The organism is Planctellipticum variicoloris (genome assembly GCF_030622045.1).
GTDB lineage: Bacteria > Planctomycetota > Planctomycetia > Planctomycetales > Planctomycetaceae > Planctellipticum > Planctellipticum variicoloris.
The window spans coordinates 2,364,532-2,479,874 of the sequence record NZ_CP130886.1 but is presented as its reverse complement, the minus strand read 5'-3'; the positions used below and the strand labels follow the sequence as shown (position 1 = coordinate 2,479,874).

Genomic DNA, 115,343 nt, shown 5'->3' with positions numbered 1-115,343 from the left:
TACACGGAGCCGGAGATCGCCAGCGTCGGAAAAACGGAAGAAGAGCTGAAAGCGGCCGGCATGCCGTACCGGAAGGGCTCGTTCCCGTTCATGGCGAACGCCCGGGCCAAGGCCCTCGGCCACACCGGCGGACGGGTCAAGATTCTGGCGCACACGGAGACCGATCGGATTCTGGGCGTGCACATCATCGGTCCGCGGGCCGGCGACATGATTGCGGAAGCCGTCGTGGCGATCGAATTCGGCGCCACGAGCGAGGACATCGCCCGCAGCTCGCACGCTCATCCGACGCTCGCCGAAGTGATGAAGGAAGCGGCCTTGGCGGTCGACGGCAGAACCATTCATATGTGAGAGCCGCGGCCCGACTTTTCATTCACACAGACAGGAATGTCTGTGCCACGGGGCCGAATTGGCTCGGCAAGTTAACGGGGGAGCGGATTGCGATGGAACCGGACGTCGCACCGCTCTGGCCCTCCTCCGTACGCGGGCTGGATGCAACCTGTGGATCACCGCAGGCGGATCTGGCCCTCGACGAGTGGCTGCTGCACGCCGTCGACGCCGATCCGGCCCAGGCCACGTTGCGGATCTGGGAGACGACTACGTACTGCGTCGTGCTGGGGCGTTCAAACAAGGCGGCCGTGGAAGTCGATCTGGAGGCCTGCCGGCGCGACGACGTGCCGGTACTGCGACGCATGAGCGGCGGCGGGGCGGTGGTCATCGGGCCGGGCTGCCTCTGCTACACGCTGGCGCTGCCGATTCACGCCGAGCATCAGCGGCTGGGGATCACCGGAACGACGGCCGCGCTCCTGGGACGGATGGCGGAATCGCTGCGGTCGTCGCTGCCCGAGGCCGCGGTTCGCGGCATCAGCGATCTGACAGTGGGCGAGCAGAAATTCTCCGGGAACGCCCAGCGCTGGCAGCGGCAGGCGTTTCTGCATCACGGCACGCTGCTCTACGACTTCGATCTGCCGCGCGTGAGCCGCTATCTACGGGCGCCGAGCCGGCAGCCGGACTACCGGGCGGATCGCCGCCACGCGGAATTCATCCGCAATCTGCCGCTGAACCGGGGCCAGCTCGCCGAGTGGCTTGCCGAAACCTGGAGGGCGACGTGGCAGAGCGACTGCGAAGTGGCGGAAGCGTCGCTCGCGGAACTGCTCGCGTCCCGCTATTCCCGGCCCGAGTGGCATCTGGAACGGTAGCCGAGACTACTGAATGAGTTCCGACAAGTCGGCCACGCGAACAGTATCAAGCGGCTCAATCAAATTTGAACACATTGATCATGGGATGACACAGCCGACTCCACACCAATCAACGACTTCTCATGCGTCGCCGGTTCTGGTAATTTTAATGCTATGAAACGGATCTCGAAGTTCGCCGCGGTGCTTGGTCTGCTTGCGCTGGTCGCCTTTGCGCAAGAGGTCCGTGCCGCCGAACCGATGACCTTCGAAGATCAGATTCGCCCGATCCTGAAAGCCCATTGCTTTGCCTGCCACGGCGAAGATGGCAAACAGGAAGGAAAGCTGGATCTCCGCCTCGTCCGTTTCATGCACTCCGGGGGAGAGTCCGGGGCTGCGATCGTCGCCGGAAAGCGGGCCGAAAGCCCCCTGTTCGAGCGAATCGCCGCTCACGAAATGCCTCCCGAAGGTGGCAAGCCGCTCAGCACCGACCAGATCGAGCTGATCGGCCGCTGGATCGATGCCGGTGCGAGAACGCTGCGACCGGAACCGGACAAGATCGATGACTTCGCCATCGCCGAGGAGGATCGGAATTTCTGGTCGTTTCGACCAGTGCAGCGGCCAGCCATCCCGGACGTAGGCCAGTCCGACTGGCCGGCCGGCCCGCTGGATCGCTTCGTACTCGCTCGCCTCGAAGCGGAAGGTCTCAAACCATCGCCACGGGCGGAGCCCCGCATCCTGGCCCGACGGCTTTCGTTTGCACTGACAGGTCTTCCACCTCGTCCGGAAGGGGTGGCCGAGTTCGCCGCCGATTCATCACCAACGGCATTCGCGGCGCTCGCCGATCGCAAGTTGAATTCGCCGCAGTACGGCGAACGCTGGGCGCGGTTCTGGCTCGACCTGGTCCGGTATGTCGACCAGACGCCCGACTACCTGACCAACGCCGACCGGGCCTGGCTCTACCGGGACTGGGTCGTCCGCAGTTTCAACGAAGATCGGCCTTACGACGACTTCGTTTGCCTGCAGTTGGCCGCCGATCAATGGGAGCAGACTCCCCCCGCAGATCTGGCCGCGCTCGGCCTGTTGGGACTCAGCCCGACCTACTGGAAAGAACTGAAGCTCGCGCCGGACGTCATCAAGACCGTCGTGGCGGAGGAGTGGGACGAGCGGATCGACGCCGTCACGCGGACATTCCTCGGACTGACGGTTTCCTGCGCTCGCTGCCACAATCACAAATTCGATCCCGTGACCGTGAAAGATTACTACGCCCTGGCCGGCGTCTTCGCCAGCACGCAGCTTGCGGAGCGCCCGCTGCTCCCGCCGGCCGAGGCCGGGGTGGTTCGCACGGCCCGCAAACGCGTCGCCGAACTCGAAGCCGAGCTGAAAGCGAAGAAAGATCCCAAGCCGGACGAAACGGCTCCGTTGACCGCTGAGATCGAACGCATTAAGTCCACGACGCCGCACTACGCCGAGCCGTGGGCGCACGTCGTCGAGGACTCCAGCATCTTTATCGAGCCAGAGGGCGAAGATCAGACCCGACTGGAGTTCCGCCCCGGCCAGCCGCGCGATCTGGGGATCTTCCGACGGGGGAATGCCAGCGATCCCGGGGAAGTCGTTCCGCGACGATTCCTCGCCGTCCTGTGTGACGAAGAACCGCAGCCGTTCCAGCACGGCAGCGGTCGACGGGATCTGGCCGCTGCGATTCTGAGCGATGGCGAAGGACTCGCCGCCCGCGTCCTCGTCAATCGCCTCTGGGCGCAACTGTTCGGCCACGGCTTGGTCCGCACCACCAGCGACTTCGGCCGGCAGGGCGAACGACCGACGCACCCGGAACTGCTGGAGTACCTCGCCGCCCGACTCATCGAAGAACAATGGGCCATCAAGCCGCTGATCCGCGAAATCGTCCTCTCGGAGACCTTCCAGCAAGCGAGTGCGCCGCGCAGCGACGGCGACGCGATCGATCCGGATAACAATCTCCTCTGGCGGTCTCCGCGCCGGCGGCTCGACGTCGAACCCTGGCGCGACGCCGTCCTGGCCGCAACGGGCGCCCTGGACGACCGCATGGACGGCCCCGCTCTGCCGCTCGAAGACGCCGCCAATCTGCGTCGAACGCTCTACGGCAAAGTCGTGAGGGAAGAGCAGAACGCCATGCTCCGCCTGTTCGATTTCCCCGAACCCTCGTCGCACAGCCCATCCCGCGAACCGACGACCACGCCGCTGCAGCAGCTCTTTGTGCTTAACGGACCGCTGTTTCAGCAGCAGGCGAAGACGCTGGCGACCGTGGTCGCGGAGGCCATTCCGGCAGACAGCCCCGAGGAACGGATCCGGCGTTGCTATTCCCGACTGTTTCAGCGGGAACCGACCGTCGGTGAGCTGCAACGCGGAGCGACGTTTCTGCAGGAACTGACCGCCAGCGGCACACCTGCCGCCGAGGCGTGGCAGACGTATTGCCATGCCCTCCTGAGTCTCAACGAAATGTTGCTGATCGACTGACGGAGCTGTTCGATGCGTTCTGAATTGACTCTTCCGTCGTCGGAGATTTCCCGCCGGGCGCTGCTCGGGCGACTGGGGGGCGGGCTGGGGACGCTCGGTCTGGCGCAACTCCTGGCGGAGCCGGCGCGGGCCGGTCAGGTCGCCCATGCCCCGCCGCGGGCCAAGCGCGTGATCCAGCTTTTCATGAACGGCGGCCCCTTCGGCCCCGACTTTCTCGACCCCAAACCCGATCTGCTCAAGTACGAAGGCCAGCGGCCGGACGCCGTCAACCTCCGGACCGAACGCAAGACCGCCGGGCTGCTGCCCTCTCCGTTCAAGTTCTCACCTGCCGGCGAAAGCGGCGTCCCGGTCAGCGAGTTACTCCCCCGCTTCGCCGGCTGCATTGACGACGTCTGTGTCCTGCGGTCCGTCTACACCGACAATCCCAACCACGGCCCCGCCCTGCAGCTCATCAATAACGGGACCATCGTCCCGACTCGCCCCAGCATGGGCTCCTGGATGCTCTATGGCCTGGGGGCCGAGAACGAAAGCCTGCCTGGCTATATCGTCCTCTGCCCCGGCCGCCCGGTCCGGTTCTCGATTCTCTGGTCGAGCTCCTTCCTGCCGGGCGAGTACCAGGGGACCTACATCAACCACGCGGACCTCTCCCCCGAAAAGCTGATTCCGTTCCTCAAGCCGGCCCAGCCGGATTCGATCCAGCGCAAGGAGCTCGACCTGCTGCGGGCGCTCAACGGGGAGCACGCGGTCCAGCGCGGGGGCGACGGCCAGCTCGAGGCCCGCATCCGCTCGATGGAGGTCGCCTTCCGGATGCAGACCTCTGCGACCGAGGCGTTTGATCTGTCGAGCGAGCCCGAGGCGATCCGCGAAGAATACGGCAAGGGGCATTTCGCCAACTCCTGCCTGCTGGCCCGGCGGCTGGCCGAGCGCGGCGTGCGCTTCACGCAGATCTACTATGGCAACGGCCAGCCCTGGGACACGCACAGCGACCACAGTAACCAGGTCCGCAAACTCGCAGAAGACATTGACCGCCCGATGGCCGCCCTGTTGACCGACCTCAAACGCCGCGGCCTGCTGGAGGAAACCCTGGTCCTCTGGGGGGGCGAATTCGGCCGGACCCCCACCACCGAAAACGGCACCGGCCGCGACCACAATCACTACGGCTTCACCATGTGGATGGCGGGCGGTGGCGTGAAGGGGGGGATGACCTACGGCGAGACGGACGAGTTCGGCTTCAAGGCCGCCGAGAAACCGGTCCACATCCACGACCTGCACGCCACCATCTTGCATTTGATGGGGCTCGATCACACAAAGCTCACCTACCGCTACGCCGGGCGGGATTTCCGCCTGACCGACGTCGCCGGCCACATCCTCCATGAGACAATTGCGTGAGGTATTGAGGCTCCGCCGGTGCGATGCGGACTCGTTTCACCTCGTAAATCCGAGGAGGGCTCCCCGATGAATTCACACATGCTCCTGATCGCACTGTCGGGGCTGCTCTGCACATCGGCCAGAGCCGCCGATCTGCGCTACGAGCTTCTCGTGGCAGGTCGCGACAGCGACAACGTCGTTCGCTTTGACCTCTCCACCGGCGCGGACAGCGCGTTGGCCGAATTCTCGAGCGGCTCGAAGCCGTCGTTTCTGGCGGCAAGCGACGTCGGACGATTGTTTGTCGGTCTCCGTGGAAATCAGAAGAACGTGGTCGAATTGATCTCCAGGCTGGATCAGCGGCCAGATGGACTGCTCGAACCAATCAACGTCACGCCCACCATCGGCCGCTTCGGACCGGGAATGATGGCGTTCGACCCACGCGGCCGGCTCTACGTCGCCGCCGACACCGAACGGGCCGTGCAGTGCTACGACGTGACGAATCGTGAGCTGGTGGAAACGATCACAATCGAACGGCGTGCGAACCTGATCGGGCTCGCCGTCCGCGACGACTCTCTGTATATCGCAGAGTATTTTCAGCGCGGGGTCGTACGAGTCAACCTGGCGGCCGATCCACATGCTTCCGTGCCATTGATTTCGCAATCCGACCGGCTGGATCGACCCCGTGGTCTGGTCGTCGGTCACAACCAGCACTTGCTGGTATCGAATGCCGAAAACGATCTGATTCAGGAGTTTGAGGTCGACTCCGGTCGGTTCATCCGGACCTTTCGCGACATGCAAACGCTCGGAGCAAACCATGTCCACGACATCTACTATCACCGGGCCGGGAATTGCTACTTCGTCTCCTCGGGCAACACTGTCTTCGAATTGAACACCGATGGCGGCCTGATCGCCCGTTACAACAGTCCGCTGCTGACCGACGCGCAAGGCGTCGTCTGCCGCCCCGTCAGGAACTGACGCCCACCGTCTCCCGCTTCTCCAGCGGGTTTACGGGAGCGTTGTACGCCCCGAAGTCGCTGAAGAACCAGCGTTTGGCGAGGCGGTAGGCCCAGCTCTTTTCCGGGATCTCGTCGCCGCGCAGATCCTGGGATGACCGGTTCTGCATGGCTTGCAGCTCGGCGTGAGCCGTCTTCCGGACGGTCTGATCCTCGGCGCCATGCACGACCATCAGTTCGTGAAGCAGGTCGGGCCGCTCCAGCACGATGCAGCCTCGCGACGTCGACGCCGCGAGCTGCCGAAAGTCCTTCAGAAACGCCGACTGGCTGATGACTTCATTGATCGGCCGGGGATCGTGGATCGATTCCTTGGCGAACTGCACGATCGGGCAGGGTTCGATTCCCCCCCACGGATTGATATGGTGGGTGATCCCCGTCGCCGCCGGACAAAGGGCCTGGCCTTCGCCGTCGTAGTAGGCGTCGACGATCCCGATCGGCTTCCTGGTCCGCATCTCGACGACGAACCGACGGATGCGGAGCTGCTGTTCGCGAGTGAGCGCCAGGGCGGGTTCGGGCTTGGGCCCCATCGGGCGGTAGACGTGGAACCAGGTATAGAGGACTCCCATTTTGATCAGGCGGTCGATCCAGGCTTCGTTGAGCATGTCGTCGATGTTGGTCTGGCAGACGCTGGTGCAGACCCCCGTCAGCAGCTTGTGCTTCAGGCAGTTTTCGATGCCCTGCATCGATTTCGAGTAGACGTTGGACCGGCCGCGGCGCTCGTCGCTGACCAGTTCGGTCCCCTCGATGCTGATCAGCGGCGTCACGTTCCCCATCTTCCGGAGTTCGCGGGCCACTTCGTCGGTGATGAAGTGCCCGTTGGTGAAGACCTGGAAATAGCAGTCAGGATGCTTTGCCAGGATTTCCAGGAGCTGCGGGTGCATGAAGGGTTCTCCCCCCACGATCCCGAAGAAGCTGTTCCCCGCGGCTTTCGCGTCATTGATCAGCCGGGTCATGGCGGCGACGTCGATCGTCTGCTGCTTGGCGGAAACGTCGACCCAGCAGCCCTGGCAGCGCAGATTGCAGCTATTGATCACGGAGATGTAGAGAAACGGCGGGAAGTACTCCCCCTTCTTCAGCCGCCGCTTGAACTTCTGGACGGAGAGCGCCCCTTTGAAGCCGAAGTTGTAGGCGAGCTTCCAGAGCAGCCGCTTATCGGTCTCCAGAAGAATCCGCTTGGCCATCCGCAGGTACATGCCGCGCTCCGCAGTCGTTGAAAATCCAGCAGCGCAGGGTCAGCCGCGCCGTCCGGGAAATTCTACCAGCGCGCGAGGCGAACCCAAAAGGGGGGCGGCGGAATGACCGGCAAGTCCGAAGAGAACTTGACCACGGAAGCGCGGCTAAGAGAGGGGGAGAAAGCTAGCAACACTCGTTCCCAGGCTCTGCCTGGGAACCCCTTCTTGCGAGGCTCTGCCTCGCACTTTGTCATCTTACGGGCGCGAAGCGAAGGAGGACGCGGAGCGTCCGAAGAAGCATTCCCAGGCGGGAGCCTGGGAACGAGATCAATCCTGTTCCCCGCGGGCCTCAAGCCGGCTGGAGGCGGTGCGTTGGCATCGGGCGGCCGGGGCGGAACGATTGCGTCTGGCCTTCTGTCACCGTGGCGCCGCGGGCGGCGGCGACCTCCCGGACCGCCTGATCCACCAGCGCCTTCAGCCAGTCCGGATCGCAGGCGACGCGGGCGTTGACCACCAGGTCGACCTCGCGGACCTGGCAACGGGAGGGGAGCGACAGCTCGGGCTGCAGGCTGCTGCTGACCAGATTAGCCACGCCGAAGAAGCCTTCCCACAGGCCGATCGCCTTCAAATGGGCAGCCTCGAATCCGCCGGAGGTCAGCGAAGCCTTCAGCCGACCGATCAGATCGACGAGCAACTGATCGAGGTCGAACGGCTGCACCGCGTTCAGCCGCACAGAGCTGTTCAGCCAGCCGAGCTCCGCTTCCCCTTCGGCGTAGATGTCGTAGTCGATGTCCAGCACTCGACGGCCGAAATCCCCTTCCTGACTGAGAAACTCGCTGAAGGCTTCAAATCCCTGCCCGCTCTTCGCCGAGACCCGCAGGCGGGGGGTGTCCGGATATTTTGCGGCGAGGAGTTGCTCCAGTTCCTGCAATTCGGCGGCGGAGAGTTCGTCGATCCGGTTGATAAGAATCGCGTCGGCCTCTTCGAGCTGCTTTTCCAGGATGTAAGCGGCCTTGGGGGAGAATCCCGTCCCCGCTTCGTTCTTGAGGATCTTGCGCCCCTGGCTCGGCTTGAGAATCACCGCATAAGGGGCGATGCTGAAGCGGGCCTGATAGAGCTGCTTGAGCGGCTGAATCACCGTCGCGACGAGGTCCGTGCAGCTCCCGACCGGCTCGGCGAGAATCACATCCGGCGTCTTCGTCGTATCGAGCGAATCCATCGTCCCGATCAGGTCATTGAACTTGCAGCAGAAGCAGGCCCCGGCGACTTCGCCAACGTCGAAGCCCTGCGAGCGCAGATTGTTCGTGTCGACCAGATCCTGGGCCTGGTCGTTGGTCACGATCCCGACCTTGAGTCCCTGATCCATATAGCGCCGAGCCAGCCGGGCGAGCGTCGTGGTCTTGCCGGCGCCGAGAAATCCCCCGACCATGATGAAGCGAATCTGTTGCGCCACGAAATCTGCTCCCTGCAGGAAAGTCCCCGTTCGACGAACTCCGCTTATTATTCTGACATCTGTCAGAGAATGCGAGCCTCAAACTCCAGATCGCTCTGATTTCCCGAACGGTCCGTCAGCGGGATTTGACATCGGTGCGGCACTGTCGCATCGTACGGAGCGTGATGGCAATTGGTCTTCCGGGAGGCTCTGTCCGTGACGTCCAGCGATCTGCCGGCCATTCTCGGAGGAACGCCGCTCCGGACCGCGGGGCCTCCCGGCTGGCCGCGACCGCTGCCGGAGGTCCTCGAAGTCCTGACCCAGGCCATGCAGGATGGCCGTTGGGGGCACTACGAAGGCCCTCACGGAGAGCAGCTTCGCGCGCGGCTGGCGGAACTGCACGGCGTCGAGCATGCGTGGCTCTGCAGCAGCGGCACCGCGGCGGTCGAACTGGGCCTGCGCGGCGTGGGGGTCCAGCCGGGCGACGAAGTCATTCTGGCCGCGTATGACTTCAAGGCCAATTTTCAGGACGTGCTGGCCATCGGTGCGATTCCCGTGCTGGTCGACATCAATGTCTCGGGGCAACTCGACACGGATCAACTGGAGGCCGCCCGGACGCCGCAGACAAAAGCGGTGTTGGCGTCCCATCTGCACGGCGCCATGGTCGACATGCCCGCGGTCCGGGTCTGGGCCGACAAACATACGATTGCCGTCGTCGAAGACGTCTGCCAGATGCCGGGCGCCCGCGTCGGCGGACGGGTGGCGGGAACCTGGGGCGACGCAGGCATTCTAAGTTTCGGCGGCAGCAAGCTGCTGACCGCGGGACGCGGCGGGGCGGTCGTCTGCCGCAGTCCGCAGGTGCTGGAACGGATTCGTCGATTTGTGCTCCGGGGGAACGACGTTTCTCCGTTGACGGAACTGCAGGCAGCCATCCTGCTGCCGCAAATTGCCCGGTTGTCGGATGACAACCGGCAAAGGACCGAAACTGTCTCATTGCTGCGGGGACACCTGACGGCGATTCCGGGACTGGTTCCGCTCCGGACAGATGTCACGGATGCAGAGCCCGGCTATTACAAACTGGGCTGCTGGTATGACCCGCAGGATTGGCAGGGTCTGTCGCGCGAACACTGGTGCGCGGCCCTGCAGCACGAGGGGATTGCCTTCTTTCCCGGTTTCCGGGCGCTGCACAAGATTCACGCTCCCCGGCGGTTTCGAGCAGTGGGAACATTGCCGCAGGCGACGCGGGCCGATGAACGGCTCGTTGTCCTGCACCATCCGATTCTGCTGGAGGGAGAGCCGGGGGTCTTGCAGATCTGCCGCGGGCTGCAAAGAATTCAACGCCACGCGGCCGAAGTGCGCGACCAGTGCGCGCGACGCCCCCCTGGCCTGCCCGCCGAGTCGCTCTGACGGAGAATGTGGACGTCGATGTCCGAGGAATTGTCCCCCGCTGAAGCGGTTGCACGGTGCCAGATCATCCTGGCGCATGCGTGGATGGTGCGGACGTTCGTCAAGCACAGCGACGTGACCGAAGACTTTCCCGAGCTGATGGGGATTGTCCGGAGCGTCTTCGATACCGCCCGGTCGCTGGAATCGCGGGTTGAGGATCCGAAAGCGTACATCCATCAGCTTCGCAAGAAGATCGGCAAGCTAAGGGCGGCGGCGGCGAAATTCCGTCACGATGCCCCGCACGCGTCAGACCATACGAATTTCAAGCAGGCGGTGATTTCGATGGACGGCTGCGTGGCAGAGCTGGAGGGCATCCTGGCTCTGTTTCCTCCGCCGGCACCGCCTCCCCTCCCCAGAAGCTTCCGGCCGGCCGCCGTCTCCGGTACTCTGGAGGGTTCGTCGGACTCGGACGGCGCCGAACAGACCGCCGAATCGGACGAGTAGCGTTTGCCCTCTGCACGATCCACGCCTGCCAGACCCTCCATGACTGACGACCTGGTATTCCTGATGGGCAAGTACGAGGCCCGGCTGCCGACCGATCGGCGGTACGCGGAGTCTCACGTCTGGTTCAAGGAGGAAGGCGGCGGGTATCGAGTCGGCTTGACTTCCTATGCGGTGCGACTGCTGCAGGACGTCTATTTTCTGGACTGGGGCATCGAGCCGCATACGCCGGTGAAGAAGAAACAGGAAATCGGTCAGGTCGAGAGTTCCAAAGCGGTCTCCGCGCTGTACGCTCCGGTCGAAGGGATCGTCGGAGAGTTCAATCCGGCCCTGATGAACGATCCCTCGCTGATCAACGTCGAGAACTACGACGGGGGCTGGCTGTACGAAATGCAGACGACCGCCAGGTTGCTGACCGCGGCCGAATATGTCAGCCATCTCGAATCCACCTGGGACGCGACGCAACGCATGCTCAAGAATCAGCACAACGAGTAAACAAGCCCGAAATCCGAAACTCGAAATCCGAAACGAGAGCCGATTCTCAAAAAACAGCTTCCGTCGGATTCCAGGCGGAATTCGGTCCAACCTTTGAGACGAGTCGTGTCATGGCCGGTCGCAAACTGACAGTCGTCATTTCGCAGGCGCCGGGGAAGAACCCGACCAAGCGCCAGCTCGAAGAAGACATCGCCACGCAACTCATGCTGCAGGGAGTGGCGGAGGTCTCGCTGATTCCCCACCTCTACGATCTCGCCGCCGACCACACCGGGATGGTCTGGCTGAAGGGGATCCGCGGGGACATGGTCGTTCTGGGCTGGTCGTACGGCCGGGCGATCCGCTGGGTGCTCGACCGCAACGGGATTCGCGGCCAGGAGGGACTCTCCCTGCTGAAGTCCTCCGACGAAGTCGAGGAAGACGATGAGCCCGAGGAGGCCGCCGCCGAGCTGAAGGGGATCGGGTCGCTGAATGTCCCGAAGCGCAAGATCTACGCGATCGACCTCCGGGACCAGACCGATCCCAACGTCTATATCGAAGAGATCCGCCGGATCGCATCGGAAGCGGCCGTGGAAGTCGTTTCGCTGGGCGGTCTGCTGGGAAGTTCTTCGGGACCGGGAAATGGCCACGGGAACGGACACACTCCCCTGGAGCCGGTGAATCGCCTGACTACGCCCGCTGCGCCTCCCGCGTCTCTGACACCCCTCGTTCTGGAAGGGACGGAGCCGGTTCGCCGGCGGTGGTATCCGGTTATCGATTACAGCCGCTGCACGAACTGCATGGAATGCATCGATTTCTGCCTGTTCGGCGTCTACGGCGTCGACAATGCGGATCGCATCCTGGTCGAGCAGCAGGACAACTGCAAAAAGGGCTGTCCCGCCTGCAGCCGGGTCTGCCCCGAGAATGCGATCATTTTCCCCGAGCACAAGACACCCTCAATCGCCGGTGCGGCGGTCGCGGGAGCCGGGGACTTCAAGATCGACCTGTCGAAACTGTTCGGCGCGACCGACGCGCTGGAGATCGCCGTCCTCGAACGCGATCGCGAACTGGTCGCCGACGGACGCGACGCGGTCGGAACGGCGGTCGGATTGCCCAAACGCCAGGAGCATCAGAAAGACCAGCCGCGCGATTCCCTCGACGATCTCATGGACGGCCTCGACGCCCTCGACCTGTAGCCGGGTTGCGGAGCCGACAAGAATGTCCAGACGCCTCGGAGTTGAGTCGCATCCCCAACCTGTTCCCGCCGAGTTGATCCCCGCCCGATGACGCATGGCCCCGCCAATCTGCAGCAACGACTCGACGCCGGCTGTCGCCGGGCGGTCGAGGTTCTGCTGCAGGAGGCGACACCCGCCGGGCACTGGGTCGGCGAACTTTCGACATCAGCTCTGTCGACGGCGACCGCGGTCACTGCACTGTCCGTCATCCTGCTGCGGGAACCACAGCGGACGCCGGAGCTGCAACCGTTGATCGACGGCGGCCTGAACTGGTTGGCGGAACAGCAGAACGCAGACGGCGGTTGGGGCGATACGACGCTCAGCTTCAGCAACATTTCGACGACGATGCTGGCTCACGCGGCGTTTCACGCTGCGGGAGCGACAGCGCGTCATTCGCCATTGCTGGTGCGTTCCCAGGCGTACATCGACGCCGCGGGTGGTGCGGAGGCTGTGCGGAAACGGTACGGCAAAGACAAGACGTTTTCGGTCCCGATTCTGACGCAGTGCGCGATCGCCGGCCTGATCGACTGGCGCGAGATTCCGTCGCTGCCATTTGAACTGGGCGTGCTGCCGCACAAGTTCTATCAGTGGATCCAGTTGCCGGTCGTGAGCTACGCGCTGCCGGCGCTGATCGCTATCGGGCAGGTCCGGCACATGCGCGGTCCGTCCTGGAATCCATTGACCTGGTGGTTGCGCCAGGCCGCCGGACCGTCGACGTTGAAACTGCTGACGGCCATTCAGCCGGCCAGCGGCGGCTTCCTCGAAGCGGCGCCTCTGACGAGTTTTGTGACGATGAGCCTGGCGTCGATGGGCCGCGCCGATCATCCCGTCGCACGGAAGGGGCTGCAGTTTTTGATCGAGTCCGTCCGTCCGGATGGAAGCTGGCCGATCGACACGAATCTGGCCACCTGGGTCACCACGCTGGCGGTGAATGCGCTTCCCGAGGGGGAGTTGCCGGCCGAGCAGGGGGGCGCCATTGCCGACTGGCTGCTGGGCCAGCAGTACCGGACGGTCCATCCCTACACGCAGGCGGCGCCGGGAGGCTGGGCCTGGACGAATCTGACGGGGGGCGTCCCCGATGCGGATGATACGCCCGGTGCGATCCTGGCAGTCCTGAAATTGTGCCGGGGCGAGCGGATGACGCCCGCCGTCGCCGAATCACTGGCGGCTGCGGTGACTTGGCTGGTCGACCTGCAGAATCGGGACGGCGGCTGGCCGACCTTCTGCCGCGGCTGGGGGGCTCTGCCGTTCGATCGCAGTTCGAACGACATCTCCGCCCACGCGATGCGGGCGCTGCTGGCCTGGCTGAAGGCGGTGAAGTCGAGACAGGACGATCTCGCCCGGCGCGTCGAACGAGCCCTCGCGGCCGGCTGGCGATTTCTCGAAAAGCATCAGCGGGCCGACGGGAGCTGGCTGCCCCTCTGGTTCGGGAATCAATACGTCGCCGACGACGAGAATCCGCTGTACGGGACCGCCAAGGTGCTGCTGGCCTGGCGCGACGCGGGACGCCTCGGCGAACCCGCCGCCCGGCGGGCGCTGGACTGGCTGAAATCGAGCCAGTCTGCCGATGGCGGCTGGGGGGGTGCAGCCGGCGCACCCAGCAGCGTGGAAGAGACCGCTCTCGCCCTGGAAGCCCTGCTGGCGGAAAAAACGGCGTCTGCGGGGTGTCTGGCGGGGTTAGATTGGTTGCTGGCTCGGGTTGAAGACGGAAGTTTTGTCCAGACCGCGCCAATCGGGTTCTATTTTGCCAAGCTGTGGTATTTTGAACGACTTTATCCGATCATCTTTACGGTCGGGGCGTTGTCCCGGGCACGGGCGGTGCTGCAGTCTGACTGCTCAGCGCCAGAGCCAATGGGGACTGGCCGCCGGACCGAGGAAGTGATCGCTGCGTTTTCAGCGTAACAGGGAGTCCTGTCTCGATGATTGCCCCGACGACCAGTCTGCCGCATGACACTGCGACCCACGACGCCGTCTCGACCGTCGAGAGTCACCCCGCCGCCAAGCCGGCAAAACGCGATAAGAGCGGTCGGAGCACCTCTCATCTGAAGCTCGTTCCCGAGACGCTGGAACTGCGAGAACGGGTCAAGGCCGCCGCTGAGCAGTACGCCGCCGGGCTCGACCGGAGTCGTCCCTTCACCAAGAACGAACTGGAATCGCACGGGCGCAAACTGCTCGAGCAACTGGAGTTGCCGGAAAAGTTTCTCGGCTTCGCCATGGTGCTCGTGGGCAACTTCTTCTGGAAGCGGCAGTTCCTGTCGATTCCCTTCAACCGGCGGATGCTGCTGCTGCCCCACTGCCTGAAGCACGCCGACGGCTGCCCGGCCGACTACGACGAATTCGGCCTCGACTGCGAAAAGTGCGGCGCCTGTTCGATCGCCGACTACAAAGTGAAGGCGGAACAGCTCGGCTACAAGGTGCTCGTCGCTGAAGGCTCGCCGGTCGTCCTCAAAATCATTGTCTCCGGACACATCGACGGCATTCTGGGCGTCGCCTGCCTCAACGTGCTGGAGAAGGCGATCGACAAGGTCCTGATCGCCGGCGTCCCGTCCTACGCAGTGCCGCTCCACTCGGGCGACTGCAAGAATACGACGCTCGACGAAGCCTGGGTCTGGGACTGCCTGGACCGCTATGAGCCGCTCGAGGAGCCGGCGACGACCGGCTACCTGCCGCTGATGCGCGGCGCGAACAAGATCTTCGACGAGCAGTTCGACCAGCTTGTCCCCGCCACGCGTGGACCGCGGAACGATGCCGCCAAGCGCGCGCCGCTCTCCTGCACCGAAGCCATCGGCCTCGACTGGCTGCAGCACGGCGGCAAGCGACTCCGCCCGTTCATCACACTCGCGGCCTACGACGCCGTTACCGGAGCCAAAGGCCTGAACTGCAGCGTCGACGCCGAATTGCCCGAATATCCGGCTGCCGTCAAACGCGTGGCGCTGGCCATGGAGGCGTTCCACAAGGCCTCGCTCGTCCACGACGACATCGAAGACGATGACCCATATCGCTACGGCCAGGAGACGCTGCATAAGCAGTTCGACCTGGGGACCGCGATCAACGTGGGCGACTACCTGATCGGCCTCGGTTATCGGCTCATCAGTCTGGGCCGGAGCGAAGTCGGAGCTGAAGCCGCCGCCGACGTCATCGACCGGCTGGCCACGGCCCATATGAAGCTCTGCGAAGGGCAAGGGGCCGAGCTGCAGTGGCATACCGCGCGCACGCAGCTCACCGCCCTCGATGCGATGAAAATCTACGCTCTGAAGACTTCGCCGGCGTTCGAAGCAGCCCTCTACGCCGGCCTGCGACTCGCCGGTCCGACGGACGCGTACGACCAGATGATTCCCGCCTTCAGCCGGCACGTGGGGGTCGGATTCCAGATCCTCAACGATCTGAAGGACTGGGGCGACGACCACGACAACAAACGAGTCGCCGGCCGCGATGCGGAGACGGCCAAGCCGACGCTGCTGCTGGCGCTGGCGCTGGAAGCCGCCAGTCCCGCCCAGCGACTGGAACTGGATCGCGTCCTGCACGGCGAGATGCACCCCTCCCTCCGCATGGACAGGCTGAAGCAGCTCTACATGCAGCTCGGCGTGTTCGAGAAGGCGGAGGCTCTCGTTGACAAATGCCGGACCCGGGCCGAAGCGCTGGCGGACGACACCCAGCCGGAGGAACTGCGTCAGTTGCTGTACTTCGTGATCGACACGGTTCTGGCGCCCGAGGCCCAGGGCAAGCCGGTCCCGACGGTCGCGCTGTCGCTCCCGGTCATCGCAGCTCCCGCACGAAAGTAGCCCTGGAATTCGTGGTCGTCGCCATTCCCTCCGCCTCCCCGATGGGGCATGATGGAGGACTGCGCCATCCTCCCGAATTCCCGCCCGAGCCGACAGACTTCGTATGAGCCAGCCGCCGTACCTGTTTCGCCTGGGCGACCGACTGGCGCGTGGGCTGACCGACTGGGACGCCGGGCAACGCGACCGGCAGCGGCAGTTTCTGCTGAGGTGGCAAACCCCCGACGGCGGCTTCAGCGGTCGCGACCTGCCGGACGAGGCTGCCCCGGAATCCTCCGCCGAGCGGGACTCCGACCTCTACTACACCGCCTTTGCTATCCGGGGTCTGGCGGCGCTGGGCCAGTTCACGGCGGACGACGGACAGCGAATTGCAGTCTATCTCCGTCAGACGGCGCAGCGGCAGGCGAGCGTGATCGACGTGACGAGCTGGCTTTACAGCGCGCTGATGGTACAGACCGCCAGCGGCATCGACGTGCTGGAGCAAGCACCCGCCGACTGGCCCGATCAGCTTTCCAGAGTGCTGGAGAGCTTTCGAACGGCAGACGGCGGATATGCGAAGACGCACGAAGGAGCCTCGGGAAGCACCTACCACACGTTCCTCGTCGCCCTGTGCTACGAGCTGATCGGCCGGCAGGCCCCGGAGCCGGCCCGGATCGTGGAATTCGTCCACCAGCGGCAGCGAGACGACGGTGGCTTTGTGGAAATCGCCCCCATGCGACGCAGCGGTACGAATCCAACCGCGGCGGCGGTCGCCCTGCTGACGATGTTTGATGCCGTCGACGACGTGATTCGCGAAGACGTCGCAGACTTTCTGACGGAAGTCCGCAGTTCCGAAGGGGGCTTCCAGGCCAACACCCGCGTCCCCTTCGCCGATTCTCTCTCCACTTTCACCGGCTACCTGACCTGCCTCGATCTCGGACTGACGGACATTCTGGACCCCGCCCGGATCCGGAAATTCGTCACCGAACTGGAAATGCCTGGCGGCGGCTACCGCGCCGCGGCCTGGGACCAGGTCGCCGACGTGGAGTACACGTTCTACGCGCTGGGCCTGCAGGCCCTGATAGGGACTAGCGAATAGCCAGAGAAGAGGGCTGATCGCTCATCGCCGATCGCTCATCGCCAGACAGACGAACCCAGCCAGTCTTTTCTGGCGATCAGCGATTCGCGATAGGCGATCAGCCATTCTTGCAGGCTATTCGCTATTCCCTTCTCGCTATTCGCTCCTACTTTCGCCACAGCCAGCGCAGCGAGTCCGGCAGGATGGCTCCGCCGTGTTCGCCGTTGTGTGCTCCGCCCCCTCCGACGAACTGTTCGTCGTACTTCTGGAACTTGAGGGCGGCGTCCATTTCCAGATTCGACAGCCACCAGTTCCCGTGCGGGTTGTCGAGATCGTGATCGCCGTCCTGCAGGAAGATTCGCAACGGCTTGCGTTCCGTCTTACGGATCAGGGCCGGGTAGACGTGCCCGCCCCGGATGTTGGTAAAGCTGCCGATGTGGCTCAGCACCTTGCGGAAGGCGTCGGGGCGCTCCCAGGCGACCGTGAAGGCGCAGATGCCGCCGGACGAGATCCCGCAGATCGCCCGCTGGTCCGGGTCGGTCGTCAGATTCCACGTTTTGCCGACTTCCGGAAGCAACTCTTCCAGCAGAAACCGGGCGTAAGCGTCGCTCAGCGTATCGTACTCGACGCTCCGGTTATTCGCCCGCCACGCGGAGTCGATCTTCTGATCGCCCCGATGGCCGGGATTGACGAATACGCCGATGACCGGAGGCATTTCGCCTGCGTGAATCAGATTGTCGAACACGACCGGGACGCGGAACTGCCCCTTCTCGTCGACATAGGCGTGGCCGTCCTGAAAAACCATCACGGCGGTCGGCTTCGCGGCGTCGTACTGCGCGGGGACGTAGACCCAGTAGTCCCGCGTCGTCCCTTCGAACACCTTGCTGCTGGCAAACGTGAATTTCTCGACCTTTCCCTGCGGAACGCCCTCCTTCCGCTGCGAGTCCGGCCCCAGTGCATACTTGGTCGGCTCATCGGCGGCCCGGACGGAACCGGCCAGGACGGTCAGCAGCAGGCAGAGTCGGAGCAACATGGAAGATTCCTCATGGGAGTGGAAATCGAATTGATCAGCGGCGAGTGCGAGGAGCCCCCTTGCGGAACTTCCCGTCAGCACCGCATGATGCGACAGCCGCGGGTTGCAAGTCCAGCTCGTTGAGCCGTCCCAGAATACCGGGACTACCAGCGTCCTTCGAGTCCTCTACCGAGGTGCCCAATGTCGCTCCTGAAAGCCGTGGTATTCGCGGTCGTGCTGGCTGGCCTTCCGTGGACCGGGTTTTCGCAGGATGCCAGAACGCTGTTCGACAAGCGAATCGTTCCGATTCTCAAATCGCCGAATCCGTCGAGCTGCGCCGAGTGCCACCTGAGTGGAGTCGATCTCAAGGACTACATTCGCGAAACGCAGACCGAGACGTTCGCCGCTCTCGTCAAGGGGGGGCTCGTCGATCTCAAGAAACCGGAGGCTTCGAAGCTGCTGGAGTTCATCCGCCGGGCGCCGCAGCAGCCGACACCGTTCTCCGAGCGGGTCCGCAAGGAAGAACTGCAGGCGTTCTCTGCCTGGATTCGGGCCGCGGTTAACGATCCGGAGCTGTTGAAGGTCCCGCTGCCGGAACAGGCCGCCGGTTCGACCCTGCCCGTCGAAGTCATCCGCCACGCCCGGCAGGATCAGATGCTGGTCTCGTTCGTGGAAAACATCTGGAACGAAGTCAACCGCTGCGCCGCCTGCCACTCGCCTGACCAGAACGCGAAGCAGGTGAAGGAACACGGCGAACGCGTCTCGTGGATCCGTCCCCGCGATCCCGCAGCGACGTTGCGTGCGCTGGTCGACGCCAGCCTGATCGACACTGAAGATCCCGCTCAGAGCCTCCTGCTCCTCAAGCCGACGAACACTGTCAAGCACGGCGGCGGCGTCAAGATGGTCGTCGGCGACCGCTCCTACCGCCAGTTCCGTCGATTCATTGATGACTATGCCGCCACCGCGAACGGCAAGTACAAGACCCCGGAAGAATTGCCGCAGCCTGCCGATGAAGTGTCCCTGGCGACGGAGATCTGGTTCAAACTGACCGATGTGCCGGAAGCCTTCGATCAGAAGGTGCTGCAGGTCGACGTATACCGTGCAGATCCTTCGCAGCCGGACAGATGGTCTGCCGATCGCTGGGCAAGTTCGGACCGGCAGGTCTACGGCAAGGGCAGACTCTGGCAGCACTCGCTGAGCCTGACGGCCCCGCGGAACGCCGCACGAGTCGCCGACTGGAAAACGAGGCCCGCGCTGCCGCCGGGTGAATATCTCGTCCGAATTCGAGTCGACCAGACGGGGAAGTATCCGAATCCCGCCGCGAAACCGCTCGATGATTCCGACCTCGTCGGCGAAGTCGTCGTCGACAGTCGCTGGCCAACCGGTTACGGTGCGATGACCGCCGCCAAGTATCCGCGGAAGTGAGCGGCTCAGTCCCGATGAGTTTGAGTCGATCGATTTGAGGTTCGTTGCATGCAGCTCGCCGGACGAACTGTCCTGATCACTGGCGGCAGGCGGCTCGGCGCACATCTCGCCGAACTACTGGCAGCTCGCGGGGCCAACATTGCGCTGAGCTGCCACACGAGCTGGGATCGGACCGTCGCGGTTGCCGCGAAGTGCCGGACTCTCGGCGCTCAGGCGGACGTTTTTACGGCCGATCTCCGCGAACCTGACCAGGCGGAGGGCCTGATCCGAAACGTCGTCGAACGATTCGGGGCCGTCGACGTGCTGGTAAATCTGACGAGCATTTATACGCGGACCCCATTCCGGGATCTGCGCCCCGAGCAGTACTTCGACATGCTCGGCTCGAACCTGACCGCTCCGTATCTGACGGCCGTCGCCGCTGCTCAGCAGATGCTCCGCCAGCCGGTCGTGGATGGCCTGCAGGGCAAAATTCTCCACTTCACCGACTGGGCCGTGCAGCGGCCGTACCGCGATTTCCTCCCCTACATGGTCGCCAAGGGGGCCCTCGAAACACTCACCAGGACGCTGGCGGTCGAGCTGGCTCCCACGATCAACGTCAACGCGATCGCCCCCGGCACGGTCCTCCCGCCCCCCGAGCTGTCAGAGGAACGCCTCGAAACCATCCGACAGTCCGCGGCCCTGCAGAGAATCGGCTCTCCCGAAGACGTCAACCGACTGGTCCTCTACCTGCTGGAAGGGACCGACTTCGTCACCGGCGAAATTTTCCGCGTCGACGGCGGCCGGTTCCTGGGGAATCCGGAACGGCAACTCGGGGATCTGGACGAGTAACAGCCGACGCTCGATCAGGAATCACTCCACTCGCGGGGCTATCGCGAGTCCGCGCTTGCGCAGTTGCCCGTGGATCATCATTTCCGAGACATGCAGCGCGTGTGCCCATTCCACAATCTGCTCTTCGCTCACGAAGGCTTCCTCTTTTCGAGGAATTGCGAGCTGGGATGACGAACAGGCTCGGCCGATTCAAGAGCAAGTAATCGCCGATTGCGCAGATGAAAGAGCTGACCGCCATCGAAGGCCGCCGGGAGGACACGGCGTTGTTCGTGCTGCTCTGGGAGCTGACGCAGCGTTATCCGCGGGCGAAGCAGATCCGCGTGATTCTCGGCAACTTCGCGAATCTCACGACTAAACTGTTGCAGAGCAGTCTGGCGACGCCGCTGGGGCGCAAGCTGCGACTGCACTTCCTGCCGCCACACTGTCCCGACCACAACCGGATCGAACGGACGTGGGAGGATCAGCACGCCAACGTGACGCGGAAGCACCAATGCGCGACGATGCCGCAACTGATGCGAAACATCAGCTCCTGCATCCGCCAGCACAACCACCGAAGATCGGCGGCGGCGGCGTAGGAGGAATTCTCAAAGTGTCTCAGAATCATGGCCGGTGATTGAGGCTCGGCGGCAGGCGGCGGCGTAGGAGGGCGATGAACAGAGCGGCGAGTGGAGCGACGGTGTGTGGCATGGAGCGGCATTCCAAAGTCGGGCATTCAGAGAGTGCAAAGTGAAAAATGCAACATGAAAAGTGCAAAGCGTAAAGATGAGTGAAAGCGATTGGTTTTCGATGATGACTGTCGCGCCGCAGGAATTCTACGAAATGCTGCGATTCTCCGCTTGACCGCCCGCGCGCCGATTGTATTATTGAGTTAATACAAGACGGTCCGCCCGCATGCGGGGCTGCCGTTCGGGAGACTTGCTCATGCAGATTCACATCTCCTCCGCCAACGGCGTGCCGATTTACCTGCAGGTCGTCAATCAGATCAAGTATCTCGTTGCGTCGGGACGGTTGACCGCCGGGGAAGAACTCCCCCCGATCCGCGTGCTGGCCGAGAAGCTGCTGATCAATCCCAACACCGTCGCCCGGGCGTATCGGGAGCTGGAAACGGCGGGGATTGTCGAGAAGCGCCGGACCGCGGGGACGTACGTCTCCGACCAGGGCTCGCCGCTGGCGCGGCGGGAACGAATGCGGATTCTCGCCGAACGGGTCGACGGCCTGCTCGCCGAGGCCCGGCAGATGGATGTTTCACTTGCTGAGGTCGTCAAGCTGATCGAACAGCGGGACGCAGTGCTCCAGTCCGGTCACTCTGAGGAATGACGCCATGACTGATTTTCCGTCCGCCAGCCCCCCCGTGATCGAGATTCAGCGCGTGACCCGGCAGTTCGGCCCCAAACGGGCGCTGGACGACGTGTCGCTGACCGTCCCCCGCGGGGGCGTGTTCGGCCTGATCGGCGGGAACGGAGCCGGCAAGACGACGCTGATTCGTCACATCCTGGGGCTGCTGAAGGCCCAGACGGGAAGCGTTCGAGTCTTCGGGCTTGATCCGGTCGAGAACCCGGTGGGGACGCTGGGGCGGATCGGGTATCTCTCCGAGGACCGCGACCTGCCCGACTGGATGCGGGTCGCCGAGTTGTTGCGCTATACGCAGGCCTTCTTCCCGAACTGGGACGAGGCGTACGCCGAGGAGCTGCGGGAGACATTCGATCTCGATCCGCGGACGAAGGTCAAACACCTGTCGCGCGGACAGCGGGCGCGGGCGGGGCTGCTGCTGGCTCTCGCGCATCGGCCGGAACTGCTGGTGCTGGATGAACCGTCGTCGGGACTGGATCCGGTGGTCCGGCGGGACATTCTGGGGGCGATCATCCGGACGATCGCCGAGGAAGGCCGGACGGTGCTGTTTTCGTCGCATCTGCTGGACGAAGTCGAGCGGGTGGCGGATCGGGTAGCGATCATTCACCAGGGACGGATTCTGCTGACGGCGGCGATGGACGACATCAAGGAAACGCACCGGCGGCTGACGCTGCGGTTTGCCGAAGCCGTGAGCGAGCCGCCGTCGCTGGTCGGGGCGCTGTCGTGCAGCGGAGAGGGAGCCGAGTGGACGTATCTGTGCAGCGGCGACCGGACGCAGTTGCGAAGGGCGGCGGAGTCGCTGGGGGCGACGATCGTCGATGACGATGCGTTGTCGCTGGATGATATTTTTGTGACGCGGGTTTCGGGGTGACGTCGTTTCGAAGGAGGAAGAAGAGTTCACCGCGGAGCGGCTGTGTTGTTGGTCAAGGTGGATTTGTGAGATTTACGCATTTTGGAGTCCGTGGTTCCAGGCGGTGTCGGATTTGATCATCGCGTTGAGGATGGTCAGGAGTTTGCGGATGCAGGCGGTGAGGCAGACCTTGCTTGGCTTACCGGCGTCTTTGAGTCTGCGATAGAACGGTCTGATGACGGGGTTGCAGCGTGAGGCGGTGAGTGCCGCCATGTAGAGAGCGGAACGGACGGAGGCTCTGCCGCCGCGGATGGATCTGAGTTTGGAGGACTTGCCGCTGTCGCGGTTGTAGGGGGCGACGCCGACGAGCGCTCCGACCTGCTGGCGGTTGGCGTCGCCGAGTTCGGGGAGTTCTCCGAGGAGCACGGCGGCTGTCCGTTTGGCGATGCCTGGGACGGAGGTCATGAGTTCGACGCGGCGTTTGGCATCGGGGTCGGAGTCGCAGAGATCGTCGATCTGTTTTTCGATGGCAGTGATGCGTATTTTGAGCATGTTTCGGGTTTGCTCGATGTCGTCTTTGACGGCCTTGTCGCGAGCGGCTTCGAAGTGATTGGACTCCTGGACGTGGAGGTCGACGAGCTGCCGTCGGCGAGTGACGAGTGCGTGGAGTTTGAGCTGGCAATCGGAGGGTTTTTCGGTGATCTGGAGTTCGGCGACCTTGGAGTAACGAACGAGGACGCGTGCGTCGATGGCGTCGGTTTTGGCGATCCATCCGGCCCCTGTGGCAAAGGCGCGGACGCGGATGGGGGGCACGACGGCGACGTGATACCCGTGATCGTTGAGACAGAGGAAGGCGTCGAAGTGATAGGTGCCGGTGGCCTCCATGACGACCTGGCAGCGGTCGGGTGGGGGGAGCTGCTTGAGGAGTTTCAGGAAGCCCTTGAGGTCGTTGTCGACGGCCAGGAGGGAAGAGGAGTCGGACATGGCGACATCGAGTCGCGCCTTGGAGACGTCGATGCCGATGTGGATGCGGGGGTCGATGGCGTGTTCCCAATCTCGTAAATGCGAGCTCGGAGAGTTTCGAGAACGCTTCCGGCTCAAACGGCTGTTCGGGCTGGTACGACCATGCCGACGACGATCCAGCTCAGCGGCGGGCTCTGAGGCCCCAGACGCGATCGATCTGTCGGCGGCCGCGGCGGGGGCCGCTTCGTCGCTACGCTCCGAAGCGGCCCCCGCCGCGTGTCCCATGACACCACACGGGGTAGATGGATTCAACATACGAGACGCGGAGGACGCGGAGAAGAGATGGAGAAGAGATGGAGAAGGCGCAGGACAGTGAAAAGTGGGTATTGAGTCGCGTGAGTGCAGCGTGAATGAGAGCAAATGCCAGGCGGGCGAGGCCACGGTGGGAGGCGAGTGACATGCGATCTGTTCCGTATGCGATGACGTGGGAGCTGCTGTTCTGCAATCGCTGGTGGATGCTGGCGGGGGCTCTGTGGGCCTTTGCGTTTCCGGCGTTCGTCTTCCATGCACTGCAGCGATCCGGAGGAATTGACCATTCGGTCGAAGCCGGGTTTCTGACGATTCACGTGACGTTCGTGCTGATCAGCATGTTCGCCTTCGGCGCCGCGATTTTCGGCACGCAGGCGCCGATGTCCCGGCTGTATCCGCTGCCGGTGCGGACGGGGGAACTGGTCGTCTGGCGGCTGGCCCCGGCCATGGCGGCGATGGTGATCCAGTCAGCCCTCTCGACGACGGCGCTGAATGCGGCGTTCGAGTTGGGTTGGCCGGTCTGGGGGCCCGCGTGGTTTTCCGCGGTGGCGTTCGGTGGCGTGATGGTTACGTTCTGGCTGCTGGAGAACCAGGTCTGGATGCCGCTGGGAATCGGCGCGGTCGGGGCCGTGCTGGGTTTGTGGTTCAAATCGCGGTACGGCGGGATGTTCTCGATGCCTTCGCACCTGTGGACGGAGATGTCGCCGTGGGATGTTGTGACACTCGCCCTCGGCGGCCTGGGGACTTATGCGGCTGGCGTGTTCGCCGTCGCACGGAATCGCCGGGGGGACTCGATCCCGTCGTCCCGCGGCACGAGCGGGGTGGAGTGGTCGAGCCGGGGGAGCATGCCCGCACGGCGGCCGTTCAAGTCCGCGGCGACAGCCCAGTTCTGGTATGACTGGCGGCGGGCGGGCTGGGTCTATCCAGGAGTTGTTGCAGCGGGGCAGGTGGCGGGGCTGCTGATCTGGTGCATTTTCGTGCGCGACCTCAATGATCTGGATGTCGGATACATCGGTGGCGGGATGATGTTGCCGGCCGCCGCCGTCATCACCGGACTGGCGCTCGGGAGTCCAGGAACGCGCTCACAAATCGGCGAGATGGGCAACTTTGCGGCGACTCGGCCGGTCCCATCGTCGGAACTGGCGAATGGGGGCTTGCGGGTGACAGCCGCCAGCGTGCTGGCCGGTTGGCTGGTCTGGTTCGTGCCGTTTGTGATTCTGCGGGGAGTGCTCTACGCGTCTGGACATGTTGCGCAGTCCGTCACGGTCTCCGAGTTCTGGCTGACAGCCGGCGGGCTGCTTGCCGGCGCGTGGACGCTGGCGAGCCTGTCTGCCGCCCTACAACTGACGGGACGTACGGTCTGGTTCGCGATCGGGTTGATCGGGTTCTTTGCGGGGTGGATCGGGCTGATGGTTCTTGCCGCGACGGCGCTGACCGCTGAGGTTCTCAGTGGGATCGTGATGGTCCTCGGCGCTGCCTTCCGACTGGCGCTCGGCGGCGGCATCGGCTGGGCCTTCTGGCAGGCGTGGCGACGTGGGCTGGTTCGGCCTTCGGTTGTGGTGGTCGCGATAGCGATTTGCGTGGCGAGCGTGGCGGGCCTGCTTGGAACGTCGGCCTTCGAGCCCGATCGGTTGCCGCTCGATGCGGCGGTTTTCCTGAGCTGGTGGAGCGTGCTGGCGGTCGTTCCGGTGGCGACGTTTCCGCTGGCGCTGGCGTGGAACCGGGTGCGCTAGGCGGCCTCTGGACTTGGTCTCTTTCGCGCGTGTGTCCGGATATACTGTCCGACTTCGATGGCTTCTCCCGCGAAGCGCCGCTGGCTTTGGCTCGACGCGAAGGCACGAACAACGAAGTGAGGTCAGGATGCTGCGGAAATGGCGATGCGTAACATTGGTCGCAGTGACTCTGCTTGCGGCGGCCGTCGGCCAGTCGGAAGACGAGAAGGAGACGGAAGTCCCCTACCCCGAATTACCCAAGGGTGCCGGGAAGATTGACGAGGACGCTCCGAAGGCCTTCAAGGCGACTGAGTCGGGGCTGAAGTACCGGATTCTCCGGGAGGGGACCGGGAAGAAGCCGACGCCGGAGACGATGGTGGCCGCCCACTACCAGGGCTGGCTGGACAGCGGCAAGGTGTTCGACAGCTCGTACCGGAAACGGCAGCCAATCACGTTCAAGCTGGGGCAGGTGGTCAAGGGCTGGGGCGAGGGGATGCAGCTCGTGGGCCAGGGAGGGATGATCGAGCTCGTGATTCCCGCGGAGCTGGGATACGGAAACCGCGGTCGGCCGGGGATTCCGGCGAATTCGACGCTGCACTTTCTGGTCGAGGTGCTGGAGGTCCGGTAGGTCGGGCCGGTTCCGGTCTCCGTCAGCGGCTTCCGCAGGACCGGACAACTCCAATTGCGGAGCCTTGGCCCCCTGCCGATTGCGAGGACTTCAGTCCCAATTCGGTCCGGCCCCGGTTATGATCTTTCCCTTCGCCGAGCGCGTCCGCGAATTGAGGGCAGCGGCGAACGTGTGGAATTACAACAAAGGGACAGCATGCTGCTGCAGAGAATGGGACGGGGTGCGCTGGTGGCGCTGGTGCTGCTGGCCGCGGGGGTGGCCTTCGCTGATGACGCGGAGAAGCCGAAGGAAATCCCTCACCCCGTGCTACCGCAAGGGGCCGGGAAGATTGACGAGAAGGCGCCGAAGAACTTCACCGAAACCAAGTCGGGGCTGAAGTACCGCATCCTCCGCGAGGGGAAAGGGGTGAAACCGACCGCAGACCAGTCGGTCGACGTGAACTATCACGGCTGGCTCGACAATCGCGAGGTTTTCGACAGCTCGTACAAGCGAGGCAAACCTCTATCGTTCCCGCTGAAGGCGGTCATTCCCGGCTGGACCGAGGGGATGCAACTGGTCGGCGAAGGGGGAATGATCGAGCTGGAGATTCCCTCAAAACTGGGCTACGGCGCCAATGGAGCCGGAAACGTCATTCCCCCGAACGCAACGCTCCACTTTCTCGTCGAACTGATCGAGGTCAAGTAGCCTCCGTTCGGATCTTTTGCGGGGTCGGCCGAGTCCGTCCCGGACCACGCATTCCGTGTCCTTTGCAACGCCCACACCGGCGGCATACCTTTCCGCCGGCCCAAGAGGAACCTCCATGACTGATGATAAGAGCGGAAACGTCGCACATCCCGACCTGCCGGCCGGCGCCGGACCGATCGACGCGGCGGCCCCGACGGTATTCACGATGACCGACTCCGGACTGAAGTACCGGATTCTCCGCGAAGGAAAGGGCGCGAAACCCAGTGCCCGGCAGCAGGTGGAGGTCCACTACCACGGCTGGCTGGACGACGGCAGCGTGTTCGACAGTTCCTACCGCCGGAAAGAGTCGATTGCGTTCGGCCTGAACCAGGTGATCGCCGGCTGGACCGAGGGGATGCAGCTTGTCGGATCGGGGGGGATGATCGAGCTGGAGATCCCGTCGAACCTGGGCTACGGCGCCCGCGGCGCACCCGGTGCGATCCCGCCACACGCGACGCTGCACTTTCTGGTGGAGCTGCTGGACGTGAAGTAGCGTCGGCTGCGGAATAACGAGCGATCGAAACCGGCCCCGATGCATCGTTGGATGCACCGGGGCCGGTTGCTTTTCCAGTGGGCCGAGGGAAGACCATTCGAGCTGCGGCCAATAGCCCGACTTCGTATTTGCGGCCTCGACGTCGACCGCAAAGCGGTCGCGGCCATCTCTCAATGACCAGGCAGTGCCCGGCGCGACTTCGCCACTTCGGCGGGGTCGTGCGACGTATGCTTGATCCAGTTCGGCATCGATGAGCCGATCAGCATCCCGGCAAAGGAGGCCGCCAGGCCGTAGAGCTGCGGCGGGACGCACCGCCAGAGTTCCGGGCTTTCTTCGAGATACAGGAATTCTGCACCGATCCAGACCGGCACCGAGAGCAGGATTGAGAAGACAGCGCCCTGAGTGGTGGCCCGCGGCCAGTAAATGCCGCAGACGAGCGGAACAAACGCCATGACGAGGGTCACCTTGTAACCGCTCTCGACCATTTCATACATCGTGCTCTGGGAGTTGACGGAGATGGTCGTGGCGACAATCGCCACCAGGACCAGCATGCCGCGTACAAGCCACAGCATCGTCACGTCGCTGAAGTGTTTCGTGAACTGCTGCAGGACGTTCTCGGTGAGAATACTGGCCGGCGCCAGCAGCGTGCCGCTCGCCGTCGACAGAATCGCCGACAACAGCGCTCCAAAAAAGAGGACCTGCACCCACAACGGAGTGTCGTGAAGAATCAGCGTCGGTAGAATTTTCTGCACTTCGCGGGCATCCTCGGCTTGAAAGTGCGCCGAATACGACGGATCGATGACCGTCGCCGCGAAGGCGATGAACATCGGCACGAAGGCGAAGGCGAAGTAGAAAAGGCCGCCGCTCAGCGTCCCCAGGAATGCCGTCCGCTCGTTCCTGGCGCTGGTCACCCGCTGAAAGACGTCCTGCTGAGGGATGGAGCCCAGCGCCATGGTGATAAACTCGCCGATGAACGCCAGCCACGCGGCAGCCGTGATGTGCGGAAACAGCGTCAGCTTGCCTTCTTTCTGAGCGGCCGCGACGACGACGTCGAACCCGCCCGCCTGGTTTCCCAGGATGACAGCCACGACGATCAGGCCGACAACAATGGCTACCGTCTGAATGACATCGGTCAGCGCAATCGACCACATTCCGCCGAACAGCGTGTAGACGGTCACGATTGCGGTCCCGAGGATGATCGCCTGGTTGAGCGTGACCTGGGGAAACAGGACGTTGATCACGAGTCCCAGCGCCGACAGTTGAGCGCTGGTCCATCCCAGGTATGAGCTGGCGATTCCCAGCGACGCGACGACTTCCACAGTTCTGCCGTACCGGGCGTGGTAATAGTCGCCGATGGTCAGAAGATCCATCCGGTAGAAGGTCCGGGCGAAGAAGAATGCGACCAGCACCAGGCACATCGACGCCCCGAAGGGATCGCCAGAGACAAACCCCAATCCGTTGTGGGCAAAGTTCGCAGAAACCGAAAGAACCGTTTCCGCGCCGAACCAGGTGGCGAAGACGCAGGCGAAGCTCATGTACAGAGGCAGCGATCGCCCCGCCACCATGAAATCTTTCGCGCCGTGCACGCGGCGCGACGCGTAGATTCCGACCGCCACAGTGACGAACATGTACGCGATGACACACGCGATCAGCACGGCGACCTCCGGTCAGAATCCCTCGGCAGAGACACGAATCGACGAGGAGGAATGTTATCGACTGAGCGCCGCCGGAAAAACCCTGACGGTGGACCGAAGTCCCGGTCGCAGGCTACGCCCCCGCTCACCCACCGCAGCACCTCGATCTGACGACGGTCGGCATTTGGTCGCGGCGAGCCGCGCACGCCGGCAGATTCCAGAGGCCGAAACGTCCGGGTGTCGCTCAATACCACTGATACGCGTACGCCCGAAACCGCTCCCAGGCGTTTTGACGTGCGGCGTCAGCGGGATGGCCCGTGTGAACCGGAACTGACGCCTGCAACTGGCGGAGAAGTTTGCGATTGGCGACCTGGAACGCTGTCCAATGACCTCCCGCGGGATGCCGGGCGACTTCCTCCGCCTTCATCTGTTGATCCGTCAGCAGCGCCTGAATTCCCGCCCGGATCGTTTCGTTCTCGCACGCCAAAAGGGGCGGAAGCGCCAGCAGGGCCTCGGCATTGAGAGGCTGGACGCTGAACTGCACCGACGGGGCCGGGTCACCCGCCAGGACGCGTTGGACGTTGTACTGCATCGCCAGATAGTCGACCGGAGTGATTGCGAAAAGATAGACGGCCAGAGACAGCGTCCAGAGATGTCGCTGCAGCAGCCAGCCGAAATCTTTCTGCCGGGCGATCTTAACGACCACCAGCAGAAAGCCGACGACCACGGCCGTGACGCCGAAATAACCCACGAACCGCATGCGCGTCATACCGTTGTAGCCGACGTAGATAAAGAGCCGGTGGTAGACTGCGACGGCGAGGATCACGCTTTCCGCCGACCAGATCGCCGCCAGCGTGCGCAGCCGGCCAATCCGCGGATCGTGCTGAGTGCGTCCGCGGAAAATCAACGACAGCACAGCAGTGGCCAGCGCGAGGGCGATCGTCAGCCAGGCGGCGCCTTCGTGGGCATAGCCCGAATAGTGAAACTTCTTGGGAAAATCGCGAAACCAGAGCGTGCGGAACTCGAAGATCAGATAGGCCCCGAACAGCCCGATCACCACCAGGAGGGTGTTGCGAATGGCCGCGTACAGCGGGACCGGGGTCGGCTCGAAAGACATGTCTGAACTCGGCTGCGGCGACGCAATGTTCGCGATGCCCGGCAGCAGGGGGCGCAGCAAACCGATCGCGGCCCAGGCGACGCCGAGGCAGAAGAGGACCTCCCAGACCGAGTACGGGATGATCCAGTCGCGGAGGACTTCCATCAGCTCCGACAGTCGTTGGTTGAACTCGGTAACGAGATCGGGATTCGCCATCAGGAACACGACGGCAAAGAGGCTGCCGACGCCGAGCGGGAGCGCGGTGGCAATCCATTGGGACGGCACGAACTTCCGGCAGAACTTCACGGCATCGCGTCCGTAGGCGGCCACGCCCCAGCAGCCGGCCACAACGAGCCGGGCCATGACGGCCAGGCCGTCGAACAGGTAGGGGACTCGTCCGCCAAGCGCCAGGACGTAGGCCGGCAGCAGAACCAGCCCGACTCCCGCCGCCAGCGGTCCGCCGCACCAGACCAGTCGCAGGGCGATTGCCCAAAGCATCAGGCCAATGACGAGAGGAGCAAGCCCCCCTGCCCTGCGTGTAGAGCCAACCAGCAGCAGAACCGGCGCCGCCGCGAGAATTGCCGCCCAGCCGGCGTATCCGTGGCCGCGGTAGAGGGCAAGGTCGGCCAGTGCGACCGTCGTTAACAGGCTGATGAGTTCCAGCCAGCCCACGGCGGGCTGTTCTGCGAGCAGCGGATGTTCGGGGCGATCCAGAAAGCTCTCGTCGGGCAGTTCGACGGCGCCGTTGATGGTGCTCACGAGAACTCTCCTTGTCGCGTCGTGATGAAGGGGAGATCGGGGAGACGAGATGAGCGGGCTGACGGGAGGAGATCGCGGGCGAATAGCCGATCCCCTGATCCTCAATACGCATGTCGCCGCGAACTTCGCCGGACAATTCGGCGGACAATCAGCGAGCCGGGGTCAATTCTGCGGCGATTTCCAGCAGGCGTTCCTCGACCTGGTGCAGCGTTTCCGGCAATGTTGAGGTGCCGGCGGTGAGTCCGATGGTTTCGAAATCGTCGAACCAGTCAGGATCGAGTTCCCCGGCGTGCTCAACATGGAATGCGGCGAGCCCGCGCTGGCGACAGGCGTCGACCAGGCGGCGCGTGTTGTGCGAATGGCTGCCGCCGACGACGACCACGGCCTCGACTTCGTCGAGAAGTTCGCTGAGCGCCCGCTGGCGGTCCTTCGTCGGCTGACAGATCGTGTCGACCCAGCGGATTTCTGCGGCGGGATTGCAGGCGGCAATCTGCCGCCGGATGGCGGCGGCCTCGTCGACGGGGAACGTTGTCTGACAGACGACGCCAATTGTCTGTGATGGGTAGGTTCCAACCGCAGTGACCGAAGGGACGACGGCGAACGCTTCCAGATCGCCGACGATCCCTTCGACCTCGACGTGACCGGCGCGGCCGATCACGACGACGAACGCGCCCGATTGCGCCAGGCCCTGAGCCGCGCGATGGACGCGAGCGACGAGCGGGCAGGTTGTGTCGATCAGACTCTTCCCCGCCGCCACGAGTTGCTGCCGCCGATTGTCGCTGATGCCGTGCGCGGTAATCACAATCTGAGCCGCCGTCGGCAGCTCTTCCCGCCCGGTCTCGGGGAGTTGTTGAAAGCCGCGAAGTTCCAACTGATGCAGCACGATGTCGTTGTGGACCAGCTCGCCATAGATGGCAACCGAACCAGGCTGGTCGACGCCGTCCAGGGCGGCGAGTGCGTCGCGGACGCCGAAACACATGCCGGCGGCTTTCGCGGTAATGACTCTCATGACAAGTTCCTTCGATAATTCCGGCGGCGTGCTTACGACCAAAAGCTTTGCAACGCAAAGTCTTACTGGAAATAAAAAACCAGGCTCAGCCCGGCGACCAGCCGGGACGCAACGAGGGCGGAAGACCGCGTGACGCCGTTTGCGCCGGGGACCAGGCTTGGGCCTGCTGCGCCGCGGCCGCGGCATCAGCCACAACCCGTTCGAGTTCGCCGATATACTCCAGCAATCGCTTACGCCCCAGATCGGTGAGGCGGCACAGCGTCTGCGGACGCTTGTGTTGAATGCGCTTCCAGACTTCTACCAGCCCCGCCTCCTGCAGAGTCTGCAGATGCCGGCTGAGATTTCCGTCCGTCAGCGAGCAGAGATCCTTCAAGTCGCCGAAGAGCAGCCCTCCGGGATGGGCCGCCAGCGAGGTCAGGATGCCGAGCCGGGCCTTTTCATGGATGGTGCGATCGAGGCCGTCATAGGCGTATCGCCCCGCTTCGTGGGGAACCGCCGGCCTGTCGTTCTCCGCGTGGCTGTCTGTCATGCGGCGTCTCCGTGACGTTCTGATTCGGACGGCAATAATGCGGCTGCAGTCAGGAGCTGGCCGACGCCGAACAGTAGGGGCATAGTCCAGGGAGTCATGGCCGACAGGCTGCTCCCCTGAGACAACGCCCAGAGACCGCTCGCCAGGTACCAGGCTGCAACACCGAAGATCGTACGTGGCAGGAGACGCCAGGAGGCGAACAGGCCCATGCTGAAGAGGATGGCCCATAGCCCGGGCAACATCCAGGCGGCATCCGGCACGGACTGGACCAGGACAACCGTCAGCAGTGCTCCGGCGACGAGGCAGGGAGCGAACTGGGCGATGGCCAGTCGGGTCGTCTCCCGGCGCAGCATCCCGGCGGAGTTGCGATAGCGCCACCAGACGTCCCCCAGGCAGATCGCCAGACTGAGGAGGGCAACAGCGATCCACAGCGTCAGATAGAGCCCCAGATGCTGAAACGGATCGGCAATCCACAATGCCTGCAGGCCACCCGCTCCGATGGCCAGCAGTCCAGACAGCGCTACCGGAGCAGCGCGATAGCCGCGGAACTGTTCGGTCCGCGCCAGTTGACGGCGAATGGTGGAGATCTGCAGGAGTGCTTCGTGCAGTTCCATGTCGGTGTGCCTCTCGGTATGCAACCAGCTCGGGGCTGGATGGACTGTGACAAGCGTCACTTTGCAACGCCAAGCCTACGTCACGACGGCTCCCGTGGCAATCCCATTCTTTCGACTTTTCACGCTCCGCATGCTCCCCGGGTCACGTCAACCGGCCAGATTCCGGTAGAAGGCTCGCTTAGCCAGTTCCAGGCCAACGCCGTAGACAGCCGAAATTCCGATCACCAGCAGCACCAGCGAGGCTGGCGGCGGGACGAACTCCAGCGTCCCCGCAAACGGCAGGTACGGCAGCAGCAGCGTGACCGCCGCCACGGCGAGCAGCGTCAGGCCGAAGGCAAGACCCGGCCGGCTGCGCCAGAACGGTCGTTGTGTCCGGACCAGCAGCATGATCACCAGCCCGGTCAGTACCGCTTCGATGAACCAGCCTGTGCGGAACTGCTCGATCGGCGCCTTGTAGACATAGAGCAGCAGCCCGAACGTCAGGAAGTCGAAGACCGAGCCACACAGGCCGAAAACCAGCATGAAGCGGGCCATCGACCGGACCTGCCAGCGCCGGGGTCGCTCGATCAATTCCGGATCGACCCGGTCGGTCGCCAGCATCATCGCCGGGAAGTCGGCGAGCAGATTCACCAGCAGAATTTGGGCCGGCAGCAGCGGGAGGAACGGCAGGAACAGCGAGACCACGGCCATGCTGAACATGTAGCCGAAGTTGGCGCTCAGGGCCACGAAGACGTACTTGAGCGTATTGGCGAATGTCCGCCTGCCCGCCTTCACGCCTTCGACCAGCACTCCCAGATCCTGTTGCAGCAGGACGATCTGGGCCGCCTCGCGGGCCACGTCTACCGCGCTGGCCACCGAAATCCCCACATCGGCGGCATGCAGCGCCGAGGCGTCGTTGATGCCGTCCCCCAGGTAGCCCACGGTGGCTCCGGACCGCTTGAGAGCCAGGATGATGCGTTCCTTCTGGTTCGGTTCGATCTCCGCGAACAGGTCGATCTCCATCGCTCGATGCTGAAGTGCGTCATCGCTCAGCCGCCGCACGTCGCCGCCGGTCAACAGCCGGTCCGCAGAAATCCCTACGTCGCGAGCAATCGCGGCGGCGACGGCGTGATTGTCGCCGGTCACGATCTTCAGCCGGACGCCGAGTCTCCGCAGTTCCCCCAGCGTCGCCTGAATCCCGGGCTTGGGGGGATCGAGCAGCACCAGGAAACCCAGAAACGTCATGTCCCGCTCGTCCTGGCGGCCGGCTCGATCCGATTCCAGTCGCCGGATGGCAACACCCAGCACGCGGCGGCCCTGCTCGCTCAGTGACGCGAAGCGGGTGAGAATCGCGGCCTGATGGTCTGCAATGTTCCCAGAACCGCCGGGCAATTCCACCGACGTGCAGACTTCCAGCACGTTCGCGAGGGCTCCCTTGGTGATTAAGACGGTCTCGCCCCCATCGGTGACCAGCACGCTCAACCGTTTGCGGTTGAAGTCGTAGGGAACTTCATCGAGTTTCTGCACGCCAGTCAGATCCAGCGTTCCGGATGTCTTCAGCGCCTCATCAATCGGGTTCTGAAATCCGAGCTGCAACGTCGCGTTGATCGCCGCATAACGCCGGACGCGTTCGCTCGCCTGTCCTGCGACGTCTTCCGCTGCCTGCAGCGTCACGACTCCGGTTGTGAGCGTTCCGGTTTTGTCGCAGCAGAGCACGGTCATGCTGCCGAAGTTCTCGATCGCCAGGAGCTGTTTGACGATCACCTGCGCCCGGGCCATCTGTTTCGCCCCGGCCGCCAGCACCACCGTCGTAATCGCCGGCAGGAGCTGGGGCGTCATCCCCACCGCCAGCGCGAGAGCAAACAGCAGCGAGTCGACGACCGGACGCTGAAACGCCACGTTGACGGCGAAGACGCCCACCACGAACACGAGCGTCACCCGGATCAGCAGAAAGCCGAATTCCTTGAGGCCGCGTTCGAAGCCAGTTTCGGGCGGACGACGTTCCAGCCGCGCAGAAACCTTGCCGAATTCGGTCTCCGCACCGGTGTGAACGACCACCGCCGTCGCAGTCCCGCTGACGACGTGCGTTCCCTGGAACAGCGCGCAGGAGCGCCGATGATGGCCGACATCCGCTGCGACCGCGCCCGCCCGCTTCTCCGCGGGAAAACTTTCTCCCGTCAGTGCGGCCTCGTCCACGAACAGATCGTTCGACTCCAGGACCCGGCAGTCGCCGGGAATGACGTTTCCCGCCCTCAGCCGCACGATGTCGCCGGGGACCGCGGCATCGACCGGCAGCTCGATCTCGACGCCATCGCGCAGCAGCGTCGTCCGGGTCTCGATCACCGCCAGCAGCTTTGCGACTGCGTCGGCCGCGCTCCATTCCTGCCAGAAGCCGAGCAGGCTGCTGGCACCGAGGATCGCGAGGATGATCAGGGCATTGGTCGCATCGTCCAGCACGTAGGAGAGGACCGCCGAAACGATCAAGAGCAGCATGATCGGACTGCGGAACTGCTCCAGAAGGAGTCGGACCGGCGAGGTCTTCCGCCAGCGAACCGTGTCCCGGCGTGCCAGGCGTGACTGCGATTCTGCCGAAGTGAGTCCAACTGTTGACGAATCGAGCGTCTTCAGCAGCTCGGCTTCGCCCAGTTGCCAGAAGGCCGCCAGCTCCTGGGTTTGCTCCGGCTCCGTCGTCATTGCTGCTGCCATCCCGTTATGACCGCCCGTTGTGACTGAAGGGGAAGTGACATCTCTGGAATTGTAAGGGATGCCGCGTTGACCGTGCTCGCACGACGGACTGATAATCAGGCGTTCCCCGTCCCGCGCTGGACGGCATGTACCGCAACTTCGGAGAATCACCCATGAGCCCCATTCTGTCTGCATGCATTGCGACGGTGTTCGCCGCGTCTCTGCTCCCGGCTCAGGAACCTGTGGAAAAACCCGCAGACGCCACCGCCACGACCATCCCGCCGGCCGCGGCGATCGTGATCGCCGATGAGCCCCGGACTGTCGACCCGGCGACTCTCGTGCCGCCCCCGCTGGCCGTCGCGGTGACGGTCGACTTCCAGGAGACGTCTCTCAAGGACGTCATCAAGTGGCTGCAGGAGGAACAGAAGGTCGGCGTTCTGCTCGACAACAAAGCCCTTTCGGACGCCCGGATTCTGCTCAGCGAGCCGGTGACCGACCATCTGCAGGCCGAACCGCTCTACCTCCTGCTGGACCGTCTGCGGTCGATCGGACTGGCGTGGTATGTCCAGAAGGGAATGGTGCATCTGACGACGATCGCGGCGGCGAAGGAGCACCGCGTGACGCTGCCCTACAATCTCGGCGACCTGCTCGACGCGGGCTATGAACCGAATGATCTGAGCCAAACGATTCAATCCGGGACTGCCGGCCCCTGGAAGACGGGCAACAACGACGGCGGAGGGATTGTCCTGCTGGGGGACGTGGCCTTCGTCCGCCAGACGGAGGGGCAGCACCGCGAAGTCGCGGGGTTGCTGGCGGCGCTGCGTAAGCATGGACGTCGCACGTTCTCGCTGGATACGCCACAGCACGCGGTCTTGCGCGGCAAACTCGAGCAGAACGTCGCGTTTAGCTTTCAGGAGACTCCCCTCGACGCCGTGATCAAGGAGCTGGCGCGGCTGACCGCGGCCGACTTGCGTCTCGATCCCGAAGCGCTGCGCGTGGCCGGCGTCCGCGATCGGACGCCCATCACGCTGGAGCTGACGGACCAGTCGCTCAGTACGGCCCTGCAGGCGGTGCTGTCGGACATTGACCTGACCTGGGTCATGCGCGACGGGGTGTTGTGGATTACCTCCCAGAAAGACGCGGAAGGTTTTCTCAAGTCGGCCGTCTACGACGTGCGCGACTTGTGCCGTGACGCGGGGGAGACGGCGGCCTTGCGCTCGGCGCTGATCGGGCAGACGCGCGGTCCCTGGCAACCAGAGTCCGGGACCGGGGGCGTGATCACGTTCGCCCGCCCGGGCGTGATGGTCGTTCGCCAGACCGAATGGGGACTCGACGAAGTCCTGCAACTCCTGGAGAACTATCGACTGGCGCTGCGAGCGTCCAAGCCACGCCAGCGGGGAGGGGTCGATCCGAAGGAGATCGTGACGCGGTACTATCGCCTGCCGACCGAGATCGCGACGGCCATGACGCCGCTGCTCCCGACAATGATCCAGCCAGACTCGTGGACCTCGGCCGAACACCCGAAGGCCGAGGGGGCGATTCTGCATTCGCTGCCGTCCCAATCCAGCCTGCTCAATGCCGACGGATTCGAGGTCGTCATGGATGCGCCGGCCGCCGCGCCCGACGCCGGGCGAGCGTTGCTGGTCAAGAACACAGTCCTCGTTATCCGCCAATCGCGCGAAGTCCACGACGAAATCGCGAAGCTGCTCGACAAGATTCAGCGGGGCGAAGCCGAGCGCTATCTCGACGCTTTGCCGGCCCCGGCAGCGGGAGGCTTCGGCGGAGGCTTCTTCTCTATCCAGAAGTAATCACTTCACCGCGATCGTCACCGCCTCAATCGCCGCATGCCCCGACTTCCGAAACGGTCGCGGCAGTGGCTGAGCCGCCCCCTTCTCGTCAATCGTCCGGCAGCGGAACTCGTATTCCCCGGCAGGGACTCCCGGCAGGACGGCCACCCAATGCGCCTTCCCCAGACGCATCGGCCACGTCTTCGGCTGACCCGCGGCGTCGAAACCAAGGGTCTCCCCGGGAATCTTGCCGTCGGGGAGATCTCCACCCCATTGGGCCGGCGGTCCCAGGATTTCAGCATCGACCCAGGCGGCCTTGGTGAAGTACGGGTCCCCCTCCCAGGTCGTCGCGGCCGGCGTCAGGCTGACCTGCACCTTCGACAGGCCCGAAATCCCCACCTGCGCATAACCGGTCACCACGAGCGGCTCGCCGGCCTGGATCGACTTCGGAACCTGGAGCGTCGCCGCGAAAGACTTGAGCGGACTGTCGAGATCGTTGTTGCCCGAGGCGTACGTGTCGTTGGCATGGTGCAGATTGCTCAGCACGACGTGCGACAGCCACTTGATCGACTTGAAGCCGTAGGCCTCCGGAACCACGACTCGCACCGGCCCGCCCCGCTGGCTGTCGAGCCATTCGCCGTTGAGCTTGTAGCAGAGAATCACCGGCGGCAGGTCGAACGGGTCCTCCAGCACGCGGCCGAGCGGCAGCGAACTGCGGAACATCTGAGAGGGCTCGTCGTTGTGGTAGCCGTAGTAAAAGACCCGGCGGATATCCTCCCGCGGTTTCGTCAGCCAGAAAACTTCTCGCAGCGGCACCCCTTCCCAGATCCCCATCCCCAGCGGACAGCCGATATTCAGGCAGGTCATCACCTTCGCAAACCGGACGGCGTGCTGCTCGCCGAGCTTCAGCAGGGCTGCGAAGTCGAGGGCGGTCCCGTCGGACTTCTTGAGTTCGCGCCCCAGCCGGGCCGGGTGCTCGGGATCGGAGAGGACTTCGAGTTGCCAGGTCTCGCGCGTGAGTCCGACTTCCCGCTTCTTCTCGTCGGGGAGGGAATGCGGCAGCGGCTTGCCGCGGGAGACATCGCGAAACTCCGCCGGGGGCGTGAAGAACGGCTCCAGCTTCGCCACGGCCTCTGCGCGGGCGTGAGAGGCGGGTTCCGCGGCCCCGCATCGAGCGTTCGTCGCCGCGAGGGTCGCTCCGGCCAGTCCGAGCTGCAGCAGGTGCCGGCGGGTCAGGGCGGCGTGTTCTGCCAGAAGCCGTTTTGGGTCATCGTTTGCGGGACGGGAGCTCGGGAGCATCGTTCCTCCTACAGCGCCGGGTCTGGGCGACTGAGATGGCAGTCCTTTGGCGTCGCGCGCGTTGCAGCCAATTCTGGCGTTTCAACGAAGGAAATGCACCTGGAAAGTTCGCCGCCAATGACCGCAACAGGCCGCCAGACCTGAATCAAGTCAAACCTGTGACGCGGACGAACAGTTCGCAAAACGGCAACCGATCGCTCGAGTCATCGTCTCGCAGTACTGCCACTCAAAAATCGTCTCTGCGGCAAAATCGTCAGGCGAATTCACTCTCCAGCGGCCGCGGGGCTGTCGGCAGCCGCCCCTCCGACTCGCAGCAGCCCCCGCCCGGTCCGGACAATCCACGCCCCTTCGACGGCGGCGACTCCGTAGACAACATCCGTCGCCGACAGCGAGCTCTCGCCGATTTCTGTGAGCTCCGTACCGGCGTTGAGGGCGACGACAGCCCCGTCTTTGCAGAAGAAGAAGGCCCTGCCATCGTGCCAGAGCGGCGAGGCCCATGCCGATCCTGGCAAGCGAGTCTGGCCTTTGATGTCTCCCGTGACAATGTCCACGCACTGGACGCCCCCGACCCGGTTCACGAAATATGCCAGCCCATCGTGAACCAGTGGCGAGGCGTAGCCCGCGGAGACTTTCGCCGATTTCCAGAGGACATGAGATTCTGAAACATCGCCGACGCCCCCCAGCCGGATTGCCAGGCTTCCCGCAGTCACGCCGGGAGGAGGGGGCGGTCCCATCCGTTCGCTGCTTCCGCCGACGACGACGATCTCGCCTGCCACGGTGGGAGAAGCCGTTGAGTTGCCTTTGATCCCGGTGACGAACCACAGTTCGCGCCCGTCTCGAACATCGTAGGCTCTCACGCTCCCCGACGAACTGACGACCACGCCAACGGTTTCCCCCTGGCGGAACATGGCTGGAGTGCTCCAGCCTGTTTCCGAAGGATGATCCACTTTCCACAGCGTCTGTCCGCTGGCCCGGTCGAGCGCCAGCAGATAGGAGGGGCCGCCGTGACAGACCTGCACAATCAGCTTGCCGTCGGCGAGGATCGGCGAGCTTCCGTAGCCATGAGGTCCTTGAAACTCCCCGTAGTCGCGGACGATCGATCGCTGCCAGACGACGTCTCCGGCATGGGTCAGAGCGATGAGATCGCCGCTTTCGAACATGGCATAGCAGTGTTCCGCATCCAGCACTGGCGTCGGAGCGCCGCGGCTGACGGCGTCTCCGTCGGGAACACGCTGAGTCCCCGCGAAATCCTTCTGCCAGCGAGTGCTTCCCGTCCGAGCATCGACCGCCAGCACGTGCAGATGTTCTTTCTCCGGACCGGAAACGGCGGTCACGAAGACTTGTCCGCCCCACACGACCGGACTCGACTGACCGTATCCCGGCAAGCGGATCGTCCAGTTGCCGTTCCGGCGACCGCCGCGGAGCTCCCAGGTCACCGGAACCTGCCGGACCAGCACGTGACTGTCACCTGCCCCGCGAAAACCGGCCCAGGACGGCTCACCGGGCGCGTCCGCCGCTGAAGCCGCGGCGCCGCTCATCAAAATCACACCAACCAGTCTCGCCAGAACCATGATCACCCTCGTTCCATTCTCGAAACACGATTTCCATCAAAACGTCAGGGGGCAGCGGGCAACTCCAGCTCCAGAACCTGTTGGCCTTCCGACCATGTCAGGTTCAGGGCAGTCGTCTCCGGTCGCCCATATTCGGCTGGAATCCGTAAAGCGACCGGCCCTACCGACTCGAACGTGACGCGATATTCTCCCGGTTGCAGCAGCACCGCCTCGGAGGCCGACTTGTTCCGCAGTTCAAACCAGCCGTCGCCCCCGGAAACTCCGACGCCGAATGGCTCGTTGGAGCCGTGTCTGTAAACCGCGACCTGAATGTCAGTCACGGCCCCGTTCCGCACATGCAGCAGCCCTCGCGTCCCCCCCGTGACCGGTTTCGGTCCGCCGCAGCCGGTGATCGCCGATAGGGTCAGTGCCAGCACGGCTCGGACCGCCAGCCCCGTGCGCCTCCGTTGTCCGCTCATCACTCAGTCCTTGCTTTCCCGGCCGCCGACCAGCACGACCTTGGACGGCGCGCCGCCGACTTTCCATTCGGCAACCTGTTTGCGGTCCTGCAGCACGAGAGCCGCAAGCGTACCGGACCCGGGATTCGAGAAAATCGCCCGGCGCCGGTTTGCATCGAAGGCGATGCTGTGGTGACCGCCATGTCCCTCCACTCGCGATTTGCCAACGTCGAGCTCCTGAGCGACCTTCGCGTCCGACCAGTTTCCATCGGAGTTCGGGTCGAGTTCGACGAGGCTGAGCCGGTTCGGCGCTTCAACTTCCAGGGGGTGGTCGTGAAAGACGAATGCCAGCGGCGAACCCTTGCGCGGCTGAGCGATTTCCAAACCGGCAGGCCGGTTCGCGTCCGCCATTGGCAGCACCAGACGAGTCACTTCCGGTTCCGGCTTTGCCGCATCGATCAGTCCCAGTGCGGCCGTCTTTCCAGCCCCCATGGTGAACGCCACGTGTCGACCGAACGTGGTGAACCCGCCAGTCCGCCGGGCCTTCTCATCATCTTTTCCGAGCGACAGATGTCGAACTGCGATCGACTTCGGGTCGACGGGCAGGACGTTCGGGGACTGCAGCCAGCACAGCCCGTCAGCGGGGGCGAAGAAGACTTTCCCCTGGCAGGCGGTCGCGCCGTGCAGTCCTCCGTGGGGCAGAGTCAACGAGAAGGCGATCTGCCGGTTGCCGATGGCATTCAAAGCCGTTACGTCAACACGACCGCTTTGCGGGCCTTCGCGATCGATCCATGTCGAGTAGCCGACGGTCCCTCCCACGACCGCGAGAGTGATGTGCCGCCCTCCCCCCTGGAAGAAGGAAGCTTTCCGGCGAATGGCGGCGACGTCGTCTGTGGACTTGACGCCGGCGGGATCAATCCGCGTATAGCCGTCGAGCTGGTCGTTGGCGAGGTAGAAGACATTGTCGTAGCAGTACAGGTGAGCCGGATTGCCCTGCTTGTCATCGAGGACGGATGCCCGAACCTGTGGCGGACGGGGATAGGTCCAGTGCGAGTGATCGCCGTGCTCTTCCTCGACGACCCCGGTATCGATCAGCACCCAGCCGCTCTGAAAGTTGCCGCTGTCATCGTCCCGGACGCCGACCAGCACATAACCCTGGGCCGCCTCCATCTGCACGAGAGTCTGCCTCTCGGAATCCAGCTTTGGAAATCCTTCGACAGGCTGGACCGGTCCGAGCGTGGGAGGCTCACCGGCCCGGAGATCGGCCCACTTCAACGTCCTGGTGTCGTCATCCTGAAACAGGACTCTCGTCAGGATCGGCTCCGATGGGACGCCATGGGAGGCCTGGATTTCCGTCGCCGCCCCAAATGCGGCGGCAACCGCCAGCACGACTTGTTTTGCCAAACACATGAGAAGTTTTCCTGACTTGAAAGCTGGAAGAGTTATGAGCCATTCGTGAACAGCGATCAAAATTCGCCGACGGTTTCGCCGCCGTCGCGACTGTGCAGGGCGCGATGCAGGCCGACGTCGATGCTGTCTGCGAGAAAGCGAACCGAGCCGTCCCCAAAGAGAGCATGAGCACCGCCCGCGTGCAGACTGCGCGGCCCGAAGAAACCGGTCCCGTGGAGTGTCGTATCGGGAATGCGGCTGTTCGGCGTGTTGTAGCCGTTGGTCAGGACGCTGTGCGCCAATCCCCGCAGCCAGGTTACGCCGCGGCCATTTCCGCCGGCGGTCGCCCGCCAATTGGTCTGAACGGCCAGAACCGCCAATAGATCCGGATTTATGATCTTACCGGTCGGCCAGCCGCCGCCAGAACCCGTGTACCCCGGGCCGCTTCCGGGCGATGTGCCGCTGCCGGCGCTGAGCAGCTTGCGGTACGGGAACAAAGGCGTCGTTCCCGCCGGAAGCGTCACATCGGCGTCGTCGCCCCGGATCGCTTCACTCATGAAAACCGTTTGAGATGACCCGTCGCGCATGTCCTTGAAGCGGACGCTCGAGTTGATGGCGACGAAACCGTCTGTTGAGCTGCGGTCGTCGTAGTTGGTGCCGGTACCGCTGCCCGTGCTGGCCATGTAGTTGTTGGCTCCGAAAATGTAAGTCTGGGCCGGAGATCCGAGGGTTGCCATGTATTGCACCGGACCGGGATCGCTCGGACAGAGGAAGCTGGGGATGACGGCTTGAAACGCCGGGATGAAGACCGGATTGGGCACCTGACTTCCGCCCGGACCGACGTACACGCGGGCGCTGAAATCGAGCGAATTCTGCAGATTGGCCTGCTCCAGATACGGCAGCACTCGTGCCTGCGGAGAGAAGCCTGTCGACCCGCCATTCATTGGAAAGACGGTGAAAGTGCTCTCGTAATTGTGGATCGCCAGGCCGAGCTGTTTGAGATTGTTGCGGCACTGCGTCCGCCGGGCGGCCTCTCGCGCCTGCTGCACGGCCGGCAACAACAGCGCAATCAGGATCGCGACAATCGCAATGACGACCAGCAACTCGATCAGGGTAAACCCCCGCCGCGCAACCATAGCCCACCTCCTCACGTGAGTTCTGAAACCAACGCCCGAAACACCGGCTTACGCACACCAACTGCATATCACATTCGAATGCATAAACTCTGCCGCAAACGCAAATGAATTGCAAGAGCATCTTTCTGGTAAATATTCGAGGCCGTGCATTCTGCGCGGACCGAAGCACTTCCCGATTCGAACCTTGGCTGTCTCCAGTCCAGAAGCGCACTCGTGGCGCACTCTGCTCAACTCTTGGGCAGACGCGACGCTCTTCAGGGATTGCCGCAGAACGATGGGCAAGTGTTCCACGGCGGAGAGGGCTCAGCGATCTGCTGCAGTTCCCGGCAGTCGTCGATCGAAGAGACGTTCCCGGCCTGATTGGCCCGCGGATTGCTCTGTGTCGTGAAACGCAGCACCTGCCGGGTTATCTGGCACCGGCGGGTCCCGTCGCGGGGAATTCTCCCGCTGCAGAAATTCCGACTCGAAGAACGACATCGGAGACGACCGATCAGATATGCCGCAACTCGATTCGATTCCAGAATCCACTCTCCATCTGCTCGATCCGACCGACGGACGACTGCTGCAGTCCTGGTCGTTCTCGACCGCACGGATCACGATCGGCCGGGGAGAAGGCGAGAGCCTCACGCTCGCCGACCCCTATGTTTCGCGACTCCATGCCGAGATCGTCAGCGCCCCGGACGGCTGGGTCCTGCATTCCCGTGGCCGTAACGGTGTTTTCATGGACGGTCGGCGGATTGAAGAATCGAGGCTCAATCCCGGGACGACGTTTCGACTCGGACCCGCGGGCCCGCTGTTTCAGTTCGGCAATGCCGTTCAAAACAACGAAAACGCGACTCTCAGTTTCGACCCCGAATCCATCATCCTGCTGGCGCTGGACCGCAAGGAAGTCGCGCAACAGGCCCAGGCCGTGACCGACACAGACTACTTTCGCCAGCTCCAATCCAAGGCGCGCGAGCTCCGTCGACAACGTTCTTCTGGCGGCAATCGGACAAACGAATAGCGCGGCCCGGGCCGCGTCGTACCACTTCACACCGTGTTGCTTCCTGCATGAGGTACATCATCTGTGGCACAGATTATTTCGACGCATTCGTTTCGAGGCGGAACGGGCAAGTCCAACACCACGGCGAACCTGGCCACGCTGCTGGCCCGGGCCGGCCACCGCGTCGGCGTGATCGACACCGACATACAGTCCCCCGGAATTCATGTCGTCTTTCAGTTCGACCAGTCTCGCGCGAAGTTTTCCCTCAACGACTATCTCTGGAAGCGCTGCCGGATTGAAGACGCCGCCTACGACATCACCGAACAATGCATCGGCGCCGCCGGTCCGGATGCCGAACGCCCCCGCCTGTTCCTAATCCCTTCCAGCCTCAACAGCGGGGAGATCGCGCGGATTCTCAGCGAAGGCTACGACGTCGGGCTGCTGAACGACGGCATCCAGGATCTCGTCCGTCGGCTGAAACTCGACTACCTGCTCATCGACACGCACCCCGGCGTCAACGAAGAAACGCTGCTCTCCATTGCCATTTCCGACATGCTGATCCTGATCCTCCGACCCGACAGCCAGGACTTCCAGGGGACCGGCGTCACCGTCGAACTGGCGCGACGCCTGGAAGTTCCGGAACTGCTGGTGCTGGTCAACAAAGTCCCGGACGGGATCGATCACACTCTGCTGCGGATGCAAGTCGAGACCGGCTATGACTCCGAGGTCGTTGCGCTCCTGCCGTTGAACACGGAAATGTCGCGACTCGGCAGCGCCGGCCTGTTTTCCAACCGCTATCCCGACCACCCGTTTACGAACGGACTGAAGGTCGTGGTCCGCCGGATTCTGGAGGGACCTTCGACAGCCGGCTGACCGCGGGCATCGTCGCCTGCGTCATGGACCATCTAATGATTTACCGACAAGGGAACCAACCGTGACCCAGCCGGCGTCCACTGAAATCGACAAGCTGCTCGGACGGATGAAATCCGCCGCGGCGCCATTGCGAGAAATTCTCCGAGACATCCACACGCGCCTTGCCGGCAACAACGAAGGTAAGGTCGCGGACTATATCCCCGAGCTCGCCACCGCCGATCCGGCATCGTTCGGCATCACAATCTGCACGGCTGACGGACAGATCGTTGAAGTTGGCGATTGCGAGCAGCGTTTTACCATCCAGTCCGTCTCGAAACCGTTCATCTTCGGGCTGGCGCTGGAAGACCGCGGAGTCGATCACGTCCTCTCGAAGGTCGGCGTCGAACCGACCGGTGAGGCGTTCAATTCCATCGTCCTCGACGAGTCTTCGAATCGGCCGTTCAATCCGATGGTCAACGCCGGGGCCATCGCAACCGCCGATCTCATCGACGGCAAAGACTATCCCGATCGCGTAAAGCGCATGCTCGACATGTTCGGCCGCTACTGCGGACGCGATGTCTTTGTCGACAATTCCGTCTTCATGTCCGAACGGGTGACTGGACATCGCAATCGGGCCATGGCCCACCTGATGCGCAACTTCGGGATGATGAGCGACCGCTTCGAGGAGTCTCTGGAGCTCTACTTTCAGCAGTGCTCGATCATGGTCAGCGGTCACGATCTGGCCGTCATGGGAGCGACTTTGGCGAACGGCGGAGTCAATCCGCTGACGCAGCAGCGGGCGATCTCCGCCCCGAACGTGAAGTATCTGCTGAGCATCATGCTCACCTGCGGCATGTACGACTTCGCCGGGGAATGGGCCTTTCGCGTCGGCATCCCCGCCAAGAGCGGCGTCGGCGGCGGCATCGTCGCCGTCATCCCCGGCGTCCTCGGCATCGGCGTCTATTCGCCGAAACTCGACGCCAAGGGGAACAGCGTCCGGGGCGTCAAAGCCTGCATGGAGCTCTCCGAACGTTTCGGACTGCACGCTTTCGAATCAGGCTTTTCCGGCGAAACGCTCCTCGACCAGTTCGCCTTCAAACGAACCCGCTGAACCGGCCGCGCGGAGGACGGCGGCGACCCGAAATGAAGGGAACCATTACGCTCGTGGAGCAACGGGACCTCCAGGTGCTGGCCCCGATCATGCAGGCGGGCCAGATGCGTCAATCGGAGCGACGATCTCCACGCTCGCTCGTCGGGAGGCTCCGACCAGTTGCTTGCCTTCCACCAGCGAATAGCGATGGAAGAGGTCCAACAGCATTATCGAACCCGACCGTCCACCGCGGAGTTTCCCAACGCCAAGCGCCGCAACGAAAGTCAGCCGCAATTTTGCGCCCGGAGCCCGGAGTCGGTGAGAGTCGTCTCGCGTTGGCAGATCCTGACCTTCGACATCCTCTGAGCGCTGAACCTGGACTGCCTGAACTCCGAAAGCCTTTAAGCCGCCTGACCGAACGGCAACCAGCCCCGGCAAGCAGGAGTCCCCCCTGCACACACCGGAAAACTCACAGGCTCTTCGGGGCTCACTCGGCCGAATGCACCGGTAACGCGAAGATTCGACCGCCAATCAGCGACTGCACCCGGGACTCAGCTTTGGTCGGGGACGGTTGCGATTCCGGAGTGAGCCTCCCTACCATCGCAGGATGGCCCGAAGATCTGCTCCACCCGTTCCTCCTGCACCGCGCAGATTGCCGTGGACTGCCACTGTCGTCGCGTGTCTGCTCGTTGCCGTTCTGGGAGTGTGGTTGTGGCGGACTGCGCCACCCAGTGCCCCGGGCGCCGCGAACACTCCAACCGCAACCACCGCGAAACTGCTGTCGACGGCCCGTGTTCGACTGGCGGCGCGGCGCTGGGACGACGCCCGCCGGATCGCGGAGCAGATCCTGCAGCGCGAGCCCGACGACCCGGCGGCGCTGCTGATTGCGGGCGAGGCGGCCACGCGGCTGGAGCAGTTTTCGGATGCGCTGAAGTACTATGCCGGAGTCTCGCCGGCGCATCCGGAGCAATACTTGCTCGCGATCCGCACTGCGGCGGAGATCCATCGCGTGCACGGTTCCCTCGACGAGGCCGAGAAGCTTTTCCGAACCGCTTTGCAGTTGACTCCCGACGATCCCCCGACGCTGACTCACCTGGCGACGCTGCTGATGCTGACCGCGCGCCCGGGCGCGGCCCGGCCGGTCCTGCTGCGGCTCCTCGAGATTGGGGCGGCGGGGCCGCAACAGCTACAGTGGCTGGCGGATTCCGAACGGCCTGCCAAGGCCGCCGGGTATCTGGAGCGTTCTCTCGAAATCTCTCCCGACCAGGTCTTCCCGCGACTGGGACTCGCAAATCTGCTGCGGCTCCGTGGAGAGACAGCGGCGGCTGAGGCTTTGCTGTCAGCGCTGCGTCAACGGATGCCGCAGCGACCCGAGATCGAGGGGACTTATGCCCGCTGCCTGCTGGAGCAGGAGCGATTCTCCGACCTGGCCACGTGGTGGTCCGAGCTGAGCGACCACGCCCGGAATGGGGCGGACAACTGGTCCATTGCGGGAGTGGTGTGCGAGTCGCGGCAGCAACCCCGAGAGGCGTGCCGGTGTTACCTGGAGTGCCTGCAGCGCAATCCCGACCACCGGGAGGCATCTCACCGGGCCGGGCGTCTTCTGTTGGGCCTCGAACAGGCGGAGTTGGCGCAGAGCTTGCTGCAGCGGGCGGAGACACTGGCGGAGATTGCCCGGCTGGCTGGAACGATTGAGCCGTCGGCGCCTCAACCCGAGGTCTGCCAGTCACTCTCCGGTCTGCTCGAAGAACTCGGTCGGAACTGGGAAGCACTGGCCTGGGCCGATCAGGCGGCCCGCCGCGGCGCCGATCCCGAGTGGATTCGGAGCACGGCCGGTCGCTTGAGTTCGAAGGTGCGGCAGGAGTCTGGCAACGTCCGGGAATCGCTGCCGGGACTCGGTCAATTCAAGTTCGATTTCCCGTTGCCAGATTTCACTCCGACTGTTCCCGTCGACGTTCCAATCGCGACTGCATCCCCGCAAAAACTGTCTTTTGTTGACGAAGCGGCTGCGGTTGGCATCGATTTCACCTATTTCGAAGATCCCGATCCCGCGACGGAAGGCCGGCGGATGCGGGAGTTTACCGGAGGGGGAGTCGCGGCATTCGATTACGACGGCGACGGCTGGGTCGATCTGTACTTCACGCAGGGAGCCGAACTGACGCCCGGGCGACCGCCGACCACAGTTTATCGCGATCAGCTTTACAGGAACCTGGGCGGCGAACGCTTTGAGAACGTGACGGCGCGGACCGGCGTCGTGGAAGACCGCTTCAGCGGCGGGGTCGCGGCCGGGGATTTCAACAACGATGGTTTTCCGGACCTCTACGTCGCCAACATTGGACCCAATCGCCTGTTCGAGAACCGCGGGGACGGAACGTTTGCTGAAGTGACGGTGCCTGCGCTGCCGGACTCGGACCAGTGGACGACGAGCTGCGCCATCGCCGACCTGAATCTCGACGGGATTCCGGATCTGTTCGATGTGAATTACCTGGAGGGGAACGGACTGCACGAACTGATCTATCAGACGTCGGCGGGGCCGCGAGTTTGCATGCCCCTTGCGTTCGCGGCGGCGAAAGATCGCCTGTGCCTTGGCGTCGGTGACGGGACGTTCCGCGATCTCACTGAGACCGCAGGACTCGGCCTGCCGGACGGCAACGGGCTGGGTCTGCTGATCGGCCCGTTGACGGATGCTTCACGGGCGGATGTGTTTGTCGCCAACGACATGACCGCCAACTTTCTGCTGAGGCCGCGTGAACGGACCGGGGCGCCGCGTTACGAGGATGTAGCGGCCTCCGCCGGGGTGGCTTTCAGCCACGAGGGCAAGAGCCAGGCCTGCATGGGAGTCGCCGCGGCGGACTTCGACGGGAACGGACGTCTGGATCTGTTTGTGACGAACTACTTCAACGAACCGAATGCGTTGTATCTCGCGCAGTCCGGCGGCCTGTTTGAAGATCAATGTCCGAGAGCGGGGCTGAGGCAACCGAGCCTGCCGATGCTGGGATTCGGCACGCAGGCGATCGACGTCGACCTCGACGGCTGGCCGGACCTTGTCGTGGCCAACGGCGACCTCGATGACTTTTCACACGAGTCGCGGGAGTTCCGCATGCGGCCGCAGTTGTTCCGCAACCGCGGCGCCGCCCGCTTCGCCGAGTGGCTGACAGCCCCGGCGGGCGACTATTTCGCAGCGAACTCGGTGCATCGCGGTCGCGGTCTGGCGACGCTCGACTGGAATCGCGACGGTCGACAGGATTTCGTAGTGTCCCATCTGGACGAGCCATCTTCCCTGGTAACCAATCGCAGCGAGTCGACGGGGCGTTTTATCAACATTCAGCTTGTCGGCACGGTCTCGAGTCGCGACGGCATCGGGGCACAAGTCCAGATGACCCACGAGCAGACGGGGCGCGCACAGACGGTCTGGCTGACTGGCGGAGACGGCTATCAGGCCAGCAACTCGCGCACGCTTCACGTCGGTCTTGGAAAGGAGGCGGGGCTCATCACACTCGAAGTTCGCTGGCCCGCCGGCGGTACGACGAACGTTCGAGGAGTCGAGCGAGATACGTTCGTGCGTCTGGTTGAGAGCGGCAGGCAGGATGGCGCGCCAGTCGCCTTGCCGTGATCGCAGGAGTCCCCTCTTTCCGTCTCGTAACACGTGCCACAGCTTTTGCTGTTTCGTACACATTTCCTGCGGCCTGTGGAAGTGAATCAACGGGTCCGGCACGACGCATCGCCGACAACTCCCTCAATTTTGCTGACTTTTTCGGCAACTTTTCGCATCGGTCAATTGAACTCCCGCGCGGTCGAGCCTAGGATTCCCCACCCCTCATGCTCATCGGGGCGAAGTTTTTTTGTTGGATCTTGTCATTGTTTTGTGTTCTCGAAATCGAAGGCGAGGCATCCATGCGAACCGGTCGACGAGGTTTTACGCTGATTGAACTGCTGGTGGTGATTGCGATCATCGCCATCCTCATCGCGCTGCTGCTGCCGGCCGTGCAGCAGGCCCGCGAAGCGGCCCGGCGGACGCAGTGCAAAAACAATCTCAAGCAGTTGGGACTGGCCCTGCACAATTACCACGACGTTTACAACGGCTTCATTTATCGCAAGGGCGGTTCGAACGGAAATCCCGCATCAAGCGGCTTCACTCGGGGCAACTGTGAGCGATTGAGCGGATTTGCTGGCCTCCTGCCGTATATCGATCAAGCTCCCCTGTTCAATCAGATTGCGGCCGGTTCTCCGGTCGCGGTTCCCCCCGCAATTCCGACTCCAGTCCCACCTGGTGGCCCAGAAGGCTGGGCCGGCTGGGCTGTCTGGGACGTGCGAATGCCAGCGTTCCAGTGCCCGTCTGACGGCGTAACGCCGGTTGGCGTCCGGTCCTGGAATTATCTATTTTGCGTTGGCGACTCTGCACGGAATCCCCGTGATTCGACTGTTGTGCGTGGCGTCTTCGGTTTTCGACTTTGCGTGAACATGCGCGACATCACTGACGGGACCAGTAATACGATTCTGATGAGCGAGGGTGTCCGCGGATTAGATATCGGGATCACAACGACCGCTGGCGGCGACTATCGCGCGTTGAATTCCACCGTGATGAACATGGACCCAATCAATGCACCGGGTGCCTGCCGCCAACTTACCTCAGGTGGATTTGTAAACGCAGGGCTTCAGATCAAGCAGCGCCGCGGTCGCGTCATGTGGGATGGGCAGACTGAGCGATGTGGGTTTAACACGATTCTGCCGCCGAACAGCGTGAGCTGCGCCGCCGGCGCCGACGTCAATGCCGATGCTGCAGACGCGGCTCTGCCGCCCGCCAGCATGCATACTGGCGGCGTCCATTGTCTGATGGCCGACGGCGCGATCCGGTTTATCAGCGAGAATATCGATACCGGAAACTTGAGTGCGGCCAGCCCGGTCCAGAATGGTGCAGGGCTCAGCCCGTATGGCATCTGGGGCGCCTTGGGGACGAAGTCCGGCAACGAAACGGTTGGCGATTTCTAACGTCGGTCGCGAGCACTTGCTTCAATGCTGCTCTATGTGTGCCCCAAGGACGAACGTCGTGCTTGGGGCACTCTGCTTTCAGAAACTGGCGGTTCGACGCAGATGACGTGACGGAACGACGCCGGTCCGAACGATTTAGTTTACATTGTGACTGGAGATATGCCGTGAAACTGCTTGGAAACCTCCTCTGCTGTCTGTCGGCTCTTGGTCTGCTTACAGGCTGCGGAGGTGGAGCAAAGATCCCTAAAGATCGGCCTGTCCCTACGAAAGTCTCCGGCATCGTGACCTTGGACGGGGTTCCCGTTGAAGGAGCCACCGTCACTTTACACCCGACCGCTAAAGGATACGGTGCATTTGGCATTTCTGACTCCAGCGGCAAGTTCGCCTTGGGAACATTTGGCAAGGGCGACGGAGCGGTGCCAGGGGACTACAAAATCTCCGTCAAGAAGTTGGAAGTCGTCGCCGGGGGCGCTCAGCCGGGGCAGGATGATCCCGGCTATGATCCGAATCCCAAGGCAGTTGTTCCGAAACACCTGCTGCCGGAGACCTACGCCGACTTCACCAAGTCTGGCCTGAGCACCAAGGTCGGGACCGAGGCGATGAGCGATCTGAAGATCGAGCTGAAGAAGTAGCCGACGTTAATCTGACACCGAAAGCCCCTCGCCCGCATGTCATTCGAGTCGAGGGGCGGGCGACTGTTTCACGCCGATCGTGGTGCGGATTGGCGGTGCTCGACTGGTTGCGGCAGTTTCGCGCGCTGCCCAACGGCTTTCCCTCCTCCTTGCGAAACTGCGTCCGACTGTTGTCGATGGTCCTCCAGCTCGAGGCATTTGAACGGTGCTTGCGCTCGCGGTTAAAGGACAACCAGTCAACGCTGCGCAATGCCGTCGAGCGCACTTCGAGGAACACTTGGGACGGAACCTGGAAGACCTGCACTATCGTGTATCACCAGACGTGCGAAGTGCGGACTTTGGGAATAATCTGAGCTGGCTACCGTGATTCGCGGTGTCTTTGTTGAGGCGTCACTTCGGTCGACGACAGCCTCCGCGGTTAAGATGCCCCGCTACCTGATGAACCTGGTTTTCCTGACGAAACCTCTTGCACCGTAAAGGGGTCATATGCGCTGGCCGTGGACCGGGCAATCAGCTCGCTACGGATCAATTACCGTCAACTCAAGAATCACTCCGAGATAGTGATCGTCTTGCACCGACTGATTGTCATCTGCAACCACATCCAGAGCATACTGACTACTCCCAACCACACGAACCACCTGTCCCGCCTGAACAATGAAATCGAATTCATATGTCGCACTAATAAAATCAATGTAGTCGCCGTAGCTTGCGAGATACGGGCCATAGTAATCTTCCCACTGCGACCACGATACATACATGTAGCCGCCCGGTCCATCTCCCTCACTCTTCAGCACGCTAAACACAGTCTCCCAAGTCTGTGGCTCCCCATTCCCATCCAAATTACTTCCAACCTGTACCGCAAAATCGATTCCGTACACCGCCGAGGTCGCATTCGTCCTCGCTATGGCAAACGCACCATGCACAGATGTGGTACCAGAAGAACTTGTCGTTCGCGCGACGTTCCATCGGTCGTTGAAACTAACGCTTCCCAAATCCGACGCAAAAGCCAGCGTGTTAAGATACTCCGGTATCAGCGGCAGTGTTTCCGTGTCAATGCTGCCGCCACCAGCAAAGGTCCACTGCAACATAATTGACTGAGTATCATCGCCCGTCGTCCAAACATTTGCCTCGGAATCGCACATAGAGTTTACAATCCCGTTGCCATCGTAAGCTATGGCGGCCCCCGCTGCGGCCTCGTCGCCGGAAGTCAAATCCATCTCGTCGTCAAGCCACCTCAACGGACACTCCGAATTCCAAGAGTATTGAAATCCTATGTCATCAAGACTGATTCTTGCAAATGAATACGCATCATGCCATGAATGAGAAAGGTCCTGCGTCCAGTAGTAGTCCGCTGTCAGTGGCTGAGCGAGCAGACTCTGATGCGAGGTCAGCAATGAAGTTAACGCGATACAAGCAGTCAACGCGAATCGCAACATGATGCCCCTCCGAGCTGTTGTACACGGCAGATGGCGCGGCCGACACAAATCAGCAACGCGTATACATGCAAGAGCCAGTTGAGTGTATGTCACAGGCATATGTCGTCAACAGTCAAACCGAATTCTTGCGTGATGTTAAGGGTGCGATGAATGAGCCGCTCGCCCGGAAACGGTCCGACTTGCGCCAATTTTTCCGCCGAACAACGTGACGAGCGATCCCGGTTGCCATTCCGAGGGCTACCGGGGATCGCGGGGCGACACGAGGGCGAGCAAGATGGCTGTCGTGTGAGCCTTCTGTGTCTTCGTCACTCAGATAGGCCGCGGACGGCCAATCTGGGCCACCCGGCGGACTCCGTTCCACCCGTGACTTCAACCCGTCCCCGTTTCGGGGCTCAAGATCCGGATTGCCGTTTCTTTGCCACGACCGTCGGCGTTGCGAAGTGCGGGGCTCGCGGCGACTGAGGCAGACAACTTGAGATTGCCCGCTCGCACAGTTCCGCAAAATCGATTCCGACGCAAGCGGCGGCCTTTGGGACCAGGCTGTGGCTGGTCATACCGGGGATCGTGTTGACCTCCAGCAGCCAGGGCTGGCCTGCGGAGTCGACACGCAGATCGACGCGGGCGATGCCGCGCGTGCCGATAGCCCGGCAGGCCTCGGCGGCCATCCGCTCGACTTCGTGGACGACCGACATCGGTAACGAATAGTCGAAGCGATACCGAGTCTCCTCGGCCTCGTACTTGGCTTCGAAATCGAAGAACTCGTGATCGGTTTCAATCTCAATCGCCGGGAGCACGCGTTCGTCCAGCAAGCCGACGGTCCATTCCGTTCCAGAAATCGCGCGCTCCATGACCGCAAAACTGTCAAACTGGAAGGCGCGCCGCAGAGCGGACGCCAGTTCGATCGGACTGCGAATGATCGTCACGCCGATGCTCGACCCCTGTCCGTCCGGCTTGATGGCGAGCGGATACCCCAAAGTTTCGGCCTGCCTGCGGGTCCGGTCGAAGTCGTCGCCGTAATGCAGCAGGACGTAGTCCGGGGTCGGAAGCCCCGACTGCAGAAACCGCTCCTTGGCGGCGGATTTGCTGAACGCCAGGCGGGAGGCGGCGGCAGAGCTGCCGGTGTAGGGGATGCCGGAGTCTTCGAGAATCTGCTGAGCCTGGCCATCTTCGCCGAACTGGCCGTGCAGCGCGAGGAAGGCGACATCGAACTGGCGCCAGTCGACGCCCGACAGATCGATCATGGCGGGGTCGAGGTGCAGGACGAGATGGCCGCGGGACTGCAGTGCCGCTTCGACCGCCGCGCCCGACTGCAGGCTGATTTCGCGTTCTTCCGAGTCACCTCCGGCGAGGAGGGCGATCCGCCAGGTGGAAGGGGCCGAACTCTGCATCATGAGCCTCCCTGCGTCGCAGACGCCGGCGCCGTCCTGGCTGGCCGGGCATGTTTCGATGAGTCAAGCAGACTCAGTCACGACCACGAATTTCACGAATGGACACGAAGAAACCTTGGAATTCGAAGCGGAGAAATACCAGTCCTGGCCTGGAGAGTTCACTCCAAGCAATGTGAGAACGCCCCTGCCCGTCCAACCGAATTGATCAGAATTGGAATTTGTGGAAATTCGTGTGCTTCGTGGTCACCATCCGGCGATTGTCTACCAGATTTTGATTTCCAGCTCCAGATGGACTCCGAACTGCTCGGCCACCTTGGATCGGATCAGGTCAATCAACCGGAGGACGTCGGCGGAGGTTGCACCTTCGTGCGTGACGATGAAGTTGGCGTGGCGGTCGCTGACTTCGGCTCCGCCGATACGAGTCCCTTTGAGGCCCGCTTTGTCGATCATGGCGCCGGCGCTGGCGCCGCTGGGGTTCTTGAAAATGCAGCCCGCGGACTGCGAGCCGAGCGGCTGGGTCGATTTTTTGAGAATCCAGATCTTCCGCAGTCGATTGGCGATTTCGTTCGGATCGTCGGGCTGCAGGGCCAGTTCGGCCTCCAGCACGATCGATTCGGCCAGGTCGCTGCTGCGGTAGGCAAACGCCAGATCGTCGCCGGAGCGGGTGCTGATCTCGCCATCGAGACGGACGACGGTGACCGACTTGACCAGCGGAGCAATCTCCCCCTGGCGGCCCCCCGCGTTGCCGCACAGCGCCCCGCCGAGAGTGCCGGGAATACCGGACAGGTTTTCCAGCCCCGCGAGTCCGGCCCGGACAGCTTCCGAGATGACGTGCGACAGGAGTACGCCGGCCCCGGCCCGGATCGTCGAGCCTTCGACCGAAACCTCGGCGAAGGCGGCGGCGCTGAGGCGGATGACCGCTCCGCCGACCCCTTCTTCGCGGACCAGGACGTTCGACCCGCCTCCCAGAATATGTACTGGCAGATTGAGCCGGGCGCAGGCCTGCAGCACGCGGATCAGTTGGTCGCGATCACGCGGAGTGAGGAAGAACTGTGCGGGACCGCCCAGCTTCATCCACGTATAGGGAGCCAATGGCTCGTCGCGAAGCAGGATGTCGCTGAACTCGTCGAGTGAACTCATGATGGACCTGGTCGATGTCTCCGGCGCCGACGGTAATCAGGACATCCCCCGGCTCAAGAGCATCGTCCAAAGTTGCCGTGATCTGGTCAAGGGACTCTACAAACCGGGCCGACTGCCCGTGCCGGACCAGTCGATCGGCGAGTTCCCGCGAGACCTGCACCGGCTCCGTGGTGACGCGTTCCCGCGCCGCAAAGGCCGGAACGATCAGAATTTCGTCGGCCGCACCGAACGCCTCGGCGAAATCCGACATGAGTGCGACCGTGCGGGAAACCTGGTGCGGCTGAAACGCGCACCAGACCCGTCGTCGGCCAAATTGTTCGCGAACGGTTTCCAGCGTCGAGCGGATGGCGGTCGGATGATGGGCGTAGTCGTCCAGCAGCGTGACGCCTCGCCAGGATCCCACCAGTTCCAGCCGGCGACGGATTCCGCGGAATTCTTCCAGCCCCTCGCGGATCTCCCGAGGGGACAGGCCGATGGCTTCGCCGAGCGCCATTGCGGCCAGCGCATTCCAGACGTTGTGTCGCCCGCCGATCTGCAGGCTGATTTCTGCGAAGAAGGCATTTTCACGATAGGTGCGGAACCGGATTCCGGTCGCCGTCCGACGGAGGTCGCCAGCCCACCAGTCGGCCTGACCTTCCGGTCCGATCGTAACGCGGCGGGCCTGAGTCCGGTCGGAGGCGGTGACCGCCGCTTTACAGTCGGCGCGGACAACCAGCACGCCGTCGCGTGCCGTGACGCGCTCGGCGAATTCCCCAAACGCTTCGGTGACGGCGGCCAGATCGGGGAAGCAGTCGAAGTGATCCGATTCGACGTTCAGGATTGCGGCGTAGCGGGGCGCATAGTCGAGGAAGCTCCGCTGAAACTCGCAGCTCTCGACCACCAGCAGATCTCCGGCGCCCGCCCAGCCGCTCCGGCCGCCGTCGCAGAGTTCCGCTCCGAGAACGACGGAGGGGGCGCGTCCGGCATCCGTCAGCAGCAGTCCGGTCATGGCGGCCGTCGTGCTTTTGCCGTGCGTCCCAGCGATGCAGACGCCTGCGCGGTGCTGCATCAACCGGCCTAGAAACTGCGTGTACGAAAGCTGAGGGATTTGTCGTAAGTCGGCCGCCTGACGCTCGGCGTTGTCGGCGGGGATGGCCGGGCTGAATACCAGCGCCTGGGCGGAATGAGGCACGAATTCGGCGGCATGGCCCCGATGGAACTGCATTCCGCGGCGGATCAAGGAGGCGATGGCGGGCGACGGGAGCTGCAGATCGCTGCCGGAAACCTGGCAGCCGCAATCGAGGAGCAGCTCGGCGAGAGCCTTCATTCCGGCTCCGCAGACTCCGACGAGGTGCAGTCTCTGCCACGGAAGGGGCAGTCGCGGACGATCAGCGTCGCTGATCGCGAGGAAGGGCTCAGGCGCCTGACCTGTCATCCGTGGCATCCACCGGCTCCGCCGAAATGTCCCGAGACCATTTTTCCGAGCGTTCCACGCCCGCAACAGCGGGAGTTATCGACTGGCGACCGGTCGGACCTGCACCGCATGTCTAAGTCCGATCGAAACTGCGACTTCCGATCGAATGATATCCCATTTGCGGTCCGCTGGAGAGTGGGGAGTTTGAGGAAAAGTTTGCGGCTCTGCATAGTTGGCGGCGGACTCGCCGGTATTGTCCACAAGGAGGCGGAACGGTCACGGGACCGTTCGCAGCTCGCCGGTCGACTGCAGATCTTGTCGACGACCACGAATTGGTCGCGTTCGGTACTCTGGCGAATGTCGGAGAACTATACTGCCGCGGATTGAGCGGCACGTTGACACCTCGTCGAGACGGACCTGCGGAATGCATCAGACGGATGTGGCGATCGTCGGCGGAGGAATCATCGGACTGTCGACGGCGTATCGCCTGCAGCAGCGGCTGCCAGGCGTCTCGCTGACGATCATCGAAAAGGAGCGGTCCGTCGCCCATCACCAGACGGGACATAACTCCGGGGTGTTGCACTCGGGGATTTACTACAAACCTGGTTCGCTCCGGGCGGAGAACTGCCGCCTCGGCAAGCTGGCGATGGAGGAGTTTTGCACGCAGGAGGGAGTTCCCTTCGAATTGTGCGGCAAAGTGATCGTAGCCACGGAACCGGCCGAACTGGAATCGCTGCAGCGGATCTTCGAACGCGGACAAGCGAACGGCGTCTGTTGCGAGCTGATCGACGCAGCGCGGCTGCGCGAGCTGGAACCGCATGCCCGCGGCGTGCAGGCGATCCACGTGCCGGACGCGGGGATTGTGGACTACCGCCAGGTCTGCGAACGGCTCGCGGAGAAGATCGAAGCCGCCGGCGGCAGGATCTTCCTCAGTTCAAAAGTCACCCGCCTGTTGCGGCGTGGCAGCCGGATGATCGTCGAGACGACCGAAGGAGACGTCGAAGCCCGGCTGGTGGTCAACTGCGCCGGGCTTTACAGCGACCGGGTGACGTGGATGTCCGGGCAACACCCGGACGCCCAGATCGTGCCGTTCCGCGGCGAATACTTCGAGCTGAAACCATCCGCTCAGCACCTCTGCCGAGGATTGATTTACCCGGTTCCCGACCCGGATTTTCCATTCCTGGGCGTCCACTTCACGCGAATGATTCACGGCGGCGTGGAGTGCGGCCCGAACGCGGTTTTCTCGTTTTCGCGCGAAGGCTACTACAAAACCAGCTTCAACCTCTTTGATACGATCGAGTCGCTGACCTATCCCGGCTTCATCCGGCTGATGTTGAGGCATTGGGATGCCGGGCTGGCGGAAATGTGGCGATCGATGAGCAAGCGGGCGTTCGTCGACGCCCTGCAGCAGCTCGTACCGGAAATCCAGCGGGAGGATCTGGTGCCGGCTCCCGCAGGGGTCCGGGCGCAGGCGTTGACTCGCGACGGTCGGCTGGTGGACGATTTTCTGATTCTCGAGAACGATCTGACAATTAACGTCTGCAATGCGCCGTCGCCGGCCGCAACGGCATCGCTGAATATCGGCAACCTGATCGTGGATAAGGTTGCGCCGCGACTCGTCTAACGAACCCGACGGTCGTCATCCCTGCTTCAGGCCAAGCCAGCCCGTCAGGAGTTGCGGAAGCTGAGCCGTAAATCGGCTGCGAGGCAGCACTTCGCGGCAACCGGCGGCCTCCGCGGCTGCGAATGCGTCAACGGCGACATGCGGGCCGAAGGCAATCACGGGAACCTCCCCCGCAGTCCTGCACAACTCCGCCAGGTTGAGGTCCGACGCCTGCAGATCGACGATCACGACGCCGTAAGAAGTCTGCCCCAGTTTCTCCGTTGCGCCGGCCTGGGTGGCGGCCATATCGACCGCTCCCCCCAGCGCGGCTGCCGTCCCCGTGATCTTGCTGCCGAAGAACAGATCTTTCGACAGCAGCAATCCACGAGCGGGCATGGCGCAATCCTCAAGTTGCGGGCGGAGCAGCCGATCAGCAAGGGGTCCGGTGAAAATGCACATGCTTCCAGCCGGCCGCCGATTTCTGCCAGACGCGCGTTTCCATCGCCGCAACGGAAACCGGTGCACCGGCAGCATCGAGCTTCTGCACCAGCCGGACGTAGCTCACGACGGCCGTCTCACCCAGCACCCGTACGTGCGGGGAGGCGATCGACGACTGCTTGCCCGGCTTCACCGGCGGCCCTGCCGGCAAGTCAAAGTAGAACTTATGAAACGGCAGACCCTCCGCCAAGTGCCCCAAGGCCTCCGGTTCGAAGCAGGTGATCGAGGGACAGCATAGCGATTCGTACGTCGCCCAGTCTCCAGCATCAATGGAGGTGAGTAGCCGACGGCTCAGATCCAGGAGTTCGGTTTCGACAGACATGATCTTCCGCGAGATGAGGCGCACGGTCAGCGCCAGAGTGTTCGGACAGCCAATCCCGGCAGATTACCCGCGGAACCGATCGCCGCCAAGCCATCGCGGGACAACTTGGGCCGGTCGCCTACAGGTTCCGCAGAAACCTTCCGAGGTCGTCCCCGGAATCCTTTGCGGTCCTGTCGGCGGTGGATTCCGGCTCGGCGGGCTGCAACCAGGCCGGATCGGGGAGGCCGACGTCGATCGTGCTGGCCTGGCCGCCGAGATCCACCGTCATTTGTCCGGTCGCGTCTCCGGAGGCAGGCCCTTCGTCGCCCGCCGGTCGAAGCGAGACGGAGGATTCCGCCGACTCCCGCTGGAAGTCTTCGAAGGAAAATCCACCGCGGCGCGAGGTCGATTCGTCGTCGTCGAGGACGTTCTGCTGGTCGCGGCGGGGAGGTGACTCGATTTCGAGAATGAACCGGACCGGACCGACCAGCAGCAGTGCTCCGTTCGTCAGCGGAGTGGGAATTCCGGGGATGATCGCCCGGCCGTTGACGAGTGTTCCGTTGGAGCTCCCGAGGTCCTCGACCAGCACGCCGGTGTCGGTGTTCAGAATCCGGCAGTGCTTGCGACTGACTTCCGCAGACGCGATTTTGAGCCGGCAGTCTGCACTCCGACCGATGACGAGTTCTGCCGGTAAACGGACAGAACGAAGATTGGCTCCGGAATTCTCGATGCGAAGCCGCGCCTGCATGAGTCAGTTCGCCCGGTTCGATCCTGGTTGGCCCGCTCCTCCATGTTACCGCGCCGAGCGTCAACACTCGACGACGATTTCCATTGCCGAATCCCGGTCCTGCTGAATCCGCCAGCGGAACCATCTGTCACAGGCCGGCAGCATCCGCACACCAGACAACACGACAAACTGCCCGACCGGAATCCGGCGGGCAGTCTGTCAATTCATCGCCTCCGGCCGACCATCAGGCGGCAGCGGGCGAATCAATCGGCGTCAGCCGCCCTTCCCCCCGAATCACCTCGGGAGTCAGGATATATTTCTTGCCGGCGGCATTGTCCGGCAATTCGTACATGACTTCGAACATGGCGTCTTCGACCACCGACCGGAGGCCTCGGGCGCCCGTATCTTTCTCTTTGGCGACCCGGGCGATCTCCCGCAAGGCCTCGGGAGTGATCTCCAGCTCGGCGTTCTCCATCTGGAACAGCTTCTGGTACTGTTTAACCAGCGAATTCTTCGGTTCAGAAAGGATCCGCACCAGGTCGTCCTCTTCCAGCGGCAGCAGAGAGCTGACCACCGGCAACCGGCCGACGAGCTCCGGAATCATCCCGTATTCGATAATGTCGTCCGTACAAGCCTGCGAGAGGAGCTTGCCGGATCGGGCTTTGTGATCTTGGCCTTCCGAGTTGGCGAAGCCGATCGTCTTCTTGCCCAGACGCTTGGCGATGATGTCTTCCAGGCCGACAAACGTCCCGCCGCAAACGAACAGGATGTTCGACGTATCGATCTGGATGTACTGCTGCTCGGGGTGTTTTCGTCCTCCCTGGGGCGGGACGTTCGCGACGGTGCCCTCAAGCATCTTCAAGAGGGCCTGCTGGACCCCTTCGCCGGAGACGTCGCGGGTGATCGAGACGTTCTGGCTGGTTTTTCCGATCTTGTCGATCTCGTCGATGAAGACGATGCCCCGCTGGGCCGATTCGACGTCAAAGTCCGCCGCGTGCAGCAGTTTGAGCAGCAGGTTTTCGACGTCTTCGCCGACGTAGCCCGCCTCAGTCAGGGTCGTGGCGTCGCCGATGGCGAAGGGAACCTGCAGCAGCCGGGCCAGCGTGCGGGCCATCAGGGTTTTGCCCGAACCGGTCGGACCGATGAGCAGAATGTTGGATTTCTCGATCTCGACGTCATTGTCCCCTTCGGCCTGATGCAGCAACCGCTTGTAGTGGTTGTGCACGGCGACCGACAGAATCTTCTTCGAGCGTTCCTGCCCGATGACGTACTGATCGAGGTAGGAAGTGATCTCGCGGGGGCTCGGCACGCGGCTGAAGAGCCGGGTGGGGGTGCCCCGTCGACGCTTTTCCTGGTCGAGAATCGACTGGCAAAGCTCGATGCAGTTGCCGCAGATATAGACTTCGTCGGGTCCTTCGACGAGCGGTCCTACCTCGCGGTAGTTTTGCCGGCAAAACGAGCAGTTGGCGTTCTTCTTGCCAGTGGAACTGCGTTTTCCGGTGGACATGAAATCGCGACCTGAGGCCATCAGCTTTCCTTCAACGCGGCTGAACGTGGTTCTGTGGTTCTCACTAAGAAGAGAGTCAGCGGCGCGTCCTGAGCCCTGATTGAAGGCAATACGCTACGGTTCGATCGGTGCCTCGGCACCGGGGTCTTCCCCCCGTCCCTGGATCGAGTCAGTCGGCAGCGTTCCAGCGGAATCTTCAGCAGCCGCGGCGGAAGCGGAATCGCTGGCAGAACCGGCACTCTTCGTTCCCGATCCCGATGCGATTCCGCGGTTTCCGCCGGTGATGAGTCGATGACTGGAGGCTGACAACCGGCTCTTGATGGATCGGAATTCGTCCTCGGACAACTCACCCCGCTGATGCAATTCGCGGAACTGGCTGAGCATTTCGAGGCTCTCCTCCGCAGGACCGTCATCGTCGCGAAATCGAGCCCGCAACCAGACGATCACGCCGATCAGCACCCCCAAAACGACAACAATCGGAACCCACTGCCCCGGCGAGGCTGCAACCTGCCAGAGCTGATCGTACAAATCGGTCTTCCGGGGGGGCATCGGTCGGTTCCGACTGAGTGGGACGGTCTCGCTCCAAGTTGAGTCGCTCCATCAAGTATCGCCGCCCGGACCCGCTCCGACAACCCGCCGGGGCGAATCCGCGAAAGGATGACATTGCACTTGCTGTGCCGTGCGGTCCTGGAACCTGCGACCGCGCCCGAAGATTGTCGCGAAACGCGTTCCACAGCCGGCGATGCGACTTCGCAGCCCCGCAAGGACTTGCGACGGCAGATTCTGCCGGTTTTGGCCTGCCGTGGGAATGCCAGGTGGTGGATCAGTTTTGTAAGCGTTACATGGAAACCACGGGCTCGGCGACAATGCTGTAGATGCGGTGTCATTTCTATCCGCCCAGCCGCCAGAGTGTCCGCTCACCGCAGTGACCAGCCCCCCATTGCCTGTTGCAGCCGCGCCGTCAGCGATATTCTCGGTCGGCGACTGTGACGGGAAGTCAGTCCCGCGATCGTCTCTCGGTGCGCCGTCCATTCCGGGTCCGCTGGAGCGATGCCAGCGTGAGAAATTGTTCGGTTCGTGCGGTATCTCCGCCTGTTCACTGGAGTCGTAAGATGCGCAGCGCCGTGACGATTTCGCTCGTCGCCGAGGCGAAAGCCGGTCCGTTCGTGTTTCATGACGATCTCGAACTCGGCTGCCGCCGGGCGAAAGAGCTTGGCTACGATGCCGTTGAGCTGTTTGCTCCGGGGCCGGATGCCGTAACGCAGGAGACGCTGCGGGGACTGCTTCGGAAGTACGGACTGGCACTGGCGGCCGTCGGCACCGGCGCCGGCTGGGTGAAGCACAAGCTGTCGCTGACCAGCCCGGACGCCGGAATTCGCGACAAAGCGATCGAGTTCATCAAGACTATGATCGACTTCGGCGGCCCGCACGGGGCGCCGGCGATCATCGGTTCCATGCAGGGCCGGTGGGGAGACGGCGTCTCGCAATCACAGTCCCTCGATTGGTTGAAGGGGGGGCTGGAAGCTCTGGGGGCTCACGCCGCAAGATTCGACGTGCCTCTGTTCTACGAACCCCTGAACCGCTACGAAACCAATCTTTGCACGACGGTGGCCGCGGGCGTTCAGATCCTGGAGTCGCTGCAGGCAACGAACGTCCGGCTGCTGGCCGACCTGTTCCATATGAACATTGAAGAAGCCGACATCGCGGCGGCTCTGGAGACTGGCGGGAAGTGGATCGGGCATGTGCATTTCGTCGACAGCAACCGTCGGCCCGTTGGAGACGGCCACATGAACTATGGCCCGATCATCGCCGCCCTCCGGAAGATTGGCTACGGCGGTTATCTGTCAGCGGAAGCCTTCCCCTGGCCCGATTCGGACGCCGCTGCGGCTCAAACGATTCGCGGTTTCCGCTACTGGGTCGGTCGCCATTCTGCCTGACAGCCTGTGTCGGCCTGTTTCCGCCCTGAATTCGTTGCCGCTCACATTCTCTGCACGAAATACCTGCCATGCTCAAGCATCGACTGATCCATCCCGAAATCTCTGCGATCCTGGCGCGGGCGGGCCACCACGCGAAAGTCCTCATTGCAGACGGAAACTATCCGGCTTCGACGAAGCGAGGCCCCAATGCCGAACTCGTCTGCCTGAACCTCGCCCCCGGCCTGGTGACCGTTGCTCAGGTCCTTGAGACGTTGCTGACGGCGATTCCGGTCGACAACGTCAACACGATGGGGATTCCGGCGGACGATCCCTATGCGAAATACGGCGAACCACCCGCCTGGGACGACTATCGGCAGATTGTGCAGGCGGCGGCGCTGCCGGTCTCGTTGACCCCGATTGATAAATGGCAGTTCTACGAAGCGGTCAATTCTCCCGATCACGTGCTGACGATCCAGACGGGCGATCAGGCGCTCTGGGCCAATGTGCTGCTGACGCTCGGTTGTCGGGTCGACTGACGGCATCCACCTCGAATGATCCTTGAACGAAGTCGAGGACATTGTTCCGCACGGGAACTTCTCGACTCCGGAGAGTTGCATAAACCGGCGTCGATATGCACTCTGGTGCGGAGCGGGCGGCATGATGCTGGACCGCGTCCTCACAGGGGAGAACCTTCGCATGGGCCGGATTGCACTGCTGCTGGGGCTGGTCCTGATCCAGAATCTCCGCGCCGAAGAGCTGTATGTGGCAAAGCCGCTCACGCAGCCCGGCGAATTCACTCCCGGCATTGAAGGTCCCGCGTGCGATCGGGCCGGAAATATCTACGCAGTCAACTTCGGGAAGCAGCAGACGATTGGCAAGGTGACGCCGGACGGCAAAGGAGAAGTCTTCGCCACCCTCTCCGGCGAGAGTACCGGCAACGGAATCGTTTTCGACCGGGCGGGGGCGATGTTTGTCGCCGACTATGTCGGCCACAATATTCTCAAGATTGATATCGCCACGCGGAAATCGACCGTGTTCGCCCATGACTCGACGATGAATCAGCCCAACGACCTGGCGATCGCCCCCGATGGAACGCTCTACGCCAGCGACCCGAGTTGGGGCGCGGGCGCCGGTCAGATCTGGAAGATCGACGTGCAAGGCAAAATGACGAAGGTCGCCAAGGATCTGGGAACCACGAACGGAATTGAAGTCAGCCCCGACGGCAGAACGCTGTATGTCAATGAGTCTTCCCAGAAGAACGTCTGGGCGTTTCCGATTCTGACAGCAGGCGCTCTCGGCCCCAGGAAGCTGATCCGACAGTTTCCGGACTTCGGTTTCGACGGCATGCGGTGCGACGTCGATGGAACGCTCTACATCACCCGCCACGGCAAAGGGACTGTCGTCCTGATGAAGCCGGATGGAGAAATTCTTCGCGAAATCGACGTTCTGGGCGCGAAACCCTCCAACCTTTGCTTCGGCGGTCCCGACGGACGGACCGTCTATGTCACCGAAGTCGAGCACACTCGCCTGGTACAGTTCCGCGTCGAACGCCCGGGTCTGGCGTGGCAGCGGTGGCAGCAGAAGCCGCAGGGCGCGCCATAAAGAGTTTCAACCACGAATGACACGAATCGGCACGAATTGAGGAAGCCGACAGCCTCTGCGATCTCACCATCATCCAGCGTTCGAATTCTTCATCCATTGATTCGTGCGAATTCGTGTCATTCGTGGTTCAGTTTTTCGAACAGGTCTTTGAGAAAAGGTCAGGCATGTCAGCGCAGCGCAAAGCGGAGCAGCTCGGGGTCACTTTCGAGAAGCAGGAGCCGGGGTATCTCAACCTCTGCATCCGCTCAGGGAATCAACTGATTACCTCCGGCCACGTGAGCGATTCCAAAGGGAAGCTCGGGGCGGGCATGACCGTCGACGAGGGCTACGCCGCCGCGAAGCAGTGCGCGATCAAGATCCTGAGGTCGGTCTGGAATGCTCACGGCACTCTCGACGATCTGAAGGTGATCAAGTTGCTCGGCTGCGTGAATTCGACGCAGGAGTTCACCGACCAGCATCTGGTCATCAACGGCGCCTCCGATCTGCTCCACGAGATCTTCGGCAAGACCGGCGACGGCTACCACGCCCGCAGCGCGCTCGGCTTCGCGCAGCTCCCGACCGGGGCCGCCGTGGAAGTCGAAGCCATTTTCGAAGTCAAAGATTGATTTCGAGACGCCGCAATGCCCCGATTTCTCCTGGTTCTGGGCAGCTTCAGCCTGGCGTGGTCCTTGGCCGCGCAGGCCGAAGACTGGCCGCAATTCCGCGGACCTCGCGGCGACGGCGCCTGGCAGTCGCCGACGCTCCCCGAAATGTTTCCCGCCGACGGTTTGAAGACCGCCTGGAAGAGAGAAATCGGCGGAGGCTACGCGGGGATCAGCGTCGTGGGCGATCGCGTCTACACGCTGGACCGGCAGACGGCGCCGGACGAAGTTGAACGCGTTCTCTGCCTTTCGGCTGCAGATGGGTCGCTGGTCTGGAAACACCGATACTCGGTCGAGTACAAGGGACTCGACTATGGCAACGGCCCCCGGTCGCAACCGACGGTGCACGATGGCCGGGTCTATGCCGTGGGCGCACTCGGGGACGTGCACTGCCTTGATGCCGCGACCGGTGAAGTACTGTGGCGGTTCCACTATCAGCAGGACTGGCACGGCCGGTTGCCGACGTGGGGCTATGCGGCGTCGCCGGTGATTCTCGACAATCTGGTCATTCTGCAGCCGGGCGGAGCCAACGGAACGGGCGTTATTGCCGTGGACCGTCGATCCGGCAGAGAGATCTGGCGATCCCTTTCGGATGAAGCCGGCTATGCCACTCCGTTGCTCTTTCACGCTCACAACCGCGATCAGCTCGTTGTCTGGACGCCGAGCCACATTCGCGGACTCGACGCCCGGACGGGAGAAGCTTACTGGTCGCACCCCTATGAAATCACCTACGGCGTCTCCATCGCCAAACCAATCCTGCAGGAAAACCTGGTCTTCGTCGCCGGTTACTGGCACGGCTCGAAGGCGATCCGGCTCGGCGACACGCCTCAGGATGCGAAACTGGCGTGGGAAGAGAACCGGTATCTCCGCGGACTGATGTCGCAGCCCCTCTATCGCGACGGCCACGTCTACCTGCTCGACAAGCAATACGGACTGACCTGCTTCGAGCTGGCGACCGGAAAGAAGCTGTGGGATGACAAGAACTCAATGACTCCCCGCGACCGGAACCCTCAGGCCTCACTGGTCTGGCTGGGAGACTCCGACCGCGCAATCATGCTGAATGCGGAAGGAGAACTGATCCTCGCGAGACTGTCGCCAAAAGGCTATTCCGAGCAGTCCCGCACGAAAATCATCGGCTTCACCTGGGCTCATCCCGCGTTTGCAGGGAACCGCGTCTACGCCCGCAGCGACACGGAAATCGTGTGCGTGGAGCTGGTGAGCGAATCGCGATGAAAATCGCCGCCAGCTCGTCCTCTTCACTATCCACCACCCACTATCCACTAACCACTCTCTCCCCCCCTACCTCGGCCAGCCCGCCACGCGCCCGGCCACCTCGTGCAGCAGCGGATCGATGAGCTGCGAGGGAGCCTTCTTCTCCGGCGTCTCACGCGAATTAAACAGCACCGCCCAGCAGACGCCGTCGGAGCGGCGCACCATCAGCGTGGACGTTCCCGGCAGCGAGCCGTTGTGCCACGCGTTAAACCACTCCGCCGAGCCGCCGACCGGCCGGACCAGCCAGCCCATCCCGTAGAAGTACGGTTTCGGCTGACCGTTCTCTTCGATCCAGAGCTTGCCCGGCGGCCGGGCGAACATCTTGTCGATGACATTCACGGATCCGATCGGATTCCGCTCGTGGCCGGTGAATGCCATGCTGAACTTGACGAGGTCTTCGGCCGTCGAAATCCAGCCTCCGTGAGCATCCATCGTCTCCAGGCACCAGGCGCCATCGGGTTGCAGAACCAGCTTGCCGAGTTTGTCGCCCATGACGGCGGGGCGGTCCGGCCCCGAGTCGTAGTAGACCGCCTCGTCCGTCTGCCGATCAACGGGAAGCGTCCGACCGACGACCATCCGGTCAATCCCCAGCGGAGCCAGGACTTCCAGTCGGACGTAGTCCTCGTACGATTGTCCCGATACTGCTTCGATCACCCGCCCGAGCACGCAGTACCCGAAATTCGAGTAGGCGTAATGTGTTCCCGGGTCGTTGTCGAGCCGACGCTTCCACATATAACGCATCACATCGACCGGTTTCGCCGGAGCGTCAACGCCCAGTTCGGCGCAGATCTCCGGCGAACGGAACATCGGGTCGAACGACTTGTCACGATCCCAGCCGGCAGAATGATGCAGGAGCTGTTCGATCGTCACGGTCTTCAGCCGGGGATCGGTCGGTTCGAGGACGAACGGAAACTTTCCCGCCAGGACCTCAATCACCCGCTGGTTGAGGGCCAGTCGATTCTGCGCCACGAGTCTCAGAATCGCGACTGCCGTCAGCGGTTTGCTGATGCTGGCAATGCGAAACCGCGACTCAGGCTGCACCGGGAACTGCGCTTCGACGTTCGCATAGCCGAAGCCCCGCGAATAGAAGACTTTTCCGTTCCGCCCGATGGCGAGTTGGGCGCCCGGCTGTTTCTGCTCGGCGACGAACTTGGCCATCAACTCGTCGAAGCCGCGCAGCGACAGAACCTCCCGACCAGAAGCCGGCACATCCGCAGGTTTCGCAAACGGGCTGACGAATTTCTTCCGTTCGCCCTCCTGCGCCAGCGCGGCCGTGAGGCTCAGCCACAGTCCCAGCGTCGCCAGCGCCACTCGCATCATGTCGACTGTCCTGCATGTCGGCCGACCTGATTGATCCGGCCGTAGATGTCGTTGAGAATCCAGTGGAACACCGTCAGATGAACGCACTCCACAATGCCCATGTCGTCCAGCGGCACGTGCAGGTTCTTCAGCCCGAGCGACTGCAGCTTTCCGCCTGTGTAGCCGGTAATGCCCCAGGTCGTCAGCCCCTTGCGGTTGGCCCACTCGACGGCATTCAGAATGTTCGGGCTGTTGCCGCTGCCGCTGATGGCGATCAGCACGTCTCCCGGCGAAGCCAGATTCTTGAGCTGCTCGACAAACACCCGGTCGAACCCTTCGTCGTTGCCCCACGCCAGAATGTACGGCGTATTGTCGGTCAGACTGAGAACCTTCAGCCGTTTGCGTTCGTCATTGAGAAAATCCTTGCGATCCAGCGTGCTCTTGCCGAGATCCTCGCAGAAGTGCGACGAATTCGAGCCGCTGCCGCCGTTCCCGCAGATGAAGACGAACTTCCCGGCTTCGTAGGCGGCATAAATGTCGTCCGCCAGGCTAGTGACCTGCGTCAGGTCGAGCGTTTCGAAAACCTCCGCGCAGCGACGGAGATAATTCGCCGGAGTGAGATGCGCGCCAAGCATGGAGTCGTCCTGAAACCGTGATTCGAAGGGCAGTCCGCGGCCGTCGGAGCGGAGTGTACCGGAACAGGGACGAAAGCCAAAGAGGGGACAATTCCGCACCAGTCAGCCGGTCTGCTGGTTTCCGGGGCGTCGTGCCGTCACACTCTGGCAGAGGCCACGGCCGGAGAGACAATCCGTTTGACGTCTACGACGGACTATTGCGAGGAATATATCGATGCCGCTGGTCGAACATGGCGCCGGAAACTATCGGTTTCTGCCGGGAATTGCCCCATATTCATGCGGAGTGGTCTCGTCGCCGGGCTATGAGATCGCCCACGTCACCCTGCACACCCCCGTCCCCTGGCGGGACGGACTCGAGCTGGCCCGCCGGTCCGTCGAGGCCGCCGGGCAGCCCGTACCGGCCTTGTGCGGGATCGAACTGCGGTCGCCGCGGCCATTCACATTTGACGGGTTCGCCGCGTTCAACGCGGAGTACGCGGCAATTCTGGAAGACTGGGGGTTGTTCGTCGACGGCGTAAATCCCGTCGCCCGGACAAACGTCGCACCGGCAGTGCGACCGCCGGCATCTCCGGTGTTATACGGGTTCTCTTACGCGCGACCGTGTGCAGCAGATCAGCCGGCGACGTTTGTCGTCGCCGGCGCCGGGGAACTCCCCGAAGGAAAACTGGCCCACGCAGACATCGTACGGGGGGGAGACACGTCGCCGTCCGCGATCGCGGCAAAAGCCGAGTTCGTCATGGGGCTGATGGAGGCCCGATTGCGCGGTCTGGGTGCGGGCTGGGACCGGGTGACGGCGGTCGATGTCTACACGATCCATCCCCTGCACGAAGTGCTGCCGGAGCAGGTGCTGGAGCGGATCGGGGCCGCCTCAATGCACGGCGTGCGCTGGTTCTTCACGCGCCCGCCGATCGAGGGAATCGAGTACGAGATGGACCTTCGCGGCGTAACGAGCGAACTGCGGCTGTAAAAGCGGGGAGACAATGCCAAGGGAGCAGATTGCGATGGGGCTCGGCGTGGCCGGCTTGAGCCTGCTGGGGCTCTACCATTCCGTCTGGCTGCTGACCCGTACTCGCAAAGGCCAGTGGCTCTCGCGTTCGCTCGGCCCGGAGCGAGGACTGTGGACCCTCCGTGCACTGCTCGGGATGGCGATTCTATTCGGATTCGCCCTGGCCTCCGGCTGGATCAATCCCATCGAATGGGAATAGGCCGCAAGAACACGGTCGATTCCCTCAGGGGGATTCTGACGATCAACGATCAACGATCAACGACAAGCTCTCCTTCGCCGCCGCGGCGACAATCTCATCTTCGTCGTCAGCGGCCATTTCCAGAGCAGCCCGGAGTTCGAGCGTGACGACGCCGAGTCGGCCCAGAGTCTTGACGGCGTGTTCGCGGACCAGCGGTTCTTCATCGTCAGCGAGCTCGACAAGCCGATTGACGTGGCCGGCGACTTCCGAACCAAGCTCGATGCACGCCGCCGTCGTCTCTTCGCGAACCTCTCCCTGCTCGCTCGCCAGGAGCTTTTCCAGGCGAGGGACAATGGCGGCCCGACCGGCCGGCGTGCCGCGGAGCGTTTCGACGATGGCGGCCAGCATCAGCGGCTGTGTGCCATCGTCGTCTAGAAGTTGAGTCAACGCATTGATCGGACCGGTGGTCTCGCTGTTGCCCCAGCGCAGGAGTGTCCGGGCGGCTTCGAACCGGACGTCCGGATCGACGTCCGTGAGGGCCTGCTGCAGCGGGGTGACATCGGCGACCGCCGAGGCTTTGCCCAGCAGCCGTCCGGCCAGGGCGCGGACGTCGGAATCGCCGTCGGCCAGGGCCGGGAGCATCAACCCGGCGGCCTGGGAGGGCTCGGCCAGAAACGCGACCGCCTGCAGCGCCCGGTACCGGTGCTCGGGGCTCGGAGCCCGGCGAAGCTGGAGAATCCACTCTTCGAGCGCAAGCCCCTCGAACGGATGAGCGGGGACGGGCATCTGACGGACAGGACGCTGGGCCATCGGGGTCTCGGTGCGGAAGGTGACAAAAGCTCTCTCCCGAGCATCATACCCGACCGACCGCAATTGTTTTAGAGTATCCCGCCGGGCAACAGGCTCGCCCGCCTCGGAGGGCACGCTCCCGCGTGCCGCCGTGACGACAAACTGCTCGAATCGGTGGACCTGCTCCACCGAATGATAAGGACATCGCTGCCATGCAACTGGGATTGATCAACTCCGCCTGGGCGCAGGCCGGCCGCGAAACCGCCTGGGGACTGCAGAAAACCAAAGAACTCGGCTTCGACTCCGTCGACATCTTCGCCGATCCGCTCGATCTCACCATCCAGGAACGCCGGCTGCTGCGCACGGAGTGCGAACGCCTCGACCTCCCCGTCGTCTCCCTCTGCTGCGTCGCAACGGGCCTCATCGACTTCAATCCCAGCGTCCAGCGGTTCCACCTCGAACGAACCAGCCAGTTCCTCGAAATGGCGTACGAGCTCTCCGCGAAAAACGTCCTGCTCGTCCTCGGCGAATACATCTGGAATCAGGAAGTCATTCCGCCGGAAGAGCAGTGGGGGACCGGCGTCGAACAATGCCGCCGCCTGGGAGACTTCGCTGCGGAACTCGGTCTGCAGATCGCCCTGGAACTGGAACCCTTCCCGCTGTCGCTGGTCAACGACGTCAGCAGCATGGTCAGGTTCCTCGACGACGTCGACCACCCGGCAGTGGCGGCGAACATCGACGTTTCGCACCTGCACCTGTCGAAGGTCGCGCCGGAAGAATTACGCAAGCTGAAGGGCCGGGCGATTCACGTCCACATCTCTGATTGTGACGGGCGGAAACACGGCGATCTGCCACCGGGCCGGGGCGTGGTGAACTTCGAGCCCTACCTGCGAGAAATCAAGGATCTTGGAATCGACGGGGCGGTATCGATCGAACTGGAGTACGCGCCGGAGCCGGACAAGATCGAGGAATGGGTGGCCGAGGCGTATGCGGCGACCGACCGGCTGCTGCGGGGGGCGGGATTGCGGGGGTAGACCAGCACGACCCTGCCGGTCATTCCGGTCATAACCCTTGAATCGAACAACCCTTTACGTCTATCCTCCGTGGGTTCCGCCCGGGTTGGAGGACGCAGGGAAGCCCCTTCGTTTCCCAGGCGGCGGTCTCTTATTGGGCTCTAACTGCAGGACTCGCAAGGAATTATGGCTGATCTGATTGCCCCGCACGGCGGACTCACCGAACCCGTTTGCCGGACCGTCCCGGCTGCGGACATTGCGGCCTTCAAGGCGGAAGCCGCCTCGCTCACCAAGGTCCCCGTCTCGGCGGCCGATCTCTCCTCCGTCTACCGCTTCGGCGACGGCACCCTCAGCCCCCTCACCGGGCCGATGAACAGCGCGGTCTACAACCGCGTCCTCGACGAATCCGTCATCGAAAACAACGGCAAGCTCTACGCCTGGACGATTCCCATCGCCTTCCCGGTCACCGCCGAGCTCGCCAAGACCCTCAAGGTCGGCGACAAGGTCGCCCTGACCGGTCCGGACGGCGAAGTCGCCGCGACGCTCGTCCTGAACGACGTCTATGCCTGGCCCAAGCTCAAGTACCTGCAGTCGGTCTACCTCACCGACCGCATCGACCACCCGGGCGCCAACATGGTGCTGCAGGGGGACGCCGCCAACTCCCACCTCATCGGCGGCGAAATCCAGGTCCTCCCCCAGCCGAAGAACGCCAAGTTCGGCAAGTACGTCCTCACGCCGCGCGAAGTCCGCAAGCTGCTGGCCGAGAAGGGCTACGACGCCGTCGTCGCCTTCCAGACCCGCAACCCGCTCCACCGCGCCCACGAATACGCCCTGGTCTACGGCCTGGAGTCCCTGATCCGCGCAGGGAAGAACGCCGGGGCCGTGCTGAATCCGCTGATCGGCGAAACCAAGGGGGACGACGTCAACGCCGAGATCCGCATGCGCACGTACGAAGCCCTGATCGAGCAGCGGCAGCTCGGCGACGGCGACAGCGATCAGTCTCTCTGGGGACCCCGCAACGAATCCGTCCCCGATCGCGTCATGCTCCTCGGCCTCGACATCAAGATGTTCTACGGCGGCCCGAAGGAAGCGGTGATGCACGGCATCTACCGCCAGAATATGGGCTACACCCACATCGTCATCGGCCGCAAGCACGCCGACGTTCCCTACGCCAACGGCGAAGCGATCTGGGGCGACTTCGACGCCCAGGAGATCTTCGGCAAGCTCAAGGGGGACCTGAAGATCACCCCGGTGAAGGTCGGCTTCGCCGCGTTCTACGAATCGATCGGCCGGGTCGACCTGACCGAACGTCATCCGGGCGAAAAGCCGGTGTCGATCTCCGGCAAGGACGTCCGCAATACTCTGCAGAAGGGCGAACTGGTCGATCCGCGGATCATGCGCCCGAGCACCAGCCAGATCCTCGGCGAGGCGATGAAGGTGCAGGCCTAGTTCTCTGCGAGAACGCAGGCAGAAATGCCTGTGTCGCCAGAAGCCGCTGATCATCACAATCAAAGGCCCCGGAGACGACGTCTCCGGGGCCTTTGTTCTATATGGAAGGCCTAACCGCCGGAATGCGCGAGAGTTTTCACCTTGAGCACAGAACGAGATCCCCGCAGCTTTCGTTCCGCGTGAATCTCCGGCGGAACCCAACTTGGGATCTTGGAGTCGATCCGCAGTCTGCAATCGCTCTCTGACGGGGCTTCGCAAGCATCTCCGTCGTACCTTGGTGTGTCACGGTCCTCAGTTCTCAATGATCGGAATATCACGAGGCAGAAACCACGTGTCTGTCGCCCAATGCTGGAAAATGGCCAATGGCATGCGAGCCATCGCGACATTTCAACGCTGATAGAGTTCGTTCTCTGGCTTCGACCATAGCCAGTGGCATCGAACCGGAGGTTGCGGTAGCCTTTCGCCTTGATTCCATTCGTGATTGAAATTGCGCAATTGTGGCTGCGTTCGGAGCCTCGCCCGTGAATCGCACTATGCCCGCGGTGTCCTTTGCCGCGTTGTTGCTCGTGGCGCCTCTGACGACAACCACCGGCCAGGAACCGCCGGCGACGATTCGCAGCGACGTCCTCATCGGTCCCCGCTCCGGCGGCGGCATGAGCCGCTACTATCCCGGACGCTGGAATCTGCTGCGGCTGCGCCTGATCAATCGCGGAGATTCGCCAGCGACGCTGCAGTCGACCTCTTTTGCGTCCGAGGACTCTTCGGAACAGTACGGTCGCATCGTCTGGCTGCCGTCTCACGCCGCGCTCGAAACCTGTTATCCGATCCGGTTTCCGCCGAAAACCGATTCGAAGCAGAACTCTGTCGATCTGCGGACGCTGACGACGCGGGCGGACCAGTCGGCGGAAGTCCTGGTGCGGGACGACTGGGGCAAGCTGGAAGGTTCGAATCTGCTCCCCCTGACTGAACCGCGGGCCGTGACCGGAATCGTCCGTCCGCTGGGGTTTCCACCGGAGGAACGGGAGTACGATCAGGTTCTGGAGCTGATCGCCGCCAGTCGACGAACCACGTTTTTGCCTTCCCCTGTCCACGAAATGGGGGATGCCTTCCTGCCGCCGACCGTTGAAGGTTTCCAGGCGTTCGATCAGTTCGTAGTGGCGGACTCCCGCATCGGTCGGGACGAAGCCGCCCTGGCGGCGATTCGACTCTGGCTGGCCTCCGGTCGACGGCTGTGGCTGATGCTCGACCAGATCGATGCCGCGACGGTGGAAAATTTGCTGGGGGAGTCCTGCAAGCTCTCCGAGATCGACCGGGTCGGATTGACGACGATCAGATTGCAGTGGACCGGGACGAACAACGAGGACCGGATTGCGACATCCGATCACGAACGGCCCGTCACCTTCGTGCGGGTGATTCCAGGGGATGTCGAAGTCGTCTGCACCATCGACGGCTGGCCGGCCGCGTTCTGGCTCAACTACGGCGCGGGACGCATTCTGGTGACGACGCTCGGCGCACGGGGCTGGCTCGAACAGCAGCCTGGACTGCCGCCGCAGTTGCACGGCCCGGCCACGGAACTTGCGTCGCAGTTCTTCGCCCCCGAGACGGTGCGTCGGCCACTCCCGAAGGCGATGGAGCCAGTCGTACAGGATTACGTGGGGTACGCCATCCCGGAGCGTCGACTGGTCACCGGATTACTCGGCGGATTCACGCTGGTTCTGGTCGTCATGGGGCTCGGGCTGTGGCGTTGTGGTCGAATTGAGCAGTTTGGAGTTTACGGGCCGCTGCTCGGATTGGCTGTTGGAGCCGTCCTGGTCGGGATCGGCCTCCAGCAGCGCCAGGCCGCCGCTCCGACCAGCGTGCGACTGCAGATCGCCGAGGTGCTGCCGGATGGAGAGGCGGCCCAACTGCGCGGCGTCTCAGGCGTCTATCGCCCCGATGGTGGACCGGCCGTGCTGGAAGGAATTCATGGCGGCTGGCTGACCCCCGATACCACCGGACTGGCCGGCGTCACGCGACGGCTCCTCTGGAGCGACCTGGACCAGTGGCACTGGGACAACATTCAGCAACCGGCAGGGCTCCGCGTCGCGGAATTCGAAACATCGAGCCGATTCGCCGCACCGTTTCAGGTCCGCGCCACCTGCGGGCCGGATGGCATTCTGGGGCGCGTCAGCCTGCCGGCGGAAATGCACCCCGAAGACGCCGTCGTCGTCACCGCGGACGGGCGGATCGGGGCAACGCTCAACCCGGATGGAACATTTTCCGCAGCCTCAGCCGCCGTCTTCAGCAGTCAGCAGTTCGTCGCGGCGGATGTCCTGTCCGACGAGCAGCGCCGCCGTGCGCGAGTTCTGGAGTCGTTGCGGACCGATTCGGCCTGGATCGGCTACCCGCACGAGCCGATGCTTGCGTTCTGGACGCCTCCGCTGGAGGACGGACTCCGATTTGGTCCGGGCCTCAATGGCCTGGGCGCGGCACTGATCTTTGCACCGCTCGGCCTGACTCGCCCCGATCCGGGGGCTGATATCGTCATCCCGTCTCCGCTGATCTCCTATCGCGAAGGGCGCGGCCCGGATGGGAGCGAACCTCAGGGACTATTTGACCGGCGGTCTCGGCAATGGCAGGAACGCTCGGGTCCGTCCGCCGCCTGGTTGCAGTGCCAGCTTCCGCCGGCCCTCGGCCTACTGAAACTGCAGAGAGTCAGCGTTGTGGTCCGCGTCGCCGGTCCGGTCGGTCGACTGGAACTGGCCGGCTGGAAAGACGGGCGGCGCACTGTGTTGCAGAACTGGAAGGCGCCGGTCGGCACGCTCACGGCCGAGCTGTCGGACCTGACGGCTCTTCCCGTCTCCCGCGACGGAACATTCCTGATTTCCGTCAGCGGCGGGGAGCCAGCTCCGGAAGGCGAGAGCGAAGAAATGCTGCGGGCGAGGATGATGCAGAAGGAGTACTGGCGGATCGAATCGTTGTCCCTCACGATTCTTGCAACGCCGGTTCCGGACGCACCCGTCGATACCGCCTTGCCGCGCGAAGCCGGCTGACTGTCCGGAGCTGGATAGAACCGAATCCGCGACTTCCGACTCGACTCTTCCGAAAGCCGATTTCCCATGACCATGACTGCGGAACGTGCCGCCGGCAGTACCATCGCCCTCGCCACGGAACTGGTGATCGAACTGGAGGGGCTGACCAAACAGTACGGCAGCTTCACGGCCCTCGACGGCCTGACGCTCAAAGTTCCCGCCGGTCAGATCCTCGGACTGATCGGCCCGAACGGAGCGGGAAAGACGACCGCAATCAAAATTCTCGTCGGACTGATCCGCCCCACCAGCGGATCGGCCCGCATTGCGGGCGCCGACTGCGTCGCCGACACGCGCCGGATCAAGCACCTCGTCGGCTATATGCCCGACAAGTTCGGCTCGTACGACAACATGCGGGTCCGCGAGTACCTCGATTTCTTCGGGGCCGCCTTCGGGATTCGCCGAAAGACGCGGATCACGCGGATCGAAGAGGTGATGGACATCACCGGCACCGCTTACATGCGGGACAAATTCGTCGAAAGCCTCAGCCACGGCATGCAGCAGCGCGTCGGCATCGCCCGGACCCTGCTGCACGATCCCAGAGTGCTGATCCTCGACGAGCCCGCCAACGGCCTCGATCCCCAGGCTCGCGTGGAAATGCGGGACCTGCTGATCAAGCTCGCGGCGGCGGGCAAGACTCTGCTGGTCACCAGTCACATCCTGCCGGAGCTGTCCCGCATCTGCCATCAGATGGCCATTTTGACTCACGGCAAGTTGAGGGCGTTTGGCACCGTCGAGGAGATCGGCCGACTCGTCAGTCAGCAGCGGACCATTGAGCTGCAGCTCGTCGCCGCCGATCAGGTTTCCGCCGCAGCAGCGATCATCCGTGAAAGGATTGAGGCAGGAGCGGAGATCGTCGAAGCGGCGGCCGAGGGAGCGGTCCGGTTCCGCACCGCTTTGCGGGAAGCCGATCTGAGCGGGCTGCTGGAGCAGTTGATCGGGAAAGGGATTCGCGTCGCGCAGTTCCGCGAGCTGCAGACCGATCTGGAAGAGGCCTTCATGACGTTCGCTCGACCGGCCGCTCCGACGGGAGGACGCTGAGATGTTTGCTAATCCGATCATCTGGCGCGAGCTGGTCGTGCTGCTCCGCCGTCGTCGCCTGGCCGCCCTGCAGTGTGCAATCGCCCTCGGTTTCACTCTGCTGGTGATCCTGCGCTGGCCGACCGACTCCCGGATGGCCCTCGCGGGGAGCGGCTCGTTGAATGTTTTCCGGACGTTCGCATTCGGGCTGCTGACGGCGCTGCTGTTGTTGCTGCCGGCGTTCCCCGCCACCAGCATCGTCCGCGAAACCCGATCCGGAACGCTGGCGCTGCTGTTGAATACGCCGCTGGGCCCCTGGCGGATCTACTTCGGCAAGCTGCTGGCCACTCTCGGTCTCGCCGGCTTGCTGCTGGCTGCCAGCGTTCCGGCGGCGGCCGCCTGCTTTTCGCTGGGAGGCGTCTCGCTGACGGGAGGGCTGGTGGCGATGTATCTGCTGCTGCTCCTGACGGTCCTCGAATTTACCGCAATCAGCCTCTGGGTCAGCGTGGCTGCGGCTTCCACCGATGCCGCAGTCCGCGGGGCCTATGGCCTGGTGCTGACGCTCAGCGTGGTCCTGTTTTTGCCGCATGTGCTGTTTGCCGGAACGTCGGGACTGCTGGCGACCGTCGCCGACTGGGCACGCTGCGCTTCTCCGTACGCTGCGATGTCTGCGCTGCTGGGGGCGGGGGATGTCGGCAGTCGCGGACTCGTGTCGCCGACAGACGTCGTCGGTCGATTCGCCGTGCTGTCACTCGGCATCACTGCGGCCTTTTCGCTGCTGACGATCGCGCGGCTCAATTTCTCGATCTTCGACCGTTCGCGCGCGGCGGGGACGATCAGCAACGATCAGGGCCTCGGTTTCCGGCTGATCCGCCGACTGGTCTTTGTCGTCGATCCGCAGCGTCGTTCGGGATCGATCGGACCTTTCACGAATCCGGTCATGGTGAAGGAGTTCCGCTGCCGGAAATTCGGGCGGCTGCACTGGCTGCTCCGGCTCGTCGCCATCTGTGCCGTACTGTCGCTGGGGATTTCGATTCTCACGGTCACCCGGACGCTCGATCTCGACGCCGCCACGGTTGGCGCGGTGATGGTCGTGCTGCAAGTCGCTCTGCTGGTGCTGATCACGCCCAGCCTGGCGGCCGGGCTGATCTCGACGGAAGTCGAGACGGGGGGCTGGGTGCTGCTGCAGATGACGCCGATGTCGACCCTGCGGATCGTCTGGGGCAAGCTCCTGAGCGTAATTCTGACACTGCTGCTGGTGCTCTGCGCGACGATTCCGGGCTACGTGGTCATGGTCTATATCGAACCCGGACAGCGGTACCAGATTCAGCGGGTCGTCCTGAGCCTCGCCATCACTGCCGTGTTTGTTCTAATGACCAGCGCCGCGATCGGGAGCCTGTTCCAGCGGACGACATCGGCCGCAGCGGCTGCCTATGCCTTTCAACTCGCCATCTGCGGCGGTCCGCTGCTGATCTGGCTGGGGCGCGACGCCCCGTTCGGCCACGACGTCGTCGAAGCCGCCCTGACCGTCAATCCCGTGGCCGCGGCCCTGTCAATCATCCGCTTCCAGGGATTCCGCGACTACGAACTGCTCCCGGCCAACTGGTGGTTCCAGGGGTTGGCTTCCGCTGTCGGCCTGGCGGTGCTGCTGTGGCGGACATGGCGCATCTCGCGGCCGCGGTAGCTGCTTGTGATACGTGCCTCCTGGTGAGTACCGACGATCATGTTCTCTTTCTGCCGATTCCTGCTGTCGCTGGCCCTTCTGGCCCCTCTGCCGGCCGGTGCCGCAGACGTCATTCGCGTCGAGTTTCAGATGCTTTCGGATCCGGAAATCCCGCCGATCCCCCCCAACTCGAAGTTTGACGTCCGTTGCATTTCCCTCTGGTCCCAGGCGCTGCGCCGGCCCGAAGTCGACTACCAGCGAATGGCCGCCGAAACGGTCGCCCGGGCCCGCGAACTCAACATGCCGGGCGTCGATGCGCTGAAACCCGAATTGCGGACGATCCTGGCCGCCCCCGCGACGGCGCCTTCCGTCCGCTATGCGGCCGCCCGGGCTCTGATCGTTCTCGACGATCGCGAGTCGTCCACGGTGTTGCTGGAGCAGTCCCGCGTCGGCGGCCTGTTATTGCGACAACTCGTGGAGCCGGCGCTGGCCGAGTGGAGCGACGAGGCCATCCAGCCGATCTGGCGTGATCGTCTGAGCAATTCGCAGTCGCCGCGCCAGGAACTGCTGCTGGCCATTCGGGGACTGGGCCGCGTCGGCGATCCCGCGGCGCTGCCGAAGCTGCTGGAAATGGTGCATGCGGACGACCGCCCGCCGGAAGTCCGGCTGGCTGCCGCCGAAGCCGCGGGACGAATCGCCGCGGAAGGACTCGAAGCCGAGGTCGATCGCCTGCTGGCCGCCCCTGATCGGCTGCGCCGGCTCAGCGCGAACGAATTGCTGTCACGTCATTCGTCGCCGAGGGCCGTCGAACTTCTGAGCCTGCTCGGTCGGGAATCGGAGCCGACCGTCGCCTGGAAAGCCCTCGCCCGATTGCGGGAGATCGATCCGGCTCTGGTTCTGCCCCTGGCGGAAGTCGCGATGCGCCACGCCGATGCAAACGTCCGTCGCGAAGGAATCGAAACGTATCTGGCGCTCCCCACGCCCGAGAGGATGGCGTTCGTCGGTCGCCTCCTCGACGATCCGCACCCCGCGCTCCGCGGACGGATTCGGGACGAGTTCGTAGTGCTCGCCCGGCGTCCGGAACTTGATGGCCCCATCCGCGACATCGCCCGCAGCGTTCTTGCCGGCGAGAGCTGGCGTGGTCAGGAGCAGGCGCTGCTGGTTCTGGGAACACTGGACGACGATCCGTCCGCCGTGAGATTCCTCGATCTGCTCAAATCGCCGCGTCCGGAAGTGCTGGTCACGGCGGCGTGGGGTCTGCGCAAAGTGGCTGTGGCCGAGACGTTGCCCGCAATTCAGCAGTTCGTGACCGAGTGGACGGCGAAACGCCGGACCATGGGATTCACGCTTGCCCAGGATCACCAGATCGCACATCTCTGCGAAGCCCTCGGCGTCATGCAGCATCAGCCGGCGGACGCGCTGCTGCGCGAATACCTCCCGCTGAACCTGGTGATGGGAGAACTCTCGCGACCAGCGGCCATCTGGGCTCTGGGCAAGCTGTACGACGGCCGATTCGATCAGAAATTGGCGGAAGCCCTGATCGGCAGGGTGCTGGACCCGGCGACCATGCCCCCCGAGTTCAGCGAAGTCAAACAAATGTCCGCCGTGAGCCTCGCGCGGATGAAGGCGACCTCGACCGTAGAGCGACTGCAGGGCTATCTGGGACCGGTAGTGACTCCCCATCGGGAGCCGCTTGTGTTGCGCTGGTCGCTGATGACGCTCACGGGCAAGGAGATACCTCTGCCCGAACCGATCACTGTGACGGTCGGGAGCTGGTTCCTGGAACCGACGACGAATGCCCCTGCGGAGGAGTGACGCTTCCGGGATTTGAAATACTGACCCGTGGCGAGGCGGAACAGCGGATGTTGTGCGCCGGGCAGGTCGTCTGTCGAAGCTGAGTGATATCGCACGACCTTGGCCGGGCGGAAGACGCAATTACTCCGGCTGCTTCAGATACAGAATCAGGTCCGCCATTTCCTGCGGCTTGATTCGCTGCTCCAGCCCCTCCGGCATCAGCGACTTGCCGCTGCTGGCGAGTTCTTCGATCTGGCTCCGAGGAACGGTATCCTCGACCTTTTGCGCCCGCCGGAGCGTGACCGAGCTGTCGGTCTCGCTGGCGATCAGGCCGGTCAGGACGCGGCCGTCGTCGAGCGTGACGGTATGATCGAGATATGCCGGCGAGACCTCACGGTTGGGGTCGAGAATGTGGAGCAGGATCTCGTCGGGCGCGCGATGCCGGAAGGACGCGATGCCGGGACCGACCTCGGCCCCTTCGTTGCCGAGCCGGTGGCACTGGGCGCATTCTCGCTTGAAGACGACCTGGCCCTGTTCGCGCGAGGCCGCGTCGCGGAGGACCCGACTGTAGAGGGCCAGCGCCTCCGTTCGCTGGGCCGGGGCCGGCGTGCCGCGAAGTTTCAGAGCGCGGGATTTGATGGTTTCGTCCTTGCTGTTGAGCATCAGGCCGAACCGCGCGGGCGGAATGAGGCTGGCGGTGAGCTCTCCACCCTCGATGGCCGTCAGGACTTCGGATTGCCAGGCGGGACGGGCGAGCAGTCGGTCGAGAGCCTCCGCTTTGAGCGCCGGCGAAAGGAGCCGCCAGCGATCGAGGACCAGCCGGGCGACGGCCGGGTCGCTGGAGCTGCAGAGGACCTGCAGCGCCGACGTCTGCAGCTCTACGGGCTGCTGCGGTGCCATCTGTCCGGCGAGGACCGGGCCGGCGTCCGCCAGTGGCTGCCACTTGAGGAGCTGCTGGGCTTCGAGGCGCTCGTTGAGCGGCGCGTCGGCATCTTGGGCGACCTCGGCGGCGGCGTCCAGCAGCGCTTTGATCGCCGCTGCAGCCGGGCTGTTGGCGAGCTCCGTCAAGTCGGTCTTCCGTCGGGCGAGTCCGTCGCCGAGGCCAGCCAGGAGACTGAATTGCCAGTCTCGCTCTTCGTCCGCGGGACTGACCAGCAACAGGGCTGCGGCTCGGGTCTCGTCCTTGCCTTTTCCTCCCGCGGTGAGTGCAAGCTGGCGGAGCAGAGCCAGACCTCCGCGACGATCAACGAATTCGCAGGGACTGGTAAGCCGCTTCAGCAACTCGGGAGCGCGGAGGTAAGACGAGCTGAGGAGTGCGGTCCGCTGCCATTCGTCGCCAGCGTCGCGGCGGGCCAGGATGGCCAGCGTATCGGTGGCGTCGGCGGTGGGGACCGCTCCCAGCGCCAGGGCCAGTTGAAAGCGGACGCGCGGAGAGTCGTCGCGGGCTAACGTCAACAGTCGCTTGCGGAGTTCGATGGATGCCATCAGGCGGGGCTGGCAAAGGCGGACGGCGACCTCGCGAACGTGGGGATCGCTATCGGTCAGCCCTCCCAGCAGATCGGCGTAGGAGAGAACGGCGAAGGACTCCAGCAGATACAGGACCTGGGCGCGCGCCTGGGGGAGCATGGTCGTGCGCGCGAACTGACGCAGCAGTCCCGGCGTCTGAGCGTTCTTCTGTTCGAACAGCAGGCGATCGGCGGTTTCGCGCCACCACGCATGCGGTGACTCCAGATAGCCGACCAGTTCGGCGGTGCTGGCGTGCTTCAGCCGGGGCATTCGCGGCAGGTTGGCGTCGGGCGGGACCAGCCGGTAGATCCGGCCGCGGTCGTTGCCGCTGGCGAGGTCGAGCTTTGCGCGGATATCGTCGGGAATCGACCAGGGGTGCTCGATCGTTTCGCGATACATGTCGAGAATGTGCAGCGTTCCGTCGGGGGCGTTGACAAAATTGACCGGGCGAAACCAGTTGTCAGTCGAGCTGACAAACTCGGCGTTCTCATCGGCGCGGCGAGCCTTGAAGGTGACTCCGTCCTCTTCGAGGGTTTCACAATGGACGATGTTGGACGCCACGTCGGCGACGAACACGTTGCCCTGGTACGCCCGTGGATAGGAGCCGCCGCGATAGACCGTGACGCCGCTCGACGAGGTGAAGAAACCACTGCCGACGAGCTCGCTGCGGGGAAGCGTTGAGCCTTCTCGCACCCACCGCTGCGCGCGGAACTCACGCCACGGTTCGGGAGGGCTGATGCGGTAGACGGGAAGCTGTTCGCCGGATTCGGCGGCGTCGTGGATGGTTCTGGAGACTGTCAAAAGGGGGTTGCGCGCCAGTTCGGCCGCGGGCAGGACGACGTGCTGGACCGGGTTGCGAATGTTGCAGAGAAATCGCTGGCCCCAATCGTCGAACGAGTGGCCGAAACGGGCGCTGCCCGAAACGGATTCGAATCCGCCGTTGGACGGGGAAAAGCGAAAGTCTTTCCGCGTGACGGGAACGGACCTGGAATCGGGATGCTCGACCGATGTGATCGTGCCGCCGTTGCCGGAGGCGGCTCCGTAGATCCAGTGATCCGGCCCCCAGCGCAGGTTGTTCATGATCGCCTGCACGTTGTAGCGGCTGAACCCGGTGAAGACCTTCTGCCGAATGTCGGCCTGGCGGTCGCCGTCGGTGTCCTCGAAGTACCAGAGGTCCGGCGCCGCCGCGACAAAGATGCCGCGTTTCCACAGGACCACCGAGGTCGGCCAGGAGAGTTTTTCCGCAAAGACGGTGCTGCGATCGAATTTGCCGTCACCGTCGACATCGTCGAGGAGCGTGACTCGGCCGATGGGGGGAGCCGGCGGCTCGTCGGCCTTCTCGGGGAACGGGTAGTCGCGCATTTCGACGACATAGGCGCGGCCGTTTTCGTCATAGGCCAGGTCGACCGGATCGGTGATCAGCGGTTCTGCCGCCACGATTTCGAGGTGGAATCCCCCCAGCACTTTGAAGGTCTTGAGGGCTTCCTCGGGAGACTTCGGGGCGACGCGCGGGAACTCCGCGGGAGGCGGTTCCGACGGAGCGGGCTCCTGGGCAGAGACGGCGTGAGCAATCGCCAGAGACGCGAGAACTCCGATCTGCCGCACAACCGAAACAGTCCACCTCATCCGAAATCCTTCGCATGTCAGTGATTTGGCAAAGTCAAATCGACGAAAGTGAATTTCTACGAGACACTCGGCGCCTTGCGCAAAGTTTGCAGCGCGATCGAGAATTGGTGCAGGAGAATTTCATTGACCTCCTGACCGACAATTCGATAACATATGCAGAGATCTTGATGAGCAACAGTGTTTCCTGCCCGCATTCCGCCCGCCGTCCTTCCCTCCCCCAGGCGCCAGCCACCATGACACGGACAAGTTGTTTGCTGTCGTTCGTTGCCGTCGCGCTCGCCGCGACCGCTGCTTCTGCACAAGAACCGCTGCACGTCCGGCTGGATCAGGCGATTGCCGCCGATCATATCGGCCCGGTGGCCAAACTTGCAGCGGATGACGAGTTTATCCGCCGGATCTCGGTCGACCTGGTCGGCATGGTCCCGACTGCGGGAGAGGTGCGGGCTTTTCTAGAGAATCAGGATCCGCAGAAGCGGCAGGCGCTGGCGGACCGGCTGCTGGCCGATCCCCGCTATCCGCTCCACATGGCGCATGCGTTCGACGTGATGCTGATGGAACGTCGCCCGGACAAGCACGTGCCGTCGCCGGAATGGCTGGCTTGGCTCACGGAATCGATCCGACAGAATAAGCCGTGGAATCAGCTCGCACAGGAGATTCTGGCGTCGGATGGCGCCGATCCGGCATTGCGGCCGGCTGCCAAATTCTTCCTGGACCGGGAGGCCGAGCCGAATCTGATGACCCGCGATGTGGGCCGGATCTTCTTTGGTCGGGACATGCAGTGCGCCCAGTGCCACGATCATCCGCTCGTCGACGACTATCTGCAGACTGACTATTACGGGCTGTATGCGTTCGTCAGCCGGACGACGGTGTTTAACGACGAAGCCCAGAAGAAGATGCTGCTGGCGGAGCGGGCCGAGGGAGAAGCGGACTACAAGTCGGTCTTCACTGGCGACGCTGGTCGGATGCGGCCACGGCTTCCGGGAGATCCGGAGGTCGCCGAAGAACGGTTCCGTCTGGGCGAGGAATATACAGTCTTCCCGGCGGACAAGGTTCGGTCGGTTCCGAAGTACAGCCGACGTGCGAAACTTGCCGAAGTCGCGACGAACGGTCAGAACCGGGCCTTCAACGAGAATATTGTGAACCGCCTGTGGGCGCAGTTCCTGGGACGCGGGCTGGTGCATCCGGTCGACATGCTGCACGCGGCTAATCCGGCGGTGCACCCCGCCGCACTGGATCTGCTGGCGACCGAGTTCCCGAAGATGAAATACGACGTCCGGGCGCTGGTGCGGGAAATTGTGCTGACCCAGACGTATCAGCGATCGCTTGATCTTCCCGCGGACGTTTTGGCCGGTGTCGGCGAAGTGGATGCGAAGTCGGTCGACGTCGAGAAGTCGATTGCTGAGCTATCGACGTCCGATGAGTCGCTGAAGACCGCTTTTGATACGGCGCTCGACGAGTTCAAGGCGGTCCGCAAGACGCTGGAACCGGCTGAGACGGCCTTTCAGCAGTCGCAGGCGGCAGTGGCTGCGGCCAAGAAACCGGCGGACGATGCCGCCGCGGCGCTGGCAAAGTCGCAGGGGGAGCTGACGGGGAAGCAGACGGTCCTCGCGACGCTGAACGAGGCGGCCGCAAAGTCTGATGCTGCCGCCAAAGCCCTGCCAGCCGACAAGGAAATCGCCGCAGCGCTGGCGACGTTCCAGGCCCGCGTCGCGAGCGTGACCGGTGAAATTGCGGCCGTCACCAAGACAATTCAAGACCAGACGGCAGCTTCACAGGCCGCTCTGGCAAAACTGGCGGAGACGCAGACGGCGGGGGATGCCGCATGGGCTGCGCTCGAAGAGGCCCGCAAGCCGCTGGAAGCTGCGAAGACCAAGTTGCACCTGGCCCGCGTCGCACATCAGCAGCAGCAGGTCGTTCTCGCTGCGGCCAAGCGCCGCCAGCAGGATCTGGTCGCCTTCAAGCAACACGCACTGGCGGTGGCGGCGGTTCCGGCCGCCGAACAACAGATCGCGGCCGGTAAGACGGCGCTGGTTGCGGCGACCCAGGCGGTTGAAGTGCAGACCGCGGAAGTGGCCAAGGCGAATACCGCCGTGACCGAGATGGCTCAGCAGGTGGCGACGGCGCAGACCGCACTGCAGGAGGCTCAGCAGCAGCTCACCGGCAAGCAGGAAATCGTGCAGGTCGTGGCGGCTGCGGTAACCCAGACCGGAGCCGCATTGGAGAAACTGCCGGGCGACGCCGAGCTGGTGGTGGCGAGCGAGAAGCTGAAGGCCCGCCTCGAGCCGCTTTCCAAAGACCTGGTAGAGTACAAGCCGGTCGTCGCGACGCGAGAAACCGTGCTGAAGGACATGCAGGCCAAGCAGACGGCGGTGCAGCAGCAGATGGCGGTGGCGATGACGGAACTGACAACGCGTCAGCAGGCCGTGGCGTCGCAGACGACGGCCGTGCAGCAGGCGGAATCGCAACTGGCGTCTGCACGAGCCGCTGTGGAGACGACGCTGGCGTCGCTGACGGATCACTGGACGATCGACGGCCGTCTGCGGGGCCTGAAGCCGCTGATGCCGGAGCAGATGGCGTGGAGCTACCTGCAGGCGACTGGAGTGATTGAGCAGTATCGGCAGGCGTCGGACGCGGAAGTCGAAGCAAAGCTTCCGAAGGCGCAGGCCGACCAGGATCCTGCACAGAAGCTGGCTCGCGAACAGCAGGTGGCGCAGCTCGTCTACGACAAGTTGAAGGGAAATCTGGGGGTCTTCGTCCAGTTCTATGCAGCCGCTCCGGGACAGCCGCAGGATGACTTTTTTGCGACTGCGGATCAGGCGCTGTTTCTGGCCAACGGCGGCGTGCTGAATTCGTGGCTGAATCCTTCGGGAGCGAATCTGACGCAGCGGATGGTCACACTGGAGGACCCCGCGGCGATCGCCGAAGAGCTGTATGTCAGCGTGCTGGCCCGACAGCCGTCGGCTGAAGAAAAGGCGGCGGTCGTGCAGGCGCTGGCGGCCAAGCCGACGGAAAAGCCGGTGGTGGCCAAGGAGCTGGCCTGGGGGCTGCTGACGTCGGCGGAGTTCCGATTCAATCACTAAATTCATCGCACAGACAGGAATGTCAGCGCCACCCGATAAAATGTGCCCCTGCAGGGCTTCGAACAACGGTTGTGTCACGGATTGATCACTGTATTCAGGAAGGTTGAGCCATGCGTTGCAATTATGCCTGCCAGTCGAGCGAGCACCTGCTGGCCCGCCGGAACTTTCTGGGACAGCTTGCCGCCGGAGCAGGAGCCCTGGGGGGCGTTTCGCTGCTGGCCCGTCCTGCCGCATCCGCCGAACTGGCCAAACAACAGAAGCGAATCCTGGTCTTCAACATGCACGGGGGCCTGAGCCAGCTCGAGAGCTGGGATCCGAAGCCCGCGACCAACACCGGCGGGCCGTTCCGCGCGATTCCGTCCTCTGTCCCCGGACTGCACGTCAGCGAGCTGCTCCCGAACACCGCCAAGCTGATGCACCATCTGGCAGTGATCCGCGGCGTCAACACGGCGGAAGACGATCACGGTAAGGGGGCCTACATGATGTTGACGGGGCGTCGTCAGACACCCGCCTCCGATTACCCGCAGCTCGGAGCGGTGATGGCAAAGGCCCTCACGCCCGAAACCAGCACCTTGCCGGGCCACATTGTGATCACCCCCGGCGGCGGCGGCGGCCGCAGCAATGACGCCGCCTATCTGGGACCGAAGTACGCCAGCGTCGTGCTCGGCAACGGCAACCCGCCGCAGAACACGGCCCGACCGGGCGATGTGACCGACGCCGTCGACGCGGCGCGGAATCAGTTCAGAAAGATGGCGGACGATAAGTTCCTGTCCCGTCGGCGGACTGCGAAGACCGACCTTTATACGTACAGCTACGAACAGGCTCAGCAGCTCATGCTGCAGCGGGATGTGTTTGACGTCAGCAAGGAATCCGAGAAGGATGCCGAACGCTACGGCAAACACGATCTCGGGCGGCACTGCCTGCTGGCTCGGCGGCTGCTGGAGCAAGGGATCACCTTCGTGCAGGTGAGCCATTCGAACTACGATACGCACAACGAGAATTTCAACTTCCACCTGGAGCAGATGGCGGAGTTCGACCAGTCGTTCGCGGCGATCGTGGGGGATATTGCCGACCGCGGGATGCTCGACAGCACGTTGATCGTGGTGCTGTCGGAATTCGGGCGGACGCCGAATATCAATCTGTACTACGGCCGTGATCACTGGAGCCGAGCCTGGTCGGTCGTCGCGGGCGGGGCCGGGATCCAGCGTGGCGCCGTGTACGGCAAGACGAATGACAACGGAACCGAAGTGACCGATGGCCAAGTGAACTGCGGCGATCTGTTCCACACCTACCTGCGGGCGGTGGGGCTGGATTCGAGCGGCTCGTTCGATATCGGCGGCCGCCCGATGCTGATGGCCGATCCGGCGACCGCGCCGATTCGTGCGATTCTTTCGTAATTTCTCGCCGATCAATTGATTCCCGCAGGATCCGCACTGCGGACCAATGTGACTCGCGTCGCGCAATGAACGGTCCGCACTGCGGACCCTGCGAAGGATGTCCGCGTGCCGGCTGAACCGCAGCAGACTCATGTCGCCTCGCAATGGCCGGTGGAGAGCCCGCTCCTGGCCTGCCGGTTCGATCCTGCTGGGCGATTTATCTTCGCGAGCTGCGAGGACAACTCGATCCAGCGGTTTGATCTGGCGACCGGGAAGCCTCTGGCGCTCAAAGCCCATGAGAGCTGGGTGAACGGCTTCGGCTTCACTCCCGACGGCCAGACGATGGTCTCGGGGGGCTGTGACGGCCGGCTGATCTGGTGGCCGGTTGCCGGCGACGCCCCCGTGCCGATCCGAACGGTCGAAGCCCATCAGGGTTGGATCCGTGCGCTCGCGGTCAGTCCCGACGGCAAGCTGGTGGCGACCGGCGGCAACGACAAGGTGCTGCGTCTGTGGAATCTGGCCGACGGGACGCTGGTCCGCGAGTTCCCCGGCCACGAGAGCCACATCTACAGCGTGCTGTTTCATCCCACGGGGCAGTTCCTGCTCACCGGCGAGCTGAAAGGGCATGTGCGGCAGTGGGATGTTGCCACGGGCGCCGCCGTGCGGACCTTCGATGCGAAGGCCCTCTGGTCCTACAACGGCGGTCAAGGCGTGGACTTCGGCGGCGTGCGAGCGCTGGCGATCAGCGCTGACGGCCAGCAGTTCGCCTGCGGGGGACTGCACAACGCCTCGAACCCGCTGGGCGCCGTTCACGATCCTCTGGTCATGCTGTTCGAGTGGGAATCGCAGAAACTGGTGCAGTCCCTGATCGCCGAGCCGCTGAAGGGAGCTGTCTGGCGGTTGATCTTCCTGCCGGACGGGACGCTGCTCGGAGCCAGCGGCGGCAGCACCGGGGGGCACCTGGTCTTCTGGAACGCCTCGCAGAACAAAGACATCCACCGATTCCAGTTGCCGAACATCGTGCGGGATCTCGACCTGCATCCGGACGGCATCCAGGTCGCGACCACGCACCACGACAAACACCTCCGCATCAGCCGCATGGCCTCCAAGCCCGCCTAGTGCAGCGCGTTGACGAATTCCAGCGAAATGCCCAGGCAGGAATGTCTGGGCCACCTTTTCGGAGGAATTCTCTTCGGGTGGGACAGACATTCCTGTCTGTCTCCAATTCTTCGACAGGCTGCTGGGCAGCCGCCGGCGCCCACAGTCCCGCGCCGAGTTGCTCGTCGCGCGTCGCCCGGCTTCGCCGCCGATTCCCCCGGAGGCCCCTCAGACTTGACCTTCTGGTCGCCGAAGGTTGACAATCCTTCCGTGATGCGACGGCCCGGTGAATCCGGCCCGCCAAATCCAGTTCGACGACATTCCGTCAGGGAGTCCGGCCCCATGTCGATCGCAGCGGAGCAGGCACGTCTGTTTTATGAACAGGTGACGCTGGACCGTGTGGTCTACACGCTGATGGACGACGACAAGTTTCTGGTCTTTCGCGTCATGGACCACGACGTCGTCCCCTTCTGGTCCTGCCGCCGGCAGGTCTCGCAGATCCGCCAGTCGCAGCTCGCCTATACCGGGTTCGCCATCGAAGAACTGTCGCTCGATGAGTTCTTCACCGACACGCTGCCGCTCCTGACCGACTCCGAAATGTGCGTGGGCATCAATTGGTCCGGCGCACGGCTGACCGGATACGACATCACCCCCGAAGACGTGCAACGAAATCTCGAGGCCCTTCTGAACGGGGATTCCTCGGAACCCTGATCCCGCCGTTTCCCGGCCGCGGTCGACGAGACTCTGGCAGACTCCGCCCGAACTTGCTTCCATAGGGGGAATTTCAGATCTGGTGTCCCCTCGCTCCTTCGGCGGTGTCGCATGCCACTCGCGTGGCGAAAAGCCCTGTTCTTTCGCCTGGCGGCGATCCTGCTGGGGCTCGCACCCTTCGTCGTTCTGGAGCTCGCCCTGCGCGCCGCCGGCATCGGCGTCCCGCTGCAATATGACGATCCCTTCGTCGGCTTCAGCGACATTCACCCCCTGTTCGCCCTGAACACCGCCGCCGACCGCTACGAGATTCCCAAGTCCCGCCAGACTCACTTCCGCCCTGAATCGTTCCCGGCGAAGAAGCCGGTCCGCGAGTTCCGCACCTTCGTCCTGGGAGGATCGACCGTCCAGGGCCGGCCATATGCCATTGAGACCTCCTTCACCACCTGGCTGGAACTCGCTCTGCAGGCCGCGGAACCCGAGCGCACCTGGGACGTCGTCAACTGCGGAGGCATCTCCTACGCCAGCTATCGGCTGGCCCCCATCCTGAACGAAGTCCTGCAACATGAGCCCGATCTGATCATCCTGTGCATCGGCCAGAATGAGTTCCTGGAAGACCGCTCCTACGAGCACATCGAGTCTCTCCAGACGATCGCCGCGGGACCGCTCCGACAGGCGGCCCGCCTGCGGACGTTCACACTCGCACGCGCCGGATATCTCTGGTGTCGCGACCACACGTCAGACGGTTCGCCTGCGAATCGGCCCACGCTGGGGCCGGAGGCCGACGCCCGCCTCGACTGGCAGGGCGGCATGGCCCTGTTCCATCGCGATCCCGACTGGCAGCGGGACGTGATCGCTCATTACCAGTTCAATCTCCAGCGAATGGTCGACCAGTGCGCGGCCGTCGGCGTGCCCCTCGTGATGGTCACCCCCATCTCGAATCTGGAATGGCCCCCCTTCAAATCCGAGCCGCGGGAAAACCTGCCCCCCGCCGAGCAAGCAGAGTTCGAAGCTCTGACGGAACGAGCCGCAGAACTCCTCCGATCCGATCTCGCCGGAGCCCTCGAACGACTCCAGGCCGCGGAAAGGATCGACAGCGAACACGCCCGCCTGCAATACGACATCGGAATGACCCTGCGAAGTCTGCAACGCCCCGACGAAGCCCGCACCGCACTGACGCGGGCCAAGGACGCGGACGTCTGCCCGCTGCGGATGCTCGAACCCATGCGCCGGATTTTTCGCGAGACGGCCCGCTCAGCGGGAACGCCCCTCGTCGACGCCGAAGCCGAAATCGCCGCGCGCAGCCGCTCCGGATATCCCGACAACGAATGGCTGCTCGATCACGTCCACCCCACCATCGAAGGACATCAGCTCATTGGCGATCTGCTTGCGCAGAAGCTGGCCGAACTGCAGGTCGTTCGACTGCCAGCCGACTGGGAAGCGCGGCGTGCAGAAGCGTACCGTCGGCACCTGCAGAGCCTCGACCCCCTCTATTTTCAGAAGGGACTGCAGCGACTCGAGAACGAACAGGGCTGGGCCCGCGGTCGCTCCCCGGCGATGCGGCCGGAACAACCGGACAACTCTCGCTGAGTTCTCCAGACTTCGCTTTCGGCGCCCTCGCACGCAGATCGGCAGATTCCGCCGATCTGCGTGCGGTTCGGCTCGTCGCGCCAGCGTTCCGGAGGCGATGTTTGAGCAGCACGGAGCGATCCGTACTCTTCGCCTCCAACCACCGTGGCAGGGCCGATGGGTCGCAAGAAAAAGTCCCCCGAACCGACGGAGCCCCCGGTCGCCGCACCCGTACCGGTCGCCCCTTCGCGGCCCCCGCGGATGCTCGGTCGACTCGCGCTCATCGTCGGCTTTCTCGTGCTGGTCCCCTGGGGCATCTCGCAACTCCCTAACCTCACCCAACGGGCCGAGTACCAGCTCAATCGCGACGACATTGTCCTCGTCCCGCCCCCGGCCGAGCACGTTCCCGCCGACCTGCTCCAGCGCGTGCTGGAAAAGCAGAAGCTTCCCGACCAGTTCGCCCTGCTCGACGACGAACTCGTTGGCGAACTGGCCGCGGCCTTCGAGAAAAATCCCTGGATCGCAAAGGTCATCCGAGTCCGGAAAAGCTATCCGCCGCGGGTCATGGTCGAAGTCGAGTACCGCAGGCCGGTCGCCTTCATCGAAGTCGAACGAGGGTTTTACCCGGTCGACGCGAACGCCGTGCTCCTCCCACCGGCAGACTTTACCCCGGACGATTCCAGGCGGTTCCCGATCGTCCGCAACGTGACGACAATGCCCCAGGGCCCCTCCGGCACGACCTGGGGAGATCCGCTGGTCCTGGCGGCCGCCCGTCTGGCCGAATCGCTGTTCGACCGCTGGGAACCCTTGGGTCTGTCGTCCATCGTCGCCCCGACGCGTCCCGACGCCAGCATCAGCCCGGGCGACCTGACCTTCGAGCTGACGACCAAAGGGGGCTCGAAAATTGTCTGGGGCCGTCCGCCGGGCACAAGTCACCCCGGCGAACTGACCGTCGAGCAGAAAATCGGCCGACTGGAACGCTACCTCGAACAGTTCGGCGCATTCGACGGTCCGCACGGCCCCTACGAAATCGACATCCGCCACTGGCAGGAAATCTCCCGCCGCCCGCTGACGCCGGTCAAGTCCAATGCCGCCCGGCCGGTGCGCCCGCGCCGCTGACGCTCGCCGCCTATCCAGGATCGCCCGCCGCCTCGCGCACGCGGCGCTCGATCTCGTCCTCACTGAGCTTCATCGCATCCAGGACTCGCCTGTAATGACGGACGGCCGCTTGAAAATAGGGATGCTCATGACCGTTCTGGCGGCCAAACAGGGAAAAAATCTGCAGGTGCCGCCGCATCAGGGACTCCGCCTCCACCAGCCGGCCTGTCGCACGTAGAAGCCGAGCCAGATTGCTGAGGTCGGTGGCGACATTGGGATGGTCGGGGCCGAAGCTCTGTTCATCGATCGCCAGCGCCCGCCGCAACAGAGGCTCCGCCTCCGCAGGCCGGTTCGTCGCTCTCAGCAGCAGGCCCAGGTTGGCAAGGTCGCGGGCGACTTCGGGATGCTCCGGGCCGTAGCACTGCTCGTCGATCGCCAGGGTCCGCCGCATCAGCGCCTCAGCCTCCACGAATCGATCGGTCGCCTGAAGCAACTGGGCGAGGTTGTTGAGCCGGATCGCAACATTCGGATGGAAGGGGCCGAAGCACCGCTCGTCGATCGCCAGCGCGCGTCGCAGCAGCGGTTCGGCCTCCGACAATCGCTTCGTATCCTGCAGCATCAGCGCCAGATTGTTGAGATCGATGGCCACTTCCGGGTGCTCGGGGCCGAAGCGGGTCTCGTCGATCTCGAGCGCCCGCCGCATCAGCGGCTCCGCCTCCGCCAGCCGGTTCGTCGCACGCAACAGCAGACCGAGATTGACGAGGTCGATCGCCACATCGGGATGGTCGGGACCGACGCTCTCCTCGTCGATCGCCAGCGCCCGCCTCAACAGCGGCTCGGCCTCCGCCAGCCGGTTCGTCGTGCGGAGCAACATCCCCAGATTGCTGAGGTCGCGCGCAATGTCGGGGTGACTCGGACCGAAACTCTCTTCGTCGATCGCCAGCGCCCGCCGCATCAGCGGTTCGGCCTCCGCCAGCCGATTGGTCGCACGCAAGAGCTGAGCAAGATTATTGAGTGAAACGGCGGTTTTGGGATGCGACGGGCCAAAGTGTAGCTCGCTGATCTCCAGTGCTCGCCGCTTGTAGTATTCCGCACGCTCGTAGCCGGCAAGGCTCTGCAACAGGCTGGCGAAGTCCGTCGCAATCTCCCAGCGGAGATCGGGGTCGCCCCCGACCTTCTCCTGTAAGGAATACGCTTCCTGCAGAGCCCGTTCCGCCGTCTGCCAGTCAAGACGGTTGCGGGCCTGATTCCCCGCTCGCAACAGCAGGCTCGCCAGCAGCACTTCACGCCCCGGCTTGCCGCGGAGTTTGTCGGCTTCAGCCAGCGTCACAGCGGGATCGCCCAGATCGCCGGCCTCTTCCGCACGATCGAGACCGGCACGCTCGTCAATGGGAAGGAGCTCGAATCCGCCGCGGCTGCTCCCCGGCGGATCGATCCGGAAGACGCCCGATCGGATCGACCACAGGTCGGGAGCCGCTTCGCGCAACGTCCGCTGCAATCGCGCCGGCAGCGCAAGCGCCAGCGTGCAATCGAACCGCGACTGAATCGTATTGCGATAACGGTTCAGCCGGGACAGCGCCTGCTGCCAGGCCAGTTCAACCTGCGCGAACTGATCGGGGGACGTCGGGTCGGCGTCGACCCAGACAACCCGCGCCGCGCCAGCCTCAAATGCGAGCAGCGTTTCCGCCAGTCGATCCGAATCGCCCATCGGATCAAACCGGACGCGCGCGACCGCCCCGACTTCCGACAGAGTCTCCTGCAGATGCTCGCGCGTCAGCGCGATCGCCCAGTCGTCGGGGGCGAGGACCACCACCAGCGCAAACCCGTCGACCAGATCCAGATGCTGGAGCAGCATCTGCCAGCCCTCGATCTCCTCCCAGTGATAGAGGCCGGCGATCCGGTCCGTCGAAAAATCGGTCGTCTCACCTGGATCAGCCATGAGCTCGATCCGCGGTGGCCGCCGTTTCGCGACGGATGATCTCTTCGACTTCGTCTCGAATCAGCGGATGCACGTCGTACCACTCTTCCCCGTTGCGCAGGATCAGGGCGCAGTGCGTATCGAGAAAGAACGTCATCCGCTGCACGCTTTCGAGGCTGCGGTCTTTGAGCAGGCAGTCGCGCTGCCGGCCAATCTCGTGCAGCCATTGAGCGTCCGCCAGCGGAACTGGCAGATACGAGTCGCGCATCCCCGCGATCGCCGCCTTGACGATTTCCGGCGTGACGGGAAGCGTGCTCGCGCGCAGCAACGTCTCCCGCAGCAGCACCAGCAGATCGCGGAAGTGCCCCCCGGAAGCGAAAATCAGTTCGTCCGCCAGCCGGTACGTGCCGTACCGGGTCGGCTTACCGAAGTAACGGAGCATGCCGGGGGGCGTGAACCGACGCTCCACCACGTGCCGCATCGCCTGCCAGCCCCGCTTGTCGCGTGTCCGCTTCTCGTTGTTGTCCCACAGTTTAACGTTGTACAGCAGGCGAATGCCGCGCAGCTCGGGGAGCTTGAACTTCAGCCACGGCGGAACCGTGAACACCATGTGTATTAGCGGAATCCGCAGATCCTCGCGGTGATTGGCGATCAGCGTGGCGACGCTCTCGCCGACGCGCCCCTCGCTGTCGAGAGTGTCCCGCAACTGTTCGAGCTGATCGAAGATAAACACAACCCGGCAACCGGGCCTGGCGTCGAGGATCTTCTTCCGACCGAATTCAAAGAACGCCCGCACTTCGCTCCGCAGCTCGCCCAGGCGCGACGAGAGCGTCTGCCGCAACTGCTGCCGGAAGGAAGGAACCTGTTTGAGCGAAGTCTTGAAGTTGAGGCCGACGTCGGTGCCGGGGGCCGTGGCCTTGAGTTCAAAGCCGTCGATCTTGACGTCGGTTCTCGCCAGGAAGTGAACGAACCGCGTCCAGAAACCCTCTCTGGCCGGATCGACGTTGAGTTGCTGCTCGATCGCTTCGCTGAATGAGCCGGCCAGGACCAGCAGAAAGTCGCTGATTTCGACCGACTCCGACGGCAGCAGAAAATCGAGCGCGTTGGCATAAGCGACGAAATAGCCCTGCCCCACCAGCCGCTTGCGCAGCCGGAACAATTCGGTCGTTTTTCCGGAACCGCGAAACCCGGAGATGAAATTCAGACTCTCCGGATCCGAAAGATCGATGTCTTCGAACAGCAGGTCGATGGGGTCTCCCGGAACGCCATCGTACAGCGGCTCATACAAGGGGTCATCGGGGTCGAGTGGACGGTCCACAATCAACCGCTGACTGAGCCAGCGCCGGAACTCGCGGTCGGGGTATTGGGTAATGTCGTCGTGCATCGAGCCTCTTTCCGGAAGACCTCAGTCATCGTAACAGATGACGAGAGTGGTCGGTATCGCGACTCCGCCCTCCCCAGCGGCCTGACAATGGCCCCGCCCGGTGCAGCTCCAGCACTGCAATTGCTCTGCAGTCCGATCACTGCAGGCAAGTCGCGACCAACCCTCTCCGCCCGACATAAACTCTTGAGCCGCAGTGCGTTGCAAACTTGGACGGTTTTCTGAATGCCTCCGGCATCGCATTTGTTATGCAGCTCCCCGCGAGGGCCGACGACGGCCTGATTTCCCCGCGGACAGGAGCACGATATGAGCACCGTCAGTCCCCCGGCAGCCACCCTCCATGAGACTGCGTTTCTCCCCGAGCCCCCCGAACCTCGACCGACGGCGACCGCGCCATCATCGCGGTCGACGGTCGCCGAGCCCCCCTCCGCGGGGCTCCGGTTCCTGGAGGCGTTTCTCGACGAGCGGAACATCAAGTGGATGCTCGGACTGGGAATTCTGGTCCTGCTCGGCAGCTCACTGAAATTCGTCACCGCACACTGGCACGCCTACTCGCCCTTCTGGAAGTTCGCCGTCCTGATCGCCTACACCGCCGTCGTCTATGGCCTGAGCATCATTAGCCGCACGCGACTCGGGCTCCGACGGACCGGAGCCGCACTGCAGGGACTGACGCTAGGACTGCTGCCGCTCACATTCCTCGCGCTCAGATGGGTCGCTCCGCCGGACGCCGGACTGCTGGGCGGGCTCGTCCACGATGTCGGTCTGCTCAGCCTGCTGGTCATCAACACCGGCTTCGCCGCATACGCCAGTCGACGGATACTGTCCGACCTGCTGCGAGGCGTGCCCGACGCGTACTGGGTGGCTTATCTCATTCTGTGCGTATCTGGAGCACTCGCGCCTGCCGTCCCGGCTGCTCTGACTCCCGTCGCCGCCCTGGCGCTGTGGGCGGTCTTCACCGCCGGACTGATCAAAGTCAATCGCCACGTCTTCTGGCTGGCCGAGGAACAACGCTGGCCCCGCATCTTCGGCTTCTTTCCTTCGGTGCTGCTGGCGGCCCAGTTCCTGACAGTCTTCGGGCTGAACTTCGCCGACGACTTCAGCCGTCCCTGGCTCGGATTCGCCATCGCCCTGGTCGCCGTCAACGTGCTGCTGACGACGGACGCCGTGGTACGCGTCTTCCAGCAGCGGACCGGCGAACTGGTCTTCCCCTGGCCGACGCACATTCTGCTGCCGCTGGTCTCCGGCCTGGGCCTGTGTGCCCTGGCGATCGGCCTGGCCTGCAGCCAGTTCCCCTCCGTGTCTGCCGTCCCACCGACAGCCCTCCTCGTCGCCGTCTGCCTGGCCGCGGTCGCCCGTCGAACCCGTCAGGAGCTGTTCGTCTGGGGCATGCTCGGCGCCCTGCTGATGGGCTACCAGTGTTTGCCCGGCTACTTCGCCGAGACGGCGAAGCAGCTCGTACAGACCGGCGCCGCTGCGGTGCACGAACCGCGGCTGCCGTATGCATTCTACGGCCTGACCTACGCCCCGTTCCTGATGGGCCTGACCATCGCCGCCGTGCGGGTCCGCAATCGCGTCTTCGCAAATCCCTGCCGCCAGATGGCCATCGGCCTGGGGACGATCCTGCTCTGCGCCTCGTGGACCCATCCCAAGGCCATGTTTCCCGTCGGCGCGGTCCTCACTCTCTTCTGGGCCTCGCTGGCCGCCATTCTGCGGGACAATCGCGTCACCTGGGGAGCCGCGATCTCGTGGATGAGCGCCTCGCTCGGACTGCACGTCTTTCTCGCAAACGTCTGCAGACTCCCGCTCCCCCTGGAAGCCAATCTGCTGTTTCCCGTCGTCGCGGCCGGTTGCCTCTGGCTCGTCAGCCGTCTGCTCGAACGCCGCCACGCGGACACGACGATGTCGCCAGCCGGTATCGTCAGCGCCGCATCGACGGCGGTTCTGGCAGTGGTGTGGATCGGTCTGTTCGGCGCCGTCTACAGCATCGCCCGCCACTTCGTCCCGGGAATCTCGCTCCATCCGCTGGCGGCCCACTCCGCGGGCGGTCTGCTCCTGCTCCTCGCCGAGCAAACCCGCCGGCGGCGGATCCCGGCCTTCGCCGAGTTGACCATCGTCTTCGCCTTCGTCGCCACCGTCCGGTTGATGGTCGAGTTGCAAGTTCCCGGCACTATGATCGCCTTTGCCGTCCCGGCTGCCTCCGCGGGACTTTGGTTCCTGGCCCGCTGGTGGCGTGAAGCGTCCCCTTCCCCGTGGGTCGCCGCGTTCCGCGACCCCATGCAGCGAGTTACCGAGTTCTCACTCACCCTCGCACAGGCGCTCCTGCTGCCAGCCCTGGCATGGGGCCACATGGCCGTGCTGCCGGTGGAAATCTGGGTGGCTGGACTGGTCGTCACCACCTGGACCTTCGCCGCGGCCGGCCGACGCTTCCCCGTCGAATGGGCCGCCGTCGGTTGCCTCAGTGCCACCGGCCTTGTCGGCAGCGGCATGTGCCTTCTCCAGAATGGCCACTACGACCCGCTGCAACTCCCGCTGGCCTGGTCGATCTGCGGTCTGGTCGGCGTGCTGATCAGCCGGTCCATCGCTCGTCGCAGCGCAGACGACGCCACCCCTTCCATCGCCATTCCGATCCGCTTCTGCTCGCAGGGACTGCTGTTCCTGGTCGCCGCCGCGAATCTCGCCGTGTTGACGGTCGAAGCACGCATCGCCGGCGGACTGTCGCTCCTCGGCCTCGTCATCGCCCTCCACAAATCGCAGCAGCCGGCGTTGCGTCAACTGCTGATCCTCGTCGTCCAGCTCCAGGGTCTCGTGATCGCCCTGCAGTCTCTGACCGACGCCTCCCTGCTGACCGGTCTCACGCTGGCGGATTACCGCATCGCCTTCCTCCCAGTGCTGGCCCTGGCCGCGCTCGAAATGCTGATCCTCCGCCTGCCCGGCCTCCGGCAGTTCTCCGCCAACGACGACCTGGACAAGCTTCACCGCGGAATCTGGGCCTTCCTGCTCATCGACGCCTTCGTCCTGATCCCGCTCAACGTCACGCTGCCCCTCGGCGGACTGCAGACCATTTCCCTCGCGGCGCTGTTCGTCTTCGTCGCCGCCGACCTCATCCTGTGGGCCTGCCAGGAGCAATCGAAGACAGCCGCCTGGCTGATCTGGCCCCTGCTGGCCGTAGGAGTCGTCTATCTCGCTCTCTTCGGCGTGATTGAAGTCACCAGCACTCCCTTCTTGATCGCCGCAATGGCCGCCGGAATCGCCACCGCCCACTGCGGCACCTTCTGCCGGCGATCTCCCGTGACGGCGATCCTCGCCGATCCCCTGTCGATCGTCGGCTACTACGTCCCCGCGGTTGTCGCGCTGGCCGCCATCGGACGGACGGGCGTCACATCCCTCGGCTTCGTCGGCTTGAATGCCCTGATCATCTTTTCCGCCGCGGCCTGGTACTTCTTCCGCTGGCTGGAACAACGCGAGAGCCGCAGCCTGGTCCTGTCGATGGTCGTCTTCAACCTCTCCCAGGTCCTCCTCTGGACCGAACTGAAATGGTCCGATCCGCAGCTCTTCCTCATGCCCCTCGGTCTCTCGCTGATCGGCCTGGTCGAAGGCCTGTCAAAGCAGCTCTCCGCGAACTGGAAGACAGGCCTCCGCTATGCCGGCTCGCTGGCGATCCTCGTCTCCCCCACCTTCCACATCGTGGGCGGCGGCTGGCTCCCGCTCCTGACGCTCATGGCCGCCTCGATCGTCGTCTGCCTGCTGGGAATCGGCCTGCAGTTGCGACCGATCCTCTACTCCGGCACGGCGTTCCTCATCGCCGACATCATCGGCCTGGTTGTCCAGGGGAGCCTGGAACGGGTCGACGTCCTGTGGATCGCCGGCATCGCCATGGGAACTCTCGTCGTCGGTCTGGCGGCCTACTGCGAAAACCACCGCGAAATCGTTCTGCAGCGAGTCCGCTGGCTCTCCGCCACGCTCAAAGCCTGGGAGTAGGGCGGGCTCCCGCCTGCCGGTCTGTGCCGTCTGTGTTCCTGTTGACTTGTGTCTCGTTTCAACCCGTTCGAAAGAAGAAGGTGACGAAATGACGTGGCTCCAGAATTTTACGCTGATCATGCGGTCGAGCCTCACGACGATTCGGGAGAAAGTCGAAGACCCTGAGCGGATGCTCCATCAGCTCATCATCGACATGGAGGAGGAACTGCAGACCATCCGCAACCGGGTCGCCGGGGCCATCGCGGACGAGATCCAGCTCCGCAAACAGGTCGAAAAGGCCCGCGGCGAAGTCGAGCAGTGGAAGGATCGCGCCACCCAGGCGGTCCAGCGCAGCGATTCGACCTCGGCCTTCGCCGCCCTGCAGCAGAAGCAGGCGGCCGACGAGCGGGCCGAGCAGCTCGGCGTCGAACATGCGAAGCAGGCAAACGAGACTCGCAAGTTGCAGGATGCCGTCCGCGATCTGGAAGACAAGATCCGCCAGGCCCGCCAGAAGCAGACGCTCCTCACTGCCCGCCTCGCCCGGGCCGAGTCCTCGACCAAGATTCAGCAGGCCCTCAGCCAGGCCGACAGCGCCTCGGCCTTCGCCCAGTTCAATCGCCTGGAGAAGCGGGTCGACCGCGCGGAAGCAATGTCCGAAGCCTACGACCGCCTGGAAGGCCGCGACCCCGACGCCGAAGAGCTGGAACGCCAGTTCCGCGAGCAGGAACGGAAGGAAAAAGTCGAAGCCGAACTGGCCGCTCTGAAAGCCGAACTGGCGGCCGAGTAAGTGAAACACGTGTCGAAATGCTGTGTTTGTGATCTCGATGGGAGGTAAGCGAAATGAGAAGTGTGATTGCAGCAGGCCTCGTCACGGCCGTTGCGGCGACCTGCCTGGCGCAGGCCGAAAGTCCCGAGACGAAGGACACCGCTGAACCAGCGATTGCAGTCGTGCTGGGAAAGAAGATCGCCGCGACCGACCGGAAACGGATCAGCGAGCTGATTCTGAAGCCGCTGTTCGAGCAGTACGCCAGGGAACAGAAGCTCGAACCGACGCCGGAAGAGCTTGACCTCTTCGTGACCGCGTCCGAAGTTCAGCAGCAGGAAACGTTGAAGAAATTCGGACGCGATCGCGATCGGCTGCAGGAGGAACTGAAAGCTCCGACGCTGAGCGAGCAGGAGCGAAAGGACAAAGAGACGAAACTGAAGCAGCTCGGCAAAATTCTGCAGTCGCTGACCGCCGACAAGCCGCTGACGGCCGACGAAGAAAAGCAGCAGCGAGCCGGCAGGAGGGTGGTCGCCGAGCATTTCGTGAAAGCCTGGAAGGTCAACAAAGCGTTGTACGAGAAGTACGGCGGCCGGGTGATCTTTCAGCAGGCGGGACCGGAGCCTCTGGACGCGTACCGCAAGTTCCTGCAGGAACAGGAGCAAAAACGCGCATTCCGGATCGACGACGAAGAGGCCAGCACCGCGTTCTGGAAGTATTTCAAGGATGACAGTATGCACGTCTTTCTGAAGGACCAGGAGAAGGCCGCGGACGCAATCAACAGGCCGTGGTGGATGCGAGTGACTCCGGCTCAGGAGTAACTCGCGCGTGCGAAGCGGGGTCAGGACGCGTTTCCTGGCCCCGCTGCCTTCTGCCTCGGAGCAACGGTCATGCCCGCCGGCCTCTGGTCCCAACTGCGCGATCTCTTTCGGACCTGGTGGCGGGTCGATCGAATCCGCATCTCACCGCGCGAAGGCCGCCTGCTCCAACTGGCTCCGCCGTGCTATCTCGAATATGGCGGCGAGTTCTGGCTGGTGGATTCACGGGCCGTCGGGACAAGTTCGACCGGCAGCTACATCACGTATCGCTGCTCCACGCAGGGAAGCCAGGCCGAATTGACCGTCACGCCGGCTCGAACCGGATGGGAGCAGGTGCTGTGGATCGTCAACGGCGAGCGTCTGGCGGTCAGTGCAGATGACTTTGAGGTCTACAGGGCAGGATCGCCCCCAGGAGCTCGCACCGGATTCCCCGGTGTCGAATTCTGACTCAGACTCTGCCGACCGGGGGAATTGAAATGCTGGAGTATGAACGCGTCTTCTGGCTCCTGCAGCTTCTCTTCGGACTCACCCTGCTCTACCCCTGGCATCCCACCTGGCCGAAAGCCTGGTGGCTGGTGCATCTGCCGCTGATGCTTGTTCCGCTCTGGCTCTACTACGAAACGCTGATGCCCCGTGAGATGAACATCCGCGTCGACCTCCTGCTGATCTTCCCCGAATTCGCAGTGGCCGCCGCCGTCTACTTGTGCCGACTGTTGCTGTTTGCGTCGTGGAGACGCAGGCGTTCGCGAGAATCGGAAAGCATTCGCGCCGCGCTCACTCCGAGGGGGCCGACAGGACGCGATCGACGCGCCCCCTGAAAAAAAAGAAAGCCCGGAAGCAATCCATCCCAGGGGGGCGAAGGATATTGATTGCTTCCGGGGCGATCGGCTTCAGTGTGTCACGGATCGAGCGAACCCAACGAACCGCAGCAGCATCCATGCCCTGCGGATCGATGGTGCGACTTCAGGAGATCTCCCGCATGGCATCCATGCCGGCCGGAGAATCCTGTCGAAGAGTCGAAACTCTTCAGTGTCGCCAAGTCACGAACGGGCTCTCAAAAACGAACCCCAACAACCGCCAGCCACGCTTGCGGCTGGCGTCGTCGTCAAGCGTGGGCGGAACATAGGGGCTCAGGAAAATCGCGTCAACACGACTTTTCGCCGTCAGCGGAATTTTGTAACTCCGCCCTCGCAAACGACGCTTTCCGCCACCGCGGACTCGCAATTGCAGACGCGAACCGCCGCCTCAGATCTCAAGGCTGCCGCCGTCGCCGGGGCCGATGACGACGATGCCCGAGTCCGTGACTGTAAATCCGCGAGCCCGATCACGTTCGAGATCGTAGCCGATCTCCATCCCCTCCGGCACGCGAACGTTCTTGTCGATGATCGCCCGACGGATCCGAGCCCGGCGGCCGATCTCGACATTGTCGAACAGGATCGAATCTTCGACCGTCGCCCAACTGTTCACCCGGACCTGGTAGCCGAGAATCGAACGACTGACAGCCCCCCCCGACAGAATGCTCCCGTTGCAGACGATGCTGTCGACGGCGTGACCGACGCGCGGATCGGGCAGTTCGGTCTGTGCGAAAACGAATTTCGGCGGCGGAAGCTGCGGATGATATGTCCGGACATTCCACTCCGGATCGTAGAGATTGAGCTCCGGATCCACGGAGACGAGGTCCATGTTGGCCTCGTAAATCGCGTCGAGCGTTCCCACGTCCCGCCAGTAGTGCCCGCGGCCGGTGTTCTTGTCGCGGAACGGATAGGCCCGCAGTCGCGCTTTGCCGATCAGCGACGGAATGATATTTCGACCGAAATCGTGCTTGCTCGTCGGATCGGTCGCGTCCTGGCAAAGCTGCTCGAACAGGAAATCCGTATTGAAAACATACACCCCCATCGACGCCAGGCATTTTTCAGGGTCGTCGGGCATCGGCTGAGGGTTGGCAGGCTTCTCCAGAAACTTGAGGACCTCGTGCCGGGAGTTGATCTCCATAATCCCGAACTGATCCCCCTCGTCCAGCGGAACCGGCAGGCACGCGATCGTCGCCTCGGCCCCGGATTCGATGTGATGCCGGATCAGATCTTCGTAATCCATCTTGTAGATGTGATCGCCGGACAGCACCAGGATGTAGTCGGTCCGGCACTTCTCGATCGAGTAGATGTTCTGGTAAACCGCGTCGGCCGTCCCCTTGTACCAGTTCTCGTCGATCCGCTGCTGCGGCGGCAGAATGTCAATGTACTCGTCGAGATCCCGGCAGAGAAAACGCCAGCCCAGATTGATGTGCCGGTCGAGGCTGGCGGCCTTGTACTGCGTCAGGACCAGCACTTTCCGCAGACCGCTGTTGATACAGTTTGACAGCGTGAAATCGATGATCCGATAGGCCCCGCCGAACGGAACTGCAGGTTTGGCCCGATCACGCGTCAGCGGTTCCAGGCGAGTCCCCTTGCCGCCGGCTAGAATGAGAGCCAACACGCTCTTCATCAACGCTCCTCCCTGATGATGCGCCGCATTCACGGCGGTCTCGCTTCGCTGGTGTCGCTGGTCTCTGTTGATCGTCAATCGGCCGCCACCTGCCGCAGCAGCTCCAGTTGCGCGGCGCGGATTTTCGGCTCGGCGTCCCGCGCCAGATAGCTCGACCGGGCTCGCCATGTCTCGTACCCCCCCAGGTCGTGCTGAGCGGGCGTCGGCAGGTAGCCGTTGTAGCCATTGGCCAGCTCAATGGTGAACGTCTTTTTCAGCGGACTCCCCCACTTGATCGCCAGCCCCGTCTCGGTGAATGTTTCACACGGGCTCGAAGCGATCCCCAGATCGCCGATCCGGATCGCCTGAATCAGCGACTTGACCGTGGCCGGGTACTTCGCGAGCAGAACGGTTTCCCGCGCGTAGATTTCCGGCGCCCCCTTCAGCGGGCGGCCGGCCGCCGCCGCCAGCCGCGCTTCCGCCGCCGCCACGTCCTCGGCCGACGGCAATCGGACTCCCAGATCAATCTCGCGCGTCGCCACGGCCAGTTTTGCCGAAGACTGGAAGTCGACGCTCTCCCAGGCGGCTTTGGCCGCCTGGGCAACCGCCTCGGCGACGAGCCCCATCTGCTCGTACGGCTGCCGTTTCGGGCCGGCGGTCAGCGAAAAATTCACGTTATTGACGTCGCCGCTCGTCCCGTTGGACAGAATTCCGACAAACGGATGATCGCCTGAAACCTTGATGGCCCGCCCCACCCGGTGCGCAAACTCGCCAAAATAATCGGCGGACAGATCTTCGCCCCCGACGCCGCCGACGTAGTGCAGCGAGTAATTCGCCAGCAGCGCCAGCGGAGCGCCGTCGGCGGTCTGGACTGCAAGGATCGCGACTTCCGGATCAACCGGCCCGGCGGGCTTCGTTACGTCGGGACTGGAATACCCCGGATTCATCCGAACGGTGTCGACCTTCTGCCCGAACGGGTTTTCCCCCAGGACCCCCTCTTTGAGATGCCAGCGCCGATTGAAAAGCTGGCCCGGCTCCTGGGCCGAACCCCAGCCGACCCGCGCCGGTTGGAGCCGCCCGTGCGCCTCGGCAATCCCTTCGGCAATACGATCGATCAGGAACGCAATGTACTCGGCATCGGGATCGCTTTGAAAGACGCCGGTCACCGTCGGGCAGGAATGCGAGTGCGTCGCCGAGATCAGAATATTCCCGGCGGGAATCCCGGTCTTCTGCGCCGCCTTTGCCTTCGCCGCATCCATCAATTCCCGGGGAATCATGCAACTGTCGCAGACGACAATGGCCAGCTTCGTCGACCCGTCCGCGAGAACCAGACAGCGGGCGTGCAGTCGATCGTGCGCTTGCCGGGCCATCCGATCGGACATATTGCCATTGGAGGAAATCGGGAACTTCGTCGGAGTGATGTCCTGCGCAAACGCCCCGGCACGCACGGCCGGACGGTCCTGTGCGGTCAGCGTGGAAATCGTCGCCCCAGCAAGAATGCACAGCGCCAGTCCCATCCGCGAGATCAGAAGCATCGAGTCCCCTCCGCCTGATTCCGTCGTCAAGAGTGCCGTCCCATCAACAGCCCTCGATCAGTCTGCCGGACGCCGGAATGATGTGCAAGCGCCCGCGGCGAATCGTTACGAGCCGCTGAGATGCGGACCGGCAGCGCGCGGATTAAGATCCGTTCGACGCTTTTCTCGTACGGAAATTTTCTCATGTCGAACGCTGATCGTCCCGCCCCCGGCACTCCTCCTGACGAATCGCGCCTGACGCCTCAGTTTCGAGATCTATGCGCGGTTGTGGCGAAATTGCGTTCGCCTGACGGCTGCCCCTGGGATCGCGAACAGACGCTGGAATCGATCAAGCCCTATACGCTGGAAGAGACCTACGAACTGCTCGAAGCCATCGACTCGGGCAACGACGCCGAGATCTGCGAGGAACTGGGGGACGTCCTGCTGCAGGTCCTCCTCGACAGCCAGATCGCCGCCGACGAAGGCCGCTTTGACCTGACCGACGTCGTCGCGGGACTGACCCGTAAGCTGATCGTCCGGCACCCCCACGTCTTTGGCGATTCCACGGCCGCGACGCCTCACGATGTCAGTCGGCAGTGGGATCGGATCAAGCAGGCGGAAAAACAGCGGGAGTCCGTGTTCGACGGACTCCCCGCCGCCTTGCCGGCGCTCGCCCGGGCCGCGCGCGTCGCCGAGAAGGCCGGCCGCGTGGGCTACGACTTTCCCCGGCGCGAAATGCTGTTCGCAAAACTCAAGGAAGAAGTCGACGAACTGGCCGCCGAACTCTTCGACGACGGTCAGATCCCCGACGTCCCGGCGGTCGTCGATGGTCCGGTCGTGCACGAACCGCCCATCGCCGACCCGCACCGGCAGGCCCGGATTCAGAGCGAACTCGGCGACGTGCTCTTCGTGATCGCCAACATAGCCCGGCGGTGGCACATCAACCCCGAGGAAGCCCTGCGGGAAAGCAACCGCAAATTCGAACGACGGTTCCAGTACATTGAACGCCGGCTGCGCGAGCAGGGTCGCGATGTCCGGTCAGCCTCGCTGCCCGAAATGGAAGTCCTCTATCAAGAGGGCAAGGCCATCGAAAAGACCGAACAGGCGTCTTCAAGGAAATCGGACGAAGTGGAGTAGGGTGAGTCCAGTCTGCGAGGGCCACCAAACACCAGTGCAGTATAAGTGGTCTTCTCGGACTCGTTGCCCCCTTCCCCCCGGACGCGCTCAAACCGCCGGCCCGGCCGACCGCACCGCCGGCGAAGTGCTGTCTGCGTACTTCTGGAAATTGTCGGCAAACAGCTTCGCCAGTTTTTTCGCCGTCGCGTCGTACGCCGTCGGATCGGCCCACGTGTTGCGCGGCTGCAGAATCTCCGGCGCCACCCCCGGACAGCCGGTGATGATTTCGAAGCCGAAGTGCGGATCGCGGATCGCGGGAGCGCTGGCCAACTGCCCCCGGTGAATCGCGTCGACGATGGCTCGCGTCCACGACAGCTTCATCCGCGAACCGATGCCATAGGAACCGCCGCTCCAGCCGGTGTTCACCAGCCAGACGTTGACCCGATGTTCGCGGAGCTTCTCCGCCAGCAGCTCCGCATACTTGGCGGGATGCCACACCAGAAACGGCCCCCCGAAACAGGGCGAAAACGTCGCCTGCGGTTCCGTGATCCCCATCTCCGTACCGGCGACCTTGGCGGTGTAGCCGCTGATGAAGTGGTACATCGCCTGCTCCGGGCTCAACCGGCTGACCGGAGGGAGCACGCCGAACGCGTCGCAGGTCAGGAAAATCACGTCGGCCGGATGGCCGGACATGCAGGGAATCTGCGCATTACGGATAAACTCGATCGGATACGCCCCGCGCGTATTCTGCGTAATCCGGGTATCGTGGAAGTCGACGTGGTGGCTCTCCTCGTCGTAAACGACGTTTTCGAGCACCGCGCCAAACCGCAGCGCCTGGAAAATCTCCGGCTCGCTGTCCGGCGCCAGATCGATTGCCTTGGCGTAGCAGCCCCCTTCGATGTTGAAGATGCCGCGGTCGCTCCAGCAGTGCTCGTCGTCGCCGATCAGCATCCGGTGCGGGTCCGCCGACAACGTCGTCTTGCCCGTCCCCGAGAGCCCGAACAGAACCGACGCCCGCCCCGTCTCCCGGTCCGCCGTTGCGGAACAGTGCATCGAAAGAATGCCCTGCTTCGGACCAAAGTAATTCATGAGCGTGAAAACGCCCTTCTTCATCTCGCCGGCATATTCCGTCCCGAGAATCACCAGCTCCCGCGTTTTGAGGTCGATATCGATGCTGGTCTTCGACGTCATCCCGTGCGTCCGGCGGTTCGCCGGAAACTGACCCGCGTTGTAAATGATCGCGTCGGGCTCGCCGAACTCCGCCAGCTCCTGACGGGTGGGGCGGATCAGCATCGTGTGCATGAACAACGCGTGATAGGCGCGGGAGCAGATCACGCGAATCTTCATCCGGTACGCGGGATCCCAGCCGGCGAAAGCGTCGATGCAGTACAGCTTCTGCCGAGTGTTGAGATAATCCTTGGCCCGCTCTTCGTTGATCTGAAACGTCTCCGCGTCAATGTCGATATTGACGTTCCCCCACCAGACGTCGTTTTCCGACTCCGGATCGCGGACCAGCCGCTTGTCTTTGGGAGACCGACCGGTTTTCTCGCCCGAGTAAGCGATCAAGGCGCCCGAGTCCGCGATCGCGCACTTCGGATCGGCGCGAATGGCGTCGGCGTACAGAATTGCCGGCGCCGGGTTGCGGCGGACGTCCGTGACCGTGATCCCGTATTTCGACAAGTCGATCGTCTGCACCGTGCCTGCTCCCTGCGGTAGAAACCTGAATCTGCCCGATTCGAAATATCGGATCGGACTGGTCGGTTGGCGCGTGGCGACGATTGTAGCGATCCGCCGAAAGTTCGGAATGCCGACCGACCGCAAACCCCACCCGGCAACATTTCGCAAACGCCGCTTGCTGGTCTCCGCTTCGCAAACGGCGCTATAATCCCCGTGTGGCGGTCCCCTTCGGCATCGACGACGACAGGCGCACGGGTGCAGGAACTTCACGAATCCGGTCCATTCAACTGGGAACTGGCCGCTCAGGCGATCACCGTCCGTATCCGGTGGTTCGGCCTGTGCGTAGGGTATGCGCTTGTCAATCTGCCGGCCTCAGTTCCTCACCAGGCCATTCTGAACGCCATTCTGACGCTCGGCGCCGTGTACGCCGTGTTCGACACCTACTACAACGCGCACGGCAAAGGCTTCCTGAGCGAGTGGCCGCTCTTCATCTCAGCCATGGAAGCAGTCTTCATCGGCCTGCTCTGCCACTTCGAAAACGGGCTGCAGAGCCCCTTCCGGTTCTACTATTTCCTCTCGCTGCTGGTCTGCGCCTTCCGGTACGACCGGGGAGTGGCCTACCCCACGTTCGCCCTGCATACAATCAGCTACCTCTCGCTCGGCATCTGGCGCGACGTGCCGCTGGAGGACCGGTTCTCGACCATGGTCCTGATGCCGGTCTTCATGGGCTGGGTCACCTGGGGCAGCACCTCGCTCGCCGGCCTGCTCAAGCGGGCCAGCGACGGACTGACGGCGCTGAACACGCAGCTCCAGGAAGACCAGGGCCTGCTGGAGCTCCGCATCCGCGAGCGGACGCAGGAACTGCAGGAGTCCCAGGCGCTGCTGGTTCAGCAGGAAAAGCAGGCGGCCTTCGGACTGCTGGCGGCGGGCATCGCCCACGAAGTCGGCAATCCGCTGGCGGCGATCAGTTCGCTCGTCCAGTTGCTCAACCGCCGCGATATCGACCAGCACACGCGGGAGAAGCTGCAGCTCGTCGACGACCAGCTCCGCCGCATTCAGCGAACCCTCCGCGAACTGGTCGACTTCAGCCGGCCGACCAACCTGACCGATTCCCGCTGCGACATTCACGACGTGATCGGCAACGCGCTGAGCATCGCCAAGTATTACAAACGGAAAAAGGGGAAGCGGATCGTGACCCGCTTCGTGACCGACCTCCCCCCTCTCAACACCGTGCGGGACCAGCTCGTCCAGGTCTTCCTGAATCTGATTCTCAACGCGATGGACGCCACCGAAGAGGGGGGCACCATCACAATCGTGACCCGCCTGAAGAGCGGGACCCTGCAAGTCGACGTCTCCGACGACGGCCGCGGCATCGCGGCCGAGGACCTGGACCGCATCTTTCAGCCCTACTTCACCACCAAGGACACCGGCACCGGCCTTGGGCTGTTCGTCTGCCGGAATCTCGTCGAGCAGAAGCTGGGCGGGACGATGGAGCTGGTCGCAGGCAAGCCGGGCGGCACGACCTTCCGCGTGACGCTGCACAATGGCGAGCTGGCCGGACTTCCGGATCGAGAGCCGCCGAATGCGGCCCCGGACGTGCAATCCATCGACATCACCGAATCCTCTCCCCGGGAAGCGAGCATTTCGTGAGAGCCTTACGCAGCGTGCTGATCGTTGAAGACGAGGAAATCATCCGCACGTCATTGCGGGAATTCCTCTCGGAAGAAGGGTACGACGTTGCCGTCGCCGGCACCGTGGCTGCGGCTCTGCAGGTCGCCAGACAGCGGGACTTTCACGTGGCGATCTGCGACGTGCAGCTCCCCGACGGGGATGGTGTGCAGTTGCTCCGCCGGCTGCAGCAGCTCAATCCAGGGACGTCGGTGATGATCATCACCGCCTACGCGACCGTGGAGAACGCCGTCGAGGCCTTCAAATCCGGCGCCTTCGACTACCTCGTCAAGCCGGTGATCTTCGACGACCTCGCGAACAAGCTCAACCGGCTGTTTCAGTACCGCGAGCTGTATCTGGAAAACCAGGCGCTCCGACGGGAGCTGGGCCGTCGGGACAATGGCGACGAAATCATCGGGTCGAGCAAGGCCATCCAGGAGGTCCAGGACGCGATCCGGAAAGTCGCAGTCACCCGGGCCAACGTCCTGCTGGTCGGCGAATCGGGGACCGGCAAAGAGCTGTTCGCCCGCATGATCCACAAATGGGGCCCGCGGAGCGGCGAGCGTTTTTTTGCCGCGAACTGTGCAACCCGACCGACGGAAATGCTCGAAAGCCAGCTCTTCGGCGCCCAGGCAGGAATGGTCGCGGGCAGCCCCGCCGCGCAGGACGGACTCCTCCGGCTGGTGGGCGAAGGCACGGTGTTTCTCGACGAAGTTTCGCAGTTGCCGCTGGCGACGCAGGCCAAACTGCTGAGAGCGATCGAATACCAGGAGGCGCTGCCGCTGGGAGGATCGGAACCGTACAAAGTCAGCGCCCGGATCATCGCCGCCACCACGCGCGACCTGCAGCGGGAAGTCGCCGACGCCCGGTTCGACGAGGCCCTGTTCTACCGTCTCGACGGCGTCAAAATCCGGATTCCGCCGCTGCGGGAGCGGCTCGACGATGTACCCGAGCTGGTCGAATTCCTGATCTCGAAGCACAGCCGCGCGATGGGCCAGCGGGTGACCGGCGCCACCAGCGAAACAATCCGTCTCCTCATGTCCGCCCAGTGGAAAGGAAACATCCGCCAGCTCGACAACGCTCTGGAGCGGGCCGTAATGATGTGCGACTCTCCTCAGATCCGTCCCCAGGATCTGCCGGCCGATTTGATCGGCATGGGGCAACCCCTGCCCGATACCGACGATCTGCGGTCCGCCCTGCGGCACTACGAACGGCTGCACATCAAACGCGTCCTCCGCCAGTGCCCGGACAAGCGCGAAGCCGCCAAACGACTCAAGCTCGGCCTCTCCAGCCTGTACCGCAAAATCGAAGAACTGGGAATCGATCTAGAGTGACAGGAGCTGAGTGAACAGATCGGAGCGATTCGCCGTCTTTCTTTTCTCAACTCTCAACTCTCAACTCTCAACTCTTTCTGCGTTGCATCCCCGCTGACCGATTCGTAATGTGAGTCCCACGGAGCAGTTCCGGCGACGCCACTTCATGATGCGAGTATCCGCCCCCCATGATTCTCACCGGCGAAGAGATCAAGGCGCAGCTCGGCGGCAATATCGTCATTGAGCCGTTCGACGAACGCCTCCTCAACCCCAACAGCTACAACCTCCGCCTGCACGACGAACTGCTCGTCTACGAAGAAATCGTGCTCGATATGAAGCGGCCGAACCGCTACCGGCGGCACGTCATTCCGCCCGAAGGCTTCGTCCTCCAGCCGCGCCAGCTCTACCTCGCCCGCACCGTCGAACGGACCGAAACCCACAACCTCGTCCCCATGCTGGAAGGACGGTCGTCCATCGGACGGCTGGGGCTGTTTGTGCACGTCACCGCCGGCTTCGGCGATGCCGGCTTCTGCGGCTACTGGACGCTGGAAATGTACGCGGCGCATGCCATCCGGATCTACCCCGGCGTGCCGATCTGCCAGATCTTCTACCACACGCTCACCGGACCGGTCACCGAGTACCGCGACGGCAAGTACCAGAACAACCACGACATTCAACCCAGCCTCCTCTTCAAAGAATGGCAGATCCCCCAGAAAGATCAGCAGATGCGGCTGTCGTTCGGTCAGGAAGTCGCCGAGTGACCCGGCAAACCGGCGGGAAACATCCGGTCCGCCGCCGGGACGCCATCCTGCAGCGTATCGTCTCCGGCGGCCAGACCGGCGTCGACCGCGCCGCCCTCAACGTCGCCATCGCGTCAGGCATTCCCTGCGGCGGCTGGTGCCCGCAGGGCCGCAAGGCGGAAGACGGCCCCCTGCCCCTCCACTATCCCCTCCGGGAAACCGACAGCCCCCTGTACGACGTCCGCACCCGCTGGAACGTGCGGGATTCCGACGCGACGCTGGTGATCACCGCCGGATCGCTGAAGGGAGGCACCGCCCTGACCGTCGAACTCGCCCGACGGATCGCCCGGCCGCTCCACGTGATCAACCTGCTCGACGACAGTCGAAATCACATTCTCGATACCCGGCAATGGCTCCACGAACATCGCGTGAGAACGCTCAACGTCGCCGGCCCCAGAGAAAGCCAGCAGCCCGGCATCTACTCGCAAGCCCAGGAATTCCTGCTCGAACTGATCGCCGCAGTCCGGGAGCAAACAGGGATTAGCGAGTAGGGAATAGCGAATAGCCAGAGAGTTGTCACTGGAATGAGTCAGCGGGTGGTCCGGCCGAAGGCCGGATCGCGCAGCGACAAGAGGCCGCAGTTTGAGCAACTTGCAAGGCACGTGCCTCTCGGCACCATGAAAGCCCAACCGCGGCCTCTTGCGGCAAAGCCGCCCGGCCTTCAGCCGGGCCACCCGGTGGTTCGTTTTTCGTAATTTGTCATTGGCGATTTGTCGAACGCATCCACGCTGAAGCCTTTCTCAGCGACTTTCTTTTTTTCGACATTCCACCTTCCTCGTTCGACATCTCTCGTCTGCGTTCCGTTCCGCGTCTCTGCGTGGAATCTTCGTCTTCGCCAACCAAATCGAGTAAACTCTGACTCAACCGATCATCTGTATTTGACATCACGGAGCAAGCTCAATGGGTTCGACCGGTCTGCGTGCAGCGCTGGCGGCAGCCATTCTGCTGGGATGCTGGACTTCCACCTCAGCCGAGGTCGGCGGCAGGAAGAAGATCGTCCTCATCGCCGGCAAGAAGAGCCACGGCCCCGAGGGGAACGGCATCCACGACTACCCGTGGTCCGTAAAACTCCTCAAGGTGATGCTCGACAACTCGAACATCCGCGACCAGGTCGCCGTCGAATACCACCGGGACGGCTGGCCCGCCGACCCGAAAACCCTCGACACCGCCGACGCAATCATGGTCATCTCCGACGGCCGCGACGGCGACCTCTACGAAGAGGCCCCCCACATCGTATCGCCGGAGCACATCGCCCAGGTCCAGCAGCAGATCGCCCGCGGCTGCGGCTTCCTGACGTTCCACTTCTCGACATTCGCACCCGACGAGCGCGCGAAGGAAATGCTCGACTGGACCGGCGGCTACTTTGACTGGGAAACCGACGGCAAAAAGCAGTGGTACTCGGCCATCCAGACTCTCGACACGGAAGTCGAACTCGCGTCGCCCGATCACCCGGTCCTCCGCGGCGTCAAACCCCTCAAGATGAAGGAGGAATTCTACTACAACCTGCGGTTCGATCCGCAGGCGGCCCCGGTCGCGCCGCTCTGGACCGTCCCCGCCATCCCCGGACGCGACGCGGAGGGCCGCGTCGTCGCCTGGGCCCGGCAGCGTGCCAACGGCGGCCGCGGCTTCGGCACCACCTGCGGACACTTCTACGACAACTGGAAACTCGACTCCTTCCGCAAACTGATCCTCAACGCCATCGCCTGGAACGCCCACGTCGAAGTCCCCCCCGAAGGCGTCGCCGCCCGCTTCTACACCCACGCCGAAATCACCGCCGCCCTCACGGGGGTGGCAGGCGTCGACCCCGCCCGCTTCGACGACCGGCCGATCAAAGCCCTGATCCTCACCGGCCACCACTATCCCGGCCATCTCTGGAAGGACACCACGCCCGCTATCCGGGAAGCCCTGGCCCGCGATCTGCGCGTGCAGGTGGAGGTCTCCGAGAACATCGAAGACCTCGCCACCGACCGCGTCCAGCAGTTCGACGTCCTGATCCAGAACTACTGCAACTGGGAACGCCCCGGCCTCAGCGACGCCGCCAAGGCCGGCTTCGTCAAATATCTCCAGGAGGGCGGCGGCCTCTGTATCGTCCACTTCGCCAACGGCGCCTTCCACTTTTCCTTGCCCAAAGCCGAAGACTCCGACTGGCCCGAGTACCGCAACATCTGCCGGCGGGTCTGGGACCACACAGACAAAAAGGTCGGCCACGACGCCTACGGCAAGTTCGTCGTCGACATCGCCGACCCCGAGCACCCCGTCATGCAGGGCATGGAGGCCTTCGAGACCATCGACGAGCTCTACTTCCGCCAGCAGGGCGAAGACCCCATCCACGTCCTCGCCACCGCAAAATCCAAGGTCACCGGCCAGGCCGAACCCCAGGCCTTCGTCTACGACTACGGCAAGGGCCGCATCTTCCAGACGGTCCTGGGCCACGCCGCCGAATCGCTCCGGACGCCGGGTGCAGCGACGCTCCTCAGCCGGGCCGTCGCCTGGGCCGCCCGGCGGGAACCCCTGACGACGATGGCGATGGTCCCGCCCCCCGCCGCCGCACCTCCGGCCGGTCCGGCCGGAAAGCTGTCACTCGGCGAAGGAAAATTCGGGAAGTCCCTGGATGCCCGCTCCGGAGGAGCCCACGCCGGCGGGCGCGAGGAATACCACCAGCCGCCGCTGACCGTCGACTGCTGGGCAAAGCTGCTGTCGAAGCAGAGTTACAACATC

Annotated in this window: 93 protein-coding genes (2 of these 93 only partly in view); 59 read left to right on the top strand and 34 right to left on the bottom strand. The window is 63.5% G+C overall.

Annotated elements, in window-relative coordinates; genetic code table 11:
* Both lpdA and SH412_RS09680 read left to right on the top strand, forming a co-directional pair.
* Positions 1–348: the final stretch of a dihydrolipoyl dehydrogenase gene (gene lpdA / locus SH412_RS09685; RefSeq protein WP_336523309.1), read on the top strand. The gene continues 1,035 nt to the left of window position 1, outside the view; only the last 348 of its 1,383 coding nucleotides appear in the window; the start codon falls outside the window, past its left edge; it ends in the stop codon at positions 346–348.
* Positions 349–440: 92 nt separating this feature from the next.
* The gene (locus SH412_RS09680) at positions 441–1,196 is read left to right on the top strand and encodes a lipoate--protein ligase family protein (RefSeq protein WP_336523308.1); all 756 of its coding nucleotides are present in this window, start codon (positions 441–443) and stop codon (positions 1,194–1,196) included.
* A gap of 120 nt (positions 1,197–1,316) precedes the next feature.
* Here the strand turns inward: SH412_RS09680 and SH412_RS09675 are convergent, their stop codons facing one another.
* Positions 1,317–1,625, bottom strand: a complete 309-nt coding sequence (locus SH412_RS09675) for a hypothetical protein (RefSeq protein ID WP_336523307.1) — start codon at positions 1,623–1,625, stop codon at positions 1,317–1,319.
* Between SH412_RS09675 and SH412_RS09670 the strand changes: the two genes are divergently transcribed.
* The 3 genes from SH412_RS09670 to SH412_RS09660 all read left to right on the top strand — a co-directional run bounded on the left by SH412_RS09670 (position 1,518) and on the right by SH412_RS09660 (position 6,008).
* Positions 1,518–3,665 carry a PSD1 and planctomycete cytochrome C domain-containing protein gene (locus SH412_RS09670; protein ID WP_419555799.1) on the top strand — a complete coding sequence of 716 codons (2,148 nt, stop codon included), beginning with the start codon at positions 1,518–1,520 and terminating at the stop codon, positions 3,663–3,665. The genes SH412_RS09675 and SH412_RS09670 overlap by 108 nt on opposite strands.
* Positions 3,666–3,677: 12 nt before the next feature.
* A complete protein-coding gene (locus SH412_RS09665) occupies positions 3,678–5,054 on the top strand; it encodes a DUF1501 domain-containing protein (RefSeq protein ID WP_336523305.1) in 1,377 nt (458 codons plus the stop codon).
* 66 nt (positions 5,055–5,120) lie between these two features.
* Positions 5,121–6,008: a Vgb family protein gene (locus SH412_RS09660; protein WP_336523304.1), complete on the top strand. Its 888-nt coding sequence runs from the start codon at positions 5,121–5,123 to the stop codon at positions 6,006–6,008.
* Here the strand turns inward: SH412_RS09660 and SH412_RS09655 are convergent.
* Entirely contained in the window at positions 5,998–7,239 is a 1,242-nt protein-coding gene (locus SH412_RS09655; RefSeq protein WP_336523303.1) for a radical SAM/SPASM domain-containing protein, read from the bottom strand. The genes SH412_RS09660 and SH412_RS09655 overlap by 11 nt on opposite strands.
* Before the next feature lie 328 nt (positions 7,240–7,567).
* Positions 7,568–8,671: a GTP-binding protein gene (locus SH412_RS09650; protein WP_336523302.1), complete on the bottom strand. Its 1,104-nt coding sequence runs from the start codon at positions 8,669–8,671 to the stop codon at positions 7,568–7,570.
* A 195-nt stretch (positions 8,672–8,866) separates the two neighbouring features.
* On the opposite strand from SH412_RS09650, the gene SH412_RS09645 reads away from it, so the two are divergent.
* The 7 genes from SH412_RS09645 to SH412_RS09615 all read left to right on the top strand — a co-directional run bounded on the left by SH412_RS09645 (position 8,867) and on the right by SH412_RS09615 (position 17,100).
* A complete protein-coding gene (locus SH412_RS09645; protein WP_336523301.1) occupies positions 8,867–10,057 on the top strand; it encodes a DegT/DnrJ/EryC1/StrS family aminotransferase in 1,191 nt (396 codons plus the stop codon).
* Positions 10,058–10,075: 18 nt separating this feature from the next.
* Positions 10,076–10,540, top strand: a complete 465-nt coding sequence (locus tag SH412_RS09640) for an amidohydrolase (protein WP_336523300.1) — start codon at positions 10,076–10,078, stop codon at positions 10,538–10,540.
* A 39-nt stretch (positions 10,541–10,579) separates the two neighbouring features.
* On the top strand, positions 10,580–11,032 hold the full coding sequence (locus tag SH412_RS09635) for a glycine cleavage system protein H (RefSeq protein ID WP_336523299.1): 453 nt from the start codon (positions 10,580–10,582) through the stop codon (positions 11,030–11,032).
* A 110-nt stretch (positions 11,033–11,142) separates the two neighbouring features.
* Positions 11,143–12,204 carry a 4Fe-4S dicluster domain-containing protein gene (locus SH412_RS09630; RefSeq protein WP_336523298.1) on the top strand — a complete coding sequence of 354 codons (1,062 nt, stop codon included), beginning with the start codon at positions 11,143–11,145 and terminating at the stop codon, positions 12,202–12,204.
* 87 nt (positions 12,205–12,291) lie between these two features.
* Positions 12,292–14,145 carry a prenyltransferase/squalene oxidase repeat-containing protein gene (locus tag SH412_RS09625; protein WP_336523297.1) on the top strand — a complete coding sequence of 618 codons (1,854 nt, stop codon included), beginning with the start codon at positions 12,292–12,294 and terminating at the stop codon, positions 14,143–14,145.
* 17 nt (positions 14,146–14,162) lie between these two features.
* The gene (locus SH412_RS09620; protein ID WP_336523296.1) at positions 14,163–16,025 is read left to right on the top strand and encodes a polyprenyl synthetase family protein; all 1,863 of its coding nucleotides are present in this window, start codon (positions 14,163–14,165) and stop codon (positions 16,023–16,025) included.
* 103 nt (positions 16,026–16,128) lie between these two features.
* Positions 16,129–17,100 (top strand): prenyltransferase/squalene oxidase repeat-containing protein, encoded by a 972-nt coding sequence (locus SH412_RS09615; protein ID WP_336523295.1) that lies wholly within the window; start codon positions 16,129–16,131, stop codon positions 17,098–17,100.
* Positions 17,101–17,245: 145 nt separating this feature from the next.
* On the opposite strand, the gene SH412_RS09610 is transcribed toward SH412_RS09615, so the two are convergent.
* Positions 17,246–18,112: an alpha/beta hydrolase gene (locus SH412_RS09610; protein ID WP_336523294.1), complete on the bottom strand. Its 867-nt coding sequence runs from the start codon at positions 18,110–18,112 to the stop codon at positions 17,246–17,248.
* 180 nt (positions 18,113–18,292) lie between these two features.
* Here SH412_RS09610 and SH412_RS09605 point away from each other — a divergent pair, with 180 nt between their 5' ends.
* From SH412_RS09605 to SH412_RS09585, 5 genes are all read left to right on the top strand, one after another.
* Positions 18,293–19,516 (top strand): hypothetical protein, encoded by a 1,224-nt coding sequence (locus SH412_RS09605; protein ID WP_336523293.1) that lies wholly within the window; start codon positions 18,293–18,295, stop codon positions 19,514–19,516.
* A gap of 48 nt (positions 19,517–19,564) precedes the next feature.
* A complete protein-coding gene (locus tag SH412_RS09600; RefSeq protein WP_336523292.1) occupies positions 19,565–20,344 on the top strand; it encodes an SDR family oxidoreductase in 780 nt (259 codons plus the stop codon).
* A gap of 218 nt (positions 20,345–20,562) precedes the next feature.
* The gene (locus SH412_RS09595) at positions 20,563–20,919 is read left to right on the top strand and encodes a transposase (protein ID WP_336523291.1); all 357 of its coding nucleotides are present in this window, start codon (positions 20,563–20,565) and stop codon (positions 20,917–20,919) included.
* A gap of 346 nt (positions 20,920–21,265) precedes the next feature.
* Positions 21,266–21,661, top strand: a complete 396-nt coding sequence (locus SH412_RS09590; protein ID WP_336523290.1) for a GntR family transcriptional regulator — start codon at positions 21,266–21,268, stop codon at positions 21,659–21,661.
* 4 nt (positions 21,662–21,665) lie between these two features.
* Positions 21,666–22,565: an ABC transporter ATP-binding protein gene (locus SH412_RS09585; RefSeq protein WP_336523289.1), complete on the top strand. Its 900-nt coding sequence runs from the start codon at positions 21,666–21,668 to the stop codon at positions 22,563–22,565.
* A gap of 72 nt (positions 22,566–22,637) precedes the next feature.
* Here the strand turns inward: SH412_RS09585 and SH412_RS09580 are convergent, their stop codons facing one another.
* On the bottom strand, positions 22,638–23,792 hold the full coding sequence (locus tag SH412_RS09580) for an IS110 family RNA-guided transposase (RefSeq protein ID WP_336523288.1): 1,155 nt from the start codon (positions 23,790–23,792) through the stop codon (positions 22,638–22,640).
* Positions 23,793–23,965: 173 nt separating this feature from the next.
* Between SH412_RS09580 and SH412_RS09575 the strand changes: the two genes are divergently transcribed.
* From SH412_RS09575 to SH412_RS09560, 4 genes are all read left to right on the top strand, one after another.
* A complete protein-coding gene (locus SH412_RS09575; protein WP_336523287.1) occupies positions 23,966–25,549 on the top strand; it encodes a hypothetical protein in 1,584 nt (527 codons plus the stop codon).
* A gap of 127 nt (positions 25,550–25,676) precedes the next feature.
* Positions 25,677–26,156, top strand: coding sequence for an FKBP-type peptidyl-prolyl cis-trans isomerase (locus SH412_RS09570; protein ID WP_336523286.1), 480 nt, complete (start codon positions 25,677–25,679; stop codon positions 26,154–26,156).
* 195 nt (positions 26,157–26,351) lie between these two features.
* Complete coding sequence (locus tag SH412_RS09565; RefSeq protein WP_336523285.1) at positions 26,352–26,840, top strand: FKBP-type peptidyl-prolyl cis-trans isomerase; 489 nt, start codon at positions 26,352–26,354, stop codon at positions 26,838–26,840.
* A 115-nt stretch (positions 26,841–26,955) separates the two neighbouring features.
* Complete coding sequence (locus tag SH412_RS09560) at positions 26,956–27,372, top strand: FKBP-type peptidyl-prolyl cis-trans isomerase (RefSeq protein WP_336523284.1); 417 nt, start codon at positions 26,956–26,958, stop codon at positions 27,370–27,372.
* A 170-nt stretch (positions 27,373–27,542) separates the two neighbouring features.
* On the opposite strand, the gene SH412_RS09555 is transcribed toward SH412_RS09560, so the two are convergent.
* The 6 genes from SH412_RS09555 to mgtA all read right to left on the bottom strand — a co-directional run bounded on the left by SH412_RS09555 (position 27,543) and on the right by mgtA (position 35,686).
* Entirely contained in the window at positions 27,543–29,027 is a 1,485-nt protein-coding gene (locus SH412_RS09555; RefSeq protein ID WP_336523283.1) for a high affinity choline transporter 1, read from the bottom strand.
* A gap of 223 nt (positions 29,028–29,250) precedes the next feature.
* Positions 29,251–30,861, bottom strand: a complete 1,611-nt coding sequence (locus SH412_RS09550) for a DUF4153 domain-containing protein (RefSeq protein ID WP_336523282.1) — start codon at positions 30,859–30,861, stop codon at positions 29,251–29,253.
* A 148-nt stretch (positions 30,862–31,009) separates the two neighbouring features.
* Positions 31,010–31,870, bottom strand: a complete 861-nt coding sequence (gene ispH / locus SH412_RS09545) for a 4-hydroxy-3-methylbut-2-enyl diphosphate reductase (RefSeq protein ID WP_336523281.1) — start codon at positions 31,868–31,870, stop codon at positions 31,010–31,012.
* Positions 31,871–31,955: 85 nt separating this feature from the next.
* Positions 31,956–32,399 carry a transcriptional regulator gene (locus tag SH412_RS09540; protein ID WP_336523280.1) on the bottom strand — a complete coding sequence of 148 codons (444 nt, stop codon included), beginning with the start codon at positions 32,397–32,399 and terminating at the stop codon, positions 31,956–31,958.
* Positions 32,396–33,013: a hypothetical protein gene (locus SH412_RS09535; RefSeq protein WP_336523279.1), complete on the bottom strand. Its 618-nt coding sequence runs from the start codon at positions 33,011–33,013 to the stop codon at positions 32,396–32,398. Before SH412_RS09535 ends, SH412_RS09540 begins: the two co-directional genes overlap by 4 nt.
* A gap of 147 nt (positions 33,014–33,160) precedes the next feature.
* Positions 33,161–35,686, bottom strand: coding sequence for a magnesium-translocating P-type ATPase (gene mgtA, locus SH412_RS09530; protein WP_336523278.1), 2,526 nt, complete (start codon positions 35,684–35,686; stop codon positions 33,161–33,163).
* Positions 35,687–35,850: 164 nt separating this feature from the next.
* On the opposite strand from mgtA, the gene SH412_RS09525 reads away from it, so the two are divergent.
* Positions 35,851–37,485, top strand: a complete 1,635-nt coding sequence (locus SH412_RS09525) for a hypothetical protein (RefSeq protein WP_336523277.1) — start codon at positions 35,851–35,853, stop codon at positions 37,483–37,485.
* Here the strand turns inward: SH412_RS09525 and SH412_RS09520 are convergent, their stop codons facing one another.
* The 5 genes from SH412_RS09520 to SH412_RS09500 form a co-directional block, all read right to left on the bottom strand.
* Positions 37,486–38,763, bottom strand: a complete 1,278-nt coding sequence (locus tag SH412_RS09520) for a molybdopterin-dependent oxidoreductase (RefSeq protein WP_336523276.1) — start codon at positions 38,761–38,763, stop codon at positions 37,486–37,488. It abuts the gene before it with no gap.
* A 263-nt stretch (positions 38,764–39,026) separates the two neighbouring features.
* The gene (locus tag SH412_RS09515) at positions 39,027–40,334 is read right to left on the bottom strand and encodes a PQQ-binding-like beta-propeller repeat protein (protein WP_336523275.1); all 1,308 of its coding nucleotides are present in this window, start codon (positions 40,332–40,334) and stop codon (positions 39,027–39,029) included.
* Between the two features lie 44 nt (positions 40,335–40,378).
* Positions 40,379–40,792 carry a hypothetical protein gene (locus SH412_RS09510; protein WP_336523274.1) on the bottom strand — a complete coding sequence of 138 codons (414 nt, stop codon included), beginning with the start codon at positions 40,790–40,792 and terminating at the stop codon, positions 40,379–40,381.
* 3 nt (positions 40,793–40,795) lie between these two features.
* Complete coding sequence (locus SH412_RS09505; protein WP_336523273.1) at positions 40,796–42,181, bottom strand: hypothetical protein; 1,386 nt, start codon at positions 42,179–42,181, stop codon at positions 40,796–40,798.
* Between the two features lie 56 nt (positions 42,182–42,237).
* Complete coding sequence (locus SH412_RS09500; RefSeq protein ID WP_336523272.1) at positions 42,238–43,296, bottom strand: DUF1559 family PulG-like putative transporter; 1,059 nt, start codon at positions 43,294–43,296, stop codon at positions 42,238–42,240.
* 496 nt (positions 43,297–43,792) lie between these two features.
* On the opposite strand from SH412_RS09500, the gene SH412_RS09495 reads away from it, so the two are divergent.
* From SH412_RS09495 to SH412_RS09470, 6 genes are all read left to right on the top strand, one after another.
* The gene (locus SH412_RS09495; protein WP_336523271.1) at positions 43,793–44,299 is read left to right on the top strand and encodes an FHA domain-containing protein; all 507 of its coding nucleotides are present in this window, start codon (positions 43,793–43,795) and stop codon (positions 44,297–44,299) included.
* Positions 44,300–44,362: 63 nt separating this feature from the next.
* Positions 44,363–45,151, top strand: coding sequence for a MinD/ParA family ATP-binding protein (locus tag SH412_RS09490; RefSeq protein ID WP_336523270.1), 789 nt, complete (start codon positions 44,363–44,365; stop codon positions 45,149–45,151).
* A 106-nt stretch (positions 45,152–45,257) separates the two neighbouring features.
* On the top strand, positions 45,258–46,241 hold the full coding sequence (gene glsA, locus SH412_RS09485) for a glutaminase A (RefSeq protein ID WP_419555798.1): 984 nt from the start codon (positions 45,258–45,260) through the stop codon (positions 46,239–46,241).
* A 688-nt stretch (positions 46,242–46,929) separates the two neighbouring features.
* Positions 46,930–49,833 carry an FG-GAP-like repeat-containing protein gene (locus tag SH412_RS09480; protein ID WP_336523268.1) on the top strand — a complete coding sequence of 968 codons (2,904 nt, stop codon included), beginning with the start codon at positions 46,930–46,932 and terminating at the stop codon, positions 49,831–49,833.
* A gap of 206 nt (positions 49,834–50,039) precedes the next feature.
* Entirely contained in the window at positions 50,040–51,209 is a 1,170-nt protein-coding gene (locus SH412_RS09475) for a DUF1559 domain-containing protein (RefSeq protein WP_336523267.1), read from the top strand.
* Positions 51,210–51,373: 164 nt separating this feature from the next.
* Positions 51,374–51,841 carry a carboxypeptidase-like regulatory domain-containing protein gene (locus SH412_RS09470; RefSeq protein ID WP_336523266.1) on the top strand — a complete coding sequence of 156 codons (468 nt, stop codon included), beginning with the start codon at positions 51,374–51,376 and terminating at the stop codon, positions 51,839–51,841.
* 518 nt (positions 51,842–52,359) lie between these two features.
* Here SH412_RS09470 and SH412_RS09465 read toward each other — a convergent pair.
* From SH412_RS09465 to murC, 4 genes are all read right to left on the bottom strand, one after another.
* On the bottom strand, positions 52,360–53,277 hold the full coding sequence (locus SH412_RS09465) for a hypothetical protein (RefSeq protein ID WP_336523265.1): 918 nt from the start codon (positions 53,275–53,277) through the stop codon (positions 52,360–52,362).
* A 392-nt stretch (positions 53,278–53,669) separates the two neighbouring features.
* The gene (locus tag SH412_RS09460) at positions 53,670–54,668 is read right to left on the bottom strand and encodes a D-alanine--D-alanine ligase (protein WP_336523264.1); all 999 of its coding nucleotides are present in this window, start codon (positions 54,666–54,668) and stop codon (positions 53,670–53,672) included.
* Between the two features lie 258 nt (positions 54,669–54,926).
* Positions 54,927–55,805 (bottom strand): UDP-N-acetylmuramate dehydrogenase, encoded by an 879-nt coding sequence (gene murB, locus SH412_RS09455; RefSeq protein ID WP_336523263.1) that lies wholly within the window; start codon positions 55,803–55,805, stop codon positions 54,927–54,929.
* Positions 55,696–57,219, bottom strand: coding sequence for a UDP-N-acetylmuramate--L-alanine ligase (gene murC, locus SH412_RS09450; RefSeq protein WP_336524159.1), 1,524 nt, complete (start codon positions 57,217–57,219; stop codon positions 55,696–55,698). The genes murB and murC overlap by 110 nt, the downstream gene beginning before the upstream one ends.
* Positions 57,220–57,622: 403 nt before the next feature.
* Between murC and lhgO the strand changes: the two genes are divergently transcribed.
* Positions 57,623–58,822, top strand: coding sequence for an L-2-hydroxyglutarate oxidase (lhgO, locus tag SH412_RS09445; RefSeq protein WP_336523262.1), 1,200 nt, complete (start codon positions 57,623–57,625; stop codon positions 58,820–58,822).
* 15 nt (positions 58,823–58,837) lie between these two features.
* Here lhgO and SH412_RS09440 read toward each other — a convergent pair whose 3' ends face one another.
* From SH412_RS09440 to SH412_RS09420, 5 genes are all read right to left on the bottom strand, one after another.
* Complete coding sequence (locus SH412_RS09440; protein ID WP_336523261.1) at positions 58,838–59,197, bottom strand: hypothetical protein; 360 nt, start codon at positions 59,195–59,197, stop codon at positions 58,838–58,840.
* Positions 59,198–59,231: 34 nt separating this feature from the next.
* Positions 59,232–59,621 carry a DUF4440 domain-containing protein gene (locus tag SH412_RS09435; protein ID WP_336523260.1) on the bottom strand — a complete coding sequence of 130 codons (390 nt, stop codon included), beginning with the start codon at positions 59,619–59,621 and terminating at the stop codon, positions 59,232–59,234.
* A 118-nt stretch (positions 59,622–59,739) separates the two neighbouring features.
* On the bottom strand, positions 59,740–60,348 hold the full coding sequence (locus tag SH412_RS09430; RefSeq protein ID WP_336523259.1) for an FHA domain-containing protein: 609 nt from the start codon (positions 60,346–60,348) through the stop codon (positions 59,740–59,742).
* A 223-nt stretch (positions 60,349–60,571) separates the two neighbouring features.
* A complete protein-coding gene (clpX, locus tag SH412_RS09425; protein WP_336523258.1) occupies positions 60,572–61,855 on the bottom strand; it encodes an ATP-dependent Clp protease ATP-binding subunit ClpX in 1,284 nt (427 codons plus the stop codon).
* Positions 61,856–61,948: 93 nt separating this feature from the next.
* Complete coding sequence (locus tag SH412_RS09420; RefSeq protein WP_336523257.1) at positions 61,949–62,383, bottom strand: SHOCT domain-containing protein; 435 nt, start codon at positions 62,381–62,383, stop codon at positions 61,949–61,951.
* A gap of 563 nt (positions 62,384–62,946) precedes the next feature.
* Here SH412_RS09420 and SH412_RS09415 point away from each other — a divergent pair.
* The 5 genes from SH412_RS09415 (at position 62,947) to SH412_RS09395 (ending at position 67,226) form a co-directional block, all read left to right on the top strand.
* Complete coding sequence (locus SH412_RS09415; protein ID WP_336523256.1) at positions 62,947–63,771, top strand: sugar phosphate isomerase/epimerase family protein; 825 nt, start codon at positions 62,947–62,949, stop codon at positions 63,769–63,771.
* A 68-nt stretch (positions 63,772–63,839) separates the two neighbouring features.
* Positions 63,840–64,286, top strand: a complete 447-nt coding sequence (locus SH412_RS09410; protein WP_336523255.1) for an RbsD/FucU family protein — start codon at positions 63,840–63,842, stop codon at positions 64,284–64,286.
* 121 nt (positions 64,287–64,407) lie between these two features.
* Positions 64,408–65,352, top strand: coding sequence for an SMP-30/gluconolactonase/LRE family protein (locus SH412_RS09405; RefSeq protein ID WP_336523254.1), 945 nt, complete (start codon positions 64,408–64,410; stop codon positions 65,350–65,352).
* Positions 65,353–65,516: 164 nt separating this feature from the next.
* Positions 65,517–65,957 (top strand): RidA family protein, encoded by a 441-nt coding sequence (locus SH412_RS09400; protein WP_336523253.1) that lies wholly within the window; start codon positions 65,517–65,519, stop codon positions 65,955–65,957.
* A 15-nt stretch (positions 65,958–65,972) separates the two neighbouring features.
* Positions 65,973–67,226, top strand: coding sequence for a PQQ-binding-like beta-propeller repeat protein (locus SH412_RS09395; RefSeq protein WP_336523252.1), 1,254 nt, complete (start codon positions 65,973–65,975; stop codon positions 67,224–67,226).
* Positions 67,227–67,292: 66 nt separating this feature from the next.
* Here SH412_RS09395 and SH412_RS09390 read toward each other — a convergent pair whose 3' ends face one another.
* Together SH412_RS09390 and SH412_RS09385 are read right to left on the bottom strand one after the other, a co-directional pair.
* On the bottom strand, positions 67,293–68,585 hold the full coding sequence (locus SH412_RS09390; protein WP_336523251.1) for a serine hydrolase domain-containing protein: 1,293 nt from the start codon (positions 68,583–68,585) through the stop codon (positions 67,293–67,295).
* The gene (locus SH412_RS09385) at positions 68,582–69,199 is read right to left on the bottom strand and encodes a D-sedoheptulose-7-phosphate isomerase (RefSeq protein WP_336523250.1); all 618 of its coding nucleotides are present in this window, start codon (positions 69,197–69,199) and stop codon (positions 68,582–68,584) included. Before SH412_RS09385 ends, SH412_RS09390 begins: the two co-directional genes overlap by 4 nt.
* 214 nt (positions 69,200–69,413) lie before the next feature.
* Here SH412_RS09385 and cnbZ point away from each other — a divergent pair, with 214 nt between their 5' ends.
* Both cnbZ and SH412_RS09375 read left to right on the top strand, forming a co-directional pair.
* On the top strand, positions 69,414–70,166 hold the full coding sequence (gene cnbZ, locus SH412_RS09380; protein WP_336523249.1) for a 2-amino-5-chloromuconate deaminase CnbZ: 753 nt from the start codon (positions 69,414–69,416) through the stop codon (positions 70,164–70,166).
* 34 nt (positions 70,167–70,200) lie between these two features.
* Entirely contained in the window at positions 70,201–70,404 is a 204-nt protein-coding gene (locus SH412_RS09375) for a hypothetical protein (protein WP_336523248.1), read from the top strand.
* A gap of 42 nt (positions 70,405–70,446) precedes the next feature.
* On the opposite strand, the gene SH412_RS09370 is transcribed toward SH412_RS09375, so the two are convergent.
* Positions 70,447–71,193: a HEAT repeat domain-containing protein gene (locus SH412_RS09370; protein ID WP_336523247.1), complete on the bottom strand. Its 747-nt coding sequence runs from the start codon at positions 71,191–71,193 to the stop codon at positions 70,447–70,449.
* Between the two features lie 191 nt (positions 71,194–71,384).
* Here SH412_RS09370 and SH412_RS09365 point away from each other — a divergent pair, with 191 nt between their 5' ends.
* The 6 genes from SH412_RS09365 (at position 71,385) to SH412_RS09340 (ending at position 81,200) form a co-directional block, all read left to right on the top strand.
* Complete coding sequence (locus SH412_RS09365) at positions 71,385–72,206, top strand: sugar phosphate isomerase/epimerase family protein (protein ID WP_336523246.1); 822 nt, start codon at positions 71,385–71,387, stop codon at positions 72,204–72,206.
* Between the two features lie 165 nt (positions 72,207–72,371).
* Positions 72,372–73,634 (top strand): sulfate adenylyltransferase, encoded by a 1,263-nt coding sequence (locus tag SH412_RS09360; protein WP_336523245.1) that lies wholly within the window; start codon positions 72,372–72,374, stop codon positions 73,632–73,634.
* Between the two features lie 533 nt (positions 73,635–74,167).
* Positions 74,168–76,666, top strand: coding sequence for a hypothetical protein (locus tag SH412_RS09355; protein ID WP_336523244.1), 2,499 nt, complete (start codon positions 74,168–74,170; stop codon positions 76,664–76,666).
* A 66-nt stretch (positions 76,667–76,732) separates the two neighbouring features.
* Positions 76,733–77,743, top strand: a complete 1,011-nt coding sequence (locus SH412_RS09350; protein WP_336523243.1) for an ABC transporter ATP-binding protein — start codon at positions 76,733–76,735, stop codon at positions 77,741–77,743.
* A 1-nt stretch (position 77,744) separates the two neighbouring features.
* Positions 77,745–79,406, top strand: coding sequence for an ABC transporter permease (locus tag SH412_RS09345; RefSeq protein ID WP_336523242.1), 1,662 nt, complete (start codon positions 77,745–77,747; stop codon positions 79,404–79,406).
* A gap of 39 nt (positions 79,407–79,445) precedes the next feature.
* Positions 79,446–81,200 (top strand): HEAT repeat domain-containing protein, encoded by a 1,755-nt coding sequence (locus tag SH412_RS09340; RefSeq protein ID WP_336523241.1) that lies wholly within the window; start codon positions 79,446–79,448, stop codon positions 81,198–81,200.
* Between the two features lie 120 nt (positions 81,201–81,320).
* Here the strand turns inward: SH412_RS09340 and SH412_RS09335 are convergent, their stop codons facing one another.
* Entirely contained in the window at positions 81,321–84,311 is a 2,991-nt protein-coding gene (locus tag SH412_RS09335) for a PVC-type heme-binding CxxCH protein (protein ID WP_336523240.1), read from the bottom strand.
* Between the two features lie 251 nt (positions 84,312–84,562).
* Here SH412_RS09335 and SH412_RS09330 point away from each other — a divergent pair, with 251 nt between their 5' ends.
* The 6 genes from SH412_RS09330 to SH412_RS09305 all read left to right on the top strand — a co-directional run bounded on the left by SH412_RS09330 (position 84,563) and on the right by SH412_RS09305 (position 93,261).
* Positions 84,563–87,391, top strand: a complete 2,829-nt coding sequence (locus tag SH412_RS09330) for a DUF1549 domain-containing protein (protein ID WP_336523239.1) — start codon at positions 84,563–84,565, stop codon at positions 87,389–87,391.
* Between the two features lie 110 nt (positions 87,392–87,501).
* Positions 87,502–88,788 (top strand): DUF1501 domain-containing protein, encoded by a 1,287-nt coding sequence (locus SH412_RS09325; protein WP_336523238.1) that lies wholly within the window; start codon positions 87,502–87,504, stop codon positions 88,786–88,788.
* Between the two features lie 105 nt (positions 88,789–88,893).
* Positions 88,894–89,886 (top strand): WD40 repeat domain-containing protein, encoded by a 993-nt coding sequence (locus tag SH412_RS09320; RefSeq protein WP_336523237.1) that lies wholly within the window; start codon positions 88,894–88,896, stop codon positions 89,884–89,886.
* Between the two features lie 321 nt (positions 89,887–90,207).
* On the top strand, positions 90,208–90,576 hold the full coding sequence (locus SH412_RS09315; protein ID WP_336523236.1) for a DUF2750 domain-containing protein: 369 nt from the start codon (positions 90,208–90,210) through the stop codon (positions 90,574–90,576).
* Positions 90,577–90,687: 111 nt separating this feature from the next.
* On the top strand, positions 90,688–92,163 hold the full coding sequence (locus SH412_RS09310) for a hypothetical protein (RefSeq protein WP_336523235.1): 1,476 nt from the start codon (positions 90,688–90,690) through the stop codon (positions 92,161–92,163).
* Between the two features lie 156 nt (positions 92,164–92,319).
* Positions 92,320–93,261: a cell division protein FtsQ/DivIB gene (locus SH412_RS09305; RefSeq protein WP_336523234.1), complete on the top strand. Its 942-nt coding sequence runs from the start codon at positions 92,320–92,322 to the stop codon at positions 93,259–93,261.
* Positions 93,262–93,271: 10 nt separating this feature from the next.
* Here the strand turns inward: SH412_RS09305 and SH412_RS09300 are convergent, their stop codons facing one another.
* The gene (locus SH412_RS09300) at positions 93,272–95,179 is read right to left on the bottom strand and encodes a tetratricopeptide repeat protein (protein ID WP_336523233.1); all 1,908 of its coding nucleotides are present in this window, start codon (positions 95,177–95,179) and stop codon (positions 93,272–93,274) included.
* Entirely contained in the window at positions 95,172–96,542 is a 1,371-nt protein-coding gene (locus SH412_RS09295; RefSeq protein WP_336523232.1) for a P-loop NTPase family protein, read from the bottom strand. Before SH412_RS09295 ends, SH412_RS09300 begins: the two co-directional genes overlap by 8 nt.
* Before the next feature lie 303 nt (positions 96,543–96,845).
* On the opposite strand from SH412_RS09295, the gene SH412_RS09290 reads away from it, so the two are divergent.
* From SH412_RS09290 to SH412_RS09270, 5 genes are all read left to right on the top strand, one after another.
* A complete protein-coding gene (locus tag SH412_RS09290; protein WP_336523231.1) occupies positions 96,846–100,517 on the top strand; it encodes a hypothetical protein in 3,672 nt (1,223 codons plus the stop codon).
* Between the two features lie 88 nt (positions 100,518–100,605).
* Positions 100,606–101,283, top strand: coding sequence for a PspA/IM30 family protein (locus SH412_RS09285; protein WP_336523230.1), 678 nt, complete (start codon positions 100,606–100,608; stop codon positions 101,281–101,283).
* A gap of 53 nt (positions 101,284–101,336) precedes the next feature.
* Entirely contained in the window at positions 101,337–102,080 is a 744-nt protein-coding gene (locus tag SH412_RS09280) for a hypothetical protein (RefSeq protein ID WP_336523229.1), read from the top strand.
* A 69-nt stretch (positions 102,081–102,149) separates the two neighbouring features.
* A complete protein-coding gene (locus tag SH412_RS09275; RefSeq protein ID WP_336523228.1) occupies positions 102,150–102,524 on the top strand; it encodes a hypothetical protein in 375 nt (124 codons plus the stop codon).
* Positions 102,525–102,553: 29 nt separating this feature from the next.
* The gene (locus tag SH412_RS09270; protein ID WP_336523227.1) at positions 102,554–102,895 is read left to right on the top strand and encodes a hypothetical protein; all 342 of its coding nucleotides are present in this window, start codon (positions 102,554–102,556) and stop codon (positions 102,893–102,895) included.
* Between the two features lie 427 nt (positions 102,896–103,322).
* On the opposite strand, the gene glgC is transcribed toward SH412_RS09270, so the two are convergent.
* Both glgC and SH412_RS09260 read right to left on the bottom strand, forming a co-directional pair.
* Positions 103,323–104,561: a glucose-1-phosphate adenylyltransferase gene (gene glgC / locus SH412_RS09265; protein WP_461824428.1), complete on the bottom strand. Its 1,239-nt coding sequence runs from the start codon at positions 104,559–104,561 to the stop codon at positions 103,323–103,325.
* 71 nt (positions 104,562–104,632) lie between these two features.
* On the bottom strand, positions 104,633–106,072 hold the full coding sequence (locus SH412_RS09260; protein ID WP_336523225.1) for a neutral/alkaline non-lysosomal ceramidase N-terminal domain-containing protein: 1,440 nt from the start codon (positions 106,070–106,072) through the stop codon (positions 104,633–104,635).
* Positions 106,073–106,255: 183 nt separating this feature from the next.
* Here SH412_RS09260 and mazG point away from each other — a divergent pair, with 183 nt between their 5' ends.
* On the top strand, positions 106,256–107,188 hold the full coding sequence (gene mazG / locus SH412_RS09255) for a nucleoside triphosphate pyrophosphohydrolase (protein ID WP_336523224.1): 933 nt from the start codon (positions 106,256–106,258) through the stop codon (positions 107,186–107,188).
* Between the two features lie 87 nt (positions 107,189–107,275).
* On the opposite strand, the gene pckA is transcribed toward mazG, so the two are convergent.
* Positions 107,276–108,862: a phosphoenolpyruvate carboxykinase (ATP) gene (gene pckA / locus SH412_RS09250; RefSeq protein WP_336523223.1), complete on the bottom strand. Its 1,587-nt coding sequence runs from the start codon at positions 108,860–108,862 to the stop codon at positions 107,276–107,278.
* Between the two features lie 237 nt (positions 108,863–109,099).
* Here pckA and SH412_RS09245 point away from each other — a divergent pair, with 237 nt between their 5' ends.
* The 5 genes from SH412_RS09245 to SH412_RS09225 form a co-directional block, all read left to right on the top strand.
* Positions 109,100–110,494: a sensor histidine kinase gene (locus SH412_RS09245; protein WP_336523222.1), complete on the top strand. Its 1,395-nt coding sequence runs from the start codon at positions 109,100–109,102 to the stop codon at positions 110,492–110,494.
* Positions 110,491–111,846, top strand: coding sequence for a sigma-54-dependent transcriptional regulator (locus SH412_RS09240; RefSeq protein ID WP_336523221.1), 1,356 nt, complete (start codon positions 110,491–110,493; stop codon positions 111,844–111,846). Before SH412_RS09245 ends, SH412_RS09240 begins: the two co-directional genes overlap by 4 nt.
* 167 nt (positions 111,847–112,013) lie before the next feature.
* Positions 112,014–112,586 carry a dCTP deaminase gene (dcd, locus tag SH412_RS09235; protein ID WP_336523220.1) on the top strand — a complete coding sequence of 191 codons (573 nt, stop codon included), beginning with the start codon at positions 112,014–112,016 and terminating at the stop codon, positions 112,584–112,586.
* Positions 112,583–113,116 (top strand): putative molybdenum carrier protein, encoded by a 534-nt coding sequence (locus tag SH412_RS09230; RefSeq protein ID WP_336523219.1) that lies wholly within the window; start codon positions 112,583–112,585, stop codon positions 113,114–113,116. The genes dcd and SH412_RS09230 overlap by 4 nt, the downstream gene beginning before the upstream one ends.
* A gap of 409 nt (positions 113,117–113,525) precedes the next feature.
* Positions 113,526–115,343: the start of a ThuA domain-containing protein gene (locus tag SH412_RS09225; protein ID WP_336523218.1), read on the top strand. Its footprint extends 4,623 nt past the window's final position; only the first 1,818 of its 6,441 coding nucleotides appear in the window; its start codon is at positions 113,526–113,528; the stop codon falls past the right edge of the window.

Bases quoted from the DNA above. Each gene is read 5' to 3' on its own strand.
- SH412_RS09680 (WP_336523308.1), top strand. From the start codon at position 441: ATGGAACCGGACGTCGCACCGCTCTGGCCCTCCTCCGTACGCGGGCTG.
- SH412_RS09665 (WP_336523305.1), top strand. From the start codon at position 3,678: ATGCGTTCTGAATTGACTCTTCCGTCGTCGGAGATTTCCCGCCGGGCG.
- SH412_RS09660 (WP_336523304.1), top strand. From the start codon at position 5,121: ATGAATTCACACATGCTCCTGATCGCACTGTCGGGGCTGCTCTGCACA.
- SH412_RS09655 (WP_336523303.1), bottom strand. From the start codon at position 7,239: ATGTACCTGCGGATGGCCAAGCGGATTCTTCTGGAGACCGATAAGCGG.
- SH412_RS09640 (WP_336523300.1), top strand. From the start codon at position 10,076: ATGTCCGAGGAATTGTCCCCCGCTGAAGCGGTTGCACGGTGCCAGATC.
- SH412_RS09635 (WP_336523299.1), top strand. From the start codon at position 10,580: ATGACTGACGACCTGGTATTCCTGATGGGCAAGTACGAGGCCCGGCTG.
- SH412_RS09630 (WP_336523298.1), top strand. From the start codon at position 11,143: ATGGCCGGTCGCAAACTGACAGTCGTCATTTCGCAGGCGCCGGGGAAG.
- SH412_RS09625 (WP_336523297.1), top strand. From the start codon at position 12,292: ATGACGCATGGCCCCGCCAATCTGCAGCAACGACTCGACGCCGGCTGT.
- SH412_RS09620 (WP_336523296.1), top strand. From the start codon at position 14,163: ATGATTGCCCCGACGACCAGTCTGCCGCATGACACTGCGACCCACGAC.
- SH412_RS09615 (WP_336523295.1), top strand. From the start codon at position 16,129: ATGAGCCAGCCGCCGTACCTGTTTCGCCTGGGCGACCGACTGGCGCGT.
- SH412_RS09610 (WP_336523294.1), bottom strand. From the start codon at position 18,112: ATGTTGCTCCGACTCTGCCTGCTGCTGACCGTCCTGGCCGGTTCCGTC.
- SH412_RS09605 (WP_336523293.1), top strand. From the start codon at position 18,293: ATGTCGCTCCTGAAAGCCGTGGTATTCGCGGTCGTGCTGGCTGGCCTT.
- SH412_RS09600 (WP_336523292.1), top strand. From the start codon at position 19,565: ATGCAGCTCGCCGGACGAACTGTCCTGATCACTGGCGGCAGGCGGCTC.
- SH412_RS09595 (WP_336523291.1), top strand. From the start codon at position 20,563: ATGAAAGAGCTGACCGCCATCGAAGGCCGCCGGGAGGACACGGCGTTG.
- SH412_RS09590 (WP_336523290.1), top strand. From the start codon at position 21,266: ATGCAGATTCACATCTCCTCCGCCAACGGCGTGCCGATTTACCTGCAG.
- SH412_RS09585 (WP_336523289.1), top strand. From the start codon at position 21,666: ATGACTGATTTTCCGTCCGCCAGCCCCCCCGTGATCGAGATTCAGCGC.
- SH412_RS09580 (WP_336523288.1), bottom strand. From the start codon at position 23,792: ATGGGACACGCGGCGGGGGCCGCTTCGGAGCGTAGCGACGAAGCGGCC.
- SH412_RS09575 (WP_336523287.1), top strand. From the start codon at position 23,966: ATGCGATCTGTTCCGTATGCGATGACGTGGGAGCTGCTGTTCTGCAAT.
- SH412_RS09570 (WP_336523286.1), top strand. From the start codon at position 25,677: ATGCTGCGGAAATGGCGATGCGTAACATTGGTCGCAGTGACTCTGCTT.
- SH412_RS09565 (WP_336523285.1), top strand. From the start codon at position 26,352: ATGCTGCTGCAGAGAATGGGACGGGGTGCGCTGGTGGCGCTGGTGCTG.
- SH412_RS09560 (WP_336523284.1), top strand. From the start codon at position 26,956: ATGACTGATGATAAGAGCGGAAACGTCGCACATCCCGACCTGCCGGCC.
- ispH (WP_336523281.1), bottom strand. From the start codon at position 31,870: ATGAGAGTCATTACCGCGAAAGCCGCCGGCATGTGTTTCGGCGTCCGC.
- SH412_RS09540 (WP_336523280.1), bottom strand. From the start codon at position 32,399: ATGACAGACAGCCACGCGGAGAACGACAGGCCGGCGGTTCCCCACGAA.
- SH412_RS09535 (WP_336523279.1), bottom strand. From the start codon at position 33,013: ATGGAACTGCACGAAGCACTCCTGCAGATCTCCACCATTCGCCGTCAA.
- mgtA (WP_336523278.1), bottom strand. From the start codon at position 35,686: ATGACGACGGAGCCGGAGCAAACCCAGGAGCTGGCGGCCTTCTGGCAA.
- SH412_RS09525 (WP_336523277.1), top strand. From the start codon at position 35,851: ATGAGCCCCATTCTGTCTGCATGCATTGCGACGGTGTTCGCCGCGTCT.
- SH412_RS09520 (WP_336523276.1), bottom strand. From the start codon at position 38,763: ATGCTCCCGAGCTCCCGTCCCGCAAACGATGACCCAAAACGGCTTCTG.
- SH412_RS09515 (WP_336523275.1), bottom strand. From the start codon at position 40,334: ATGGTTCTGGCGAGACTGGTTGGTGTGATTTTGATGAGCGGCGCCGCG.
- SH412_RS09510 (WP_336523274.1), bottom strand. From the start codon at position 40,792: ATGAGCGGACAACGGAGGCGCACGGGGCTGGCGGTCCGAGCCGTGCTG.
- SH412_RS09505 (WP_336523273.1), bottom strand. From the start codon at position 42,181: ATGTGTTTGGCAAAACAAGTCGTGCTGGCGGTTGCCGCCGCATTTGGG.
- SH412_RS09500 (WP_336523272.1), bottom strand. From the start codon at position 43,296: ATGGTTGCGCGGCGGGGGTTTACCCTGATCGAGTTGCTGGTCGTCATT.
- SH412_RS09495 (WP_336523271.1), top strand. From the start codon at position 43,793: ATGCCGCAACTCGATTCGATTCCAGAATCCACTCTCCATCTGCTCGAT.
- glsA (WP_419555798.1), top strand. From the start codon at position 45,258: ATGAAATCCGCCGCGGCGCCATTGCGAGAAATTCTCCGAGACATCCAC.
- SH412_RS09475 (WP_336523267.1), top strand. From the start codon at position 50,040: ATGCTCATCGGGGCGAAGTTTTTTTGTTGGATCTTGTCATTGTTTTGT.
- SH412_RS09465 (WP_336523265.1), bottom strand. From the start codon at position 53,277: ATGTTGCGATTCGCGTTGACTGCTTGTATCGCGTTAACTTCATTGCTG.
- SH412_RS09460 (WP_336523264.1), bottom strand. From the start codon at position 54,668: ATGATGCAGAGTTCGGCCCCTTCCACCTGGCGGATCGCCCTCCTCGCC.
- murB (WP_336523263.1), bottom strand. From the start codon at position 55,805: ATGAGTTCACTCGACGAGTTCAGCGACATCCTGCTTCGCGACGAGCCA.
- murC (WP_336524159.1), bottom strand. From the start codon at position 57,219: ATGACAGGTCAGGCGCCTGAGCCCTTCCTCGCGATCAGCGACGCTGAT.
- lhgO (WP_336523262.1), top strand. From the start codon at position 57,623: ATGCATCAGACGGATGTGGCGATCGTCGGCGGAGGAATCATCGGACTG.
- SH412_RS09440 (WP_336523261.1), bottom strand. From the start codon at position 59,197: ATGCCCGCTCGTGGATTGCTGCTGTCGAAAGATCTGTTCTTCGGCAGC.
- SH412_RS09435 (WP_336523260.1), bottom strand. From the start codon at position 59,621: ATGTCTGTCGAAACCGAACTCCTGGATCTGAGCCGTCGGCTACTCACC.
- SH412_RS09430 (WP_336523259.1), bottom strand. From the start codon at position 60,348: ATGCAGGCGCGGCTTCGCATCGAGAATTCCGGAGCCAATCTTCGTTCT.
- clpX (WP_336523258.1), bottom strand. From the start codon at position 61,855: ATGGCCTCAGGTCGCGATTTCATGTCCACCGGAAAACGCAGTTCCACT.
- SH412_RS09420 (WP_336523257.1), bottom strand. From the start codon at position 62,383: ATGCCCCCCCGGAAGACCGATTTGTACGATCAGCTCTGGCAGGTTGCA.
- SH412_RS09415 (WP_336523256.1), top strand. From the start codon at position 62,947: ATGCGCAGCGCCGTGACGATTTCGCTCGTCGCCGAGGCGAAAGCCGGT.
- SH412_RS09410 (WP_336523255.1), top strand. From the start codon at position 63,840: ATGCTCAAGCATCGACTGATCCATCCCGAAATCTCTGCGATCCTGGCG.
- SH412_RS09405 (WP_336523254.1), top strand. From the start codon at position 64,408: ATGATGCTGGACCGCGTCCTCACAGGGGAGAACCTTCGCATGGGCCGG.
- SH412_RS09400 (WP_336523253.1), top strand. From the start codon at position 65,517: ATGTCAGCGCAGCGCAAAGCGGAGCAGCTCGGGGTCACTTTCGAGAAG.
- SH412_RS09395 (WP_336523252.1), top strand. From the start codon at position 65,973: ATGCCCCGATTTCTCCTGGTTCTGGGCAGCTTCAGCCTGGCGTGGTCC.
- SH412_RS09390 (WP_336523251.1), bottom strand. From the start codon at position 68,585: ATGATGCGAGTGGCGCTGGCGACGCTGGGACTGTGGCTGAGCCTCACG.
- SH412_RS09385 (WP_336523250.1), bottom strand. From the start codon at position 69,199: ATGCTTGGCGCGCATCTCACTCCGGCGAATTATCTCCGTCGCTGCGCG.
- cnbZ (WP_336523249.1), top strand. From the start codon at position 69,414: ATGCCGCTGGTCGAACATGGCGCCGGAAACTATCGGTTTCTGCCGGGA.
- SH412_RS09375 (WP_336523248.1), top strand. From the start codon at position 70,201: ATGGGGCTCGGCGTGGCCGGCTTGAGCCTGCTGGGGCTCTACCATTCC.
- SH412_RS09370 (WP_336523247.1), bottom strand. From the start codon at position 71,193: ATGGCCCAGCGTCCTGTCCGTCAGATGCCCGTCCCCGCTCATCCGTTC.
- SH412_RS09365 (WP_336523246.1), top strand. From the start codon at position 71,385: ATGCAACTGGGATTGATCAACTCCGCCTGGGCGCAGGCCGGCCGCGAA.
- SH412_RS09360 (WP_336523245.1), top strand. From the start codon at position 72,372: ATGGCTGATCTGATTGCCCCGCACGGCGGACTCACCGAACCCGTTTGC.
- SH412_RS09355 (WP_336523244.1), top strand. From the start codon at position 74,168: ATGCCCGCGGTGTCCTTTGCCGCGTTGTTGCTCGTGGCGCCTCTGACG.
- SH412_RS09350 (WP_336523243.1), top strand. From the start codon at position 76,733: ATGACCATGACTGCGGAACGTGCCGCCGGCAGTACCATCGCCCTCGCC.
- SH412_RS09345 (WP_336523242.1), top strand. From the start codon at position 77,745: ATGTTTGCTAATCCGATCATCTGGCGCGAGCTGGTCGTGCTGCTCCGC.
- SH412_RS09340 (WP_336523241.1), top strand. From the start codon at position 79,446: ATGTTCTCTTTCTGCCGATTCCTGCTGTCGCTGGCCCTTCTGGCCCCT.
- SH412_RS09335 (WP_336523240.1), bottom strand. From the start codon at position 84,311: ATGAGGTGGACTGTTTCGGTTGTGCGGCAGATCGGAGTTCTCGCGTCT.
- SH412_RS09325 (WP_336523238.1), top strand. From the start codon at position 87,502: ATGCGTTGCAATTATGCCTGCCAGTCGAGCGAGCACCTGCTGGCCCGC.
- SH412_RS09315 (WP_336523236.1), top strand. From the start codon at position 90,208: ATGTCGATCGCAGCGGAGCAGGCACGTCTGTTTTATGAACAGGTGACG.
- SH412_RS09310 (WP_336523235.1), top strand. From the start codon at position 90,688: ATGCCACTCGCGTGGCGAAAAGCCCTGTTCTTTCGCCTGGCGGCGATC.
- SH412_RS09305 (WP_336523234.1), top strand. From the start codon at position 92,320: ATGGGTCGCAAGAAAAAGTCCCCCGAACCGACGGAGCCCCCGGTCGCC.
- SH412_RS09300 (WP_336523233.1), bottom strand. From the start codon at position 95,179: ATGGCTGATCCAGGTGAGACGACCGATTTTTCGACGGACCGGATCGCC.
- SH412_RS09295 (WP_336523232.1), bottom strand. From the start codon at position 96,542: ATGCACGACGACATTACCCAATACCCCGACCGCGAGTTCCGGCGCTGG.
- SH412_RS09290 (WP_336523231.1), top strand. From the start codon at position 96,846: ATGAGCACCGTCAGTCCCCCGGCAGCCACCCTCCATGAGACTGCGTTT.
- SH412_RS09285 (WP_336523230.1), top strand. From the start codon at position 100,606: ATGACGTGGCTCCAGAATTTTACGCTGATCATGCGGTCGAGCCTCACG.
- SH412_RS09280 (WP_336523229.1), top strand. From the start codon at position 101,337: ATGAGAAGTGTGATTGCAGCAGGCCTCGTCACGGCCGTTGCGGCGACC.
- SH412_RS09275 (WP_336523228.1), top strand. From the start codon at position 102,150: ATGCCCGCCGGCCTCTGGTCCCAACTGCGCGATCTCTTTCGGACCTGG.
- SH412_RS09270 (WP_336523227.1), top strand. From the start codon at position 102,554: ATGCTGGAGTATGAACGCGTCTTCTGGCTCCTGCAGCTTCTCTTCGGA.
- SH412_RS09260 (WP_336523225.1), bottom strand. From the start codon at position 106,072: ATGCTTCTGATCTCGCGGATGGGACTGGCGCTGTGCATTCTTGCTGGG.
- mazG (WP_336523224.1), top strand. From the start codon at position 106,256: ATGTCGAACGCTGATCGTCCCGCCCCCGGCACTCCTCCTGACGAATCG.
- dcd (WP_336523220.1), top strand. From the start codon at position 112,014: ATGATTCTCACCGGCGAAGAGATCAAGGCGCAGCTCGGCGGCAATATC.